We start from the raw sequence: 115,343 nt of genomic DNA, 5'->3' as shown, positions 1-115,343 counted from the left end.
TCTCGGCGTAAACAATTATTAGGAGAGTTTGTGCGTAGTGCACGCTCTCGCGTTACCCCACAGATGGCGGGCATTAGTGCTGGTTTGCGTCGTCGAACCCCCGGCTTGCGTCGGGAAGAAGTGGCTCTGCTGTGTGATATTAGTGTGACATGGTATACCTGGATAGAGCAGGGGCGAGATGTATCGGTATCAGCCCATGTGTGGTCTACATTGGCCGATGTTTTGCATCTCAATCCGGCTGAACGGGCTTATTTATTTGAGTTGGCAGATGTGGTAGATCCTGATAGTACTAAAGCACAGTATGGTAGTTTGCCAGTCAACTTACAGACCTGCGTCGAAGATATTAAGGGTCCTGCTTATATTCTAGATAAGTGCTGGAATATTTTGCATTTTAATGCTGCCATGGATGAGTTATTTAATCATTGGATATCTACTACCTCATCACCAAACTTATTGCGTTTTATTTTTGAAGAGCCACAAGCAAAAAATATCGTGTTAAATTGGGATAACCGAGCAATGCGTGCTGTAGCTGAATTTCGTGCTGATGTTGCAGCGAGTATTGAGCAAGCTGATATTGCTCTTTTTATTGATACTCTAAGTCACAATAGTGCGCCATTTAAACATTGGTGGGATAGGCAGACAGTACTTGCACGAGAGGGTGGGCTAAGAGAGTTTCAACACCCTAGTTTAGGTTACCGCGAGTATGAGCAAGTCACATTTAGATTGGCGACGCATTTGGACTATAAACTGGTAATGTTACTGCCCAAGGTAGGATAAATTGGCTCATTACAATAGATGGTTACTTGTTGATAGTTTGACAATCTCTCAGCATCGGCGAGTGATATGATGAAAGGGAAAAAATAATGAAATATGTCCAATGGCTTGTTATATCGTTGTTAAGTGTTTGTTTGCTAGGATGTGCTACTTCATATCCGGTGGGCAAGCAAGGTGGCAGCGATGCTTTACGTGCTGGAATAGGGGCTTTATCCCAAGATGCCGCAGAGGATAATGCTGGGGCTGGGATTGGTGCTGTGGCAGAAACGATTGTTCCACATGACTGGAGTCCATTAATAGAGGCTATCCGACAAGCTGATAAGAGTGGGGGGGTAATGTCGAAATCCATGCCAGACAACACACTAATGGTGGCGCTGCCAGATACATTGGTATTTGGAGCTCAAACAAATAATGAGCAGCTTAGTGATGCCTGTTATCCGGTGCTGGATGTGTTGACAGAGGCATTAAAGCAAAATGCTACTTTGCGAATCAAGGTGGTGGGGCATATGGATAATTCTGGAGATGCTATTGGTGGACAGTCTATTTCATTAAATAGAGCAGATGCGGTTGAAGAATATATTACTACCCATGGGGTAGCCACATCTCGACTAACTTCAGAGGGTAGGGGAGTGAATGATCCTATCGCCACTAATGACACCGAACAAGGTCAAGAAAAAAATAGAAGAATAGAGGTGTTTGTATATGCTGCTCAATAACAATTTCATGCTATCATAAGCGAAAATAATCAATAGCACACAAAGGCGGAGACTCCCTATAGGGGGTGTTCGCCTTTTTGCGTTATGAAACGCAGGGACTTTTTAGTGTTTGGCATAGAAATCTTTGCGTATTGAGTGTATCAATAATGGAGTTTTCCACTTAATTTTGAAAATGGTGATGTTATATGGATAAGGTAGAAAAAACGTCATTTTGGGGACCGGGTAAATTCCCATTGGGTCTAATCATCGGCTTTTTAGTGCTAATTGGCATTTTATTGTTGCCTACCCCAGAGGGTTTGCCAGTTGCCGGCCATAGAATCCTTGCGGTACTTGTTTTTGCGGTAGTGGTATGGGTATCCGAAGCGGTTTCTTATGAAGCAAGCTCTATTATGATTATCGGTTTAATTGTATTTCTTGTGGGTTCGTCCCCTAGTCTGACTAATCCCGATAAGCTGTGGGGTACGTCTGCCTCGATGAACTTGGCATTGACTGGTTTTGGTAATTCAGGCTTAGCCCTTGTCGCTGCGGCTTTGTTCTTGGCTGCCTGCATGACATATACTGGATTGGATAAACGTATTGCATTAAGCACCATGAATTTGGTGGGTACAACAACGCGCGCTATTTTTATGGGTACAGTATTGGTGACTATTGTGCTTAGCTTTGTTGTGCCGAGTGCGACAGCGCGTGGTGCGGCTATGCTACCTATTGTGCTAGGGATTATTGCTGCTTATGGAGTAGATAAACGTTCTAATCTTGCCGCTGGTTTAATGATTGTGGTGGCTGAGGGCATCAGTATTTGGAATGTGGGCATTCAAACTGCTGCTGCACAAAACTTGCTTACTGTGGGCTTTATGGAAAAAATGCTCGGTGAGCGAGTGGCTTGGGTTGATTGGTTAATTGCTGCTTTACCTTGGTCTGTAGTAATGTCTATAGTACTTGTAGTAGTGGTGATGAAATTCTTACCCCCAGAAATGAGTGCATTACAAGGGGGTAAGGAGACTGTGCGTAAGCAAATTGCTGAGCTTGGTCCTATGACTTCAGCACAAAAACGCTTGTTGCTGGTAACTCTGGGCTTAATTGCTTTCTGGGCGACAGAGGGGAAATTGCATACCTACAATACGACAGCGACAACAACAGTAGCTTTGGCTATTTTATTAACCCCTAAAATTGGTGTGATTGGCTGGAAAGATATTCAATCACGAGTACCTTGGGGAACAGTTATTGTATTCGGGGTGGGTATTAGTCTGGGGACTGCCATTTTGCAAACACAAGCGGGTGCTTGGTTGGGGCATCAAATTATTGAGAAAACCCATATTGATTCATTTGGTCCTGTCGTGATTTTTGCAATTTTGGCGGCGTTCCTTATTGTGATTCACCTCGGTTTCGCAAGTGCGACAGCCTTGTCATCCTCAATGATTCCTATCATGATTTCTCTATTACAAAGTTTGCCTGGCGAGATTAATCGTCTTGGTATGACTATGGTACTAGGTTTTGTTGTGAGCTATGGTTTTATTCTGCCTGTTAATGCACCACAGAACATGGTATGCCTGGGTACAGAGACTTTCGATGCCAAACAGTTTGCTCGTGTGGGTATTGTGGTGACATTGATTGGTTATGTTCTCATGTTATTATTGGCATCAACTTATTGGCAATGGATTGGTGTCCTTTAACTAGCAATGACAACAGGAATCTCACTCAAACACTTATGGGTGCGTTATGAGCAACAATCTCTTTTTGATGATTTAAATGCTTATTTTGCACCCAAGCAGTGGCATAGTATTTTAGGTAGCTCTGGAGTAGGTAAAAGTACTTTGCTTAAGGTAATCGCAGGTATTGTTGAGCCTGTAGCGGGTGAGATTCTGGCAGATGACAATACCTCTTTAAGCCATCGCGTGGCTTGGATGGCTCAGGATGACTTGTTGTTGCCTTGGCTTAATGTTTTAGATAACATTTGCTTGGGATATACGCTTAGGAAAACAAAAACTGCAGAGATTATTGCTAAAGCACAACAGCTGCTAGATCAGGTGGGGTTAGCTGGGTTTGAGTCCCGATTGCCTGCACAGCTGTCTGGTGGACAGCGTCAACGAGTAGCCCTAGCAAGGACGCTGATAGAGGATAAACCTATTGTCCTGATTGATGAGCCTTTTTCTGCTTTGGATGTGGTTAGTAGATTACAAGTGCAGTCCTTATTTGTTGAACTATTAGCTGATAAGACAGTGATTTTGGTGACGCATGACCCTTTAGAGGCTCTGCGTTTAAGTCAAACGATATGGCTGATGAATAGTAATCCTGTTACACTACAGCAGGTTGTACAACTTGCTTCGGCAACTCCGCGAGCGATTGATGATGAAGAAGTATTGTATTGGCAGAATCAGTTGCTAAAAATGATGCAAAGAGGGGGTTAGGGGAGAATATCCTGGAGAGGGTATACAGATTAAAGCTAAAAAATATTACCTATAAAAGTCATAATCTATTAAGGGAGTAGAAGTGAGACATCGACTTTTCAGATTCTTCATAATTACCTTGGGTCTGCTCATATTATGGCAGGGCATTGTGTGGGCAACACAGCTTCCCAAGTTTATTCTTCCTGGTCCTTGGCTAGTCTTTGAAACCATGATAGAGCGTCGTGAGCTTATTGTGGAGCATGCTGGTGTAACTTTACTAGAAATTGTACTAGGCATGATTGTCGGTTGTGGACTAGGCTTTATCAGTGCCTTACTTTTGCAAGTGATTAAACCTATACGACCTTGGTTATTGCCTATTTTGGTTGTTAGTCAAGCGATTCCTGTTTTTGCCTTAGCACCGATTTTAATGATATGGTTTGGCTATGGTTTAACCTCTAAAATTGTGATGGCAAGTTTGATTATTTTCTTTCCTGTGACCTCTGCATGCTATGATGGTTTGCGTCAAACCCCACAGGATTGGCTTGATTTGGCTACTACCATGCAAGCAGACAAATGGAGGCAACTATGGCATATTCGTTTACCAGCTGCATTGCCCTCATTGGCATCAGGGTTGAGAGTGGCTGCAACAGTCGCCCCGATTGGTGCCGTTATTGGTGAATGGGTCGGCTCTAGTGCAGGATTAGGGTATATTATGTTGCAATCTAATGCACGTATGCAGGTCGATGTGATGTTTGCTTGTCTACTGGTATTAGCTTTTATGGCTTTATTACTTTATTTTGGCATTGATGTATTTCTACGCAGAAAAATGCCATGGGTTCAACACCGCTAAAGGAGATGCGATGAAATTGATTAAAAAAACAGTATTTGCAGGTACCGTTTTATTGGGAGCGGTTCAGTCGGTTTATGCTGCTGAAAAGGTACAGTTACTGCTAGATTGGTTTGTTAACCCAGACCATGCCGCATTAGTTGTCGCTCAGCAAAAAGGATTCTTTAAAGAGCAGGGGCTAGATGTTGAGATGATTGAGCCAGCCGACCCATCGACGGCTCCTAAACTAGTGGCAACGGGTAAGGCAGATATGGCAGTGACTTACCAACCGCAACTACATGTACAAATTGATGAGGGTTTGCCATTGACACGGGTAGGTACTCTGGTGGGTAAGCCGCTTAATTCTGTGGTGGTACTAGCCGATAGTGATATTAAGGATCTTAAAGACCTAAAGGGTAAAAAAGTAGGCTATTCGGTTAGTGGTTTTGAAGATGTGTTGCTAACGACCATGTTGACCCATAGTGGTGTGAATCCTAAAGATGTGGAAATGATTAATGTAAATTGGTCTTTATCTCCTTCCCTTATTGCCAAGAAAACGGATGCAGTGATTGGTGCTTTCCGTAACTTTGAGCTTAATCAGATGGATATTGAGGGGCACCCCGGGCGTGCATTTTTTGTTGAGGATTATGGTATTCCTAGCTATGAAGAGCTTATTCTTGTGGTAAACAATCAGCAACGAACTCAAGCAGACAAGTGGAAGCGCTTTGATGCTGCTTTAGATAAAGCAGTGGCATTTATTCAATCTCATCCAGAGCAGGCTTGGTCAGATTTTGTTAGTTATAAACCCAAGGAATTAAATACTGATTTAAATCGTCGTGCCTGGAAAGATACGGTACCTTATTTAGCAACGCAGGCTGCAAAACTAGACAAGGCAAAGTATGAGCATTTTGCTCAGTTTATGTTGGATAAAAAATTGATTAAAAAGGCTCCAACTGTAGACAGCTATGCTATCGAGCCTTAATCAGCACCAAGGAGCAAGGGCAATGTTCTTTAATCAGTTAAAACAAGCGGTACAACAAGACTGGGAGGCATATACGCAGCATGATTTCTTGCGTCAGCTTGCTATGGGTACTTTGCCAAAAGAGAGTTTCCAATATTATTTAAAACAGGACTACTTGTTCTTATTACACTTTACTCGGGCCTGGGGGTTGGCAATTTATAAAAGCCAGGATTTTCCGCAAATGCGCTATGCACAGGCTGGTGTCAATGCCATGTTGGATACTGAGATTCAGTTGCATATTGAGTATTGCCGTGATTGGGGTATTGCTGAGGAACAACTGATTAAAGAACCAGAGGCAAGTGCGTGTGTGGCTTATACACGTTATGTCTTGGATTGTGGTCTGCGAGGTTCCTTATTGGAGCTGCATACAGCATTGATGCCCTGCCTAGTAGGGTATGCGGAATCTGTCGATTGGATAATGCAACAGCCTTTTACGGTGTTGGATAACAATCCCTATCGTCCTTGGATTGAGATGTATGCTAGTCCAGAATATCGAGAGGCAGTACAGTTGGCTCAAGACCATCTTGAACAGATGGCAACTGATACAACGCCAGCACAGCAGCAGCGGTTGATAGAGATTTTTAGAACTGCAACTCGTATGGAAACGGCCTTTTGGGAGATGGGTTTACACCAACTTCCTTGATGGTCTAATGATGAATCAAGCTGAGGGCCTATTTCTTTTAAGCCCTTAGCTCATTAAAGAAAATAGAGAGAACGGTAGTGTTCTCATGGAGAGCTTAGCGTAAGCTAGCTTTTAGAGTAGCCTCGGGGACTAGCTTGGGAAGTAAAGCTAATGCCGCTTTGCTAGGTTTTTTTGCTCCGGATTGTTTGACTGCACGAGCAGCAACTTGACCAGAGAATTCATGACGTAAACGATTTAATAATTTCATAAAAAAGTTCCTTTTTAAAAATAATTATTGGAAGTGTTAATCAAGGTCTTATTAAGCAAAAAGTCCTTAATAAGATGTGAAGACAAGTGGACAAACCATGTAGACAAGATAGCTTGCCTAGTGACTTGGTCGATTATCAACACAGTGACAAGATTAACGGATATATATGTCAGGAATATGAAAAAATTAAGTGTCGTGAGAGGGTTGTTATTCCTGAAATCCTTGGATATTTGCAGGTGCTAAGCCTGTGCGAAGTTGATTAATTAAGGGCTGTAAAGCGATAAAGGCTTCATAAAGCTCAGCAAGAGTAGCAAGATGGGAAGTAAAAAGCATGTCTCAAAAATAATAATAGTTAAATACCCATCTATCCAAAGGATTCATTAACTATAACACAAAAAATAAAAAACACCAAACTTTAGTCAACTATTCTTGGTGGGGACTTCTGTGCCAAGAAAATGCTTTGGCTTTTTTTTGTGCTAGTGAACATGAGGCGGTGTTTGAGAGAAAAGCAATCTCTTTCAATCCACTCCTTTCAGTGAAAAGAGAGAAAGTGCCTGTTTTCGAACTTATTAATGATAGAATGAAGCCCGTCATTATTCAGAAAAACGCCTATGTACGCACAGATATTTACTTTTTTTATTGCTTCCCTGATTGTACTTAATCTTTCTCGTCTAGGATTGGTGTGTTGGCAGTTTGAGCGTGTGAAAAAGTATCGACTTGCCCCTTTATTCATTGGTGGCTTACGTATTGATTTGGCCACCTTGGGCAAACTGGTGATTCCATCCCTACTCTTTGCTCCTTGGTTGGATGGTAATTTATTAGCACAGCAAATCAATGCGGTCTGGTTATGTGTAGCAAGTCTATGTCTACTGATTCCTGAAGTGGCAAGTGCCCAGTTTATTATGGAATATGACACACGACCCAATCGTTTGTTTGTGGATTATTTAAAACATCCTCAAGAAGTTGTGGGTATGTTGTGGAAGGGGTTTAAGACCATTGTTATTATTGGGACATTAGGCGTAGTGTTATTGATGTGGGGGGCATTGTATTTATTCAAAGCACCTGCTGCTAGTTTGGGCAGTACATCATTATTGTGGCAGATAGTAGAGTTTCTCGTGAGTGCTGCGGTAGTGACATTGATGATTCGTGGTACGCTACAACACCGCCCTATTAATCCATCAACGGTGGCGTATTGCGGTGATAGCATGGTGAACACTTTGCCACTAAACTCACTTTATAGTGTTTATTATGCGGTGTATAGCATTAAAAATGAGCGTTCAGCCAAAGATGCTTATGAAAATATGGATGAAGATAAAGTCTATCAGTTAGTCAATCAGGCAGCAGGCATTACACCAGAACAGAATGAATTAAACATTCCTTCATGGCATTTTCAAACAGCAAGTCAAACGTACCAACGTCCTAAGAATATTGTGCTTATTGTGCAAGAGAGCTTAGGTGCGCAGTATATTGGTGGACTAGGTGGGCAAAATCTTAGTCCTTGCTTTGATAAACTTATGCAAGAGGGATGGGCGTTTCATCGTTGCTATGCCACAGGTACACGTTCGGTACGTGGTTTGGAAGCGGTGAGTAGTGGCTTTGCTCCTACGCTGTCAGATGCGGTGCTTCGTTTGACAAAATCGCAATCGCGTTTTTTTACCTTGGCACAGTTATTAAACCCTCTAGGCTATCGCTCTAGCTTTATCTATGGAGGGGAATCTCACTTTGATAATATGCGCTCCTACTTTCTAGGTAATGGTTTTAAAGAGCTTTATGATCGGGAGAGCTTTACAAATCCTGCCTTTGAGGGAACCTGGGGAGTGTCTGATGAGGATATGTTTGCTAAATTACATGAGGTTCTCATGGATGATTTAGAAACACCAAAATTAAGTCTTGCTTTTACTGTGACAAATCACACACCTTGGGAATATCCTGCTGGGCGTATTGAACCAGTCGGAGAGCCTGCTAGTGTTGAAAATTCAGTACGCTATGTGGATTGGTGTATTGGGCAGTTTTTTGAGAAAGCCAAGCAGTCTCCATACTGGCACAATACCTTGTTTTTAATTGTGGCCGACCATGATTCTCGTGTATGGGGGGACACCTTGGTGCCATTACGTCATTTTCATATTCCTGCATTGATTTTAGGTGCTGGTGTAGAGCCCAAGGCGGATAATCGTATTGTCAGTCAGTTGGATTTACCGGTGACTTTGTTATCACTGGCTGGTGTGAGTGCTTCTCACCCTATGATAGGACAGGATTTAACACATGCGGATGCTGGCGGTAGAGCGATGATGCAATACAACGATAACTATGGTTTTTTACAAGGTGATATTCTTACTGTATTGCAACCCAAACTACCGCCACAGCAGCTGCGGTATGAGGCTCCTGCTACTTATGTGCCACTAGAGTCAGATATTGCACTGCAGGAATTGGCACGTGCACATGCTATTTGGCCAACCTTGATGTATGAAAAAGGGCTTTATACGTTGCCTGAATTACATTCTAGGAAGTAAAATAGCATTTAAACTTTTTACAGGAAAAGAGCAATGGGTTTTTTAGCAAACAAAAAAATCTTAATTACAGGCTTATTGTCTGATCGTTCTATCGCTTATGGCATTGCTAAGGCTTGCCATGAACAGGGTGCTGAATTGGCATTTACTTATGTAGGTGATCGCTTCAAAGATCGTGTCACTGATTTTGCCAAAACTTTTGGTAGTGATATTGTCATTCCTTGTGATGTGTCTTCTGATGAGGAAATTACACAAGCTATTGAAAGTTTGTCTGCACGCTGGGACGGTCTAGATGGTCTTGTGCATTCTATCGGTTTTGCTCCTCGTGAAGCGATTGCTGGCGATTTTTTAGAGGGTATTTCCCGCGAGGCTTTTCGTGTAGCACACGATATTTCAGCCTATAGTTTCCCTGCGTTGGCAAAAGCAGCATTACCTCTTCTTGAAAAGAATCAAGGTGCTTTATTAACTTTAACCTATCTAGGTGCAGAAAAAGCAATCGCAAACTACAACACCATGGGTTTAGCTAAAGCCTCACTGGAAGCTAGTGTACGCTATGTTGCAAGCAGTTTGGGACCCAAAGGTATTCGTGCTAATGGCATCTCTGCTGGTCCTATTAAGACATTGGCGGCTTCTGGAATCAAGGGTTTCTCCACTATTTTAGACGCTGTAGAGCAAAATGCTCCATTACGTCGTAATGTGACTATCGAGGATGTGGGCAATGCAGCTGCATTCTTATTGTCTAATCTTGCTTCTGGTATTACTGGTGAGATTATCCATGTAGATAATGGTTTCTCTACTGTTGTCCCAGGGATGGCATAATGGCTATACGTCAAATCGTACTGGACACAGAGACTACTGGTATTGACATCTCTTTAGGCAACCGAATTATTGAACTAGGTTGTGTGGAGATGATTAACCGTGAGTTGACAGGCAATAACCTACATCTTTATTTCAATCCAGACAGGGATAGTGAAGAGGAGGCATTGCGTGTCCATGGTTTGACGACAGAATTCCTATCACAACATAATCGTTTTGCTGATGAAGTACAGCAAATTGTGGATTATCTCAGCGGAGCTGAACTGATTATTCACAATGCAAAGTTTGACGTAGGATTCTTAAATCATGAGCTGTCTTTGCTTAATCGCCCCCCACTAGAGACATTTGTCAGTGGGGTGATTGATACCTTAGAGCTGGCAAGACAGCAATTTCCCGGCAAGAAAAATAATCTGGATGCATTATGTTCTCGGTTCAATATTTCTAATGAGCACCGAGTGCTGCATGGAGCGTTGCTAGATGCAGAATTGCTAGCAGATGTTTACATTGCCATGACGCGAGGTCAGTTTGGGCTTGGCTTAGAAGAAGTAGAAGAAGAGCACCAAACTACAGTCAGTCAGCAAATATCTGCTCTTTCTTATGTTGATTTGCCAGTGATTTATGCTGATGCACAAGAGCTTGAGGCACACGACGCCTATGTCAAAGTTCTGGAAAAAGCATCAGGAGGGCCAACATTATGGAGGCCTGAGGCAGTAGAGCAGGCTTCCTAATCGTGGTATTTTCAGTGAATTAACTAATCCCGACAGGCAGATTGTGGTTATGTTTTCTACCAAGAGGGGGTCTGCTGAACTTATTGGGAGTTAGTAGACTGTTGTTATGTTTTCCACCAAGAGTTAGCCTGCGGTAGGCAGGCATGTATTACCACCGTTGATTTTTTTGTACATAATCACCGTATCAATCCAGCGTCCAAACTTGAACCCTGTGCCAGGCTCTACACCAACCATTTCAAACCCAAGTTTTTGATGTAGATTAATAGAGGCATGGTTTTCACTATCACCGATTACTGCAATAATAAGATGCCAAGGTCCTTGTTCTGCCAAACGAATTAATTCAGTTAGTAATAGTGTGCCAATCCCTTTACCAGTAAAGTTTTTATCAATGTAAATGGAATTTTCTACGGTGAAACGATAGGCTCGACGAGGGCGGTAGCGACCTAGATAAGCATAAGCACAGACTTTGCCCTCTATCTCTGCCACAATATAGGGATACCCATTGTCGGTGAGTTGATGAAAGCGTTGCGCCATCTCCTCTACACTGGGAACTTCCTCTTCAAAAGTGGCTGTGCCATGTAGTACATGATGTGCATATATGGCTTGGATAGCAGGGATGTCATTTAGAGTTGCTAAACGCACAGTAGGGGGCTTGGTCATGGTATCCCAAAATCAATAAAAATTTGAAATATAGCCTTTTATTTTACCATGTAGCATAAGGAACTTAAATCTGAAAAAATTTTTTTAGGTCTAGGGGGGCTAAATCGTTGCTAATTTCTACAGTCATCAAAAAAAGTTTTAAATTGGCTTACAATAGAAAAAGCAAGACACGAGACTCGCACATGGTGTGGAGTTAGTTGATAGTTGCTTTCTAGGAGTTTATTATGTACAAAAAGATTATCCTTCCTGTGGATGGTTCTGAAACCTCTGCCTTAGCGGCCAATGCAGGTATTACTTTTGCTCGTCAAGTGGGTGCTGAAATCGTAGCGATTAACGTAACCCAACCGTTTTCTACTCTGATTGGTTTTGATGGTATGGCGGCTTCCTACGCAATTTCTGATGGTGACTATGAAGAGGCTGCTAAAAAAGAAGCGCAAGAGTATTTGAAACCTGTTGTAGAGCGTGCACAAGCAGCGGGGGTCAAGGTGACTTCTGTTATTACTTCCAACTATAATGTAGCCGATGGTATTATTGAAGCCGCTAAAGAGCATGGTTGCGATTTAATTTATATTGCTACGCATGGTCGCAGTGGGTTGTCACGCTTATTGCTTGGTAGTGTAACTACAAAAGTAATTTCTTTGGCACCTATTTCTGTATTGGTATATCGTGCTGAGGGTTCTGAAGCGTAATTAACGTTTCCAGTTTGTCCTTATATTTTTTTAGGGCGTTTCTTTATGGCAAAGAGACGCCTTTTTATTGGCATTGCCCCTCTTTAGATTGACGATACCACTAGTTGTCACATCTTGTGGGCTTATGCTAGGATATGCAGAAGTCTTCTGTTTATTTTTAATATTTCCCCCACAATTATGGTCAAGATTTTCACCTCCTTTGCCTCTTTGTACTTTGCTATTTTGCTGTTGTCGCTAGGAACGGGTCTTTACAATACTTACGTCTCCCTCCGATTAACACAAGACGGGGTTTCTCAATCGTGGATTGGCTTGTTGATTTCTGCCTATTACTTTGGTTTGGTGATAGGTGTGCGAGTGGGGCATAAGCTTATCGGCCATTTTGGGCATATTCGTGCTTATGTGGCAAGTGCAGCCATTGTGACAGTAATGACGTTGACACAATCTCTCGTCCATATGATGGAAGTTTGGTTGTTATTCCGTGTCATTGTGGGTATTGCTATGGTCACCCAGTATATGGTGTTAGAAAGCTGGCTCAATGATCAGGCAGAGGCCAATAATCGAGGGATGGTTTTCTCGTTTTACATGATTATGAGTAGTTTGGGCATTATCCTTGGTCAAATGGCGATTAGTGCCTTTCCTAACTTAGATATTTCTGTATTGAATACGGTGGCCATGGTGATGAGTTTGGGACTGATTCCTATCGCATTAACTCATCGCGTTCACCCTACTTTGCAATCACAAGCTCCTTTAAATATTCGTGTCTATCTTAAAATGGTGCCTGTTCCTATGGTGGTATTGATGTTAGGGGGGTGTATCACCAGTGCTTTTTATAGTTTGGCAGCAGTATATGGAGCAAAAAATAGTCTTGATACCGAGCAAGTATCAATTTTGTTGTCTGCTTGTGTATTGACGGGGTTGTTGGCCCAATCTCCTATGGGATATTTGAGTGACCGATTTAACCGTTTACGCATGTTGCGGGTAAGTTCTTTTGGACTTATGCTGGCGACCATTCCGTTGATATTGTTGGGACAGCCTAGTTACCTTTTTCTGTTAATTACCTTTGCATGTATGGGCTGTCTTCAGTTCACTTTTTATCCATTGGCTGTTGCCCTTGCTAATGAGCATGTTTCTCAATCTCTACGAGTAGGACTAAGTGGAGTGCTGTTACTTGCATTTAGTATCGGTGCAACATTGGGACCTATTATTGCTGGTCGGTTGATGGATATAGGGGGGGCAGAGATGTACATTGTCTATGTCGCCACTTGTGCACTTGTTATGGGGGTATTTGTGAGTAAGATGCATGCCAATTATCGTCCTAATATTGAGAATGCACAGTTCGTTCCTATGGGGGTTGACATATCTCCTGCTCCTGTTGTGCATGAGCTGGATCCTCGAGTTAATGTTGAGCAAGATGTTTCTACTGACCCTGCGGTGATGGATCAGGTAAAGGATTTGGTACTTAATGCAGATGCACCTGTTAGTCCTATCGTCCCTAATTTACTTGTTGACGAGGAAGACTTTAAATGGGAGAAACAGGACGAAGTAAACCATAAAAACAGTGATGATGACAAGGTACAAGACCGTAAGAACAGCAATGAGGATAAGGTACAAGACCACAAAAACAGTGATGATGACAAGGTACAAGAGGGTTAATTTTGCCGTTTTTAACTTTTGATATAGTATGATTGTGGCGAGACAATGAATGAAGAAAATCCCTTTTAGAAAATACCCAAGTACTTCTTCTTTGCAGTGCTTTGAGGCTACTGCCCGACATTTAAGTTTTACTCAGGCAGCCAAAGAATTGCATATGACGCAAAGTGCCGTGAGTAAACAGGTGGCGCTACTGGAAAGCGTGTTGGAAACAGAGGTGTTTATTCGTCAGAAACAGCGGCTCACCCTAACTCCTGTAGGGCAGAAGTTTTTGGAAGAAACACGTGAAATTCTCAGTAAAATCGAAGACTCTGTGCTTAATGTGCTTGCTCATGGGAGTGAGGCAGCGACATTGCGTATTGTGACACATCCGACGTTTGGGTCGCGCTGGTTGATGAAGAAGCTGAAAGGGTTTGGTGCCGCACATCCAAATATTCATCTGGATATTCATGATGAGTTAGGAGATTTTTGTAACCGTGCCTATAGTGATATGGATATTGGTTTTCTGCATGGATGTGGGACATGGCCAGGTTTGCAAAGTGTGAAGTTATTGTCAGGGGATTTTGTTGCTGTTTGTGCCCCTGGTATTGATGTCCCTCCTTTAGAAGCGATTTGCAACCAAGGGTGTACCTTAATCCAATCACGTATTCGACCACGTGCCTGGACAGAGTATTTGTTTAATCAAGGTATTTCATGCGAGGATACTTTAAAAGGTCCCCGATTTGACTCGTTTTTTGCGGTGATTCATGCTGCATTAGCTGGGTGTGGTGTCGCTTTAGTTCCCGAATTATTGATTAAAGAGGAGCTAGATTCTGGACGATTGAAAATTGCTTGGCCATACCGTTTGCAGGTAGATGGTGCTTATTATATGGTGTATCCTCAAAATATGAAGTATGCCCCACATATCAAGACTATGGTGGATTGGATTTTGAAGCAGTTGGATGAACCGACATCCAGTGATGATGTCGGTTAAGTAGATAGAGAAAATATACTAATCACTCGGTGTTTCTACTACGCTGAGGGTGAATTCCACTTTTGTTTTTCCTGTGTTTTGATAGGTGTGAGGTTGGTCTGTTGTCCCGATAGCTGCTTGTCCTGCTTTAATGCGGAGTTGGTGGTTTCCCACAGAAAAACAGAGACATCCCTTGTGGACATAGACTAGTTCAACAGTGCCTCGGCTGTGAGCCGCAGAGACATAACTTTCTCCTGGTTGGAGTATCCATCGCCAAAGTTCAATCATAGTTGCACCTTTGCTACCTGCAAGTAGGGTCGCCTCACCACCCTCAGTGCCTTTCCACAGTACTGGCATTTCCGTTTGAGAAATTAAGCGGATAGTGGGTATTTCTTGTAGAGAAACTAACTCTGCGACAGATATGCCCAATGCAATTGCCAACTTACATAAAGTCGCAATGCTAGGATTTGCCTTGTGATTTTCAATATCCACTAGCATTCCTTTACTAATGCCAGCTTTTTGTGCCAACACATCAAGGGAAAGTTTATGTTGTTGACGATAGTTTTTTATCTTGTTGGCAACAGCCATATTAACAGAAGATGTATCCATTGTGTCGGTCGATATATTGACTTTTTTGGTCGATGATTGATATGATGTAAGCTCATGAATGATGACATAATGAGCGTACAATGATAACACTGAAACCGATTATTAGCCCAGAAATTTTTCAACTAGCCCCAGATTTTAAAGCAATCAGTATAAATGTACAGGCAGGTCCTGTTGTAGATGCAGAAGTGGGTGCTACTGCCCTGCGGCAAGCATGTGCTGATTATCTGCAGACACCTCCTGCTTGGGCAGAAGCACATTTACAGTCATGGGCGACAGTTTTTCAGCAATTTGGAGCCAAGCCCAAAAGGACACCTTGTTCAGCAGCGGCCCTTATTAAGCGAGTACAAAAAGACGGCATACTATCAAGTATTGATCCTATTGTTGATTTGTATAATGCAGTGAGCATTCGCTATGCTATCCCGGTTGGAGGGGAAAATAGTCTTGCTTATGTGGGTGTACCCCAGCTCGGTTTTGCCTCTGGGAAAGAGATTTTTGATACGGTAAAAGAGGGAGTCGCAGCTATTGAAAATCCAGAGGTTGGAGAGGTGATTTGGCATGATAATCAAGGGGTGACTTGTCGTCGTTGGAATTGGCGGCAAGGGACAAGAACACGTTTAAGCATTGACAATAGTGCTATGTGGTTTATCTTGGAAAGTCTCGGCACGCTACCTGTTGCAGAGCTAGAAAGTGCTGCCGCTATGCTGACATCAGGAATCCGTGCCATGATGCCAGCAGCGATTATTCAACAAGACTATATTGATGCACAGACGGCTTAAGGTAGGATGTCGGCTAATACCTCAATAGGGTGTTTCATGCGACGTTGCTCAACCAGCTTCACTTGACTACGGCATGAGTAACCTGTTGCCAGCATTTTGTCTTGGTGTTGGCGACTCTTTTCTGCCCATGACATTTGGTAGAGCTTTTCTGATTGTGAGCGATGCTCTGCCTCATGTCCATAGGTACCTGCCATGCCACAGCAACCTAAATTAAGCACCTTAAGATTAAGACCAAAATGAGCAAATACTTCTTGCCATTGTTTAGGGGCGGCAGGGACTTGGGTTTTCTCGGTACAGTGTGCAGCAAGATAATATTCTTGCTGGGTCATAGCATGTGCTGATTTGTCTTTAATCCAGTCTGTTAGCCATTCTTGCAGTAACTGCACATGGAAGTTGCCTTTCGGTTCAATATGCCCGTAGTGACGGCGATATTCTTGGCGATAGGTCAAAGTCACCGCTGGATCTACGCCTACAAGAGGCAATCCTCGAGCTTGGATTTGTGAAAGAATGACTTCATTTTTTGCACGTTGTGCCTCAAACTCTGCTAGATAACCATGTACATGGAGAGGTTTGCCATTGGGGAAATAAGGAAGTACATAGGCTTGTACGCCTAATTTTGCTAAAAAGCGTAGTAGGGCAATCCATAAGTCTGTATCAAAATAACGTGTAAATGCATCTTGTACAAGGACAACACCTGTTGCTTTAGCAGGTAAGTTGGATAAATCACGGTTTAATAATATCGCACCATAGTCACTCCAACGTAGATTACATGAGGGATGCAGAGAAGGCGATGCAACTAAACCAAAATATTCACGCTGGATTTTTTGTACCCACGCGTTGGCTTGTAATGTGTTATAAAGACTCGGAGCTTTAGCGATATAAGGTAATAATTTTTCTAAGTTAGCTAAGGCACTATCACGGCGTTGGCGAGGGTGCTTCGTATGAAAACGCTCTAAAAAACGTGCTTTAGAATCAGGAATATCCACCTTCACTGGACATTGCCCTGCACAGGACTTACATGATAAGCAGCCATGTAAGGCTTCATAGACTTCTTTATCAAAAGTATCACTGTTTTGTTGCACGGTCTCACGACGGAGCCACTCCTTGATCAAAGTTGCACGACCTTTGGGAGAGTGAATACGATTACGGGTGACCTTGTAAGAAGGGCACATAGGATCGTCTAAATCGTAGTTAAAACAGGCTCCGTTGCCATTACAGTGCATCATGCTACCAAACTCAGTCCAGTCTTTAGGGGAAACTTGCTTGTCGCGTTTACCTCTGAAATCAATAGCTGTTAGGTCGATTAATTTTGCTGTAGGAATAGTGTCTGGTGTGGCAATTTTGCCTGGATTGAGCTGGTTGCGGGTGTCAAAAAGTCCTTTGACTTTTTGGACTAATGGGTAGGCAGCTCCAAAAAATGTAGGCGCATAACCTGAACGTAGTCCCTTACCATGTTCACCCCAAATCACTCCACCATAGCGGTGAGTGAGCTCAACTACTTTATCACTGACTTTGCGGATGATTTGTTCGGCACTGTCGTCCTTCATATCAATTAATGGGCGTACATGTAGAACCCCGGCATCTACGTGACCAAACATCCCATAGTCCAATCCCATACTATCTAATAGGTGTCTGAATTCAGCAATATAATCAGCAAGGTTTTCTGGAGGAACTGCAGTGTCTTCTACAAAAGGTTGGGGGCGTTTTTCACCCTGTACATTACCTAATAAACCTACAGAGCGCTTACGCATGGCATATACATGCTTCACTTCAGTGCTGCCTTCTGCCACTGTAATAGAAAGGCGTTGAACACTATTATCATTTTTTAGGTGATCTAGGAATGCTTCTTTAAGTTGTTGTAAAGTGGCTGGGTCATCAGCATTGAGTTCAACTAGATTAATGCCTTGAGTGGGTACCTCTGTTTCGGGAAAATAACGAGCTACGTTTTGCCATACAATATCTTGCTTGGCTAGACCCAATACTTTAGAGTCAACCGTTTCAATAGAAAGTGGGTCTAGTGCCATTAAGGCTTTTGCATCACGCAATGCTGCTTGGAAATCTGTATAGCCAATGTTAATGAGTAGATTATGTTTAGGAATTGGCAGTACATTGAGTGTTGCTTCAGTTAAAAAGCCAAGAGAGCCCTCACTACCACAGAGAATGTTGTTAATGTTAAAAGTATCTTCTGTTAGTAAGTTGGGTAAATCGTATCCTGTAAGCGAGCGGTTAAGCACAGGGAAACTACGCTTAATAATCTCTTGATTATCTTGAGCAAGCTGGAAAAGTTGGCGATAGAGTGCTTGTTGATGCTCACTTTTATCAGAAATTTCAGATTCCCAGTTGTTGCGTGAAAGAGGTTTAGAATCAAGCACCTCACCACCAATTAAGACAGTTGATAGCTCCAACACATGATGGTGTGTTTTGCCATAGCGGCAACTTCCTTGTCCACTGGCATCAGTAGAAATCATGCCTCCGATGGTAGCACGGTTAGATGTAGATAGTTCTGGAGCAAAAAACAAACCATAGGGGGCCAGTGCGGCATTAAGCTGATCCTTGACTACACCTGCTTGTACACGAGCGGTACGTTTGACTGGGTCGATATGCAGAATGCGGTTCATATGTCGAGAAATATCTACAATGATACCGTCTGTGAGTGACTGACCATTGGTTCCCGTTCCACCACCACGAGGGGTAATCACGACTTGGCGAAACTCCTCTTGTTGCATCAAAGTAGCAATATGGATTAAGTCTTGTGTATTTTTTGGATACACCACAGCTTGGGGTTCTCTTTGATAAATAGAGTTGTCGGTAGAGAAAACCTGTCTGGCAGCATCGCTACTGTCAATATCCCCCTCAAAATGAGTGCATAGTGTATCTAAAAAGCGTTGTGTTACTTGGTTCATGGCGTAAAAAAGGGTACTAAAAAGTTTAGGCGATAATTTTTAAACACTGTCCAGCATGGTAGAGTGCTAATCCTGTATCATACAAAGAAGAGCGAAGACCACGAAAGGAAATGATATTATCCTCCAATTTGGTAAAAGGTAGAGGCAAAGCATCTCGATTATCATCTTGTAGGTATTGTGCAAAGGCTTTACCCAAAAGTGTACCTGTTGTAATACCACGTCCATTGTAGGCTGTAGCAGCGACGATACCTGGTGCTGGCTCAAAAATACGCATAATATGGTCAGTTGTAAAACCGAAACGACCACACCAGCGATATTGCCAATTTGCTTTTCCAGATAGCTCAGGGAAGTACTTTTTTAGCATGGTATTCGCCCAAGCAACATAAAGGCTTTCTTTGTTTTCTGAGAGACCTACAGTACCGAATAATAAACGGTCGTCTTTGTCTCGTCGGATACTTGAGAGCGCTTGGCGAGTATCCCAAGAACCATTACGATAAGGAAGGATTTTTCTTGAAATCTCTCCTTCAAGAGGCTCAGTGGCAATTTGATAGTAGCAAACAAAGTAAATGGTCTTGAGAATGTCTGTCCATTCACCTTCTGTGTAAGCATTGGTACTGATGATGACCTTATCTGTTTTAATTTGACCATTAGATGTGCAGACACGCCATTGGCTACCATCTTTTTCAATACGCGTAACTGACGTATCTTCATAAATTAGTACCCCAAGATTGTGGGCTGCTTTAGATAGACCTACGACATAGGCATAGGGGTTGACAGTACCTGCACGTTTATCTAACAAGGCCTTTTGAATAGAGGTGGTACCGCAATACTCATGACATTTGGCTCCTGTGAGTACCTCAACATCGGCTCCACGGCGTGAAAGTTGACGATAACGTTCGTCGACATCTGCCTCTCCTGCAGCATTGTGTCCCATATGTAGGTTACCTGTGCGAGTGTCTTGAGCATCAATGCCAAGGCGGTCAATAGTATCAAATACAAGTTTGGGTGCAGCACCAAGAGCAGCTGTGAGTTTTTCGCCAGCCTTTTCTCCAAGATACTTGTTTAAATCGTCTGGTTTAGCCCAAGTACCTGCATTGACTAGGCCTACATTACGACCAGAACCACCCGCCCCGATATGGTGTGCCTCTAGCAATACAACACGGTGCCCTGCTTCAGCGAGGTGAATCGCAGCAGAGAGTCCTGTATAACCTCCACCGATGACGCAGACATCGGCAACAGAATGGTTGGTCAGTTTGGGAAAGCGTTCAATCGAGTCAACAAGTGTTGGCCAAAGGATTTTATCTTGCAACATATCTAATTCCTTGGGTTCTGATGGCAGTAATGTCACCTGCAATAGTTTAATGTTTGTAAACAATGTATTCACTCAATGGCTGATGGATTAATCAGACCTTTAGTCAAGACACTGTAGAGATTACGCCACTTGCTAATTGAAATCAAATAACAAGTGGCTTTGCTCTATTAAGGAGCTTGTTATCCTATGGGTAGATAGCACCACTAATTAGGCTAGCACTGAGGCTAGAGCAATTATGCACCCTCCCAGTGAGCTGGTTTATTGGTATGTTCAAGTTCTGCTTTGGACGCCTTAGGAAAGAACACCCCAGTCACTGCCCATAATAGACCAAATAAGGGGGATAGCCAGCAAGCAAATGAGTATGGAGCATAGGTAAGTGTTGCCACTCCCATAGCACCAGCCACGAAAGCTCCCCCCATGTTCCATGGGATTAGCGGAGATAAGAGTGTACCGCAGTCCTCTGTGGCACGGGTTAAGTTAGTACGACTATAGCCCAGGTCTGTGTAGCGATCCTTCATAATACGACCAGACAGGGTTAATGTCGTATATACGTCTGCTGTTGTTACCCCTACACCGATTGTCACTCCATAAGATGTTAAAGCAAGACCTAAACGTCCCTTAACTACCTTGCGGACTTTTTCTTTGATGGCTCGTAATGTGCCATAGTACTCTAATGAGCCTACAAAAGATAAGGCCAAAATAGTCAATACAGTTACCCAAGTCATTGACATGATACCGCCTTTGGATAAGAGCTTATCCACTATTTCAAGCCCTGTTGTTGATTTATAGCCATCTAATAGGATTTTAAATAGCTCATGTACACTGACCCCTTGAGAAAATACAGCAATAACCGAAGCGATGAGTGTTCCTATTAACAAGGTGGGAAGTGCAGGGAATTTTAAGATGGCAGCACCAATAACCACAACAGCAGGGATAAGGGTGATTAAAGAAATATTGTAATGTGCCAGCATATTGTCACGAATGGCATCAATACGAGAGGTATCAGCAACGGTATTGGTATAGTCCATACCCAAATAAGCATAAATGGCAAGGGCGATAACCATAGCAGGGATTGTTGTTGGTAACATGCCTTTGATATGTTCCCAAAGACCAATTTCTGCGACTGCTGGAGTCAAGTTAGTGGTGTCAGAAAGCGGGGACATCTTATCACCAAAGAATGCTCCAGATACAATGGCACCGCAAGTCATTGCTGCTGGAATTCCAAGACCCTCACCTATCCCCATTAGAGCTAAACCTACAGTGCCTAATGTACCCCAGCTAGTACCAGTGGCAACGGACACAATGGAGCAAAGTAAACACACTGAGAATAGAAAACTGCCAGGAGAGAACCACCCAAAACCATAGTACAAAATAGTGGGGACTGTACCAGCAACAATCCATGCGGCGATAAGTGCACCAACAGAGAGTAATACGACGGTAGCAGGAAGACCAATCTTAACGATTTTGTACATATAGTTTTCCATGTCCATCCACTTGCCATGACGTAGGCGCACAAACAAGCCGGTAATCATGACACCGATGATTAAGGGAACATGAGCAGAAATCTCTTTAAAGTAGAGGAATTGCACTGCCATAATGATAACAGTAAGCAAGAGAGGTGCAATGTCTAGTAAAAAATTATTGCTTTTGGGGAGTCCCAGAGACTCATTTGCTGGGTTGTTGGTGGGATTATTCAGATCACTCATGATTTGTCTCCTCAAACAGATTAAACATTGATGTGGGGGATGTGGCAGTACTACTTTTCGCCTTTATTTTTATGGGTTGTTGATAGAGTATCGGTTGAGAGGACACTCTATCAACAATACTGGAGCTGGAGGATTAACCGAAGTTAATACCTTGAGCTAATGGTAAATCACGCGAGTAATTTACCGTATTGGTTTGACGGCGCATGTACGCTTTCCATGCATCTGAACCTGATTCACGACCACCGCCAGTTTCTTTTTCACCACCGAATGCACCTCCAATTTCTGCACCGCTTGTACCGATGTTGACATTGGCAATACCGCAGTCACTACCTGCGGCAGAAAGGAAGTATTCTGCTTCACGAATATCGTTGGTGAAAATGCAAGAAGAAAGACCTTGTGGTACATCATTTTGCATAGTAATTGCTTCGTCAAGCTCTTTGTATGTCATCACATACATAATGGGAGCAAAGGTCTCAGTCTTGACAACCTCATTTTGGCTATCCATTTCGACAATGGCTGGCTCAACATAGTAGGCATCAGGGTATTTGTCAGCTAATACACGGTTGCCACCAAACACTTTACCGCCTGCTGCACGAGCTTTTTCAAGCATGTTTTGCATTTGATCAAAGATTTGTTTGTCAATCAGTGGACCAACAAGATTACCCTCTAAAGGATTGCCGATAGTGACGGATTGGTAGGCCTTTTTCACTTTTGCTAAGACTTCGTCTTTTACTGATTCGTGTACGATAAGGCGACGTAATGTTGTGCAACGTTGACCAGCAGTACCTACAGCAGCGAAAAGGATGCCACGAATAGCTAGGTCTAAATCAGCACTAGGAGCAAGAATCATGGCATTGTTGCCACCAAGCTCTAGGATGCTGCGGCCAAAACGCTGCGCCACTTTAGGACCAACGATTTGACCCATACGAGTACTACCTGTGGCACTAATCAAAGGTACACGGTGGTCAGTGACTAATTTATCACCAATCACGCTGTTACCAACTAAGACTTGTGATAGGTTAGCAGGTGCATCACTGCCAAACTGGGCAACTGCTTTTTCAAATAGGGCTTGGCAAGCTAAAGCAGTAAGCGGAGTTTTTTCTGATGGTTTCCAGATGATAGAGTTACCACATACAAGAGCAAGAGCTGCATTCCATGACCATACAGCGACAGGGAAGTTGAAGGCAGAAATAATACCTACTACGCCTAGTGGGTGCCAGGTCTCACGCATATGATGACCTGGGCGTTCAGAGGCAATAGTTAAACCATATAGTTGACGTGATAAACCAACAGCAAAGTCGCAAATATCAATCATTTCTTGTACTTCGCCAAGACCTTCTTGAGTGATTTTACCTGCTTCAAGTGACACTAACTTACCAAGGTCTTCTTTGTGTTCACGTAAAACATTGCCAAGAATACGAACGAGCTCTCCACGACGAGGAGCGGGAACTTTGCGCCATGCCTCAAATGCTTTTTGGGCATTTTGAATTTGGGTTTCTACATCTGCCTCGGTATGTTCAACAACAGTGCCAATAGTTGCCCCATCAATAGGTGAACGTACAGAGAGCGTTCCTTCTGTGTAGCTTTTAGGGCATACCCCCATTTTATTTAGTAATTCATTAACAACAGCATTGCTCATTGTTTGCTCCTTTTTAAAATATCATTAAAATTTCACAGATTATTTGTTGTGATGATTTATGTGTTTTCGACATTATCGTGATCAGGATGTCCTTTTTCAGTCTGATCTACAATTTTGGCACCCACTAAATCACCAGTCACATTACCGAGAGTGAAAACCATATCAACAAGAATATTGATACCAGCAGTGAGGGCTACAATTTCAATAGGTAGGCCTGCTTGTGTAAATACGATAGACATACCAATCAACCCAGCCCCAGGAACACCAGCAGTACCAACGGCTGCCATCGTACCAATGATGACGATAGTAGCTAAATCACCGACAGAGAAATGTAGACCTGTAATTTCAGCAGCGAAAATGACTGCAACACCAAAACGTAAGGCAGTACCATTCATGTTGACGGTCGCCCCGATAGGCAAGGTTAAACGAGCAACACGCTCACCGATACCGGCTTTTTCAGCACATTTCAATGTGATAGGAAGAGTTCCTAAACTGCTACTAGTTACAAAAGAGGTAAACATGGCTTCTTTGACATCACGGTAGAATTTGAGAACTTGCACACCAAATACTTTCATCATGATGGGATATACCACTATGATGAGTAGAATAACCCCGATGTAAGAAGTACCAATAAATTTACTTAAGGCAATCACTAAATCCATACCTTGGTTACCAACAGTATTAGCGGTAATACCAACTACCCCGAGAGGTGCATATTGCAAAATACCATTAAGAATCTTGGTAACAACTTCATTAGCAGCGTCAACGATGCGGAAGATTAATTCCCCCATTTCACGCTCTCTGTCATTACTAGAATGACGTAAAAATAAGATAGCTAACCCTACTACGATAGACACAAACACCACTGCTAGGATGTCGCCTTTGGAGAGTGCTGAGAATACGTTGCTAGGAACCATGTTAATTAGGGTATCCATGAACGATGGCTTTTCTGGCACCACCACTTGTGCATTAGAGGGTAGGCTTAAACCTACGCCTGGGTGTGTCCATTTGGCAAGGAAAATACCTAAAACAACTGAAACCCCTGTTGCAAAAATATAGAAAGGGAAGATTTTTAGACCAATACGCCCCAGTTCGCGAGGATTAGAGTGATTAACTGCTACCATAAGTGCCAGAGCAACTAATGGGATAACAATCATTTTGAGTAAATTCAAAAATAATTTACCTAGAGGAGCCAATATGTCACTAGATGGCCCCAAAATAAGACCTAGAACAATCCCCAAAACAAAGCCAGTAGTCATTTTTAGCATAAATGATTGGCGTAAATAGGCTCTAAATAAAGCTTTCATAGAAATTACTCCTACGATTTTTATTGTTAATATGTGATGGTTAAGTGGTACCACTCGGTTATGGGTAGGAGCGATACCACGGATACATAATTATTTATTCAGCTGGGCTAAACAGAAATCAATGGATTTTTGTTGTGTAGCTTCATAAAGGGCAATTTCATTGGCTACAGTTGCTCCCAAGGCTTTCTCAAACTCTTGACGATTAGAATTTTCGTCGTATTGTTTTTGACCGTTTTCGCCTAGGTTAGATTGGAAAATACCGGCAGCAGAAACAGGCAAGAAGTCTTCGTAAACAATAGGTTCAAAATCAATAATGCCTTCTGCGATTAATGCTTCTAAGTCGTTGGCAGTGACTTTGTGGTCAACAGATTTTCCTTCGTTTACTGTGTAGTGGAAGAAAGCAAGACCTTGTTGGCGTAATTCATCATATGTATCAGGATAAACGCTGAATTTCTCTGTCAGTGTCTGCATATATTGATCTCGATTTGCCTCTGTTGGGGCTCCACCAACTGCTGCACGAGTAGCTTTGAGTAATTCATCATAGAGTTTACGGCCTTTCTCAGTCACGGCTACTCCACGTTGTTCGATTTCACCAAAACGAGCTGTGTGACTACCGGCTGTATCACCACCACCGGCAAATACTACTTTTTCTTCAAGTGCCTTGAAACTGGTTTGACGAAGTAGGATAGGGCATTTACGACGTGGAGGTCCTTCGACGACTGCTTTAGGTGTAATACCACGGTCTTTCATGCCTACTTGTACGGCATCAATATCCAATGTGCGTGGAGTGAGGTGGTTGATATGTGGTCCTTTAAATGCCACAATATCTGCAATTAGGCGATGTTGATCATGTAGTTGTTGGTACAACTCTTTAGATACTGGGGAGTCTTGGTGCCAGCGGAAAGTTTCCAATGCTTCACGCACAAACTCATCCGCTTGTTCTTCAGTTAATCCACCATTTTTCTCAAATAACTCCACAAGTTCTAAACAGCGAGGGGTGAAAATTTGACGTTTGGCGAGAATCTCTGCAGCTGTATTGCGAAGCGCTTCGTTATCAATTAGTTCAAGACGAAGTAGTGAGGTGAAAATACGGAATGGACAGTTATTAAGAGACTCAGAATCAATTGCTCGAAATACAGTAGAGTGTACAGGTACGCCAGCTGGAGCCAAGTCATAATAGCCAACGGGGTACATACCCATCACTGCAAATACTCGACGGATATTGAAAAGCTCTTCCGCTTTACCAATACGGATTGCTCCGTGACGCTCTAGGTTAAGACGAGGCATCTCACCAGTTTTCTCAAGAATGGCTTTGATTTCAGGATCTTTAGCTAGCGTGTCACGATTAACGTCGGCAACAAGATCCACTAATTTTCCGTAAAGTGGTACCTCTGTTTGATACATATCCGACATTAATAAAGAGAATTTCATACGAATGCTGTCTGCATTTGCCCAGTTAGACATATCTGCTCCTTTGTTTTAAGTCTTAATAATTTAAAGTTGATTAGTTTCTCGTAGAACGCTTTCGAAGATAGTAAGACCTTCGTTTAATAGTTGAGGTTCAATCGTAATAGGGGTGAGTAAACGGATGATATGGCGATATTTGCCACTAGGCATAAGCAATAATCCTTTCTCACGGGCAGATTTGAGGATATGTGCTACGACTTCTGTGCCATAACCGCGTTCGGCATGTTTGAACTCAATACCGCGCATAGCTCCAATACCTGTTAGATTGCCTAACCATGGTGTGATTTTTTCATTCATCCAACGTTGGTGTGTTTTTTCAATAGTTTGAGCATAATAGCGAGCACTTTCCCAGACCTCGCTACCTGACATAATGTCTAAAGTAGCAAGTGCTGCAGCACAAGCAACAGGATTTCCTGAATAAGTTCCTCCTAGACTACCTACTGGAGGGTAGTTCATCCATTCGGCTTTCCCAATAACAGCCCCTAGTGGCATGCCTCCAGCAATACTTTTAGCAAGTAAGAGCAAGTCTGGCTCAACACCAAGGTGGGTAAAGGCAAAAGGTGTACCAGTGCGACCAAAACCAGATTGGATTTCGTCGAAAATAAGGGCAATCCCGTTTTGAGTACAAAACTCTCGAAGATAGGTAGCGAATTCTTTGTCTAGTAACAAGAACCCTCCCTCACCAATAACAGGCTCGACAATAACAGCAGCGATATTATTAACATCCACCTCGACTTCGATAAGACGTTTAAGTGCGGCCTGTGTATCTTGAGCTGAAACGCCGTTATTGGGGCTAGGATATGGTAAGTGATAAACAGGGCCAGGCAATGGGCCTAGACCTTTTTTATAGGGTGCTACTTTACCGTTAAGATTGACAGCAGCTAGAGTGCGTCCATGGAAACCACCATCAAAAGCAATGACTCCAGTACGACCAGTTTTGATACGTGCCACTTTAAGGGCATTTTCGGTGGATTCAGCTCCACAGTTGGTTAGCATCCCAGCTAATTCTCCGCTGATTGGTACAAAATCCACCAAACGAGCCATGAGTTGTTTATAGGGACCATGCTCTGCTGCATTAAATGCATAGTGGGTTAGTTGTGATGCTTGGTGTTGAATAGCAGCCACGATTTGTGGATGACAATGACCAAGGTTAAGTACACCAATACCACCGATGAAATCAATATAACGTTTGCCCGTATCATCCCATACCTCTGCATTCTTTCCATGAGAAAGCGTGATAGGATGAACTAAACCTAATGCACTAGAAATGCCTTTACGATTCATAATTCACTCACTGAAATTAACTGAAATCCATATTAAAACTTTATGACAGCGAACAGCAAGCGAATAATTTTCAGGTGTTTATTCCATTTTTTCGTAAACTCGCAAGAAATAGAGTGAATTGGAATAATATTAACTGTAGAAAAGAGTTGCGGATAACGGTGTGGGTGACGAGAGTGGATAGAAGTGTAGGAAAGCGTTGCGAGTATAGAAAAGAGTTGCGGATAACGGTGTGGGTGACGAGAGTGGATAGAAGTGTAGGAAAGCGTTGCGAGTATAGAAAAGAGTTGCAGATAGAGGGTATAGATAAAGGTGTGGCAGTAATCTGAGATTTAAGATTACCGCCATATTAAGGTGCTAGCTGCGTAATGCCCAAAAATAAAGGAGGCAAACGGCAATGATAGCTAGTACAATCCCTAGTGCATTAAGTCTGGATATTTTTTCCCTAAAGATTATGGAGCCTACAATGGTGCCTAGTGTAATAACTCCAATATTCATCGTGGCAAAAACAAGAGTTGGGTTGGCCTTAAATACTTGATGTGCTTTAATATAGAACAAAATGTTCCCAAAATTGAATAGACCAAGAATAATTCCTGCAATGATGGAAGTGAGATTAAAGCTGGCACGCATGACAAAAAGATAAATAAACATGAGTAAGCCAGCAAGTGCAAAGGTGATAAGTAGTCCAGTAGAAAATGCTGTTCCGGTTTTGGCAAACTGTTTGAAGCAAATATCAATAACACCATAACCTACCCATACAAGGAATAGGAAAATAGGTGCATGCTGATTTTGGCTATCAGTCAGCGGTTTATACAGTAAGCATAGCAGGGCACAGAATGCTACGAATAGACTGATTAAACGAGGCAAAGACACAAGCTCGCCAAAGAGCAAAAAAGAGGCGAGGATAGGGATAAAAAGCGATAAACGTTGAGCTGCATCAGAGCGGACTATCCCAGCTGTTTCTACCGCACGAAACATCATAATAAATACTGAGGGTAGTAATACGCCAAGTGCAATAAATAAACTCCAAGGCTGGTTATCTACATGTTGCGGTAGTGCAGGCTGAAGTATAAACCATGTGAGTGCTACTGCTGTCACATAGTTAAAAGCAATAGCTTGACGAATATCTACATGGTTGCGACGAGCAATTTTCAGCAAAACAGAGACGACAACGCTGCACAGTATACTAAAAGCTAAATATTCCATAATGTATTCTTTTTTTTATGCCAAGGTGTAACGACTTATGCTGGTTCTGCCACTGCATTTTTATGCAAGCAGGGAGTGTTTTCATGATAAATGCAGTTTTGTGGCTCATCGGTAGGCAAGGCAGTAGATACATTTTCTTGAATTAAACCTAGCGGGGTTAAATCCAGTCGATGCATTAATTGTCTATCGGCTTGTACACGTGGATTGGCTGTGGTGAGCAATACATCTCCATAGAAAATAGAGTTAGCACCAGCCATAAAGCAAAGTGCTTGTGTGCCATCAGACATTTGTTCGCGACCAGCAGATAGGCGTACACTAGATTTGGGCATGATAATACGTGCTACAGCAATCGTACGTACAAACTCAAACTCATCAATATCTTCGTTGTCTGCTAATGGCGTCCCTGCAACTTTAACTAATTGGTTAATAGGTACTGATTCTGGAGGAGGGTTGAGATTAGCAAGTTGACTTAGCAAACCTGCACGTTGGGCACGTGATTCTCCTAGGCCGATAATGCCACCACAACAGACTTTGATGCCAGCATTACGTACACGCTCTAGTGTGTCAAGTCGGTCTTGGTAAGTACGTGTTGTGATGATTTCCCCGTAGAATTCAGGGGAGGTATCTAGGTTGTGATTATAGTAGTCTAAACCGGCATCTTTGAGTTTTTCTGCTTGCCCTTCTCTGAGCATGCCTAGAGTTACACAGGTTTCTAGTCCGAGGGCTTTGACTTGGCGTACCATTTCCATGACATCTTCTAAATGATGCTCTTTAGGGCTACGCCATGCTGCCCCCATACAAAAACGAGAGGCTCCGTTGGCTTTGGCGACTTGCGCTGCTTTTACAACGTCTTCAATCGCCATCAGACGCTCGCGCTCTACATCGGTGTTATAGCGAGCAGACTGTGGACAATATTTACAGTCCTCTGGACACCCCCCTGTTTTAATGGAAAGCAGACTGGAAAGTTGTACCTTGTGTGGGTCATGGTATTCTCGATGCACTTGCTGTGCACGATACAGCAAATCCATAAAAGGTAATTCAAAGAGCTCCAGTACTTGTTTTGTAGACCAGATGTTTTTTGTTGTTCTGGAAATTGCAATGGTATCCATTGTGTATTATCTCCTCGGGATAACCGTCTTAAATAATAAAGCAATTATCTTAGATAGAAGATGACGATTTTGCAATTTTAATTTTCATTGTTATTTAAGGGGTTTTTATATAAAATAAGCGAAGTTAAAGGAGGATTGTTGCCTTTTGTGGGTCTGTTTTGTTGAGGTGCTATGTTTTTTTCCTATTCTCGTCGCTTGACTGGTAAGGTCAGAACCTATTCTGCCAATGCAGAGTTGGCATGTTTTCTGTCCTTTGTGGCTGGGGCGATTAATGCAGGAGGCTTTTTAGCTGTGCATCAATACACTTCCCATATGTCAGGTATCGTCTCCGAAATGGCGGACATGGTGGCTCTTGGTGATTTTAGTTTGGTATTGTGGGCACTTGGTGCATTAATGGCGTTTATGGCAGGCTCAGCAACCACCGAGATTATTATCAACTATACCCGCCATCGTTATTTACAAAGTGAATATGCCCTGCCCATTTTTGTAGAAGCAGGGGCATTGGTTTTCTTTGGTCTGCTGGACGGCATTCATTGGCATTTTGAGTGGTTGTGGACATCTCTCACTGTAGCAACACTCTGCTACATTATGGGTCTACAAAATGCGATTATTACCGACATTTCTCAGTATGCACTACGTTCTACCCATATCACAGGAACTGTAACAGATATTGGTATGGAGTTGGGTAAGGCTTTCTACTGGAATCGTGCAAGTCGTAAGGATCCAAGTATCCAACCCGTTAAGTCTAACAAGAAAAAATTTAAACTACTTGTGCAGGTGTTAATCCTGTTTTTTATCGGGGGGATTGTCGGGGCTTATGGATTTAAAACCTTTGGGTTTATGTTTACTTGTGCTATTGCAAGTATTTTGGTTTACCTTGCGTTGGGACCTATGATTGAAGACCTAAAAAGTCTTTGGGCAATATTTAATGATCCGCCAGTTGTTTTGGAGAAAACCATAGAAGAAAATAATACAGACATACCTACCTTGGCAGAAATGGCAGAAGCAGAGGAGCTGGCAGAAGTTGAAGCACAGGAACTGGAGACCGATGAATTAGCCTCTGCACAAGAAGAATCGTCTGCCACACTTCACAAGTAATACTCTATCAGAAGAACTAGTCTCAGATAAGCACAGGATTGTGAAGTAAGCATTAATTTAGAGAGGAGTGCCTCTACAGGTAGGAGTGCTTTGCTGGGAAAAATGCTTTGGTGTGGGTAATGAGATTTTATTAAGGTAAAGGCAGGAGTAATTCCTGCCTTTTTGAGAAGATTTACCTTATTTACTCAAATATCTTGTATTTGAAAGACTTCTTGGTAATTTTCTCATGCTTCCTGACTAGTTATATACGTCGTAGCTGAAGTATTTCTTAGCAATCTTATCGTAAGTGCCGTCAGCACGGATTTCGTCAAATGCTTTGTTAAGAGCATCAAGAAGCTCTTTGTCTTGTTTGCGAACAGCAAAGCCAGTACCTTCACCGAAGATTTCTAAGTCAGCAGAAGAGGGTAATGGAGTACCAATAATGGCAAAGTCTTTACCGTTGGGTCCAGCAAGGAATTCGTCGGCAACACCACTATCAGCAAAGACGGCTTGAACACGACCTGTCACAAGGTCTTTAAGGGCATCTTCGAGGGTTTTGTAACGCTTAATATTGGCATCTTTAAAGTACTTTGTGGCATATTTATCTTGAATGGTGCCTTGTTGGATACCGAGTTCTAGACCTTTAGTACCTTCAGGAGTTGTGTCTGCTTTAAGACCTTTTTTACCGATAAGAGGGTTGGGTGTTGTCCAAATTTTTTGGGTAAAGGCAACCGCTTTTTTACGCTCTGGAGTGATACTCATGGAAGAAGCAATCACGTCGAATTTCTTAGCACGTAACGCAGGAATGATACCATCCCAGGATTGGTTTTGGAATGTGCAAGTTGCTTTCATACGTTCACACATCGCTTTGGCTAAGTCAATGTCGAAACCAACAATTTCACCAGTAGGTGTAGTTGATTCAAAAGGAGGGTAGGTAGCATCAGAACCAAAACGGATAGTCTTTTCTGCTGCCATTGCAGAACCTGCAGCAAATACGGCTAAGGCTGCTGTACCTAAAATGAATTTTTTCAACATAAAAACTCCTTAATCAGAGGGTAAAATGTAAATACTACAGCAAAAATATAACGATTTTGCAAAAAAATTACTATAGGGAAAATGCTAGTTTTTATCCTAAATTGTTATCCTATTGATAAAAAAGTGAATTTTGATGCGGTTGTCCATAAAAGGAGAAACAATATCTCGCACTTGTTTGGTGCAATATTTTTGTTAAAAAGTGTTTTGCGGTACACTTTCGGATATTCAGGAAACCCATAATTAATTATTTATGGTATTTTGAGTTAGAATGGAACCAATTTTTTCACTATAAGTACAATCATGACCAACTTTACAATCCTGTTTGAATATATGCCGCGGATATTAGAGGGGGCGGCGCTGACAATACAGATTGCGGTATTGTCCTTGATTTTTTCTGTGGTCTTGGGGCTTGTTGGAGCAGTGATGCGCTTATCCGACAACTTTATGCTTTCTAGGGTGGCTACTGTTTATTCTACGGTAGTGCGTGGAGTTCCCGATTTGATCTGGATGTTGATGGTGTATTACAGTGCTCAGATTGGGCTGAATTCCTTGACTGATGCTCTGGGGATGGAGTCATTTGAAATTAGTCCTTTTATTGCTGGTGTACTAACATTAAGTTTTATTTTTGGGGCTTATTTTACTGAGACCTTTCGAGGAGCTATTTTGGCTGTGCCCTATGGGCAAATAGAGGCAGGTTATGCTTATGGATTTGGTGCATTCGCGGTGTTGTATCGTATCACTTTCCCTTTGATGATGCGTTATGCTTTGCCTGGTGTGCGTAATAATTGGTTGGTGTTGACTAAGGCGACCGCTTTAGTATCCATTATTGGCTTGGATGATATGACACGCATTACACAACAAGCAGGGAGTGCTACCCAGTATCCTTTCCTCTTTAATATGGTATCGGCGTTACTCTTCTTGGTGCTGACCTTTGTATCGTTACGGGTATTTGCTTGGTTAGAAAAACATTATCAACGTGGGGTAAAACAGGAGGATAGCGATGAGTGAGACACTAGAGCTTTTTCAACAAGCACTGATTGATTGCATTAACGCTATCCCCATTACCTTGTTTTTAACCGCAGTTTCTGTGGCTTGTGGTTTGATGTTATCAGTGCCTTTTGCGGTCATCTCTTACAAGAAAAAAACTGTTGCTGCCAAGTTGATTAATGGTTTTGTATATTTTTTTACAGGAACCCCATTATTGGTACAACTCTACATTTTCTACTACGGTATTCCTAGTTTGGAATTTGTTAATCATTTAATGCATCAGCCAGGTTTTGAAATCCTAAAAGGTAGCTATATTTACGTATTGGCTGCATTGACCTTAAATACAGCTGCTTATTCCACTGTGATTTTTTCTGGAGCAATTCGTAATACCGAGCGAGGTGAGATTGAGGCCGCAATGGCTTATGGTATGACAAAAGCACAGGCAATGCGCAGAGTAATTTTGCCTTCAAGCTTACGCCGTGCACTTCCAGCCTATAGTAATGAAGTAATCATGACGTTGCACTCTACAGCACTGGCTTCTACAGTAACTATTATGGAAATTACTGGTGCGGCTAGTTTCTTTAATAGCACATACTACGAGCCATTTATTGCATATTCTGCAGCAGCATTGTTGTATTTGATTATCAATGGCTTGCTGGTATTTGGTTTTAGACAGGTTGAGAAACGTTATTTAGTGCATTTGAAGCGTCGAGTACAGACGGCATGATTTTAGTGATTTAAGGGTTTCATCATAGTTTCATCGTTGTCCCTGTAGCGGGTATAAAGTGACAACATCTTGACATGAATTGGCCTAAAGGATTGGCGATATGCGTACAGAGATACTTCCTATAGAATTTATGACACCAGGTATGCAGGCACAGGTGACAGCATTGCACTTTGGTGATGAGTCTTTACCGAAAGTGTATATACAGTCTAGTTTACATGCCGATGAGATGCCAGGGTCAGTGGCAGCCTATCATCTGCATAAGATGCTTCTGAAGCTAGAGCAAGCAGGTCGTTTGCGGGCTCATATTGTGTTGGTACCTCTATGTAACCCTCTTGGTTTGGGGCAAATGGTGGACTATATGCATATTGGACGCTTTCACCTGCCAACAGCACAGAATTTTAACCGTCTTTTTACAGTTCCCCTTAGTCAAGCCGTATTAGATGAATTGGCTGCACATCCTATAGAGTTTTCCCCTGATGCACAAGAGAATACCTCACGGTTAAGAAAAGTAATAGGGCGAGTGTTGGAGCAGATGAGACCAACTAATAATGTACATTCTATGCATTTAAATCTGTTACGTTTGAGCTATGATGCTGATATTGTATTGGATTTGCATTGTGATAATTTTGCTGTGGCACATATGTACACTATGCCTCAGACGTGGGAGTCTTTTGAGCCACTAGCACGTTATATAGGTTCAGAATGCCAGTTAGTAGCAGTGGACTCTAGTGCAAGTTCTTTTGATGAGGTGCTTTCTGGAGTATGGGTCAATTTACGTCAACACTATCCCAACGAAGCCATTGAACAGGCATTGATTAGTAGTACAGTTGAGTTACGAGGCGAGTACCAGCTTAGCCATGAATTAGGGGAGCATGATGCAGATGGGATTATCCAGTATTTAGCCCAGCGTGGATATATTGCACTGGATACCATTAAACCGATGCCAGACCTTGTCAATGAACCGCATCCATTAGAAGGTCTATACTATGTTCCTTCTCCAGCTTGTGGAGTGGTTATCTATAAGGTTAAAGCAGGTGAATGGGTATCTGCCGGACAAGAGTTGGCTGATATTATTAACCCTGTGACACTTGAATGCACAACGGTATACAGTGAATTTTATGGGTTTGTATTTGCGACAAGTGGTGAGCGAGTGGCCTCAGGTAATCGTAAGCTGTTGAGTATCTCTTGCCCGGTCAGCATTGGCAATGAGGGCTTATCACCATAAAATTTCATGAAACCCTTAGAAACGCTAAAAATGAAAAAACCCAGTAAAATCAATGACCTTACTGGGTTTAAATATCTTCATGCAATGCATGGAAATAGTAATCTGGTGGCCTGGGGCGGAATCGAACCGCCGACACAAGGATTTTCAATCCTCTGCTCTACCGACTGAGCTACCTGGCCTTGAAGAAAATAATATTAACCTAAAAAACTCAAAAATGGTAGCTTTTTTTGAGAGTCCTTAATAAATTTTCTTGAATTTACCTTGAATTTATTCATTTTTTTATTTTTATTGTTGTTTTTTTGATACAAATAGAGAGGATGCAAGGAGTATAATAGAGCCGTCTTAGCATTTGTAGCACCATAACGCATCATGACAAACGTATTCACTTTTGGTCTTAACCATCACTCCGCACCAGTATCCGTGCGCGAGCGAGTGTCTATGTCTGGCGATTTGGTACGTCCTGCACTGGACGCTTTGCGTTCTGCTTTTGGTTCTTCGCTTGAAGAGGCCACTATCTTATCTACCTGTAATCGCACAGAGCTTTATCTCGCAGCTAAGCCAGAGATTACTGAGCATATCCCTCGGTGGATTGCTGATTTTAATTCATTGGATTCCAGTCTGATTAGTCCGCATTTGTATCAATATACTCAAGATCAAGCTGTACGCCATGCTTTTCGAGTTGCTTCAGGGCTTGATTCTATGGTTCTTGGCGAAGCTCAGATTTTAGGGCAGATGAAGACTGCTGTGCGTACGGCAAGTGAGGCTGGTGCATTGGGTACAATGCTAAACCAACTTTTCCAGAAGACATTCTCCGTTGCCAAGGAGGTGCGGACTCAGACAGCAATTGGTGCTCAGTCTGTTTCTATGGCAGCAGCAGCGGTTCGATTGGCTGAACGTGTATTTGGTGATATTAGTGATACTAGGGTCTTATTCGTCGGTGCAGGAGAAATGATTGAGTTATGTGCAACACATTTTGCTGCTCATAATCCTAAATCTATTATGATTGCAAACCGTACTCTAGAGAGGGGAGAGGCGTTAGCTGCTCGTTTCGGAGGGCAAACAATGCGTTTAGCAGATTTGCCAGGGGTCTTGCATGAGTATGATATTGTTGTGTCATGTACAGCGTCTGCTTTACCTATTTTAGGGTTAGGCATGATTCAAAAGGCTATCCGCCAACGGCGTTTCAATCCTGTGGTGATGGTGGATTTGGCTGTGCCTCGTGATATTGAACCAGAAGTGGCAGAGTTGAATGAGGTCTATCTGTACACCGTAGATGATTTAGGCAGAGTAGTGCAGATGGGTAATGATGCTCGTCAAGCGGCGGTGGTGCAGGCCGAGGCTATTATTGATAGTCGAGTGCAAAGTTTTATGCATTGGATGCAGAATCGTAGTGTTGTACCTGTTATTCAAGGTTTAAATACCGCGGCACATTCAGTTGCAGAAGCCGAGCTTGAAAAAGCACGTAAACTTCTTGCCAAGGGGGTGAGTCCCGAAGAGGCGTTGGAGCGTCTTGCTCGTGCCTTAACTCAGAAGTATATGCATGCCCCTATGCAGGCTCTTAACCGTAGCCCAGCAGAGGAAAAAGGACAGTTACTGGAAATGTTGCCCAAACTATTTCCTTTCCACGCTTCTGAGCATTCACAAGCGGCAGATTCAGTTGTGTCACGTGATGTAGCTCACCATATGGAACATTAGCTAGGTATTTATACAGTATGTTTATCATGAGGATAAACATATGACTTTCAACCATAGCCCCCTCTCTAACCCTACATTGTCGTAGTTCCCTTTTCCTCACATAGGAAAGGGAATTGTTAATAAACGATGTAATAGATTTAAATTTTAAAGTTAATTATTGAGAAAGTACTTATGAAAACATCAATGCGTTCCCGTTTGGAACAACTGAGTCAACGCTTAATAGAGGTCGATGCTATTTTGTCCGAACCTGATACCGTAGAGGATATGGATCGTTTTCGTAAATTGTCACGTGAACGTAGTGAATTAGATCCCGTGGTTGCTTTATTCAAAGAGTATACCTCTACTGAAGAGGACTTATCTGTGGCAATTGAGATGATGTCTGATCCCGATATGAAAGACATGGGTGAGGAAGAAATGAAAACAGCAAAGCAAAAGCTCGAAGAGCTTGAGGCTAAGTTGCAAATAGAGCTTCTTCCTAAAGATCCTGATGATAACCGTAGTGTCTTTCTTGAAATTCGTGCAGGTACTGGTGGCGATGAAAGTGCTATTTTTTCTGGTGATTTATTCCGCATGTATAGTCGTTATGCAGAACAAAAGGGTTGGCGAGTGGAGATTATGAGTGAGAACCCATCAGAGCTTGGTGGTTATCGTGAAATTATTGCTCGTATTGAGGGTGAGGGCGTATATGGTCGCTTGAAATATGAATCAGGTGCTCACCGAGTACAGCGTGTGCCAGAAACGGAATCACAAGGGCGTGTGCATACATCTGCGTGTACTGTTGCGGTACTGCCTGAGGCCGATGAGTTGGCAGAGGTGGTCTTAAATCCAGCTGATTTACGTATCGATACTTTCCGTGCAAGTGGAGCTGGGGGACAGCATATTAATAAGACTGACTCGGCGGTGCGTATTACTCACATCCCTACAGGTATTGTGGCTGAATGTCAGGATGATCGTTCACAACATAAAAATAAAGCCCGAGCCATGAGTGTGCTAGCGGCACGTATTAATGATATTAAGCGCCAAGAACAACAGGCAAAAGAGGCTGCTGAGCGTAAGAGTTTAGTCGGTACTGGAGACCGTTCAGAGCGTATTCGTACCTATAACTACCCACAGGGGCGTGTAACAGATCACCGTATTAATCTGACTCTGTACAAGTTGGCTCAAATTATGGAAGGTTCTCTTGATGAGCTGACAGGTGCGTTAATTGCTGAACGTCAAGCTGAACTATTAGCAGCATTAGGGGATGAGTAGGCTTTGCTTGGCAAACGATAAGAGTAAATGGTAGAACAATACACATTAAGACAGTTTTTCGCTCAATCAGGTTTGCCTCTGCTTGAGGCAAAGATGATAGCGGAAAAGGTTCTGCAAGTTAACAGAGCTTGGCTCATCACTCATGATACTGATATGCTTTCTGCTGAAGACTGGGTGGCATTATCACAATTAGCACAAAGGCGTTTATCGGGTGAGCCTATGGCATATATCATGGGGGAACGAGAGTTTATGGGCTTAATGTTCACCGTTTCTCCTGCGGTACTAATTCCTCGCCCAGATACTGAGATATTGGTCGAAGAAGCATTGTCGTTTATGCAACAACAAAGCTCACATACCACTGATAACGCTTTTCCAAAATATCAGCAGCAATCACCGTTGAAAGTTTTGGACTTGGGCACAGGCAGTGGTGCTATTGCAGTCTCTATTGCTCATTATGCTCCATATGCTGAGGTATGGGCGGGAGAGTTGAGTGTTGATGCCTTGGAAGTCGCTCAAACTAATGCGACGGCACTAAATACTACCGTAAAATTTCGTCATGGCTCTTGGTTTGAGCCTTTTACTGATATGACATTTGATTTAATTGTGTCAAATCCCCCTTATATTGCTAAGGAGGATATACATCTACAACAAGGGGACTTGCGTTTTGAGCCTGCTATGGCATTGACGGACTTTGATGACGGATTAACAGCTTATCAAACCATCATTTCCAATGCATCTCACTACCTTAATCCACAAGGGGCTTTGATGTTAGAGCATGGTTGGAATCAAGCAGATGCAGTGCGAAACCTATTGTTGCAAAAAGGGTTTGCGCAGGTACGTAGTATCCGTGATTTAGCTGGTATTGAGCGTGTTAGCATAGGTATTTGTCAGTAGTTATTTGATGATGCAATTTCTTCTTTCGTGATAGTTTCATAAGTTAATCCGTCTTTATCATCAGTTTTTGGTGATACTTATAAGAAAACAGAGGCTATGATGAAAATAAGTGCAAATCCCCATAATAACCCTAGAATTTTCTTGCTTTTCATCGAATTACCCCCAAATATGGGTACAATGCTTTTTTATAAAATACGTTAATTTATTCTTTTTAAGGTGTTACCATGAGTAGCGTTCAAGATTTTATTCGTCAAACCATCACTGAATATCCCGTTGTTTTATTTATGAAAGGTTCTGCTCAGTTTCCTCAATGTGGCTTTTCAGGTCGTGCAGTTCAAATTCTACGTGATTTAGGAGTCAAGAAACTTGTGACAGTTAATGTCCTCGAAGATCAAGAAGTGCGTGAAGGTATCAAAGAGTTTTCTAACTGGCCAACAATTCCTCAACTTTATGTTAAGGGTGAGTTTTTGGGCGGTGCTGATATTATGTCTGAAATGGCAGCAAGTGGTGAACTCAAAACCGTCTTAGAGGAAGCAGGCGCATTTAACGATTAAGTACAATGAAAAAATTAGTCATTGGTATTACAGGTGCAACGGGAGCTATTTACGCTGTCAGAGCACTTGAGAAAATACGTGAGTTGCCTGATGTGGAGTCTCACTTGATTATTTCATCATCTGGAGTGCTGAATATCCAGTATGAGCTAAATCTTGGCAAAAAGGACATTTATGCACTCGCAGATTGCACTTATAATATCAATGATGTGGGCGCTACATTAGCTAGCGGTGCTTTTGATACCACGGGCATGTTGATATTGCCCTGCTCTATGAGGACGCTTGCAGCATGTGCCCACGGCTTATCCGATAATCTAATTACGCGTGCAGCAGATGTGCATTTGAAAGAGCGTCGTCGACTAGTGTTGGCAGTTAGAGAGACGCCTTTTAATCTAGCTCACTTACGTAATATGACCGCAGTGACTGAAATGGGAGGGATAATCTTCCCTCCCTTACCAGCGTTCTATCATCATCCTCAGACTTTAGATGATATGATTGACCACACAGTTGCACGGTTACTAGGGCTTTTTGATATTCATGTTGAGAGCCCTAAATGGCAAGGGGTGGTTAGACGTTCTTAGTACTCATACCCGAAACCAATACCTGCAGTACCATCACCATTGGAGTTAATTGCTCCATTGAGCTTGATAATTTTGCGACCATCTTGACTGGCATGTGACCAACCGATAGCAACAGCAGTGGCATCTCGGTAAATGCCTGTGGATGCAGCGATTTGGGATTTACCAGCGTGCATGACTTGAGGTAAAGAAGCAATGGCAGTGGCATTAGCACCGATACCTCGCATTTCTTTTTTCATTTTACGCATTTTCTCCCCCATGTAGCTGATGTCATTTTTTAACTCTTTTCTGAGTTCGCCAAGTTGACGCATATTGACGGCATCGTTGGTATCAGGACGACCAGGAGCGACATTGGTGATGCGGGTATTGTTAGCATCAATACCTTGAGCAGTCATGCTTGGCCCCTCTTTAATACTAACGCCGATGTTATCAACACGTACGGTATCGGTATCAACAGATTTAACGTGTATATTGTCGTTGAGGGTGATTTTGATTTGTTTTTTATCTGAATCACCTTCTTTTTGGGGAGGGCCGACTTTAATGTTCCTATCCCCTACGATGGTGTCTAGGTTACCAGCATCACCAGAGGCACCACTGACTGCGGCACGTAACTGACGTAAGTTAACCGCATCGGTGTCTTCTGTACCATCGGCGAGGTTGATGAGTTGGCGAAGTGCATCCTTTCTACCTATGGACACTGCACCCGTTGTTTTTCCATTCAAATCAGCATGACTATATGGCACCTCTTCAGGGTTTAATGACGTAAACCCTGCACGGTCTGCTTTGCTTCCTGATCCAAGTGCAACACCACCAGTTTCTGATGTATAGGCGAATGATCCGATAGCAACACCATTTTCTGGTTGGTTATCTTTGGTGGCATATTGGAACCTCAATGCATCCATAATCATGCTTTGTGAATTACCATCAAGTCGATCATAACCGATACCATCTAGGTAATCCTTGTAAGTTTTCTTCAAGTCCTTCATAATGGCATCATATTTTGCTTTTTCTTCGGGACTGCAAGAGCCACAATAGGCATTGCTGTTAATCCCATTTTTATGCAACAAATCCATCCATGCAGGGTTGAGTTGTCCACGATATGTGCTACCGTTGACAGCATCTATTATGTATTTTTGTGATTCAGCGTTTCCAACACCGCTAAATATACCAAGTGCGATTGATTGGGGAGCAAGTGTCATAGCAGAACCACCGAGACTGATACTGGAGGCATTGCTGGAGGTATTATTACCAAGCGAGAATCCAAGCATATTTTGTGCCATATGTTGAGGGAGCATAACTGCTGCTTCACCATCATCTTTGGGATAATAAATAAGAGGTAAACTTGCTGCATATTCACCTATGGCTATGGTATCAGTGTGAAATGTTGTTGCTTGGTATCCCATCGCTATACCTCCAGCACCAATGACAACATTATGCCCACCGACAATATAACCCCTTTTTTCATAATTTTCTTTATCAAGACCAAACAGAACATTATTGTGACCACCGATAAAACTTCCTGTCATATTAGCTGGCGTTGTGTTATTACCAATAACCTGATCGGAAATCATTCCTTTAGCATATAAGTAAGTAAGTTTGTCGGTAATCCATTGTTTTTGTGATGGAGTCAAGTCATTGAAATTATTTTTAGCAAAAGCCATTTTTTCTGATTCGGATTTTGCATTCCAATCCGTATCAGAAATAGTCGTTGCCATCGCCTGAGTCGATACGCTTAAGCAAAAAACTGCCATCAGTGCTTGTGAGATAACTGTTTTTTTATTCAATTTTAGTCGGATAAATTTCATCATGGATAACCTCTTCTAATCAACTGTATTTATGGCTTTTGACCCAACCGCTTTCCACTGTATAGTTTGAATATTGCAATAGTCTTTGATTGATGATGGTGAAACATGTAACAGAGGGAAGCTAAACTTCAACAAAAGTCTACTCGTTTTTTTTTTTTTTTTTCAATGAGTTGCTCGTTTTTTTTACGGTTTTAGGAGGTATTTTTATCAAAAATGAAACATAATTTATTCTAAAAGAAACAATTTAATACTTTATTGTTACTAGAATATATTTATTTTTCATATAGATATGAAAGTAAATATTGGCAAGGATTTTATGAAGTGAGAAGGAGGTGTTTTTTTGTGATAATGTGTAAATTTGTAGGTCACAAAACTGTCATTATGAGTTTTTTGAGCTATATGAGTCTTATTTTAAATACAAAGTGTCCCACTATTGCATATAGGAGTGTAGATTATGCAGGCTACTGTTAGAGTAGAGTACAACATTGATGCCATTATTTTGAATGGCATCTAGTTGTTGTATATTGATTGACTACCTCGGTAGTTAGGGCTATTGTTATTTATTTTTTGTTGCCCATACACTCAATTTGTACCAGTTTTCTATCGCTTAAACGAATAGCACTTAGTTTGCCTCCCCATACACACCCCGTATCTAAGGCAATAAGATGTTTGCGAACCATTAATCCTAATGTAGACCAGTGTCCAAAAACGATAGTGGTTTTTTCTGTTTTGCGATCAGGTAATTCAAACCAAGGAAGCAAATTGTCGCGTTTGCTTACTGAAGATGGGGCATCTTTAGAACCGAATTCCATGGAACCATCAGGAAAGCACATGCGCATGCGAGTAAGTGCATTGACAATAACTCGACGACGTTTTGCCCCAGTAAGAGAGTCACGCCAGCGATTAGGCTCATTTCCATACATCTTTTGTAGATATTTTTTCCAATTTTTTGAGCGTAGAGCCTCAGAAATTTCCCCTGCTAATTTCAAGGTCTTTTTGACATCCCATTTGGCCATGACTCCAGCGTGTACCATAAGGTGTTGGTGGGCATAATGGGCTAAAGGTCGGTGACGGAGCCAGTCGATAATATTTTCTACATCAGGGTCTTGGAGAATTTCATCAATAGTGTCAGACTTATTCTCGCGGCGAATGCCTGCGTATACGGCTAATAAGTGTAAATCGTGATTGCCAAGCACACAAACGGCACGATCACCGAGTGCCATAATGGTACGCAATGTTCGTAGAGACTGCGGGCCACGATTGATTAAATCTCCTGCAAACCAGAACTGTGCGTCAGGGTCTTGTTGAATTTCTGGGTGTTCAAGTAGCGTCTCTAGGGCATTGCAACAACCTTGAATGTCTCCAACGGCCCAGATGGTAGGAATAGTCTTACTTGGCATGGATAAATGACTCCGGTTTACGTTGACGCTCCATTAAGTAGAGTGCCATAAAAGCTAAAATAAGGGCAACCATATTAGGTAACAAAGCAGTTAACCAAGGAGGAAGATTGTTGAGCATCCCTACATTCAAGGCTAACTGGTTGGCCATAAAAAATACAATACCAATTAAAATACCTAGGAAAATCTTAGAGCCAACCCCACCTTTGCGACTTTGCACAAATCCAATGGGGGCTGCTAGTGTAATCATAACAAGTAGAGTAAATGGGTAGCTACCTTTGCGCCATAATGCGACTACATGGCGATTGGTTTGTAGGTGATTTTGCTTGAGATATTGGATGTAATTCAATAGGTTGGCGGTAGACATGCGATCTGGCTGAAGCTCTGTCGCAACAAGTCGATCATTGGTTACAGAGGTCTTCAAGGATAGCGTAGGGTACTTGTTGAGAACTGAAATAGTTTCAAGAGAAGTATCTGCTTGTGTGAGTACGGTATTGATATTTAGTAGTGATTTTCGCTCAGTAACATCATGAAGAGTAATTTCACCATGTTGAATTTCCCCCTTGGGGGCTGAAATTACCCGAGATAATTGGTTATTTTTGACATCATACTCAAAGAGGGTAATACCGGATACCTCTGAGCGAGAGTCCAAATGAAGAATATTAATTACGCGATATTCATCTTGATTTACTGGCTCACGAAACCAGTAACCACTGTCCATATCGGTGCTGTTTTTTCCCAATGCAGTTAGTGTGAGTTCACTGCTTTTGCTCTCAGCGTAAGGGGTGGCTATCTCTGATAAAAAGGTAGCAAACAACATGATGGGAATAGTAATAATCCAAAGGGTCATGAGAAGTCGTCTGCCACTGACACCTGATACGCGTAAGATGGTTAACTCATTGCGTTGTGCCAAACCTGCTAGGGCAATCACAGTGCCTATTAGTAGGCTAATAGGTAGTAAGTCATAAAGACGAGTGGGAAATTGCAATACTTGCATATAGAGCAAGGTTAAAAAAGAAAATTTCTCACTAATTTTGTCAAGTGCATCAATGGTCTCAAAAAAGGTAAATAACCCCAGCAGCACAACAATTACAACAGCAGTTGTGCGGTAAATCTCATTGGCGATATAGTGACGAGCAGTTCTCATGCAGCTTAAATGAAAAGGTGAAAATTAACCTAGTATGATAGCACGGCTGGGGTTAATTCTGTTGACGGGTTTGAGTTGTGAAAGAATATTCACCTCTTTATATAATGTAAATATGACACCAAGATGACAATGAATATCAAACTAATCATGGGAGTGAATTGTGTAGGGATTATTTGGGTATTTCCACCAAAGGCATACGACGTAGAATAATACTTGTGCGGCGGTTGAGATAGGCGCTACGAAAGCGTCTTCCATAATCGTCGGGATTGGGAAGCAATACAGCTAAACGGGCAGCCTCTGCGTTGCTGAGCATTTGGGCTGGCTTTTTAAAATAAAATTGGCTTGCCGCACCAATACCAAACACAGACTCTCCAAACTGAGATGTGTTTAGGTATAGCTCTAGAATACGTTTTTTAGAGAGTATAGTCTCTAGCATATAAGTGATAATGAGTTCTTGTGCTTTGCGCAGATAGGAGCGGGAGGGGCTAAGAAAAAGGTTTTTGGCTAATTGTTGAGTAAGTGTTGAGCCACCACGAATACGGGGATTTTGGTTTTCACTTTGGCGTAGATTGTATTGAAAGGCTTTTTTAATATACCCCCACTCCACACCAAAATGTTCAGTAAATCCACTGTCTTCTGAGGCGATAACCGCTCTTTTGATTGAGTTGCTCATCTTTGCATAGTCTACCCACTGAAAAAGAATCTCCTTGTCCTTTAATTGGCTAGATTGGTAACGCATAAAGGCCGTGCTAGACGGGTTAACAAGGGCGTAGAGTACAACATTGGAAAACAGAAAAATTTGATAGGCAAACAGAATCGCAACAAGCCCTATGCATGAATACCATAGGCAGGTACGGAATGGGCGATCAATAATAGCTTGGGCGATGTCTGTCATAGCGTTAGGCATGTTGTTGGAGGGCTTGTCGTAGTGCCTTAAGCACAGGTTCTGGATTAGGGTATTGGTGGTTCCAAATAGCAAAAGCCTCTGCCCCTTGATAAACTAGCATGCCAAGACCATCCGAACATTGTGCGGCTCCAGCCTGTTTGGCTTGAAGAAGAAAAACAGTTTCTGATGTGGGGGTATAAAGCATATCGTAAGCGAGAGTAGCCTTCGAGAAAGCGGTTGCTGGTACAGGAAGTCTCTCTTGAGATAGGCTACTAGCACTAGCATTGATAATAACATCCCACTCACCAGGAATATCGGTCAAAGAGCTATAGGAAAATTGTTCAGGATAAATGCTGACTGAGGTCAATGCTGGATACTGTTCCTGCAATGCTAGAAATGATTCAATCATTTGAACCGCCTTACTCTCTGTGCGGTTGGCAATATGTAAGTGATGACAACCTGCCTCTAAAAGAGGAAGCATTGCCCCACGACTTGCTCCACCTGCACCGATTAATAAAACACGTTTATCCTTGAGTGATATGCCTAGACGCATAATATCTTTGATTAAACCGATCCCGTCGGTATTATCACCATGGATATTATTATTCTCCAACCACAGGGTATTGACTGCACCAGCAGCTAGGGCTCGTGGTGTTAAGTGGTGGGTGGCAAGTTCATAGGCCTTCAGTTTGAACGGGACTGTAATGTTAAGCCCCTTGCCCCCTTGGGCGAAAAAATGATGTACAGTTTGTTCAAAAGCATTCTCTTCGACTAATTCTTTCGTATAACGAAAGGAGGTTAGACCGCATTGCTCTGCAAATAGATGATGCATAGTAGGGGAGTAACTATGCTTGATGGGGTTGCCAAAAACTGCAAAACGTAAATTTTCCATTTTTTTCCTAATTAACAACACGACACTCTATGGTGAGATTGAACAAGTCCATATCAAGAATGTCTAGTGTGACAGAATCACCTTTTTCTACATTGACCAGTCCTGCAATTGGCACAACAAGTGGCAATTGATCAAATCGCACCAATTCATCACGAATAATGGTGGCGGTTGTACGTGTAATTTGATTTTGTTGAAGATAACGCATACACCAATAACGCTCCATTTTATTTTGTGCATCTAGATAGCTAGTATATTTCGATTCAAAATCACTGATTAGTCCAAAAATACTAGGGTCTTTGGGTTTATAAGGCGCTACAAGACGTGCGGAAACGCCATGCTTTATCCCTTCAATGAGTTGACGCTGGTTAAACAAATCTACATAGCGACGAAGGGGTGAGGATGTCCATGCATAGCACTCAACACCAATAGCATCATGTGGTAAGGCATATGTACTCATGCGTACCTGCCCATTGCGTTGTGAGCGAAAGATACCAGGCAAACCTAACTCGTCTAGTAAAGCAGCCCAGCTACTGTTGCAGAGAATCATATATTCCGCCACGATGAGATCAAGTGGGGCATTACGCATACGAGGTATCAATAGTAATTTTGCGTTGGGGTCATCAGCTTCGCCATCTAGTTTAAATAAATACTCAATGCGTCCTGTGCCTTCTGGTTTACCACGGAATTCTTCTCGAGCTTTTTTTAGATGCTTAGCAAATGCCCACATGGGTTTAAATAATTCTGCATGAGGGATATTCGCCTGTTCATCTTCGAGAGCCTCTTGAGTTAGTAGGTGTTCAATATGGGTAATACGAAGATTTTCTTGGATGAAGATTTTTTCAAGTTTACTCTCTTTGTTGAGAATCTCACCAGTATCAATGTTGGCTGTGACATAGAGAGATAGTGCAGGAGCATATGTCCCTTCATTAAGCGAAAATAAGTCAATAAGCTCTTTTGCCTGCATAGGAATCTTCTGTCCTGGAAAATAAACCGTAGACATTCGCTGACGAGCAGCAAGATCCAGAGGACTATTTCGGTCAATAACAAGAGCAGGGCAGGCAATATGAATACCAAAAATAAACTCTTTATCATTAATTTTTTGGATACTAAAAGCATCATCAATTTCAGTCGTATCCACATCATCAACAGAATATGCTTTAATTTCAGCAAGAGGCAATTCCTCTATGTCGGGGATTGGAAGATGCGGATTATCTATCCCCTTTGGAAAGTATTTTCCCAAGAACATGGCTCGGTGAAGTGCTAGCTCGTGAGGAAATACTTTTAGTTTTAATAGCAGCTCAGCGACTTGCAAATGAGTTTCTTGCATAGCCAACTGGAATGCTTTCCATCCTAAAGAGTTTTTGTCTGGATTATGGATGAAGCTGGGTAGTACTTCTCGCAAGGCTTCTGGGACAATCCCGCTAATCATATCCTGTGCCCATGCTTGTAGTTGGAGTTCTTGCTGACGTTTTTTCTCTTGGGCTAATAAGGCCGCTTGTAGAATTTCTTTAGGTGCGGCAGCAAACACCCCTTTGCCTTTGCGATGGAAGTATATGGGATGCTCGTGCAAACGAAGGAATAATGCAGTTTTTTCAACTGTGCTAGCATTATCACCATAATATTCTTTGGCAAGTTGAGTGACATCAAAGCTGGATTCAGGGCAAATTTCCCATAAAAACTCCACGTCAATGTCATTGCTCAATGCGGTTGCTTGCTCTATCAGGGTATTTTGAACGGCATCGTTAAACGATAGAATGACATTGGCACGCTTAATTTTGGAGCGTTTGCCAGTAGGTAATTCTACTTGTAATGAGGTCTCAGCTTCAGAAAGGATGGTTGCCGTTTTAAATTGGCCTGATTCTTCAAAAAGTACGTACATTGCGTATGAAATACTAAAAACAAACGATAAAAATACAGTTAACTCTGCATTGTCTTAAAAATAAAGGCCAGAACATCAGGTAGGTAATGCTCAAAACCACTAAAGGCATGGTCTTGATCTGGGGCAATGATTTGTGTCGCGCCAGCATAGCGGGCTTGCATTTCTTGCCAATCCAGTAATTCATCCTGCATTCCTGCAAGGAGTAAAAAGCGAGACGGCTTTTGGAGGACAGGAATAAATAAATCCGCTAATTCTTTAATATAGGAGGCTTTAAATTCAAAAGGAGTATCAGAATGGTATTGGGTGCGAACATCTAGTTGCGTAGATAAGTCACGAGCCGCATAGACGCTAGGATTGATGCACACTGCACGACAATCAAGATGTTCAGCTAGGTATGTAGCATAGTAACCGCCTAGAGAAGAGCCGACAATACATAACTCTTCTGATGGGATGCCTTGAACCAGAGATAAACATAATGCTATTGCCTCTTTGGGAGAGGATGGAAGCGAGGGTGTGAGCAGTTGCTGTGCCTGCCCACGAGACTGCATAACACGCTGAAATAATTGTGCCTTTGCAGATTGGGGACTAGAACGAAACCCATGTAAATATAAAATCATGTTTTCCTGCCTCAACAAAACCTATTGCTTAGATAAGACCTATTGTCTCAACAAAAACCTATTGCTTAAATAAAACCTACTGCTCTAATAAAATAAAGCTACCATATGATAATTATCTGCCCTCCCTTTGGGAGGGTTATCATTTTTTGCTTAATTAGAGTGCTTTGAGCAGTTTATCATGTAGACCACCAAAGCTGCCGTTACTCATCACAAGGATATGGTCTCCAGGTTTAGCACAGTTGACAATAGCCTGTTTGAGTTGTTCTAAATCATGAAAGGTTTTAATTTTATCTGCTTGAGACCCAAATACTTCCTCTGGTTGCCAGCCTAGAGCATGTTTTCCATGTTGTTCTCCATAGCAAAATACTATATCTGCCTTGGCCAGTGCCTCAGGTAGACGAGCTGCCATTGTACCTAGTTTCATTGTGTTAGAACGAGGCTCTAGCACTGCGATAATACGAGCATGACCGACCCGTTGGCGTAGACCATCCAGGGTGGTAGCAATAGCTGTTGGATGATGAGCAAAATCATCATAGACAGAAATTTGGTTAACAACTCCGCGCAACTCCATACGACGACGCACTCCTTGGAATTGGCAAAGAGCCTCAATCGCCGTGCTAGGTGCAATACCCACTGCCTGAGCAGCTGCCATAGCGGCTAAGGCATTATTAATATTATGCGTGCCAGTATGTTTCCAGCAGATTGTACCAACCACTTTGCCAAGATGGATAACTTCAAACTGTTCGCCTGCTGCATCTCTTTGACCACATTGCCAAGGTGAGTCGTTGCCAAAGTGGTCTTGTTTAGACCAAATACCTCGAGCAATAACACGTCCTAATGCCTCATCATGCATAGGGGTGATGACAGTACCGCTTTGAGGAATCGTGCGAACAAGATGATGGAATTGGGTTTCAATAGCACGCAAATCAGGAAAAATATCTGCATGATCGTATTCTAAATTATTAAGAATAGCGGTGCGAGAGTGATAATGGACAAATTTAGAGCGTTTATCAAAAAAAGCAGTGTCATATTCGTCAGCCTCAATAACAAAATATTTGTTTTCTGGTGCAAAACGAGCAGAGATTCCAAAGTCACTGGCAATACCGCCAATTAAAAAATTAGGCTTATAACCAGCAAACTCTAAAATCCATGCCAGCATAGACGAAGTGGTTGTTTTGCCATGTGTACCTGCAACTGCCAACACATGTTGTTGACGTAGTATATGGTCACCAAGCCATTGTGGACCAGAGGTATAGGGTAAATTTTGTTCGAGAATGGCTTCCATTAGCGGATTGCCACGGGTAATTACATTACCAATAATATATAAGTCAGGGTTAAGCTGCAGTTGCTCTGTGCCAAATCCTTGTACTAACTCGATGCCTTGCTCTTCGAGTTGAGTGCTCATTGGAGGGTAAACACCCGCATCACACCCTGTAACTTTGTGACCAGCAGCCCTAGCAATGAGTGCCAAGCCCCCCATAAATGTACCGCAGATACCTAAAATATGAATATGCATAATCTTCTCTTCATTTTTGAATAGCCGTATTTTAAGCGTTTTTTAATCGTTTGTAAGCTCTATGCTATACTAACGACTAAGTAAAAATTGATAAATTAGTAGACAAAAGCGTCTTTTTGTCGTTAAATAGACGTTATTTGGTAAATAGAAATAAAAATGTCATTGAAAGTACTCGTGATTAATGGTCCAAATCTCAATCTTTTGGGAAAAAGAGAGCCGCATATTTATGGCTCTACAACACTCTCACAGATTGAGCAGCAGCTCATTCAGAAGGCATCATCATTAGGAATGACTTGTGAGTGTTTTCAGAGCAATCATGAAGGAGATATTGTGGCATGTATCCATGCGGCGATGGGGTCTGTGGATTACATCATTATTAATGCTGGTGCCTACACACATACGAGCGTAGCCATTCGTGATGCATTGTTAGGCGTTGCTATTCCTTTTATTGAAGTGCATCTGTCTAATGTGTACCAACGAGAGGGTTTCAGACATCATTCTTATTTGTCAGACAAAGCAGTTGCTGTGATTTGTGGCCTGGGAGCTTTTGGATATGAGGCAGCCCTGTCATTCATAGCAACGAAAAAGTAGTATTTCAGTTGGTTTTATTTTTTGAATAAGACCTCGTTTAAAACACTATCTGGAAAAATTATGGATCTTAGAAAATTAAAAACATTGATTGATTTAGTGGCTGAATCAGGTATTGCCGAACTTGAGGTAACAGAAGGTGAGGGCAAGGTTCGTATCGTTAAGAACCAACAAGTTGCTGCACCAGTGAGTTATGCTCCGGCTCCAGCTCCAGTGGTGGCGGCACCTGCAGCTACTCCAGCAGCAGCTCCAGCTGCTCCTGCAGCAACAGAGCCTGTAGTAAGTGGACATATCGTCAAGGCACCTATGGTGGGTACGTTCTATCGTGCACCTAATCCTAGTGCTCCTCCATTTGTAGAGGTGGGTGCATCAGTGAAAGAGGGTGATTCATTATGCATTATCGAAGCGATGAAATTGCTTAATGAGATTGAAGCTGATAAGACAGGTGTAATCAAGGAAATCCTTGTTGAAAATGGTGAGCCTGTGGAATTTGGTCAACCTTTATTCGTGATTGCCTAACTGAGACAACGTTATGTTCCAAAAAATTCTTATTGCCAACCGTGGTGAAATAGCTTTACGTGTACAGCGAGCTTGCCGCGAGATGGGTATTAAAACAGTGGTCGTTCACTCTGAGGCTGACCGCGATGCTAAGTATGTGCGTTTGGCCGATGAGTCTGTGTGTATCGGTCCAGCCGCACCGCAACAAAGTTACCTCTATATGCCAGCGATTATTGCGGCGGCAGAGGTGACAGACGCAGAAGCTATTCACCCAGGTTATGGGTTTCTCTCTGAAAATGCAGATTTTGCTGAGCGTGTAGAACGCAGTGGTTTTGTATTTATTGGCCCTCGTCCAGAGTCTATCCGTGTGATGGGGGACAAGGTGAGTGCTAAGCAAGCTATGATTGCGGCTGGTGTTCCCGTTGTTCCTGGCTCTGAAGGGGCTTTACCTGACGATCCAGCCTATATTCTTGCTACTGCAGAACGCATTGGTTACCCTGTTATTATTAAAGCAGCTGGTGGTGGTGGAGGTCGTGGTATGCGTGTGGTACATACTGAGGCAGCCTTATTAAGTGCTGTACAGATGACCAAAGCCGAAGCGGGTGTTGCTTTTAATAATCCAGAAGTTTATATGGAGAAATTTCTCGAAAATCCTCGTCATATTGAAATTCAAGTGATGGGAGATGGAGAAGGGCAAGCTGTATGGCTAGGTGAGCGTGATTGCTCTATGCAACGTCGTCATCAAAAAGTCATTGAAGAGGCACCAGCACCAGGTATTGACCGTAAGTTGATTGCATTCATCGGTGAGCGTTGTGCAGAAGCATGCCGTATGATGAAATACCGTGGTGCAGGTACTTTTGAGTTCCTCTATGAAAATGGTGAGTTCTACTTCATTGAGATGAATACCCGTATTCAAGTAGAGCATACAGTGACTGAATGCATCACTGGTATTGACTTAGTTCAAGAACAGATTAAAGTTGCTGCTCGTGAGCCTTTTACTCTTCGTCAAGAGGATATTAAGTTAACTGGACATGCGATTGAGTGTCGTATTAATGCAGAGGACCCATATACCTTTATTCCTTCTCCAGGATTAATTAGTGCGTGGCATACACCGGGAGGTCCAGGTGTGCGTTTAGATTCGCATGTATTTTCTGGTTATCGTGTACCTCCTAACTATGACTCTATGATTGCCAAATTGGTGACTTTTGGTAGTACACGTCGGCAAGCGTTAGCACGCATGAATGTGGCGTTGTCAGAGATGGTGGTCGAGGGTATTAAGACCAATATTGCTCTGCATCGTGATTTAGTGAATGATGCCAACTTCATTGAGGGAGGTACGACCATTCACTATCTAGAGCACAAATTAAGCGAACGCAAGTAGTAAGCGAGATGTTCGTGTCATGCAACCCCGTCCGATTGGTCGGGGTTGTGTTGCTTATTCAAACATGGAATGATTATGCGTGAATTGGTGTTGTTAAGTGTAGAGAGTGAGGCAGAGGCCTTATCTGATTGGTTGTTAGAATGTGGCGCTCTATCGGTTTCTGTTGAGGATGCAGATTTTAATACAGCAAGTGAGAAACCTCTTTTTGGCGAACCTGGTACAGAGCCAGAGGTTCAGGCGTGGGCACGTAACTATGTTATTGCCTTGCTTCCAGATGACATGTCAGTCGAAGAGGTGTTACAAGCCTTGCTTAGCTTAAGTGGTCAGGATTTTACCAGTGTTGCTACAGTACGAGAGGTAGCCAACGAAGACTGGGTAAGATTAACACAATCACAGTTTGATCCGATACATATCGCAGAGCATATTTGGGTGGTTCCTAGTTGGCACAAAGATAATCCAGATGTGGTTGCAGCTAATCAAAATAGTGACAATATCTTAATTGAGCTTGACCCAGGTCTTGCTTTTGGTACAGGTAGTCATCCGACTACTCATCTTTGTGCAGAGTGGTTGGCTCATTATTTTGCCTCTCTTGATTCTCGCACCAAAGACCAGCTAGAAGTGTTAGATTACGGACATGGTTCGGGTATTTTGGCTATTATTGCCAAGAAACTAGGGGCTAAACGTGTGTTGGGGGTGGATATCGATGAGCAAGCGGTAAGCACAGGGGCATATAATGCTGAAGTGAATCATGTTGATATTGATTTCATGTTGCCAGATGCTTTACCTCATGGACAGTTTGATATTGTTGTTGCTAATATTCTGTCTAATCCTCTTAAAGTACTTGCTCCCATGCTAGCTGGTCGTGTTGCCACAGGAGGGCATTTGGTGCTGTCTGGTGTGCTAGAACGTCAGGCGGAAGAGGTTATTGCTGCTTATGCCCCTTATATCGCCATGTCTGTCTGGAAAACACAAGAGGGTTGGGTGTGTTTACATGGTCACAAGTAGACAATCTGCACTACGAATAGACGATTAACAACGAGAGAGTTCATGATGAAAACATGTTGTCCTCAGTGTCATACGATTCTTACCTTAACACAACAACAAGTTGCCCAACGTAAAGGGATGGTCCGTTGTGGGGTGTGTCGCCATGTTTTTAATGCTATAGAGAATTTATATGATGAAGACTATCCTGTCTTATCCAAAGAGGGAGAAGAATCTGGAGATTATTTCTCTTCTAAAGCGACATCGGCTTCCTACAATGCACCTGCCTCACCGCGATATGAGCTTCCTCGAAGAGCGGTCCCCTCTATCCATACAGAGACTCCTCATAGTGAAACGGCTTCTATAACAAGACCACGCCCTGCTATGACGGCAGTGGAAGACGATTTTGTAGTTAATCCTACTGTGGAGCGTGAGTCACGCCGAGAATCGGTAGTTCCTGCTGTGCATATTCACCTTAACAATGGCTCTCAATCGAGTGTAAAGGGTGAGCGTGATGATGAACACTATATTGGGGGGCGTCTCCGTGAGGAGGATTCTGAAGATGATGAGTTTACCGTACGGGGGGATACCTACGAAGTAGAGGGAGAAGATTATTATGAAGAGCGTACTTCTTCCTTTGGCTGGTTCTGGTTATTTATCATTCTTTTGGCACTAGTACTTATTGCAGGGCAGATACTTTATGTTTTTCGTAACCAAATCAGTACAGCTTACCCTAGTATGCGTCCTGTGCTAGTCCAAATGTGTAGTCTCTTTAAATGTGAAGTAGATATTCAGAAATCGGTGAATAATCTTGCTTTAGAAAACGTTGTGCTGTCCCTCAACGATAAAGTGACTCCTAAACCAGGGGAGCAGGCACTGCGATTGCAGGCATTGCTAGTCAATAAGACAGACAAACCACAAGATTGGCCTATTTTAGTATTAAGGCTAAAGAACTCTCAGGGCGTAGTGGTTAATAGCAGAAATATTCAACCTAAAGAGTACCTTGTTCCAGAGTTGTTGATGCAACCTTTTGCTGGCAATGGTAAACAACTGATTAACTTACCTTTTACGCTTGATGGGGCTCCTATTAGTGGCTATGAGTTGAGCATTTTTTATCCCTAAGGAAGAGAGAATATGAATGTATTAGTATGTGGTTCAGTAGCATTTGACACAATTACTTTGTTTGAGGGACATTTTAAAGATCATATTCTTCCAGAGCATATTAAATCATTAAGTGTTTCTTTCTTTGTGCCCACTATGCGTAAGGAGTTTGGAGGATGTGCGGGTAACATTGCTTATAGCCTTAAAATGTTAGGAGGTAATCCTATCCCTGTTGCTACTATAGGTAAGGATGGAGGCGAGTATCTCCAACGATTTGAGCAATTAGGGATTAATACCGAGGGTCTTAAAATTATCCCAGATGCTTTCACCGCACAATGTCATATCACTACGGATTTAGATGGTAACCAGTTTACAGCTTTTCATCCAGGGGCTATGTCAAGTGCACATACAAACACCATTCAAGCAGATAATGTGGGATGGGCGATTGTGGCACCAGACTCTAAAGAGGGGATGTTCACTCATGCACATTCATTACACGCAAAAGGGATTCCTTTTATTTTTGATTTAGGTCAAGCAATGCCCCTGTTTGATAAAAATGATTTAGAAACAATGCTAGGGCTTGCACAAGCAATGACTGTTAATGATTATGAGGCTACAGTAGTAGAACAACGTCTTGGTCGCAGTGTAGCTGAATTATCTCATTATCTTGAGGCTATTATTGTGACTAAAGGGGCTGAGGGTGCTAGTCTTTATATTAAAGGAGAAGAGACACAAATTCCGCCGCTAAAAGCAGAAAAGGTTTGTGATCCTACTGGTTGTGGTGATGCACACCGTGGGGGATTATTATATGGGTTGTCACAAGGTTGGCCTTGGTATGAAAGTGCTTGCCTAGCGAGCTTGATGGGGACGCTTAAAATAGCCGTGCAGGGGCCTCAGAATTATCACTATAGCCGAGAAGAAATTGCTCAAAAACTCAAAGCAGCCTATGGCGTAGAAATGTAAGAGCAGTATGTCATGCAAGCCATTTTCAAGGCTTTAGCTACTTGATAGCAAGGTAATGAAAAATTGCTATTTGAGTGGCTTGCATGAGGGTCTTTTTAACCTTTTGAGTAAGTTAAATAATGCCTAGAAAAATAGGTGCTAGGATAGGTATAAGCTTCCAAAAGTCATCAGTAGATAATCCACTAGCATCTGAGCGATGATAATTAACAGCATTAGGGCCATTAAGGAGAAATCAATAGGAGCATTTCTTAGTACCTTGGGCATATAGTGGCGAATAACCTCAAGTACAGGCTCTATAAGGGCACGTAGAAATGATTGGAAAGGGGATAAAGGGGCAACCCAACTCAGTATGGCATACATCAAACCTAACCAAAAAACACATGAAAAAAAGTTATGTAGAAAGAGGTATAAACCCTCAAAGGGTAACCATAGTAGGTTGGTATCTGTATTGTCAACCGTATCAGAAGAGAGGAGTAGCCTACTAATCAATGCTTGTAGCGTGCAAGTAATATAGGCAACAACAAGACTAGGGAAATCAATGTGATTGCTTGAGGAGATGATTTTGCGTACAGGTACAATAACAAAATCAGTGAGTTGGTAAATAAAGGTACAGTAGGGATTAAAAGCTGGAATACGTCGCCAAAAAATCCATGCTCGGATAAATAGAGTTGCACAAAATAAAGAGACAAATGTGGTGATAAGAAAATTAAGAATATTCGACATATCTGTGTTAAGTCAACAAATCAATGATGAATAAGTCTCTCATTGTACGTGATTTTCTTTCAATAAAAAACCACCTTAAGCAGGTTAAGGTGGTTTCATACAGATGCTACCAATTAAGGTCGGTGTGAGCCAGTTGGGAATGGCCAAGGATTTGGTGTGTCCACTTTCTTGCGAGCACTTGCCTTGGTAACAGTCGGTACAGCCTTAGCTGGAGTAGTACTTACTTCTTCTTGGCTGACTTCGACTTTTTTGCTGACTTTTTTGCTGGCTTTACCTCCTCTACAGCTGGGGTAGTTGCTGGAGTAGCAGACTCTTGAACAGGGGTTTCTGCTGCTTTAGCTGCAGGGGCTGTTTTGGCCTTAGCAGCAGTTGTTTTAGCAGCGGTTGTCTTTTTAGCAGCAGTTGTTTTAGCAGCAGTTGTTTTAGCAGCGGTTGTCTTTTTAGCAGCAGCTGTTGTTTTAGCAGCAGTTGTCTTTTTAGCAGCAGCTGTTGTTTTAGCAGCGGTTGTCTTTTTAGCAGCTGCAGTTGTTTTAGCTGCAGTTGTTTTTTTAGTAGCAGTTGTTTTTTTAGCAGCAGCTGTTGTTTTAGCAGCGGTTGTCTTTTTAGCAGCAGTTGTTTTAGCTGCAGTTGTTTTTTTAGTGGCAGTTGTTTTAGCAGCAGTTGCTTTTTTAGTGGCAGTTGTTTTAGCAGCAGTTGCTTTTTTAGTGGCAGTTGTTTTAGCAGCAGTTGCTTTTTTAGCAGTAGCAGTTGTTTTGGCAGCAGTTGCTTTTTTAGCAGTAGCAGTTGTTTTAGCAGCGGTTGCTTTTTTAGCAGTAGCAGTTGTTTTAGCAGCAGTTGCTTTTTTAGCTGTAGTTGTTTTAGCAGCAGTTGCTTTTTTAGCTGTAGTTGTTTTAGCAGCAGTTGCCTTTTTAGCTGTAGCAGTTGTTTTAGCTGTTGTTGCTTTTTTAGCCGTAGCTGTTGTTTTAGCAGCAGTCGCTTTTTTTGCTGCCGTTTTAGTAGAGGCTTTGGTTGAAGTAGCCTTAGCAGCTGCTTTCTTAGCAGTAGTTTTCTTTGTCGTAGTTTCAGCTTTTACTTCTTCTGTTTTTTTAGAAGAATTTTTTTTAGAGGCTGTCGCCATAATCAATCTCCTGAGATAGGGTCCCAATTTTCAATTTCTGTATTTGATTTATTCCCCACAAGGTGAGCGTGAGAAATACTTCAAATCAAACTGCCGGTAAGTGATAAATCTATACACTTACGCTTAAGTAGAAGATTACAACAAACTCACATGAAAATCACTAATTTTCTTTGTTGTTCAATCACTTACTTGCAAAAATAAGCATAAAACCAACAAAACATGATTCTTATAGCAAAAAAGTTTAATTCTTTTGAAAAAATATCTCATTAAGATTGAATGGAAAAATTCATTCAAGTTGCTTTTTTGTATCGAAAAAAAAGCTAACGTTTAAAAGAAAACGTTAGCTTATTGTATTATTGCAAAATCAACTCGCAGAAAATAATAGTGAGGAAAGAACGCCTGCTATGAACAGTATGGATGAACTTTCCTTTTGATGACTTGGTTGATTACAATGCAGCCTTTAAGCGGTTAAGCACAGTGTCTTTACCCAAAATCGCAAGCACATGATCAATAGCAGGTGTTTGCTTATGACCAGTGGCGAGTAAGCGCAGAGGGATGCCTAATGCTGGCATCTTAACACCATGCTTAGACAAGGTCTCTTTAATAACAACAGACAATGCTTCACTAGACCATTCTGGAAGTTGTTCTGCTGCTTGCATAAAGTCAGCAACAATAGTTTTGGCATCATCAGTAATAAACTGTTGAAGTAACGCTTCATCCGCTGCCTTGAACGGTGCGCAGAATAACATAGCTTCTTGAGCAAGTTGTTCCAATGTTTCTGCTCTCTCTTTAAAGAGAGATAGCACTGCCACTAAATCAACATTTTCGGTAGTTCCCCCTAATGCTTGGATACGAGGGGCAACATGTGCAACCAAGGCCTCATCACTAAGTTGTTTGATATAGTGTGCATTCACCCAATTAAGTTTTTTGGGATCCCACTGTGCAGCAGAACGCGAAAGATGGTTGCCATCAAACCATTCGATGATTTGTTCACGAGAGAAAATCTCATCATCTCCATGACTCCAACCTAGACGAGCAAGATAGTTAATCATGGCATCGGAAAGATAACCATCAGTATCATATTGCATTACACTCACAGCACCGTGACGTTTAGAGAGCTTTTGTCCATCAGGACCAAGAATCATTGGCAAATGTCCATATACAGGAATGGGAGCATTAAGTGCTTTAAGAATATTAATTTGGCGAGGGGTATTATTCACATGGTCATCACCACGAATGACATGTGTAATTTGCATATCCCAATCGTCAATAACCACGCAGAAATTGTAAGTGGGAGAACCATCTTGACGTGCAATAATGAGGTCATCTAATTCCTTGTTGTCAATGCTGATTGGACCTTTGAGCATATCATTCCAAGATACAGAACCCTCTGTAGGGTTTTTAAAACGTACTACAGGTTTGCGTCCTTCGGGAATGGGGGGCAGTACTTTACCTGGCTCAGGACGCCAAGTACCATCATATTTGGGTTTGAGACCTTTAGCCTTAGCGTCTTCCCTCATTTTCTCTACTTCTTCTGGTGTGCTATAACAATAGTAAGCGGTACCATCTTTAAGCATTTGAGCGATGACTTCTTTATAGCGGTCAAAGCGTTTGGTTTGATAAAAAGGACCTTCGTCATGGTCTAAGCCTAGCCACTTCATGCCGTCTAAAATCGCTTGTACAGCTTGTGGAGTAGAGCGTTCTAAATCAGTGTCCTCAATACGTAAAACAAAAACACCGTTGTTGTGACGGGCAAAAGCCCAAGAAAATAATGCGGTACGTGCACCACCTAGGTGTAGATAACCAGTAGGAGATGGTGCAAATCGAGTGCGAATGGTAGACATAAATTTAAAAAGAATAAATAAATCAAAAAGATAATCGGCTATAGCTCGTTTACAATATAGCCTAAACCAGTATATTTTAACTCAACTTGACAGAGAGTGCGCTAATGTTAAGACATCGTTTAGCTTCCTTTTTTGACCCTAAGTCTTTGATTGTCATTACTGACAAGGATTTGCCTATCTTACAAGAAGTTCCTCCTGCATTAGGTAAGCGAACAACGATATTGCACATTCAGGCGGGGCAGACGTTTGAACAAGTGGCTGATGAGATGCCTCTTTCAGAAGCAAAGGAACTCGCTCTCATTTGTGTCACTCCGTCGCTATTGCCTCAGGTATTGAACTATTTGGAATTCTCTCCTCCCAAGGCTTTGTTGATGCTAGCACCCAATACAGTAGATGTGGCTCCTAAAGAGACTAAAGCATTACTTCAACAATGGACATCTGACCATAAAGTCATGATGTTGGGGTCGCGCAGTTTTGGTGTTCAGCGACCTCATCTCAATCTAAACTTGAGCCGATCACCATTGGCTAAAGCAGGTAAGGTTGCCGTTGTATCTCAATCACGCATGCTGGTCATGTCGGTGCTGGATTGGGCATTAGACACCAATGTGGGGCTGTCTACAGTGGTGTCGTTGGGGGAAACACAAGACGTCGATATGCCTGAAATTATTGAGTATCTTGCCGGCGACCCTCGTACCGATAGTATTGCCTTGTATTTAGATAAATTTAGTAGTGGTCGAGAGTTGATCAGTGCCATTCGTATGGCGGCTAGTGTAAAACCTGTGGTGGTATTACGTGCTGGGCGTACGGATGACAAACTCATGGGAAGTGATCAGGTATTTGATGCGGCATTACGTCGTTCTGGAGCTGTGCGAGTCTCTTATTTTGTAGATTTATTCTCTACACTAAAAGCATTGTCGCATAAGCGCCGTCCCAAAGGGGGGCGTGTGGCGGTAATTGCCAATGGTCGTGCCCAAGCACAATTAATGATGGATGAGATGTTATCTAGTAGCCAGATTATGAAAAAGGCAGATTTCTCGCCATCAACAATGACAAAATTGACAGAGATTCTTGGAACTTCTAGTCTAGTGGAGAACCCCATTATCACTTATGAGTCCGTGACAGGAAATAAATTGATTGACTGCATCAAGGCTCTTCAAGAGGATGCAAATGTAGACGCTATTATGCCTATTCTTGCCCCAGATGATGCAACAGATATGAGTGATGTAGTGGAGCAGTTAGCGGCTTTTACCCCTAAGATGACTAAGCCTGTATTAAACACCTTGTTGGGTGAGTATTCGATGAAACCCCTGCGTAAAGTGATAGACCAATCTGGCTCTCCTGCTTTTCGTACGCCAGAGACTGCTTTGTCCGGTATGCATGCCCTTATTTCATACCACTATAACCAACAGCTTTTACAACAAATTCGCATTCCATTATTGGATATGGCAACACCAGATAGACAGGCTGGTATTGATTTAATTAATGGGGTACGTACTCAGCAACGTCGTCAGCTCACATCAGAAGAGGGACATCAATTATTGAAGTTTTATCATGCTGACATTCAGTGGGGAGAACATCAAGAAGATGAACAATATTCAGTGGAAGATGATATTCCAGCATTGAAAATCTTGGTAAAACGTGATCCAGTATTTGGTCCATGGATTTATTTTGGCGAAGGTGGGCATGAGGTTAAAATCCCTGAAAATGACAGAGGGTTAGATTTGCCACCGCTGAATGCTTACCTTGCTGCACAGCTTATAGAACGTAGTCGTCTTTATCAACAAGAATTACAAGTTTATGTAGAGCCTCCGATTTTCAAGAAGTTGCAAAAATTACTTGAGGTGGTGTCAGAGTTAGTCACTGATTTTCCTGGTATTGAGGAGCTGGAGATTAACCCAATTATTATTGGCTATCGTGACTTAAATGTACATGATATTCGTATTAAATTGACTGAGCAATTTATGCCTGATATGCCAGAGGAGACTGGGTATACACATATGGCGATTTATCCCTATCCAGACCATCTTATTGAGCATCATACCTTTAAAGATGGTCGTGAGTGGACATTGCGACCCATCCGTCCAGAAGATGCAGATCAGATGCAAGACTTTATTCGTGAGTTGTCTGATGAGTCACGTTACATGCGCTTTGTTTCTATGATGAAAGAACTTAGCCCCAAGATGCTGACTCGTTATACTTATGTGGATTACCATAAAGAGTTGGCGCTTGTGGCAACCACGACCATTCCAAACCCAGAAAATCGGGGTCTTCCCAAAGAAATTATTATTGGTTTAGCCCATTATCTACGTAATGCTGATGGAGTAGGTGCTGAGTATGCTTTAGTGATTGCCGATAATTGGCAAGGGCATGGTTTAGGACGCAAACTGATGTCAAAACTCTTAGAAGAGGCTAAAGACCAAGGGTTAGAGTATATTGAGGGTGTAGTGTTGGCAAATAATAAGCCGATGCTAGGTTTAATGACAGGACTGGGATTAATTAATGACATGGATCCAGAAGACCCAATGATGCGTCGCGTTTGGATGTCATTTAAATGAGTTTGTCATTGAGTTAGGCTATTATAGAGGCGTGGTGGATGTAGGAGTGTCATTGGATTTTGAGATGATATAGTGGAGCTTAATATATTGAGCACTCACTCATTACTAGATATGCTGCATTCACCTGTTGCTACATGTGTCTGGCATTTATCAGTTGCTATGTGTGCCGAGTACTCATTTATTGCTACAGGGTAATGATATTATAATTGCTGTAGGGCATGAAGGCAGCACTACTTAATCAAATAATAAGCAATGCTACCTCGTCAAATGACAGGAAGCAGACAGATATTAGTTGTTAAAGAGTAACGATTGATTTTGAAAATAAAAGACTATGAATACATTAACACAATTAAAAAAGTACACTACCATTGTGGTTGACAGTAGCGATTTAGATGCTGTAGAGCGTTTTCGACCATTGGATGCAACCACAAACCCATCTCTTATTACCGCCGCAGCAAAACAAGAAAGCAATAAGGCTTTGATTAATCAAGCATATCAACAGGCACAGCAAGAGTTTAGCGAGGGACTGTGTCCTGCATCATTAGCTGATTTAACACCGGCAGAAGCACTTATTGAGCGTACGATAGATATTTTAACAGTGAAGTTGGGAGTTGAAATTCTTAAGTACATTGAAGGTCGTGTTTCTACAGAAGTTGATGCTCGTTTATCCTTTAATACCGCAGCAACGGTACAAAAGGCCCATGAATTAATGGCGTTGTATCAGCAATTTGGTATTTCACGGGAACGCATACTGATTAAGATTGCTTCTACCTGGCAAGGAATTGAAGCTGCAAGAATGTTGGAAAAAGAGGGTATCCACTGCAATTTAACTTTATTATTTGGTATGCATCAGGCACAGGCTTGCGCTCAAGCAGGTGTGACACTTATTTCTCCTTTTGTAGGTCGTATCCTAGATTGGTATAAGAAAGCTGAGAATAAGGATAGCTATCCGATAGAGCAAGACCCTGGGGTATTATCTGTGCGCAAGATTTACACTTACTACAAACAACAAGGTATTCGTACGCAGGTAATGGGGGCTAGCTTTCGTTCTACAGACCAAGTACTAGCATTAGCAGGATGTGATTTATTAACCATATCTCCGCAACTTTTACAACAACTGCAGCAACTCAATCTTGAGGTCACTCCTTGCTTATCGGAAGCGTTGGCACAGTCTGCTCCATCAGTGGATTTGCCTGTGTTGAACGAGGCAGCTTTTTATCAAGCATTAGATGCTGACTTAATGGCTTCACAACTGCTCCAAGTCGGTATTGATGGATTTATTGTGGCACGTGACCAATTAGCAGAGTTGTTAAAGAACTCCTTTGTTCTGTAGACTGTTTGATTGGCACTGTAGCTGAGTCAGATTAATACCTATTTGGCAAGCACTGTAACTGAATCAGATTAATATGTATTTAGCAAGTACTGCGGCTGAGTCCATTAAATGGGTGGCACGGTTAGATTTGCCAGCGCCAAAATAAGCAAAAGGCTATGTTGTGTACATAGCCTTTGTTATAGAGGTTTTTTAATGAAGATGGAGCAGTGCTACTCCAAATAATCCGCTGGTGGTGTATCAAAACGACGCAAAATATCCAACAAACCTTGTGACCATTGGGAGCGAATATTATGAAAATAGGGATCGTTTTCTGTGAGGCGTTTGCCCTTGGGTATTTTTAAACTGTCATTGTGATAAACCATCAAGTCCATAGGAAAACCTACAGATAAGTTAGAGCGTACTGTTGAGTCAAAAGACACCAACACTGCACGTACAGCATCATTAATATCACTTTCATAATGAATAGCACGGTCTAGAATAGGTTTACCGTATTTGCTTTCACCAATCTGGAAAAAAGGGGTATCACGAGTAGCATAGATGCTGTTGCCTTCGTTATAAATCATGTAAAGGCGAGGACCATGCCCTTTGATTTGACCTGCGAGTAAGAATGTACTGCCAAAGCCATTGCTATCTTGTGACATACCCGATTTGTGACGAGTCTGTTTAGCAATTTCGGTAGCATAGTTACCTATCATGTCTGCTGCTTCAGACAGTGAAGGGATGTTAAGAAGGTGCATGCCCTCATCGTGTCGAATATCGCGTCTTAGTCGGTTTACAACGGCTTGTGAGGTGGCGAGATTACCTGCTGTCATCAGAATAATGACACGCTCACCTTCAACGCCAAAAGTATACATTTTTTTGAATACAGAAATATGGTCAAGCCCAGCATTGGTACGTGTATCACTTGCAAGTACCATACCGTCTTTAAGAAGTACACCGACGCAGTACGTCATGGATTATCCTTTGAGGTAGTTATTGATCCGACTGTACCTGCACATGATAATCCATTCGTTCGGGTCCCCCGCCAACACGAACCCCACGTACAGGAGCAGCATCATTATAATCTAATCCTACTGCAATTTGTACATGAAGAGAGGGAGTAAATATTTGATTGCTCACATCAAAAACATACCATTTACCATCCAAATAGGCTTCGGCCCAGGCATGACTAGCAAGGTGATGAGTTGAATCGGTGTACAGATAACCTGACACATAACGGGTGGGTACTCCAAATGCTCTAGCCCCTGCTAGAAAAACATGAGTATGGTCTTGGCAAACTCCTTTGCCTAGGATAAAAGCATCAGCAGCCGATGTGCTGACAGTGGTACTGCCAGGGGTATAAGGCATGCGGGCAAGAATATCCGCACTGTAATTTTCTAATGCTTCGCGTGTAATACCTTGTGCCAAATGAGTTTCTGCTAAAGCACGAATCTGTCCAGTGCAACGAGTTAATGGAGTATCACGTAAAAACAAAGCAGCGGGGGTGCGATTGTCTTCAATATATTCACGGCTTTCATCAATTTCAACCTCTCCATCAGCTTGAATAATCAAGCTATCATGCGGTTCGTGAATACTCATAAGCGTGCAAAAATTACCATAACCGTCAAAAAATTCACTACCAAGGTGAGGAACAGTCAGGCACCAAGATAAGACTTTTTGCCCAGCAAACGTTTGTGGAGTAACTCGTAGTAGTTGAATGCTACGTTTGGCTGGGGTGTCATAACTATAACGTGTTTCGTGGTGAATCGTTATCTTCATACGCCATCCTCAAAGAGTTCGTTGACACGGTCTAACCAGCGACGAAATTCTTGTACGTCCATGTTAAATACCATGGCTTGTGCTGGTTGTTTGAGTTCGTCCCATGCTGTGTTGTTGGGTAGTCCTGTGGCGACGAGTGCAAGTTGCCGGAAATGTCCTGGATTGCTATCACCAAAACGAATATGCTCATCCAAGGTCTCAACCGCATCTCCAAGTTGCCAAAAAAGACTTACCATCGGCTCCTGAGCTTGCATGGCCATATGGCATGCTTGTAGCTGAAAGCATGCTGCTCGTTGACTGCCTGCTTGACGTAATCGATTAACTGTATTGAATAAATCATAAGCATCCTGATCAATTACTCCACGCACTGTTTGCACATTATCGTTTACTCGCTCAAAGTATTGCGGTAATTCATGTGTACGCATATGTGTGGCTAAATCATCTAGCTTATTATCTTGAATATCCAGTCCCATCGCGTTGACATAGGTCTGTGCGGTGACTCCCTCACGCCCAAAAAAACGTTGATATAAACGAACTGTGCGTTGCATATAACGACCTAACCAGAATAAGTCGCCTGCTGTGGATAAGAGTAATGTCATACAGCACCTCGTTGATCAGTAGTCATCGTATCATTACGTAAAATCCAAGTATCCTTAACACCACCTCCTTGAGAGGAGTTCACTACAAGAGAACCCTCCCGCATGGCCACACGGGTTAAACCTCCTGCCGATAAGCGTACCTTGTTTGGAGAAGACAGTACAAAAGGACGCAAGTCAATGTGACGAGGAGCAATACCTTCTTCCACACAAGTAGGGCATGTAGAAAGGGCTAGGGTTGGTTGGGCAATAAAGTCTTCCGGTGCTGCAATGATGCGTTGACGATAGTTTTCAATTTCTTCTTTAGTTGCTTTGGGGCCAATTAGCATCCCATATCCCCCCGATCCTTGAGCCTCTTTGACAACCAAATCCTCTAGGTGTGCCAATACATAGGCTAAGTCATCAGGTTTACGGCAAATCCATGTTGGGACGTTATGTAAAATGGGTTCCTCACCAAGGTAGAAGCGAATCATTTCTCCAACATAAGGATAGATGGATTTATCATCTGCCACCCCTGTGCCTGGTGCATTGGCAATCATCACATTGCCTGCACGATAAGCTGCCATCAAACCTGGTACCCCTAGGATAGAGTCTGCACGGAAAGCAAGAGGATCAAGAAAGGCGTCATCAAGCCGGCGGTAAATAATATCGACTTTTTGACGTCCTTGGACAGTGCGGACATAGACCTGACTATTTTCGACATAAAGGTCATACCCATGCACGAGAGCAGCTCCCATTTCACGGGCAAGAAAAGCATGCTCATAGTAAGCACTGTTGTAACGTCCTGGGGTTAGTACGACAATATAAGGGTTTTCAATGCCGCAGCATTCAATAAGACTTTCACGCAGCATTTTGGGGTAACCATTGACGGGGAGTACGTTGTTGGTGTCTAGCACTCCTTCCAGCAGTCGCTCACTTACATAGCGACTTTCAATCATATAAGAAACCCCAGACGGAGTACGCAAATTATCTTCTAGTACATAATACTCACCGTCGCTGTGGCGAATTAAATCAATCCCACTGATATGGGCATAAATGGGATTTGGTAGTTGAATATTCATCATCCAAGGCTCATATCCATCATTGACTAGAACCTGTTCAAGAGGAATTAGTCCGGCACGAATAATATCGCGGTTATGGTAGATGTCGTGGATAAAGGCATTAAGGGCACGGATACGCTGTGAACAGCCTTCTTCGAGTTTTTGCCACTCTGTTTGGGTGATGATGCGGGGAATGATGTCAACAGGGATGACACGTTCGGTATTGTTGGCATCGCTATAGACAGTAAATGTCACGCCCTTGCGGTAGAACATGGTGAGGGCTTGTTGATTAAGCGTCTCAAGCTTATCTACCCCATTTTGTTGTAACCATGCCGCCACTTCTTGATAAGCAGGACGTACGCTACCATCGCTAGTATACATTTCATTATAGAAAGTGGTCGTACTCACTATGAAATCCCTCCTTATAGAATAAGGTATGTGCGATTGTGTTTAATCAATCATACACGAGAAATATAGTGACACCCTACAGGCGATATAAAAACAACAAGAAACGGGGATAAATGCCTAAAACGAGATAAAAATTTTATACGAATTGCACTAAAATGGTGCTATTAACGTGATAATGCAAAATCACTTAATAACAATGCTTGAATAGAATGTACACGGATATCCACATAGCCAGGACGTCCATCATAGGTGGCACTAAAAGGGGTGTGCGGATGGTAAATATGGGCACATTGCATACCTAGGCGTTTGGCCGCTTTGAGATTTTTTAATGTGTCTTCAACAAGCACAACTTGGCGGGCCGGTGTCTGTAATTCATGTAACAGGCTTTTGAATAAAAGGGTTGATGGTTTAGGGTGATAATCACCACGCAAGTACATCTGGTCAATGGCACAAATTCCAGCAAAACAATGCTCAATCCCTAGTGTTTGTAAGACTTGGCGAGCGTAGCCATAAGGGGCATTCGTTAAGACATACTTAATGCCAGGTACACGGGTTAGGAGGTATGCTAAACGAGGTTCATGCTTAACATACTTAGGAATATCAAAATCATGGCTGAGATGCAGAAACTCCAGGGGGTCTACACCATGATGCCTATGCATACCAATCATTGTGGCTCCGTAGCGTTCCCAATAGCGTTGACGTAATTGAGTGGCTTCGTTATAGTCAATGTGTAAAGATTGCATCACTGCTCGTGTCATGCTTTTGTCGATTTGAGAAAAAACGGCATGAGAAGCATCATGCAAGGTATTATCTAAATCAAAAAGCCAGACTTTTTGTGTGTTGTGTAGAGGGTTTTTATAAGGAAGTGGCTGAATAAGACGAGGCATTTTGGGTAATTACAGCTCAATGATGTTAAAAGATATAAATTAGTTGTGCTAAGGAGGCTGTTGCTTAAAGTAACACCCAGCCTTTTATGATGAGAAAGCTGGGTGAGAGTAGGTTAGTTAAGATGCCGTAATCATTGTACCTACACCATCATCGGTGAGAATCTCTAGCAATAGACAATGAGGTACACGACCATCTACGATATGTACAGAGTTGACACCACTACGTGCTGCCTCTAATGCCGAAGAAATCTTGGGTAGCATACCGCCTGTAATGGTACCATCTGCAAATAACTCGTCAATAGTGACAGCTGAGAGACGACGTAGTAAATTGCCATTTTTATCAAGTACACCAGGGATGTTAGTCATAAGTAATAACTTTTCAGCCATTAGTACTTCAGCAACTTTACCAGCTACCAAGTCAGCATTAATGTTGTATACCGAATTTTCTTCGTAGTTAAAACCAATTGGTGAAATCACAGGGATAAATTGATCCTCAATAACTGCTTTTAACACAGCAGGGTCTACAGATGTAATATCCCCAACAAAGCCAATATCAAGAGGTTGGTCTGGATTCTCTTTGTTAGGCATGAGCTTTTTCTTGGCTTGAATAAGTCCGCCATCTTTACCAGTAAGACCAATCGCCTTGCCACCTGCTTGGTTAATCATCATGACAATGTCTTGTTGTACTTGACCACCTAGCACCCATTCAACCACTTCCATAGTATCGGCATCAGTGACACGCATCCCTTGGATAAAAGTACCTTCTTTACCAAGTCGCTTCAATGCGGCGTCAATTTGTGGACCACCACCGTGTACAACAATAGGATTAAGACCAATAAGTTTAAGCAACACAATATCGTGGGCAAAACTTTTTTGAAGACTTTCCTCAATCATTGCATTTCCACCATATTTGACGACCACAGTTTTGCCATGGAATCGTTTGATATAGGGTAAAGACTCTGCAATAATGCTGGCCTTAATCGCAGGGCTAACTGGTTTATCACTCATGGCAAAACTCCTAGTTCTGTGCAAGTGTTTTTTCTAAAGTCTGAATAAATTCTTGTTCATCATAGTTGGCAATATAACGTTTTACAATATTGCCTTGACGATCAAGTAAAAAAGCGACAGGCGTGAAACGAATACCACCAAATTGTTTTGCAAGCTCACCCGTTTTGTCATAAGCAATAGTGAATGGTAATTGGTATTTCTCACTGAATTTCTGGATGGCATCTGGATTGTCATAGCTCATTGCCACTGCAACAGTATCAAAGCCTTTATCTTTATATTCATTGTAGTGTTTGATTGTGTCAGGCATTTGAGCAATGCAAGTGGTGCAAGTGGTTGCCCAGAATTTAACAAGCACAACCTTACCTTTGAGGTCTGCTGAAGTAATTGTTTTACCTTCTAGTGTGTGATAGGTTGCTGATTGTGCCTCACCTTGAGAAGGGAAAAACATGAAAAATCCGGCAGCAATCACTACAACTAATGCTGTAATAGCAGCAATCATTTTATTCATGAGAAATACCTATATCCATTAATTTTTAAGGTTTATTAATCTTTAAGTGGTGCAGTTTGCATGCCTGTGCTAGAACTGGTAGTACTTGTGGAAGAGTTATAGGCACCAGACGAGCCAGTCGAACTACTTGTGCTATTGGTTGATGTAATAATATCGAATACCTTAACAACACGTACAACACCAGCTACAGAGGCGGCTGTTTGAGCTGCTAAATCCCCTTCTTGTTGAGTGACATTACCCATAAGGTAGACCACTCCTTGGGAGGTAGTAATAGAAATTGTGCGTGAAGGGATATTCTTGGTAAATAGTAATTCACTCCGCACTTTAGAAGAAATCCAAGAGTCGCGTGAACGAGTGCTAAAAGGAGCTGGTTGACCAATCATTAATTCATTGACAACCTCTTTCACATCTTTGACTCCACGTGCAATTTGACCTGCTTTCTCTTTGTCCGCTTGGTTTGCGACCTCACCAGTGAGTAATACACGTTGGTTCATAGAAGTAGCATTGACACGGAGTGTATCGGCATTGAGTTGAGATTTAATATTACTTTCCACAGAGACCACGATAGTTTTATCGGTGAGTTGCATACCTGCGGTACGGCGATCAGATACAATGAGTCCAGCAGCGGCGGCACCACCTAGAACAAGAGAGGTAATACATCCAGATAATAGAGTGCTACCAACAAGTGCAGCAATAATCACAGGGCGGAAAGCTGTTTTCATACTAAAAGTCTCCCAATAAGAAAGCATCAAGCCCGTCACATAGAATATGCAACAATAAAATATGAATTTCTTGAATACGCATGGTGCGGTCATGTGGAACACATAAATGAACATCGTCTGGAAGTAGGATGTCATTCAATGCTCCGCCTTTTTTGCCACTTAGGGCAATCACTCTCATACCACGGTCGTGTGCAGCATGGATGGCCTTAAGCACATTAGCAGAATTCCCACTGGTAGTGATAGCTACGAGTAAATCACCGGGCATACCCAGTGCTTGCACCTGACGCTCAAATACCACATCAAAACTGTAGTCGTTGCCCACTGCAGTGAGAATCGATGTATCTGTATTAAGTGCTACCCCAGCAAGAGGGATACGATCTCTTTCAAAACGGCCCACTAATTCTGCAATAAAGTGCTGTGCATCAGCAGCAGAGCCACCATTGCCACAAGCCAGCACCTTGTTACCTTGGTTAATGGTATCTACAAGTATATGAGTTGCTTGTGCTAACGGCTCTTGCAATTGTTGGGTGCTATGTTGTAGTGATGTTGCTGCATCATCAAAATGAAGAGAAATTCTGTCTTTTAAATCCATTCCTGTCCGTCGTAATAAAACGCAATAGCTAGTAGTATAACCTTGACAGCCTTCCTATTTGGGAAAAATGCCTTATTATGCAAATTATGTTGTTTCAATACCTAACAGTTACCTCAATATGTGATATTTTTTAACCATAATTTCTCAGTGCTATCGCCATGAATGCATACAGCATCAAAACGGCAGGGTGGTGTTATGCCGCAAAAGAAGCGTTGAGTTAAAAAGGGGAGAAAATAATAAGCAGTTCGCTGTAATTTACGGTATTTGGTAGGTGTAATGCTAGCGATTGCTCCTCCAAATTGATGACTACGTCGATAACGTACCTCTACAAATACCAGAGTTTGCCCATCTTGCATGACTAAATCAATTTCTCCCATTCGACAAGAGAGATTTTGTGCTAGTAGTACTAAATTTTGTGCAAGAAGAAAGTCCAGTGCCATTTGTTCGTAAGAAAACCCCTTTTCTTGACGTGCGGAATGGTGGTGCTTGACGGTTTGTGATAGACAGTCCCCAGCAGGGATAGATGATATTTTGTGGGGGGGTGCTTTTTGAGAGGCATGTCGTCGTTTTATAGGTTTGAGCAAATTAAATCGAATATCCATAGGTTTTTTGCGATAATAAGAGCTTCTTATATTTTTACGTAATAGGGTAGTTATGTCGATAGGAGCTGGACAATTTCATCCACTATTGGAAAGAGTGACAGAAGATTTACAGCGGCAATATTGGCCCGAAGGAGTGCTGTATATTGTGGCAACTCCTATTGGTAATCTGTGCGATATGACTTGGCGGGCATGGTATATCTTGCAAATGGTCGATGTGATTGCCTGTGAAGATACTCGCTCCTCTAAAAGTCTACTCAATAGCTATGGCATTACTACACCATTGATGGCAGCACATCAGCATAACGAAGCGGAAGCCGCTCAACACATTGTGCAACGGTTACAGTCTGGGCAACGTGTTGCACTTATTTCAGATGCAGGAGCTCCGGCAGTAAGTGATCCAGGGGGAAAATTAGTGGCATTGGTACGCCAAGCAGGTTTTGAGGTAAGACCAATTCCTGGTGCTTCTGCTGTGATTACTGCATTGATGGGTAGTGGTATGACAAGCGATGAAAATCCTGGATTTATCTTTGCTGGATTTGTTCCTCCCAAGTCACATGCTCGTCAACAGTGGTTGCAACAATGGCAAAATAGCACCTTATCCGTGGTTATGTTTGAGTCACCACACCGCATCGTTGATAGTATCAAAGATATGCTGTCTACCTATGGAGCAGAGCGGGTGGTAGTGTTGGCTAGAGAGCTTACCAAGCGATTTGAACAGATGGTTTCTTTGCCACTTGGGGAGTTATTAATATGGATTCAAGAGGATGACCACCGTCAAAAAGGGGAGTTTGTGTTAATTCTCAGCCCCATGCAAGAGATACAGAATGAGGATAATGCAGAGCTGGATAAATTATTGAGTACTATGTTGGCTCATATTTCGCTCAAGGATGCCGTTAAAATCACTACACAACTTACACAGTTACCAAAGGATAGAGTATATAGTCGAGCCTTAGCTTTAAAAGAAGAGGGGTAGTCTATATGGGGCAAAAGCAAAACGGACTGTGTGTACACAGTCCGTATGATAGGGGTGATAAATAATTAAAGATATTTATCGGTAAAGATTATTAAAAACTAATTAACCTCGGTTATCTGTAATCAATTCAATCGTAACCTTGTCAGCACCCTTTTTATCAATACCTAGTTTTTTAGCCGCACCATACGATAGGTCAATAACACGGTTTTTGTGGAACGGTCCACGATCAGTGATTCTGACAACAATACTTTTGCCTGTTGAGACACGAGTCACTTTAACCATACTATTGAGCGGCAATTCTTTATGTGCTGCTGTAAGAGCATACTGATTAAATCGCTCACCATTAGAGGATTTTTTGCCATGAAATCCTGGGCCATACCAAGAGGCGACCCCCGTTTGTGAAAATTCCTTAATACTAGCAAAAGGGACATAACGTTTACCGTTGACTGTATAGGCTTTACCTCGTCGGGTGTGCGAGGATTCTACACGTAGTTTAGGGGCATTGTCCTTTTTGAGGGTAGAGTTATCAGTCGAGCTAGTCGTACTGCCCGATGATAAATCCGTCTCTGCCTGCTCAGACAAGTATGTATCATCATCATTGAACTTTTCGTCCAACGATTTGCTCCCCCAGTTCTCGGTAGGAGATTCAGGGAAAATACCATTTACTGTAATACGGTATGCTGCTGTTGTAGTGCGTTTAGGCACAGTGGACTCAGAGGAAGTTTCTGAATTAGCTGTGCTAGAAGCTGACGCTTGTGCTGCTTGAGTCATAGAACCAGCAGAAGAAGGAGTCACTTCTGAAGTCATCGAAGGTGCGCTAGTCGCTGCCTCGGCGATTGATGGAGAAAACAACACCTCAATCATGGCAACAAGCGCAAGTAAAAAATGTCTCATCATACTTTATCGCTATAAAACTGTGCTTGTGCACGATGTCGCACGCGTAAAGGTCGGTGATAACTGAAACGTTTGGCCAATTCTTCGGCCACATAAACAGAGCGGTGCTTACCGCCTGTACAACCAATGGCTACTGTCAAGTAGCTACGCGTGTCCTGCATATAATAAGGAAGCCATTTTTGGATATATGCAGTAATATCGTTAATCAACTCATTGACGCTATCAAAGCTAGATAGCCAATCCGCTACAGGTAAATCACGCCCAGTGAGGGGCTTAAGTTCAGGATCGTAATGAGGGTTAGGTAGACATCTTACATCAAAAACTAAATCTGCGCTACTTGGAACGCCCTTTTTGAATGCAAAAGATTCAAACGTTAGTAAGATTTCTCCCATTTCTACTTCACTTAACTCTCTTACCCAGGCTCTTAATTGGCTGGGTGTGAGGTCAGAAGTATCAATAACATGCTCTGTTTGACGCAAAGGGGCTAATAATTCTTTTTCGTAATCAATACATTCTTCCAGAGATGGAGTAGTACCTGTTAGTTGCTTGATTCGTAGTGTCAGGGGGTGGGCACGACGAGACTCAGAATAACGGTGTAATAAGGTATCTGTACGAGCTTCTAAGAAAATTACCTTGATAGGAACACCCTGTGCACGCAGACCACAGATAATCTCTGGCATGTTTTGTATATCTCCGTGAGAGCGTGCATCAATAGCGACGGCAATTTTATCTAAATTGTCATTTAGGGCGTTGTTAATGTATTCATGTAATAAAGGCACTGGTAAATTGTCTACACAGTTATAGGTCAAGTCCTCTAATTGCCGTAAGGCGACAGACTTGCCAGAACCAGAAATACCAGTAATAAGAACAACGGACCTTTGCATAATGATAACCTAAATTTTGTTAGTGCTATTAGACACCTATTAGAGATGAATATCCACGTGGTGTGACCATTTAAAATGGATTTCATCTGGCAAAAAACAGTGCTGTCATCAAACATACTGTATGGACATTAGCATATCATCCATTCCATACTTAAAATATGACAAATGAACGCACAAGTTGCATCAACAGTATATGAATACGAGAGCCAATAGGTAGTACTATAAACGACTGTTTTCTAGAATAGCCCTAGATTGACGTTCCATAAATTCACTCAAGGTATCAATACCTCGCAATTTTAAAATCGTATTACGAACAGCTGCCTCTACCAGCACTGCTAGGTTGCGACCAGCTGCTACTTGTAACATAACACGACGTACAGGAATACCGAGAATATCCTGCATCTGGTCTTGGATAGGCAAACGTTCAAACTTCTCATTGTTGGCTCGGACGAGGTGTACAATCAGTTTAAGACTCATCTTGCGACGGACAGAAGTTTCGCCAAAAATTGTACGAATGTCCAATAGACCTAAGCCTCGAACCTCTAATAAATTACGCAGTAATTCAGGACATTGTCCCTCAATGAGGGTAGGTGCAGTGCGAGAAAACTCTACTGCATCGTCGGCAACCAAACCATGTCCTCGAGAAATTAGCTCTAGCGCTAATTCGCTTTTCCCCAGACCAGATTCACCTGTAATAAGCACGCCCAACCCAAGCACATCAAGAAATACCCCATGAATTGTTGTGGTAGGGGCATAGCGTCGAGCTAAATAAACACGCAATACCTCAATCACTCTGGCAGAGTTTGCAGGAGAGGAGAGAAGGGGAATCTTACTGCGTTGACAGAAATTGAGAATGTTCTGTGGAGCTTCAATACTTTCGGCAATGATGATAGCAGGAACACTCCCTTCAGCAAGGTTAACAAGAGCACGCTCTTGTTGGGCTGGTGCGAGACGAGAGAAAAAATCAATTTCCTCCTGACCAAAGACCTGGATACGTGCTGGGTGAATCATGTTTAGATGACCGACCAAGTCAGCGGCATCGCCAGTGGACTCTGGTAAGGGTCTTGCAGCTGCTACCTGTCCAGCTTTCCATACAAATTTCAGCGTTTCATCATTGTCGTCAATTAATTCTTGGAGAGGTAGCATAGTCATCTGGAGGTTAAAAATAATAAAGCCAACGTGAATACACATTGGCTTAATGTTAGGCGGTTAATAAAGAATAGATCGCTTGAGGGTCGGTATTTGTCAATAATTGCTGACGAGTACCCTCATCAGAGAGCTTTTGGGCAATGCTTGCCAACAAATCTAAGTGCTGTTGTGTTGCACTCTCGGGGACAAGAAGACAGACCAAAAGCTGTACATTTTGACCATCAGGGGCATCAAAAGGGATAGGGGTGGCAAGTCGGACAAAAGCGGCATGAGCATGCTCTAGTTTAGGAATACGCCCATGAGGTATTGCAACACCATGCCCTAAAGCAGTAGAGCCTAGTCGCTCACGAGAGAATAATCCATCAAATACTGTAGAGCGAGCGATACCCTGATTATTTTCAAAAAGAAGGGCAACTTGTTCAAAAGCTCGTTTCTTGCTGGTAGCATTTACATCTAAAAGGATGTTTTCGAGCGACAAAATAGAAGATAATTGATTCATACTTGCGATTATAAGATGAATTTCTAATTCGGAAATCAGTTATAAAGGGCATTCATCATGTTTAGGGAAAGCAAGCATTATATGAATTTTAATGGGCTTGTTCAATCCAATCATGGTTTATTGCTTATAAAACTCACTTCACTTATTGACCCGATACCATACAAGACAGTATCGGGTTACGAGATAGACAGTTATTAAGCTGTGATATGTTTAGCTGCTGTGTTAGAAAAACTCTTTTGTTTTTCTTTGTGTTTAAGCACTAAACGGTCTGTTTTATCCACGAGCAAGTCAATTGCAGCGTATAAATTATCATCAGCTGATTCTGCATGAATATCCTTACCGGGAACTCTCAATGTCACCTCAGCCCTTTGTTTGATAGGCTCTTTAGAGAGGATGACTTGGACATCAATGACATTATCTATATGGCGCAATACGCGAGCAAGTTTGGTCTCAACGTATTCTTTAATCGCTGGAGTTATATCAAGATGGTGACCAGAGATATTTAAATTCATATGGATACTCCTTTTCATCTAAAGTGTCAGAAAATTCTGACGCAGTAGCAGGCTTATGACTATAGTTGATGCCTGCTTACCTCTAGTGTATACCGTTTTTGAATTTAATCAATAGATAATTACATTATTCCTGTGAGATTAAGGGTAATAACCTATAAAAGATTACATTCTGAAGTGCTCACCTAAATAGACTTTACGCACATCAGGATTTTGGATAATATCATCAGGAGCACCATCAGTGAGCACTGTGCCTTCGGAAATAATATAGGCCCTATCACAGATGCCAAGAGTTTCACGGACATTGTGGTCGGTAATGAGTACGCCAATATTGCGTTCTTTGAGGAAGCGTACAATGCGTTGAATTTCAATGACTGCAATAGGGTCTACTCCAGCAAAAGGTTCATCTAGTAAGATAAATCTAGGGTGGGTGGCCAGCGCACGAGCAATTTCGACACGACGACGTTCACCACCAGAGAGTGATAAGGCTTGATTTTTGCGGATATGTGTAATCTGCAACTCAGTAAGCAACTTTTCAAGTTCTTCATCAATTTGATGTTTACTAAGACGTTTACCTGTTTCTGGGTTTTCTTGTAATTCTAATACCGCACGGATATTTTGCTCCACCGTCAGACGACGGAAAATAGAGGCATCTTGCGGTAAATAAGATAAACCAATATGGGCTCGACGATGGATAGGCAAGGCGGTGATATTATGACCGTCAATCTCGATACGCCCTGAATCAGCAGGGACAAGGCCCACAATCATATAAAAGCTAGTTGTTTTACCAGCTCCATTAGGCCCCAGTAAACCAACCACCTCACCACTAGAGACTTCTAGAGTGACATCTTGCACTACAGTACGTTTACCATAAGTCTTACGTAGACCTACAGCTTGAAGTTTTCCTAAAGTATCTGACATATTATTTCTTTTGAATACTAGATGGCATTGGCTTGCCATGATATTTCTGGCGACATTCCTCTACTGCATTGTCGGTTTTAGAACGAGCCTGTACCACGGATCTGACACGACTTTGAGAACCTTTAGCCCCTCCTTCTGCATAATAGGTATTATTTTTGTTGTTATAAGTCACAATATTACCGCGTAGGGTATCCATAGGTTTACCACATACACGACGGATAAGTACAGATTGACCGATGAGACGAACAATACCTGTTTCTCCATTATAGGTGGCACTGTTGCCCTCGGCATAAATGGTTTCGTAGTTTTCAGGGCGTTCTTCTAGAATGGTAACTTTTTTACCTTTGGAGACGGTAGCTGTACCATGTTGAAAACCTTTTTCGTCTTCTCTGACTTGTAACTCATCTGCCGTGAGGCGCATGAGTCCTCGCGTTAAAATGACGTTGCCCTTGAATACGCTAGTTTTAGCTACATCATCATAGTTTAATGTATCAGATAACACTACTGTCTCTGGGTCTTCAGCTGGCTTTGTTTGGGCTGTCACACACAAGGGTAGGCCGAGCAATAGTACACTGAGCAACAAGCGAGTCTTCATTTATTAGAGCCTTTTTTCGATTGATTAACGTCTTTAGGTGAAATAACCACGTCTGAATTAGAGAAAACTTCTAAACGACGAGTTTTGTTATTGTAAAGCATTCCCTTGCCTTTCATGCGAGAATTACCTTGTTGTACATCAGCTGGTTTGTCTGTTTTGATAATATCTTCTTGGGGAAGTACAGTTAGTTCTTCACTACGCACATCAAGAGCCGAAGTATCTTCACTAGGATAGCGATGGATATGTGCATCCCCCTGCAGGAGAATATAGTCCCCCTTGTCTCGTAGAATAGCCTTGTTGGCACTTGCTGTCATACGAGGCATATTAGGCCGTAGACTGATTAGGTGAGCATTGTCCGCTTCTACAGAGTCATCATCTGGGTAGTGTCGCAGAGTATCTCCGGTCAGGCGATTCGTTGCACGCCCTTGTGCATCGGTGTTAATCATGATAAAAGGACCTGACATGGCATTGGGTTCGTGGCGAATGACGACAGGAGGATCTGTTGGTACAGCATGTTGTACATAGCCAGCAGCCCACCATGTGGTAATCACGAGAGCAACAAGAAGAAAGAGGGCGGTAAAAGCAGGGAGACGATCTTTCATGGGAATACTTATTGAATAGCAACACCTCGAACAAGTAGGCTTCCTTGCAAGAAAGGACCTAGTAGACCTTGAGATGCAAGGATGACATCAGCCAGTTCTCTGGCTGCACCATATCCGCCTTGTACAGTTGTTACCCAATGTGCTGCTTGTTGAATATAGGCAGGTGCATGAGGTACGCTGACAGCCAGCCCAACCTTTTGCATGGCTTGTAAATCGATAATATCATCCCCGATATAAGCAATTTGATCAAGTTGTAGATTGGTGTCATTTGCAATTGTGGTGATAAGTTGAGCTTTATCACGTGCATCTTGATAGACAAGGGCAATGCCAAGGTCGGCAGCACGGCGAGTGACAATAGGACCGCTACGACCAGTGATGAGGACAACTTTAATGCCACTCTGCTTTAACATTTTTAAACCATGCCCGTCCAGTGCATTGAAACGTTTTAATTGCTCGCCTGCCTCATTGTAGAAAAGAGAACCGTCTGTTAATACACCATCTACATCAAAAGCGACAAGACGGATATTTTGGGCACGCTGACGGATAGACTCAGGAATCTTAGAGAGAATCAAGGATTCAGCAGGGTGTAAAATTTTATTTAACATAAATATATCCCTTCAAATGACCTTTGCTGTCATAAGGTCATGCATATGTAGTGCACCGACGATATGTCCTGAAGTATCAGTGACCAACATATGTGATAACCTGGATTGCTCCATTTGGCTAGCAGCATCAACGGCCAATGCACTGTTTAAAATCGTTTTGGGTGATGGTGTCATCACCTCTCCCATGCTAAAAGGTCGAATGTCACCGTGTTTTTGGATAAGACGACGCAAATCCCCATCGGTAAAAATACCTATGGGTTTGTGAGAAGCATCAGCAATGATGGTCATCCCCATGCGCTTGGCGGACATCACCTCAAGGGCTTGTGTAAGTGGGGTGTCTACAGAGACAATAGGCAAATCATCTCCTTGGCGCATCACATCCTGCACATGAGTCAGCAAACGCCGCCCCAACGCCCCTCCTGGATGAGACCGGGCAAAATCAGAAGCCCCAAAATTGCGTGCCTCTAAACAAGCCACAGCCAAGGCATCACCTAATGCGAGAGTTGCTGTTGTGCTGGCAGTCGGTGCTAGACCCAATGGACATGCTTCTCGAGTCACATGGACATCCAAAAAAACATCGCAGAGCTTGGCTAAGTCGGACTGCTTATCACCACATATAGCGATAATTTTAGAACCTAATCGCTTGACCACTGGCAAAATGGTCGATAATTCATTGGATTGACCGGAATAGGAAATAGCCATCACAACATCGTCGCCAGTAATCATGCCCAAATCACCATGTACTGCTTCAGCAGAGTGGACAAAGAAAGCAGGCGATCCAGTAGAGGCAAGAGTGGCAGCAATTTTATGTCCAATATGCCCTGATTTACCAATGCCTGTGACTACTACTCGCCCTTTGCAAGCGAGCAACAACCCGACCGCATGGACGAACGACTCCCCAAGATGCTCTGCCAAAGTGGAGAGAGTCTCTGCCTCAGTAATAATTGTCTGTCGACCAGATTTTAGATAAGGATGTTCTCTTTGCATGGCTATATTTTAATGTAAGCCTAGCAGAAATTGCAGTGATTAGGAGTATATTGAAAAAAGTTCTTTCCTATTAGGTGTTAATGAAGATGTGATGGAAAGAAAAGCCGTGCTGATGTTTATTAAGTTGGAAAAACATACGGAGATATATGTGGAGATGAGGGGGTGAAAATATTGTTAGGACAACACAGATATGGGTCATGTAAGGGTTATAACGGAGGGGTTATAACAGGAGGCTGTACAAAGGTGGCAGAGGCTGTAACTGGAGTGCTGTATAAGGGGGAGGGAGGTAAATTTGGAAAATTGTTGGGGTCACACAGAGGTGGGGCATGTAAGGGCGAATTTGGAAAGATTGCGGTGTTATTAGCAAAACTTTTTGCTTGGGTCGTTATAATGTGGGGTTGGTATTTTCTTTTTCTTTAGGTTTATCATGCAGCAATACAATCCGCTAGAAATCGTTCGTCAATCTATCCGTACTATTCATGATTGGCCTAAGCCAGGGGTGGACTTTCGTGATATTACCCCAGTATTACAAGATCCGCGATGCTTTAGAATGTTGATTGATATTTTTATTTCACGTTATATGCGTCAAGGTTTAGATTTAGTGGCAGGTGTGGATGCTCGCGGATTTATTATAGGTAGTGTAATCGCGTATGAGTTGAACCTAGGTTTTGTACCTATCCGCAAAAAAGGAAAACTTCCTTTTGAGACAGTAGGAGAGGACTATAATCTAGAATATGGTAGTGCGACGGTAGAAATTCATACTGATGCCGTTAAGCCTGGGCAACGCATCTTGCTAATTGATGATTTAATTGCTACAGGTGGTACCATGTTGGCGGCTAGTCGCTTGTTGCGCCGTTTGGGGGCTAATGTAGTTGAGGCAGCAGCAATTATTGACTTGCCAGCTCTTGGGGGATCAAAACTTATTCGTGAGAGTGGGTTAAATGTGAAGACTTTATATGAATTTTAGGGATACGTCCTCTGTTTCGATGGGATTATAGTATCCAACTTCTTTAGGGCTTGCTTTAGCCCTATTGTGAGTTTCATAGTTAGACTCAAATAACGACATGATTTGAACCGTTTTTTATGACTTGATAAGCCCAGTACATGATGTCTAAAACAGTTTTTATCACGGGCGGAGCAGGGTTTATTGGCTCTGCCGTTGTTCGTCATATCATCCGTAATACAGATTATATTGTTGTCAATATAGATAAACTAACCTATGCGGGGAATCTTTATTCCTTATCTGATTTTCGTAATAACCCTCGCCATATTTTTTCTCAAACTGACATCTGTGATAAAGATACTTTAGATGAGTTATTTGCAAAGTATCGTCCTTGTGGAGTCATTCACTTGGCAGCAGAAAGTCATGTTGACCGTTCTATTGATGGTGCAGCAACTTTTATTAAAACGAATGTAGAAGGTACATATCAATTATTGGAGGCTTCTCGTCAATATTGGAATTCCCTATTAACAGAATCCCAAAAAAAGTTTAGATTTCTTCATGTCTCTACCGACGAGGTATACGGAGATTTAGGACAGTCACATGAAATAACTCCCTTTACAGAGCATAATGCTTACAACCCTAGTAGCCCTTATGCAGCTAGTAAAGCAGCCAGTGATCATTTGGTGAGGGCATGGGGGCGAACATACGGATTGCCCATTATTATCACAAACAGTACCAACAACTATGGACCATATCAGTTTCCTGAAAAGTTGATACCGCTGATGATATTGAATAGTTTGGCAGGAAAACCATTGCCTGTATACGGGAATGGGAAGCAAGTCCGTGATTGGTTGTATGTTGAGGACCATGCAGATGCTTTATGGACTGTATTTACACGAGCTTCAGCTGGGGAGACATACAATATTGGTGGACATGAGGAACATCAGAATATTGATGTTGTAAAAAGTATCTGTCATTTATTGGATACGTTTTATCCTGTGACAAAAAACCCAAATACTCCTAGCTTATGTAGTTATGCGGATTTAATAACCTTTGTTAAAGATCGCCCAGGACATGATGTGCGTTATGCAGTTGATACCACAAAAATTAGACAAACACTAGGATGGAAACCACAAAAGACATTTAAAAACGGACTTTGTAGCACAGTAGAGTGGTATCTTCAGAATACATCTTGGTGGCAAATGATTCTTGATGGAAAATATCAGTTGGAAAGACTAGGGTTGGGGCAATCAAGTACAACGAAATTGCCCTAGGCACCAAAGGAAAGTGTAAATGCAGATTGTGGATACTACCATTGCTGATGTCAAAGTCATCCAGCCTAGAGTTTTTCATGATAATCGAGGTTTTTTTCTAGAAACTTTTGAGAAAGAGCGTTATCAGAAAATGCTAGGTATTACTGATGATTTTGTGCAAGATAACTATTCTCGCTCGGTTCAAGGCGTGCTGCGTGGACTGCATTTTCAGTACAAACATCCACAGGGAAAACTAGTACGAGTGGTTAGAGGAGAAATTTTTGATGTGGTGGTAGACATTCGTCCCTTTTCTCCAACTTATGGGCAGTGGGAGGGGGTTATTCTGAGTGAAGATAACAAAAAACAATGCTGGATTCCCCCTGGTCTTGCCCATGGTTTTGTTGTTCTAAGTGCAATTGCTGATGTGGAATATAAGTGTACAGATTATTATGATCCGCAAGCGGAAGGTTGTTTACTTTGGAATGATCCCACAGTAGGGGTAAAATGGCCCATTGAAACTCCTATTCTTTCTGAGAAAGATAAACAAGGGAAATTATTGGGGGAGTTACCTTATTACTATTGATTCTTATACACAAAAATTGATTACTGAAAACCTCAAACTAGAGAGATAGTCTTTAAGGATATGAAAAAAAGAGGTGGAAAATGATCAGAGTATTATTGACAGGAGCTGGTGGACAGGTAGGGCGGTGTTTCCAAGATAGGGTTCCCCCACAATGGGAGGTATTGGCATTGACCTCTGCTGAACTGGATATTACCCATCAAGAAGACGTTAGGCGGCAAGTTTTTAATTTTCAACCAGATGTTATTGTTAATGCTGCCGCTTATACAAATGTCGAACAAGCAGAAAAAAATCCAGTGCAGGCATTTGCAGTAAATGCTGATGGAGTACACTACTTGGCGTTGGTAGCTGAACAAGTAGGAGCTAGACTTTTTCATTTATCAACAGACTATGTGTTTGATGGCAATAAACGCACCCCTTATCAAGAAACGGATACCCCTAATCCCCTTAATGTCTATGGGCACTCCAAATTAGTAGGAGAGCAGATGGCTTTGGCTTATTGTAAAAAGGCAGTTGTGCTAAGAACCTCTTGGGTTTTTAGTGAGTATGGACAGAATTTTGTAAAAACTATGCTGAGATTAGGAAGAGAGCAAAATACCATACATGTGGTTGATAATCAATGGGGGTGTCCTACATATGCAGGAGATGTGGCTGACATCATTATCCAGCTGATACAGCAGGATAAGATACTTAATGGTTTATACCACTATTGCGGTAACCAAATAATGACTTGGTATGAATTTGCCCAGAGGATTTTTACCACGGGAGCATCTATCAAGACACCCCATATTATTCCTATTTCCTCCAATCAATATTCGACAATTGCAGCTAGACCTCAATATTCAGTGTTAAGCATGGATTTGTTAGCTAATTACTGGGGAAGTATGGTGCCAGATAGTACCATCTTATCATTAAGAAAAGTTGTATCTCTACAGAGTGGAGTAGATATTACCTAGCTAATTGTCAATAAGGGCAGTTATTTTCTCTCTGAATTTTGAAACAAAATATAAAAAGAGAAGTTAGCGTTCGAAACTTACTTGCTTAAAACCCAATTTTTTGATGGCAAGAGGAATCTTTTTTATCTCACGAATAAGTTTTGCCATAATACTTTTTTTCTCTTTGGTCTTGACTCTGACTTCAGTGCGTTCTTTTTCCAGTTGACTTGATAGAAGGGTAGTATTTTTCTCCACACGATCGGCTTGAACGCATATAGCTGGAGCGAGTTGATAGACCTTCACCGGATTTGAGTCGTTAAGATAGGTTCTAAACAGAATATGGTCTATCGGATTTAGTGCTTGAACAGGTAATTGTTTTACCAACATTAGCAGGCACCTAGCAGCCTCTTGAGATAGCGTATAACCTGCCATCCCATAGTGGGAGCTATATAAGCGTAGAAAACGGAAACGGTGAAAATTAGGGATAGCACTCTTGCCTAAAGCCACCTTAGAAAGGAACGTTTCTGTTTTTAAAACCCACGGTTCAGATAAAGAAAAGCGCTTTTCTATCCAAGAGCTATCGTTAAAAATTAGCGGGGCATTTTTTCCAAGCAAAACATCGTCTTCAAAAATATGGATAAATGGAAGATTATCATCAATACATTTTTTCCATAATTCTACATGACTCATAAAGCAAGCCTTTTCTCCTGCACTCAGCTTATTTTGCAGTGCCAAGTTGGGAACAAGACTTGCCATAGAAGCCTCGAGCGAGGCACCAGGAATAATGGCATCGAAGAACTGAAAAGCAACATCATGTTGAGAGAACTCATTGATAATGTGATTACGCCTAGTTACGGCGGTTTTCAGACTAATAACATAAGTATGTTGTGAATTTCCCATCATGCGGTGACTTTTTATTGTGCTAAATGTTGATAACAGCTTTCATTGTATAACAAATTGTTTATTCCTTGCCTTTATTTTATTTCTGATTTGATAGTTGTGCCTCTGCATGACGCAGTCCACCCCAAAATAAGGTGATAAATAGGACATAGTACATCATGCCGTTGTTATGCCTAAGAAATGCTTGTGTTAACCCAAAAAGGATATAACTTAGAACAACCAATACTCCAGCAATGGAATAAAATCGTACTGCTTGGTTGGCAGATTTACGGTGACTAGCAAAAAGGCAGAGAGGAATCAAATAAAGCCCTAATAATGTCAAACCGCCTAAGATTCCCTGTTTAACCTGAGCATTGATTAGGTCATTATGGGGATGACCAAAAGAGCTGACAAGTTGAGTTGTTTCCCCCCTATTAGCAAACTCTTGCATCTGTGCTAGGTAGCCATCTTTTCCCCAGCCTAGGATAGGCCTTTCTGCAATAAGTTTCATAGATAGACGCCACATCTCTAAACGAGCCCCCACTGAAGAATTGGTGGCAGAGGAGTTAGTGTTTGGCTTGTAGTGGACAACTTCAGAGATGCTTTCTTGAATACGTTGATGAATATAGTTGTCTGGGGAGTAGTATATGTATGTCCCGACAGCTACAGCGATGGCAGCAGCAACTGATAAATGCTGCCATTTGACTTTATTGAAGTAAATCATTAGCAGAACGATAGCAATAATGATAGCAGGCCATCCTCCACGAGAACCAGAAAGTATGGAGGCACAGCACCCTCCCAGACAGCCTAGTAGCAAGAGACATTGTAGACCTTTTTTATAGGAAAGTTGTGATGGCACAAAGAAGATTGCTATACAAGAGAGCATCCCAATGAGAACGCCTATATTGCCAAATTGAATAGCAACCGTATTACCATGTGCACGATCTAGATGCAGGATATGGACTTGATAGAGAGCAACTCCACCTATGCAAATTCCCCCAATAGCAAGCGACAGGAAAAGAGCCTTACGAGATAACCCTTGACGGAAAATAAGGTAAAAAATAGGAATGCTTAAGAGAAGACGAATCGGTCTATCAAATTGCCGTATGTTGTCTCCAGTAATAAGCAAGGAGACTATAGCAGCCAAGGGGTAGATAATGCATAAGGCAATTAGCCATTTATCCTGTGCAGATAAGCTTACCAATAACTTAGCTTTATATTGCTGGATATAGAAAAAGATAGAGGTAAGGAGTAAAATGGCCGCCCCAATAGAGTAGCCATTTCCTATCGACATCCCTAATCCAAAGATAAAGAAAACACTAATGGTAATAAAACGTGAAAGTAAGGCAGACTGATTCATGATAGAGAAACTTTATTCAAAACCACGGGGATTCTTTTGTTGCCAGTTCCAGCTGTGGCGTACCATATCTTCCAAGCCATATTGTGCTGTCCAACCTAGTTCTTTAGCTGCTTTTTCTGGATTCGACCAACACGCAGCAATATCACCAGGACGGCGAGCGACTAGCTTATGAGGAACCTTGACTTGGTTAATACGCTCAAACGCATTGACCATATCCAAAACCGAGTAGCCTTGACCAGTACCAAGATTCCAAGTAAAGCAACCTTTTTGTTTGTTTAAGTAATTCAATGCTGCAAGATGCCCTTGGGCTAAGTCGACAACGTGGATGTAATCGCGAACCCCTGTTCCGTCATGAGTATCGTAGTCTGAACCAAATATTGATAACTCTTTGAGCTTACCAATCGCCACTTGCGTAATATAAGGCATAAGATTATTTGGAATACCGTTAGGATTTTCCCCGATTAAGCCCGTTGGATGAGCACCAATAGGATTGAAATAACGTAATAGTGCAATAGACCAGCGATTGTCAGAAAGAGACAAACCTTGCATAATATGCTCAACCATTAATTTAGACATACCATAAGGATTCGTCGGTGTGCCAGTCGGACAGTTCTCTGAAATAGGGATTTCAGCAGGATTACCATATACAGTGGCAGAAGAACTAAATACAATATTAAACACTTCTGCATCGCGCATGGCCTCTAGCAAGGTAATCGTCCCTGCAACATTGTTTTCGTAGTATTCAAGCGGTTTTTGTACACTTTCCCCAACAGCTTTTAATCCTGCAAAATGGATAACAGCATCAATCTTGTGCTGTGAGAAAATCTGATTCAAGTGATCTCGGTCACGTATATCTCCCTGAATAAAAGGGACTTGCTTATTGGTAATCTGTTCTACCGCAGCAAGGGCTTTAGGAGAACTATTGCAAAGATTATCGAGGACAAGAACGTTATGCCCTGCATCAAGTAATTCAACAACGGTATGCGAGCCGATAAAACCAGCTCCGCCTGTGACGAGAATGTTCATTTTTTTTCCTTTTTATCAGTAGCAGAATTTATGCTTTTTAAAGCATAAATTCTAACAGTAAATCATATTTAAATAAATATTGTCTGCATAAGACAATATTTAGGTTGAATTGATATAATCCACGTATCCATTTGACTGCATATAAAACTTATGAGCCATTTGCCCGTTCGTCGTCATTCTCGCTGGTATGAGAGAGTTTTTTTTAGCACAACAACACAGATTGTTTTGGTGGCGTTGATTAGTACCATCATACCTGCATGGGTGTTGTGGAGAGGAGACTTTTATCTGTCGCACAATCCTATAAGGCTACACACATTTTATGGGGTGTTGCTTGCGAATATCGGGATTATTTTTACCTTGAGAATGCTGTTAAAGTTTCCAGGGAATAAGTCCAGTAGTTATATTATTTCTACTGTTATCACATGGTATATTTTACTTCTTGGTTTATTTTTTATTTTCAGGTTGGGATACTCGCTAAGTTTATTGTTCATTAGTTTTTGCGCAACATTGACCTATGGTTTTGTCTTGTATTTTTTGGGAAGACGTTGGATTATTCCTAAAATTGCTGTTATTCCCTTAGGTAGAGCGAAGAACCTCATCTTGATTGAAAATGCTACATGGTATGTGTTAACTGACCCAGATGATGTAGACTCGCATAACCGTTTTAATATGATAGTTACAGATTTGCATTCTTCAGAATTGACAGCCAAATGGCAAAAGTATCTGGCCGATTGTGTGTTGAATGGGTTGCCCGTATACAATGCACGTCAGGTGGAAGAGTCCCTAACAGGGAGGGTTCGGATACATCATATGTACGAGAATCAGTTGGGATCATTACTCCCCTCGTATGTCTATTCCCTTATCAAAAGAACGATGGATATTGTACTGACATTGGTGGCATTGCCTGTAGCCTTACCTATTATGGTGCTGGCTGCTATTTGTATTTTTTTAGAGGATGGCAAGTGGTTTATGTTTTCCCAACCTAGGGTCGGTAAAGGGAACAAAGAATTTATGATGTATAAGTTCAGGAGTATGCGAGTAGACTCAGAAAAAAATGGGGCTCAGTTTGCTGATGAGGATGATGAGCGTATTACTCGTGTCGGTAAAATTATTCGGAAGTTACGCATAGATGAGTTGCCACAATTGTTTAATGTGTTAAAGGGGGATATGAGTCTTATTGGTCCTCGACCAGAGCAGCGTTATTTTGCAGACCAGTTTGAGAAACAGATTCCATTTTATGCCTACAGGCATATTGTCCGCCCTGGTATTTCTGGTTGGGCTCAGTGCTTACAGGGCTATGCAGCTGATGTTGAAAATACACAGATTAAATTAGAATATGATTTTTATTACATCAAGCATTTCTCATTATGGCTTGATGTGTTAATTATATTTAAGACAGTTAAAATTATCCTAACAGGATTTGGTGCTCGTTAGGTTTTTTGATAGGATTAAACTATGTTAAAAGCAGTTATACCAGTTGCTGGTCTTGGTACTCGTATGTTACCAGCTACCAAGGCGATTCCTAAGGAAATGCTAACTTTAGCGGATAAGCCTTTGATTCAATATATTGTAGATGAGTGTTTTGCCGCGGGAATTAAGGATATTGTGCTAGTCAATCACTCCTCTAAAACAGCGGTAGAAAATCATTTTGATACTAATTATGAGCTGGAGAGTCAACTAGCAGACAAGGGAAAAACAGCATTATTGAACGAAGTTCAGTCCATCAAGCCAGCCGATGCTTCAGTGATTAGTGTGCGTCAGGGGACAGCAAAGGGGCTGGGGCATGCGGTGCTTGCTGCATACCCTGTCATTGGTGATAATCCATTTGCAGTGCTTTTACCTGATATGCTGATTGATGAGCTTGATTGTAATCCACTGAAGGATAATCTTGCGGCTATGATTAAACGTTATGAGGCTACAGGATTTAGTCAAGTGCTTGTGGAACCCGTACCAGAGCAGGATGTTTCTAAATATGGAGTGGTAGATTGTTCTGGTGTGAAATTGGAAGCGGGTCAATCAGCACCTATGCATGCGATTGTAGAGAAGCCTCCTGTGGAATCTGCCCCCTCTAATTTGGCTGTTATTGGACGTTATGTATTCTCTCAAAATATCTGGCCACTTTTAGCAAAAACAGAAGCTGGGGTGGGTGGTGAAATTCAACTGACTGATGCTATTGCTGCGTTGATGAAGCAAGAAACTGTGGAGGCGGCTGTGATTACTGGTAAGTCGTATGATTGTGGTGACAAGTTGGGTTATGCTAAGGCATTTGTGGAGTATAGCTTGCGTCATGCAAAAGTTGGCCAAGAGTTTGAAGCGTGGTTGAAACAGCGGATTAAGTAATTTAGTCATTGCTATCATTTTTTTCCAGAGGGATACCGATGAAGGGGTAAGCAAAATCATAACTTATCGGAGTCCCTTTTATATTGGTGTTTGGGTAGGATATTTTTGTCCACTCATAGTTAAGCACACCTCGTCTCATCTATCGAAAGAACAGGAAGGTAAGTTAGCAATGAAATTTCATCTTAAAAATCTAAAGAGAAATATAACATTCAAGATAGGGTTGATGAGCAAGAGTCATTTAAATAGAGGTGGATATGCAAGAAAGAATAGTGATAAACAAGGTAACTATAATTTTGGGTGGGTGTAACACTGAAATTCCTGCAAAATCTTAATAGTTCTTTCTATCCCTTGCTGAATATTGTATTTGGCTTTCCAACCCAGCTTTGTATGTAATTTGCTACCATCAAGTCTAGCTTTTGTTGCGGTGCTGTATCCTGCAGACTCTGTGGTATCTGGTTTATTGTAAATAACGGTGGTTCCTGCTAAATTGGCAATCATTGAAGCTAAATCACATAGTCGAATATCTGAAGTGTCATCTGCTACGTTATATACCTCCCCAGAGTTTCCTTTTAGTAATACAGTTAGCAAACCAGCTACAGCATCAGTCACATACGTGTATGAGTAGTATTGGAGCCCTTGACTTTTAAGGACAATATCCTCTTTTTGGAGAGCATTTTTAATGAATTGACTAATTGCTTTGGAATCAGAGAGTAGCATTGTCGGACCGTATGAGCGAGTTAAGCGAGGGATGACAACATCAATATTTTTTTGTGTTATGTAGGCCTGACATAATGACTCTCCACATCGCTTGCTTTCTGGATAGCCTGCTCTGACGGTATTAGGATTAATATATCCACAGTACAGTTCGTCAAATTTTTCTGTGTCCCCTCTATTTTCACCGTAGATTTCGTTTGAAGATGCAAACAGACAGCGGGCATTTTTCTGTTGGCTGGTAAACTCCAACATATTAAGGGTGCCTATAATATTAGTCGTAATTGTTCCAATAGGGTCGGTAGCATATAAAATAGGGTGGGTATTACTTGCTAGATGGATGATGTAGTCGATATTGCCCCAAGTTGCATGAGGTAATGGTTTCGTAATATCGTGAGAGATAAATTGGAGTAAATTGTGTGCTTCGTAGTGTCCGAGCCTAGCTATTGCTTTCTGCTTATCCCGCCCTAGAGCATAAATTTTACAATTAAGTCCTTGATAATTGAGATGCATAATGACATCTATTAGACAGCATCCTATTAATCCTGTTGCTCCGGAAATTAAGAGATTTTTATTTTGTAGTTTTTCCCAAGGAATATTTAAGAATGATAAGGAAGATAAATCTTCTTGGTAGAGGGGATGTGTGTAAATACTCATTTTAAATCTCCGGGAGTTGAGGCTTGCATATTTAAATAAGCTTTGAACATCTCCAAGTCATCTGGCGTAGTTAATTTTATGTTTTTATCCGATCCGGTGGCAAAATAAAGTCTGACTCCAAGAGCAACCATCATAGTATTCGTATAGTGCGAACCATGAATACCAATACCTTTGGTAAAGGCCTCAGTGTACTTGTCGAAGAGTAACGAGAACTTATAGCATTGTGGAGTGGAGACCCTTCGAATCATCTCTCTGGGGATAAATTGGGTGGTTGAGATATCATTATCAACAATAAAGATTTGTTCATTGTATGGCATAGAAGAAACAGCATTTCCGTACTGTTCGCATTTAGTAATGACATCGCTTAAAACGGAAGAATCTACCAAAGGACGTATTCCATCATGGATAATGATATTATCATCGGAATTAGCTTTATCCTTCAGATAAAATACCCCATTGCGGATAGACTCTTGCCCAGTATTTCCACCAGTAATTACCCATTTTAATTTACTAATGTGAAACTGTTTTGCATAATCCTGTACAGTGTCCTGCCATCCATCAATACAGACTAGAAGAATGCTGTCCACTAGAGGATGATCCTGAAAGCTTTCTAATGTGTAAATCAGTACGGGTTTATCATTCACCTTAATAAATTGTTTGGGAATATCTGAACCCATCCTGTTTCCAGAGCCTCCAGCAATAATGATAGCGATATTCATGATGTTACCTTGTGGGACGGTAGGAGTGTAGATTGTTAAATCTAAAAAATTTTGAGGAATACGCTGTCAGTTTATCATGATTGGAAATACGAGGTAACTGAAAAGTCTATTTTTTATCCTTATGAATTTGAAGCATTGGATATTATGACGGTACAATAGCAAAGAGTAATTTTGTTTTGATTATCAAAGGATGGATGTATGATAAGAATAATAGAAAAAATCAAGCGAGTAGTGTCAGCTATTTATGATATACAAAACAGGCTGACGTCTGTTGAACAAAAAATGCCAGAATATTCGTCTCAGGTGGATCAGAGATTAAATACTTATCGGGAGGAGATACTAGAGCATATTAACCGACAAGTGGAGGCGTTGTCTACGCAAGTACTAACACGATCAGATGAGCAAGTGATAATGTTAAAAACAGAATTGGATGGGCTGCTTCATAAAATCGAATCTTTTCGCCATGATGTGCCTCACCATTTTCATACAATAGAAGATCGGATTAGGGAGCAATCAGAGAAGATTGATACACTGTTAATACAAAACAGTCGTAGAGAGCAAGAGGAGTCTCAACCAAGAAGGGTTTTATTTGTGATTCACAATGTCTATACATGGGCTTCGTTAGATTTGATTTACCAGGAGTTTAAGAATCGAGGTGTCCGTATATTAGTGTTAGCTATTGATGCAGATGATTTTAGTAATGGACTGCAATCTTCATATTCTCAAAAAACGAGCTATTATCTTGAGGAAATGAAGATTTCCTACATAAAACTGAATCATAAAGATGTGAATCGTTTCGCTGCCATCCTAACTGCATTTAATCCAGATTACGTCTTTAGACAATCTCCTTGGGATGCTGATATACCTTCTTTGTATTCAGCTCTTAATTTTTCCGCATATAAAACAGTATATGTACCTTATTTTGCATTGGATTTATTCTCTGATTTCCGCTTTGACCAAATTAATATGGATGTAAATCAGAACTTCCATTTGTTGTGTCACAGGATTTACTGTAGTAGTGAAGAGTTACTAATTCAATATCAAAATGAGTATTTAGGATCCAAAGAAGTTGTTCGTTTTCTAGGAAATCCTAAGCTTGAATATGTGGCAACTTATGCTCGGCAACATCTCCATTTTCAAGAAACAGGGTGCGTAAATTTATTATGGACCCCTCACCATAGTCTGTGGGATGAGTGGTTAGCATGTGGGACATTTCACCGGAATTGGTCTTATTTTATCCAGTTGGCGAAAGAGTATGGAGATAGTATTCATATTAGATTAAGAGCACATCCTCTATTATTTCATAATATGAAGGAAAGAGCTGCAACTGATTTGGAAACTTTCTTGAGGGAATGGGACTCTTTACCTAATACCTCAATAGATGAAGCATGGAACTATATGGACTCCTTTAACTGGTCCGATATGATGGTAACAGATGGTGTTTCTTTTGTTGCTGAATACCCATTGACAAGAAAACCTGCTGTTTTTATTGAGAATCCTGCACATCTACCATTCAATCGTAATGGTATGCTAGCAAGCAAGTGTTGTCACATTGCTCATGCGGATGAGGATGTTAAACACTATATTGATGAGTTTAGAAAAGGTAATCTGCATATTAAAGAGCAGGAATTAGCTAATTTTAACAGTGTTGTCCGTTATCAAGGTGCAGCTAAAAGCATTGTGGATGATTTGTTGGGTGACAGCTAGAGCGTGATTTGCTGCGGTTACTTTGTGTTTATGACAGAATGATAAGTTTCTTAAAGAGAGCTCGTACTGACTGAGTTAATCGCAAGCTCTTGTTGGTAAAATTACCTGAATGCGTCCCAATAAGCCTTTGACAGATTTTTTATTCCCTCAAAATCAAGTTTTATTAGACTAATCAAGCTAGCACCTGCATAGATAACAGATACTCTCAAGAATGCCACAGCCTTATTTCCATGTCTAATCTGAACACGGAAAAAATTTCTAAACATATAGTATCTTTTCCATGAGTTTAGGGCTTCTTGTTGGTTAAATGGGATGTGTCGAATAAGATTGGCTTTTTTGACACAGACAATTTTAAAGCCTGCTTTCCTTGCCCGAATGGCAAAGTCTAAATCATCTTCAAAGATGAAGAAAGAGGCGTCAGGAAAGCCAATTTTTTCAAACACTTTTCTATGAATGAGCGGTCCTTCAAAAGGGATAGTAGTGATGGGTATGGTATCCCAGTCTTGAGAAACAATGTCCAAGACTTTTTTGGTTTTAGGGTTGAGTTTAAAAGGATTGTTAATTTGATAGTCTAAGCCAGACAGTTCCGCACAAGAACCATCCGTATTTAAACGCATAGGCTGTAGAATATCAGCTGTAGGAGTATGACGAAGGAGGTTTTCAAGACAATCTGGCTGAAAAGAAATATCATCATCTCCTAACCAAAGATAATCATATCCTGCTTCAAATGCCATTTTAGTACCTATGGCAAATCCACCTGCCCCACCTAGATTGTTACCCGTGTTATGGTAAATCACAGGGATATTACTTTCAGAACTAAATTCATCAACAACAGTTTGAGTATTATCTTGGCTGTTATTATCAATAATATAAATACAGTCAGGAAGAATTGTCTGTTGCTGTGCAGACAACAGCATCTGTTCGAGATACTCACAGCGATTATAGGTAACCACTACCAATGCAATACGAGCTTTAGGCATTATTATTTTAAGAATTGTCTATGACCAGAAAAATCTTTTTTGATACCTGCCATTATGCCAGATAAAACGATTTTTAATTTCTTTAAATTTGGTCTTGTCAGTAAATAAAACCAAATAGCTTTGGTGATAAAGAGCAGAACATGACTTATTCCTCTATAGTCCAGTAAATTGCGCGTATTGTTACGACTCATACAGTAAAGCTTTAATGGTGAATTTGTGTCATTAAATTTTAATTTTCCAAAGAACATGGGAGAGCCTAGGGAGGGCTCCTTGGGGTGGAAAAAGACAGCTTTAACAACGGTGAAAATCTTAAACTGTGTACTCTGTGCTCTCCATGTATATTCCATATCATCTCCCCAGATAAAATATTCTTTTTTAGGTAACCCTATTTTTTCAATTAAATTTTTATGAAAAAGAATACCATTAAATGGCATGACAATTTCTGGAATAATCGATTGATATTGAGTATGTTGAATATCTTGTATGGAGTTCAGAGTCGTCGCTGTTTTGGGAATACGTAAAGGAAATGTTAGTTCGGTAGGGTTTTTGCTGTTGACAACCAATGGACCAATATAGTTTTCTGTCAAAGCAAAGGGGAGTAGGGTTTCAAGACAGTCACGCTGAGGAAAACCATCATCATCCATGAGCCAGATGTAGTCATATCCATGCTCATAAGCAAATTTTATCCCTTCATGAAACCCTCCTGCTCCTCCAGAGTTTTCTGGTAAGTTAAGTAGGGTAAATGATTTATCATTTACCCAACCATGAGATATCAGAAAATCAACTGTTCCATCTGTGCTGGCGTTATTAACCACCACAATGTGGTCGACAGAAACCGTTTGCTGTTTCAGTGCATGAAGACAATTTAACAACAAATTTTTCCGATTAAAAGTGACAACAACAGCACAGACAGAAGATTTGTTATCCAAGATTACACGTCCATATTGACATAGAATGGTTTAAGAGATGCTTGCTTGCTGAGACTGTCTTTGACAGCGTCTGCAACTTCAAGCGCCTCTTTGATTGTAACATCCATATCAAGATAACGGTAAGTTCCAAGACGTCCTACAAATGTTACTTTTTCTTCCTTAACAGCTTTTTCAACGTATTGTTTGAGAAGAGCCTTGTCTTTAACTAGGCGAATTGGGTAGTAAGGAATATCGTTTTCTTCGCAAGCTCTGCTATATTCGCGGTAGCAAATAGTCTTTTCATGCTGTTCCCAAGGAGCAAAATGCTTGTGCTCAGAGATGCGAGTATAGGGCACCTCCTCATCCCCATAGTTAATCACGGCATTTCCTTGAAAGTCACCTTCATCTCTGAATGCTTCAAAGTCTAAGGTGCGATACCCTAAACGGCCAAGTTCAAAACCAAACCATGCATCAAGAGGACCAGACCAGAAAATATGGTCAAATTGATTTTTCATTTCTACTGAGAACTCAGTATTGAGTTGAACAGTAATGTTCTCGTGTTTGAGGATATTTTCCACAATAGCAGTATATCCATCTTTGGGCATGCCTTGATACTTATGGGCGAAGTAGTTGTCGTCGTAATTGAATCGAACTGGCAGACGCTTCAAGATGCTAGCAGGTAACTCCTTAGGTTCTACACCCCATTGCTTCTTAGTATATCCATAGAAGAAAGCTTTGTATAAATCCTTACCTACAAAGCGCATGGCTTGTTCTTCAAATGTTTGAGGATCTGTAATGCTCAGATCAGCCTGACTCTCAATGAGAGCTTTAGCCTCTTTAGGGGAGCAGGTTTTACCGAAGAATTGATTGATGGTATGAAGATTGATGGGTAAAGAATACACTGCCCCTTGGCTGATTGTTTTGACTCGGTTTACAAAAGGCATAAACTCACCAAAACTATTCACATAATTCCAAACACGTTCATTATCAGTATGGAAGATATGTGGACCGTAGACATGTACCATAACATTCGTTTCGGGATCACGTTCAGAATGACAGTTACCTGCCACATGGCTACGTTTATCAATAACAGTTACTTTGTAACCAGCTTCAGCAAGCTCTCTTGCGATGACAGCACTGGAAAAACCAGCACCGACTAATAGGAAGTTTTTCATTGATTATCGCCCTAATTATTACAGTTACTATAAAAATAAACCCTTGACTTTGTGTGAAAAAGATTTGAGCTGGTTATAGAGATTCCTTAGCTTGTATGATAGTTTTACTCCGTGAGCACCTAAGACATTCCATAGAGTTAACACGAATTTATCTTTTCGGCTGAAAAGTGGATTTTTTCCAAATTGTTGTAGAATCTTAGGGTTGTGAGAAAGAGCCTCGTTCAATATTGTACGTTGCCTAGAAATATTTTGCTCATTTTCTATACAATAAAAAAGAACCCATCTTAATCTACTGTAATACCAATGCTGTAGGAAATTTTGTTCCCATTTGTTTAGGGGATATGTGGAAAATAAATCAATCCATTTAGATATAATCCTCTTTTCATATTCCCATAAACTAGTGTCATACTTTCTTACTGCAGAGAAGGGGTGTGGAACATAATGGTATAGTTGAGATGGTAAAATTCTAATATGTCGACAATGTTTGATGTAGTCTGCGACGAATAATGCGTCTTCTCCAAGTCGAACATTTTCATCAAAGTGAATGTTGTGCAAGCGAATAATGTCTAGTTTAAAAATCTTATTGGGGGTGAAGTTCGTATATTGAATCCAGTTGTAGTAACTAGGCAGAGATAAGAAAGTTCTAATGTCTACTTTATTATCGCAGGTAGGATACCATTGTTCTGCAATACTGCATATGACTAAATCAGCGAACTGGATTTCAGTATACAAGGAGAATAAATAGTTGTTCTCGGCAAAGTCATCAGCATCATGAAAGACAATATATTTTCCTGTAGCATGCTTTAACCCATTGTTTCTGGCAGCGGATACCCCCTGATTTTTTTGATGAATAAATTGAACTCGACAATCAGTTTGTGCATAATACTCTTTAAGATGAGAATAGTTTTCAAAGTCGTTCCCATCATCAATTACTAATATCTCAAAGTCATCAAAACTTTGCTCCAGCAGTTTATCAATACACTTTCTGAGGAGCAAAACAGGTGTTTTGTAGAAGGGGACAATTACAGAAATTTTGGGTTGCATATCATACTCCTTCAAAAATATGAATTTTTTTCCGTTTATCTCTGTGTGTTTGAATTCTGCCAATAAAATTGCTTCCTATAAAGTTCGTTTTGCGAAGTAACTTTACAGCATTGTTCGTGATACTATGGTAGTAGTCAGGATAATTTTGCAGTTTAGAGTCAAACTCTTTGAGTATAAACCTGTTATTTTGTTTAGGAGCTAAAGCAAAGAAAAAAATATATTGTAAGCTACACATATGTTTTAATCGATCAAAGAATATGGTTTTCATCCTTGGAGACAAATTATTGGTTTTCTCATACTCGAGTAAATTTAATAATGTTTTTTGATGATCTTGCCAATTTTTTCTTACTCCTTCAATACTCATACTTTGTCCATTTCTTGCGAGTCTATAGTAATAAATTGGTAATTCGTAAAAGGCAGCACTAGTACAAAATCTAATCGTTTTTAGAACAAATTCAACGTCAGTATAGAAACATTTCTCAGTAATGTGTATGTTATTATTTTTCAAAATGTCAAGTCTCACAGTCACTGTGTGCATGGCAGGACAAAAAGGGGGGATTTCGAAAATATCGACAACTTTTCTCCAAGGGATATCCCAACCTGTTGATAAAATGTGGAGCAGGGCACCATTTTTATCTGTGAAAGTTACGAACGGGGCATGAACGAAGTCAGCTTCAGTGCTTTTGAGAAAATCAATGAAATTATCAAGATTCTCTGGAGAAAAATAATCATCCCCATCTAATTGTTTGAAATATTTACCAGTCCCTTCTTTAATTCCTATATTCAATGTAGAACCCCATCCTCCATTCTCTTTTGATATTAATTTAAACATATCTGGATAGAGAGTCTGGAACTTACGGGCAATATCTGGAGTACTGTCTTTTGATCCATCATCTATGATCAAGACCTCCAAATCTTTCTGGCGTTTTGAAAGGGTAAAGGGAAGCAACGCTTCCTCTAGGTACTTTTCAACATTGTATGCTGCGATAGAAACAGTTAAAATTTTCGGATTCATATGCACTCTTTAGAAAACAGACAGCACATTCTAACATGAATTTTAGTTTGTCTTGGAGGATTATTATCGTTCTTTCTTAAGTAGTGTCAAGTGTCTTAAAAGTGAGGATACAGACGATTTTTTTGGGGGGCTTAAAAATTAACCGACAACCCTTGTTTTAGATGGTGTTGTATCAAACTTATTCCGCTAAGTGAGAGCTTAATCCTCTCGGTACGATACCAGTGTAGATGCTCATCTAATCTGTTGATAAAGTCCTTAAGATGAACACTGTACTGGTACGGTTTTTTTGTGTTGTTCATAAGAATACATTCTTCAAAACTTCTTCTTGATGCAAAAGCAAGTCCAAGTTTTTGTCTGCATCTGCCATTTTTTGGGTATAACTTTTGGGCAGACACACCTGTTTCTACATGTCTAAGAATACTATTGGTTTTTGCTAACGCCTGCTCATGAAAAACTTCTTGGAAATAAGTTCACGGTAAAGTACTACTTTCTTGTTGTCTTAAGCAGAGTGGCTACCCCACTATCAAATAGCCCATATTGGTCTAAGAAAAGGATCAATTAGATACTTTTGTCAGCTTTAAATTCCAAATGCTGACAAAAGTATGGCTCCCGAACGGTAAAGACGAAATAACGAGAAACATTAGATAGGACTTGCATAAAAAGGATGCTTGCTCGGACTTATTCTTCTGGTGTATGTCAAATCTCTTGCTTTATGTTATTATTTAATCTCTCCATGTTCAAGGTGTAGCACTCTATTGCACACGCGTTCGGCTAATTTATGGTCATGTGTCGCCATCACAAGAATACCAGCCTTATCCACAAACTCAGTTAATCGCTTTTCTGCTTTAGCTTTAAACTGATCATCCCCAACACTCATCCATTCATCCATAAGAAGAATTTCGGGTTGTATTGTGGTAGAAATAGAAAACGCTAAGCGCAGAATCATACCACTAGAATAAGTGCGAACGGGCATATTAATAAAATCACCTAATTCACTGAAATCAATAATTTCGTCTAACATATTATTAATCTCTTTGGGGTGAAGTCCTAAAAATAACCCTCTTAGATGAATATTTTCAAGCCCTGATGCTTCCATGTCCATCCCTAGGGTAGAGTCTAATAGGCTGGTGATTTTCCCCTTGATATCAATGTTTCCAGACGTAGGATGATAAACGCCAGAGAGTGTACGAAGTAGGGTCGTCTTACCGGATCCGTTGTGCCCCACAAGAGCCAAACGATCTCCTTCTTTAATATCTAAAGTAATATTCTTTAATGCTTCAATCTCCGTGCGTTTATTATTGGCAATGATACGCCCACCTGTTGCAGCATTAAGAAGAGTTTGTTTAAAAGAACGCTGTTTGACATCGTAGATTGGAAAGCGTACAGATACGTTGTCGAGTTTTATATGCATAATGCTTTTCCTTTTTTATAGCCAATAGGTGATACGATGGCGTTTTTTTGAATAGAGTACAAATGTAAGGATACCAAGAATAATTGCACTGCATCCAGCAACAATCCAGTCTTGTGCGATAGGTTCCAGCCCAAGTAGTGGTGCTCTTAGTAAGTCTACAAAGTTGGCTAGTATATTCCAACTTACGAATGCTTGTCGTTCGGGAGGTAATTGTTCCATCCTCCAAATAATGGGAGTGACAAAGAACAGCAACGACATAATACTATTTAATACAGGGGCCATATCTCGGTATCTTGCACAGAAAATTGCAAGTAATGTCCCGATGAAAATAAGGTTGATAATGACTAGGGCAAACCCAGGGATGAACCACAATACATTTAGGTTAATGGGTTTCCATAAAATGAGAAAGATAATTGGGTATAAGATAAGATTATGCCCAAGAATAATGATTTGTCTATAAATGACCCGGAGTACGAAGAATGGTGCAGGGATATACGTCTGCTTCATATAATGAGCAGACTCAGCAAAGGCACCTGCTGATTCGTTAATGGCGGAGGAAATTAAAGCCCAGAAAATAAATCCCAACGCTAGATGAGGAATAAATTCAGAAGGGTCAAAGTTGAATAATGCTCCATACAAAGGTCCCATGGCAGCGATAGTAACCGCCATACTGATAGTAATCCAGATGGGACCTAGAACAGACCTACGATAGCGGGCAAGGATGTCATACCAACCAAGGGTACGCCACAGATATTGTTGTTTGATGACAGTGAGAATATCGTCAAAAACTGATTGTTTGTTACTCATACAAAAAATTCTTTAGTTATTTTCGGAAAATATTAATCCAATATTGGGTTGATAAATCGTGTTCTGATATAAATTGTTCTTGTGCCGCAAGCTCTCGTTCAATACCTTTTGCAAGCACTTTTCCAAGTTCCACTCCCCATTGGTCGAAAGGATTGAGTCCCCAGACTACACCCTGAACAAAAACTTTATGTTCATACATGGCAAGTAAGGCACCAAGAGCAAAAGGTGTCAGGCGAGGTAAAACAATAAGATTAGAAGCACGTCCGCCAGGTTGCTTTCGATGTTTAGCGAGTTCTCTTGCGGTTTCTTCAGACATACCTTTGTCTATATTTTCTTTGTAAGCTTCTTCTTCTGTTTTTCCTTTCAATAAGGCTTCTCTTTGAGCTAGGCAGTGAGCTAATAGTTGGCGGTGATGGTTTTCCCAACGATGATCCTCGTGTTGACAAACAATAAAATCCACAGGTGCTCCATCAGTTCCTTGATGAAGCCATTGGAAGAATGTGTGTTGAGCATCTGTACCAGGCATCCCCCAGATAACAGCACCTGTAGGAACCTCAATAGGTTCACCTTGTTTGTCGACTGATTTCCCCAATGATTCCATCTCAAGCTGCTGTAGATATGGAATTAGATTTGCTAGGCGAGAATCGTAAACTGCAAGGTTGCGTGAGCCATATCCTAATACACTGCGATTTGCTATGCTAGTCATAGCAAGTTGCACAGGGATGTTTTCTGCTAGAGGAGCTTTAAGAAAATGCTCATCCATAGCATGAGCACCACTTTGTAGTCCTGCAAGTACACTTGATCCTACGGTTAGTCCAGCGGCAACACCAACGGCAGACCATATGGAAAAACGACCGCCTACCCAATCCCAGAATTTAAAAATACGATGCTCACTGACTCCCCAAGATTTTGCTGCTTCAGGGTTAGCAGTGACAGCGATGATGTGATCGTAAGGATTTTGTACTTGTGATGCCTTGAGCCATTCCAATGCTCTTTTTGCATTCTCCATTGTTTCTGAGGTAGTGAAGGATTTAGTCGCGATAACAATGAGAGTATCACGAGGGTCTAAACCAGCTAGCCCAGCTTCAATAGCATGACCATCAATATTCGATACATAGCGAATATTTCTCCATGTTCCAGCATATCCAAAGGCATTTGCAATGAGCCTTACTCCCCAATCGCTACCACCAATACCAATATGGACAATATTCCGCCATATTCTCTCACTATCGGCTTGACGGACAAACTCTAGCACCCGGTTGCGTTCATCTGCAACATCTATGAGTGGCTGCGGTTCTCTGAGCATGGTATGCCATGCAGGTCTTCCTTCGGTCGTATTTGTTATTTCACCATCGAATAGCATTTGGCGTTGCTCTTCAAACTGGCGAGCAGTGAGTAACGCTTCAGCTGCTTTTTGCATATCATGGCTATGACGTTGGGCTGTTAAATCAACACGAAGTTCTGCAGCGCTGATGATGCGAAGTTGGTTAGTATCAATTTTTGCTTGCTCAACAGCGGTCGCGTAGGCGCCCCATTCGTCTAGTTGGTGCAAAGGAACTAGTGGTTTATTCATCGTAATTTATCTAACTAATAAACGAACATGACTATTATAAAGTATCTGGAGTTTTTTGCAGAGAGAGTATGGATAAAGCTTAGTAATAAAAATTTTGGGAGGTTACTTTATAAGATATGTGTATAGGATGATTGTATCTATCTCATAAGCCATTTTGATAAGGGCATCTTGATGCCATCTAATTGGTGAGGAGACGAGATGGCTATACTAACATTCAGTCTTTTGGTGAGTCTTTTCACGCTGCGGAATATGATAATTCTTGGGGTATTTCTTTTGGAGAAGACGCATGTTTAATCAACTGTATCGTTCATATTGAAAAGTTGCTGTTTTGTCGATGCGGCATTCTTTACTTGTATATTTACCAAACATGTTAATCCAGCTATGAATTGTCACCAGAGGAACTAGCTAAGAAAGATTGGTGTAGGTATACCTATTATTAAGACTATTGCTCAGACTATTCCTTAAGATAAAAAACAGGGATATTACATTTCTATCTTGAGTTGTATTAAAAATGGGATGATTGCAACGCCAAGCTCATCCAATTCGTCATTATTTCTAGAACGTTCAGATATTTAAAAATAGACATTATGAAGCAGAGAAATAATGACGAAGTAAAGTTCTTTCATATGAGCTAACGTTCTAAGCCAGCCTTGAAACGTTGGTACTGAATGGCACTTTTTACAGCGATACTGCGAATAGGCTCAGGAGGTATCCAAGATGGACGTTGAAAACCCAAGGCATCAGCAAGTTGGGGGGAGTGCAAACCACATACCATTTCTCCAAGTAGTTTTCCAAAAATAGTCCCTTTAATCATACCAGCCCCATTGCATCCTACAGAAATGTAGATATCGCGGTCGACTTTACCAAAGTAAAGAGCTCCATTTCTAGTTAATGCTGTAGTTCCTCCCCATACGAGAGATAATGTATGTGATTTCAGGTATGGATAACGGTTTTTAAAGCATTGCTCAAGCATAAGCTTTACCTCAGAGAGGGGACGCTCGTTTTCATAAGAATAAGCGCTTCTAACCATAAAGCGTTTTAGGTTAGTTTTTCTGAGGGTAGTACCAAGACGATTTGCAGGGATGACTCCCCATTCGGGCTCTTCTCCTAGCATGTCCCATGTATCATCATCCAATATATCTGTAAGTCCCGCATAAGTGTATATGCCAATCAACCTATCTCGTGCAAAGCCTAGCTTTCGGGAAAAACCATTATTGGCAATAATCACCTTTTGACATGTTAGTGTTTTAGTAGGGGTAATAATGGTATATTTACTTCCCTTTTCTAGCTTGATTACTGGGGTATTTTCCCAGAGAAAAACATTGTTTGGAAGTGTATCAGCTAATCCTCTAATCAGAGCAGCGGGCTGTACAAAAATGTTATTAAAAGAATGATAACCAAACCGATAATAGCTTGTTCCAAGCTTGTGTTCAAGAGCACCTTGTTGAAATTCTGTATATTGGATTCCCCATTCTTGGTAATGTTCTAGTGTTTTCTTTAAATGTTTTATCCCATCATCAGTTGCGGCAGCATGGTATTTGCCAACTGGATTCCAACCACATTCAATGTGATGAGTGTCAATGATGGATTTTAACCAATCCATTCCTTCTTGATAAAGAGCAATTTGCTTTTTGGCAATAGTGATATTTTCCTGATGACCGGACATTCCCGTATTATGAGGGAGATTGATTAAAAAACCAGAATTCCTTCCTGAAGAGCCTTCTCCGCAAATACTAGCCTCAATGACTAGGATATTTAACTGTGGGTTGATATTTGCCATGCTTCTAGCTGCTGATAGGCCAGTAATTCCAGCTCCGACAACAATAACATCAAAATCATCGTTTTTTGGAGCGCTAAGGCGAGGAATTCTAGGAGGAAGTAATGCATTCCAACCAGATTTTTCTTGATATTGAGGATAGAAGTTGTTTGCTTTTGACATGATTAAAGTACATCCCAAACTAATTATTTGTTGATTGAAGACTACGCATGACTTCGGCTTGTACAGTTTCCCAAATTTGAGCCTTTAGCTCGTTGTATCGAGGAGACAGCTGTACCTCTGTATGCCGAGGCATAGGAAGATCATTGAGGATGTCTGTGACAATTTTTCCTGGGCGAGCCCCCATGATTAGCATTCTTGTTGATAAAAGGAGTGCTTCATCAATAGAGTGAGTGATGAAAATAATTGTTTTCTTACTTTTCTCATAAATATTTAATAATTCATCTTGTAAGACTTGTCTAGTCATGGCATCAAGTGCAGCAAAGGGTTCGTCCAGTAGAATAACATCAGGATCATTAGCAAGGACTCTGGCTATTGATACTCGTTGCTTCATTCCTCCTGAGAGCGCATTGGGATATTTATTTTCAAATCCGCGGAGTCCGACCATTTCTATATAACGTTGAGCAATGCTTTCTCGTTCTCGCTTTGAGACTCCTCTCATCTTTAGACCAAAGGCTACATTCTCTCTAACCGTAAGCCAGGGGAATAAAGCGTATTGCTGAAAAACCATCCCACAATGAGGATCTATTCCCGTTACTTCTCTGCCATTTACTATGATTTTTCCTGTTGTAGGTTTTTCAAAGCCAGCAACCAAATTGAGTAATGTAGATTTACCACATCCTGAAGCACCCAGTAATACGACAAATTCGCCTTTTTGAATATTTAAATCAATACGCTCAATAGCTTGGAAATTGCCGTATTTTTTAGAAATATCTTGAATAGAAATCATGGTGTTTGTCATTTTTGCCACCTTAAAACGCAATTTTCGATAATACGGAAAATAAAGTCTGTGATAAGTACAGTAATGCTAATCATCATCATGCCTAGTACGACAACTTCCGTTTGGAAATACTCTTTCCCATTCATAATTAGAAAACCTAAGCCTTCCCTTGCAGCGACTAATTCAGCAGAAATGACACAGGTCCATGCTAGACCGAGAATGACCTTTAGCCCACTTAGTATCTGCGGTAAGCTACCTGGCAAAATAACTTCTCTCATGACTTGTAAGCGAGAAGCACCAAGGTTTCTAGCTGCACGAATTAAAAGAGGATCAACATTTCTTGTGGCTTCGATGACATAGACGAGAGCCGGAGCAAATGTTCCCATAAAAACAATACTGTATTTTTGTGTTTCGGTAATACCGAACCACAAGAGGGAGAGAGGTATCCAGCTCATAGAAGGAAGAGGTCGAAGAAACGACAGTATCGGATTAAACACAGCCCTTGCGAATTGTGAGGTTCCTAGCACAATACCTAATGGAATGGCTATAATAGTCGCAGCAAAAAAACCTGTCATAACGCGAACAGTGGATGCCCAAATATGGCTTTCTAGGCTTCCTTCACTTAACATGCTGAAAGCTTTTTTGAATACTTCACTGGGAGGAGGAAGAAAAATGGGATCTACTAGACCTACACTACAAATAATTTCCCACATTATTAAGAAGAGAACAACAGATGCAGTGCTAATGGTTAGTAAAATCCCTTTCGATGCTTTGTGATTATTCATACCCATATTCCTTGGTTTAGATAAAAGAGGTGTCAATCCACTCTTTGACATTAGGTGATTTATCAATTTGTTTGTGTTGTACGAGTAAATCGGCAAGTAGCTGAACTCCTTCTGCGTATTTACCCGTTAATAGTTCTTTTTGTTGTGGTAAAGAGAACCAGTCAGTGCCTTTTAGAATGGATAATTGCTCTTCCACAGAAAGATTGGTGAGTTTGCTTAATTTTTCAGCTACTTTTTCTGGGGTCTCTCGTAATAAGGTATTTGCTTCAAAGTAAGCAGATAGGTAGGCTTTTAGCTGCTCTGGGTATTTTTTTGCAAAACTATTACGAACCACTAATACATCAGGACCAGGAGGAACATTATGGCTTTGATAAAGTTTGAATTGAGTGTCATCAGCAAGTAATGTGGCACCTTCTTGTTTTAAAGTGTGTTCAAAATAAGGTGTCCATGTCGCGGATGCATCGATTTGTCCTGATTTGAGTGCGGAGGGTAACTCTGGTGCGGGTACGTTTAGAAGTATCACATCATCAGGGGTCATTCCATGCTGGGCTAAAATATCTAAAACAAGCAGTTGAGAGCTAGAAGCGAATGTCACTCCTATTTTTTTCCCTTTTAACTGTTCTATGCTTGTGATACCTGGACGTGCAACAATACCTTCAACTTTACCAAAACTTTCTGGAATAGCAATGATGGAAAAATGTTTCACTCCTCGAGCCATTAGCGCCAAGGCTGAAACAGCACCTGTACTAGCAATATCAATGTTGCCAGAGATGAGAGCACTCATGCGTGCAGAAGATGTTCCAAAGGACTGATAGTCCTGACTGAGTTGATGTTTTGCCAAGAGTCCTTCGGTCATCGCTAAGTAGGCAGGGTAATGTGCTAACCATGCGGATCCTCCATACTTTACTAGTAAATCTTTTTTTGCATATGCTTGCTGTGAAAGAAGGCTAGCAGCTAGTACTGAGGCACTTGTTTTGAGAAAAAATCTACGGTTCATAGTTGTCTCCTTTTGTAGTTAAAAAGCTATTTCAAAAAGATTTGTCCTTTAAGCCAGGGTAAGAGAGAACGCAGCTCTCTAAAAATTTCTGTTTCTAATGTATTTTTACTAGCTTGTAGAAAAAGTTCTGCCATATCTTCATACTCATTTTCTCTGGAAAGTTGGTAAATAGTTCTTCTTGTGCCAACACCAGGCAAAGGTAATGGAGTAATTTGGTGAAGATGGGATCTACCTTGTAAAAGGCAGAGAGGTGTCATGATTGTCCACCCTAAGTCCGCAGCAACCATTGCCATGACAACATCAGCTGTATCTATTTCTAGATATGGTCGTGGGGAGTATCCACTTCTTCTTAAATAACGTTCAATCATGGCGCCGAAGTGAGATCGTATGCTGAAGCGGATAAATGGCATGTGTTCAATCAGATAGGTAAGGTCTTTCCCTTGAAATTCAGAGGCTCTGCTTTTAGATACGACTAGAATGAAAGGTTCTGAGAAGATGGGTCTACGAATAATATTGTCTACATCACTTAAATCGTCAGAAGTAACAATGATATCTAATTGTCTATTCAACAGTGCCGAGGCATGACTGTTAGCAAGTCCAGACCATAGTAATAAATGACTAGCTGTTGTTGTCGCATGCTTTACAATAGCTGGTCCTACAGTAGCGGCAAAAGAGTCAATCATTCCCATGCGAATTGCGGGTCGGCTTGTTAATGCAGCCTCTTTAACATGAATAACTAATTTATCCATATCCTCAACAATTTGTTTCGCACGACGACTTAATGCAATACCAGCTGGAGTTAGCTTAAAAGGACGTTGACTTCTGTCAAAAATATGTGTTTGCAGTATGGACTCTATCTGGCTTATTGCTTGTGAAACTGCGGATTGGGTAATACCTAATTTCTTAGATGCAACAGAAAGGCTTCCGCTAGTAGCAGTCGCTTCAAAGATGCGTAATACACGTATGTCAAGGCTAGAAAGTTTTTTCATGTCTCCACCTTTATATTAGTTTTTTTGAAAAAAATATCACAGTTGATTGTTACGGCAAAACAAATTAAGTAAAACTAATAATAACTTTAACTGTTGCTTTATTTTGAACAACCCACTAGTTGGTTATGCATTCAAATGCACCATTTTGAGAAATTTTTGAGGGGGGACCAAGATAGTGGGTTTTCTACACTTTTAGTGGTTTTCCCTAGTTGGTAATTCTATCAATAAGGAATATATTTGTATAGACGTCATGACATCTGGATATTTTATGCTATTAGAGAAAAAACTTTCGAAATCATCTCCAATCCCTTTATACCAACAGTTGGTTCAGTTGATAGAGGATGAAATCAATAATGACTTTCTTCATGATGGAGATGTACTTCCCACAGAAAAAGAATTGTGTCACGCCTTTGAAATAAGTCGTTTGACAGTAAGAGAAGCTATCAATGTCCTTAAGCAAAAGAAGCTGATAGAGACTAAAAGAGGAATTGGTAATTTTGTTACTAAAACTACTACTGTTAATCGAGATTTATTAGGAGTTCATAACTTCGATCTTCAAATTGAGGCAAGTGGTCACAAAAATAAAGTGACATTGATGGAGTTTGATAAAGATTACCACTCAAGTGTTATTGCACATAAGTTAGGGTTGAGTGCGGAGGCTTCTTTATTAAAGGTTCAAAGGCTGAGATCTGTAGATGATACACCTCTTTTTATTGAGGATATCTATTTATCGTCTGAGCAGTTCCCAGCCCTAACAGAGGAGGATTTTTATTCTACAAAGTTCCTTTCCAAGAAACTTAGAGAAAGTTATGGCGTAGTAATTGGCGAAATAGCTTTGGAGCTAGAACCAGTCTTATTAACACAGCAGCAAGCGGATACTCTTCATGTCAATGTACTCCCAGCTGCTGGATTGATGAATGAGCGCATTTCTTATGATGCTAACTTGAAGCCTGTGGTGCTTAGTCAATGGTTATTTAGTCAAAGTCGTTGCAAGCACGTTTTGAAAATCAAAGTGAAATAGGAGTATGGGAATGAAGACGAGACTTCTGCAAGTGGTTGCTGGTGTTGTATTTTCTTTGGGGGCAGTGGGAGTTGTTTTTGCTGCCTATCCAGAAAAACCAATTACGATGAACGTGGCCTATTCGCCAGGAGGAGGCAATGATACTATTGCGAGATTGATGGCAAAACATATAGAGAAATATTTAGGCGTCAAAGTTGTGGTTGAAAATAACCCAGGAGCGGGAGGGCAAATCGGTTTTACGAAACTGGCTAAAGCCAAACCTGATGGGTATACCATAGGTTTGTTAAGTGCTCCTTCTGTTTTTATGATTGAATTGTTGCGCCCTAGTGTTGGTTATACACTTAATGATTTTCAGCCTATCGCAAATGTCCAGTCTGATCCGATTGTATTGGCTGTAGAAGCAAAGAGCGATTTAAATACGCTAGAAGATGCAGTGGCTTTTATTAGGAATAATCCTGGTAAAGTGAATGTTGGAGGAGATGGCCCTCAGTCCAATGTGCAATTACAAGCTGTTGCTTTTGAGAAAGTACTCAAAACAAAGGTGAACTTTATCAGTTATCCTGGATCAGGTCCTGCGACAACAGGTTTACTGGGCAAAGAGGTTGATATGGCTTTGTTAACAGCAAGTTCCGTTCAACAGTATGTACAAGCTAAAAGGGTGAAAGTACTAGGGGTGTTTTCTGATAAGACACTTCCATCTTTAAGTGGTGTCAAGACAGTTACAGCTGTTCTGGGGAAAGAAGTCCCTTCCGTGGGGACTGCTATGCGAGGTGTTGCTGCCCCTCATGGATTATCTTCGGATAAAGTGGATTTTTTAGATAAAGCTTTTAGACAATTGTTGAATGATAGTGAGTTCCAGCAGGCAGCATCTAAAATGGGCATTGTTCTGGACTATCAGGATCATGCAGCATTTACTGAGAGCTTGAATAAGGCTCGTGAGAACACCAAGCAATATATAGATGTCATGAAGTAGATTAATGGGGACAATAAAATGCAGAGGTTGGTTAATATCTGTTTTGCTGTGTTGAGTACTTTGTTGAGTATTTTTTTATGCTTTCAGGTATTTCAGTACTCGTATGAGTCTTCTTTATTATTACGAGTTTTGGCTGTAGCAATGCTGATGATGAGTATTGTTTATAGTGCAAAAATTATGATATTTAAGACAGTAATTATCAGTGAATCTTCCTCTCTTTCTGATAATGCCGCTCAGCTTTTTTCAAGTTTTGTAGGAGCGTTAACGATATTTCTTCTCGTTGTTTTGTGTGCGTTGGTACTCCCTGTGCTGGGGTTTTTAATTACTTTTGCTTTTTTCCTGTATGTAACACAAGTGGTAGTGGCAAGAAAACAGAGAGTGATATATATCTGGGTGGCATTAGGATTGTCTGCATTTATTTATACAGTGTTTTTTTTATTTCTAGGCGTATCACTACCAGGTAGCGCTATTGGAATTGATCATTTTTTTAAAGTGTGGTGAGAGGGAATTATGTTAGATGGGTTATTAGTAGGTCTCACAACATCTATTTCTCCGTCAATGTTACTGGCAATGTTTGTGGGTACCGTTATTGGTGTGTTTATTGGTATGCTTCCTGGCTTAACCAGTACTATGGGAGTGGCGCTACTGATTCCTGCTACATTTTCGTTCCCTCCTGGAGTGGGACTATCTTTGTTAGGTGGAATTTATTTGGCTTCTACTTTTAGTGGTGCTATTAGTGCCATCTTGTTGAATATTCCGGGTACGCCTTCTGCGGTAGCAACTTGTTGGGATGGATACGCTTTAACGCAAAAGGGGAAGGGTGGATATGCTATTGGACTGGCTGTTTTTGGATCATGTATTGGAGGAATTTTTAGTACGATAGTTTTATTATTGATGGCGCCGTTATTGGCTAATCTTGCATTGCTTTTAGGCGCTCAGGAATACTTTTTGTTGGCTGTTTTTGGTGTTACTGTTATCGCTTCATTATCTGAAGGAGATTTACTCAAAAGCCTCATTGTTGGTGTGCTGGGATTAATTCTTAGTATGGTAGGTATGCATCCTATGACGGGGGAAATGCGGTTGACGTTTGATATTCCTACTTTATATGATGGGTTACCATTGGTAATTATTTTGATAGGGCTTTATTCGATACCGGAAGTTATCAATTTGTTAGATGAAAGAAATAGGAAAAATCAAAAACTTGATTCAACATTTAATGCCTCTGTGTGGGGGATGTTGAGAGGGACATTAGCACATAAGATGAATTTAATACGCTCTAGTGTCATTGGGACTATCATCGGAATTATTCCTGGGGCAGGGTCAAGTATTGCTAGTTTTATTGCCTACGATTTTGCCAAAAGAACATCTAGTGCACCAGAACTATTTGGCAAAGGAGCAGAAGATGGTGTGATTGCATCTGAAACTGCTAATAATGCGGTAACGGGCGGCTCATTAGTTCCATTGCTTACATTAGGTGTTCCAGGTAATGCGGTGACTGCTGTGCTAATGGGTGGATTAATAATCCATGGTTTAGCACCTGGTCCAGCACTGTTTGAGCAAACACCGGAGGTGGCGTATGGTTTTATTTTTAGTCTTTTTTGGAGTAATTTAGCTTTTGTTCCTGTAGGTTTATTAGTGGCCAAATATTGTTCTAGGGTTATTTTCCTTCCTAAAGAGATTCTGGCAGCCTCGATTTTAGCTTTGGCTATTATTGGTTCCTATGCTATGCGAGCACAAGTAGAGGATATTTTGCTAATGCTTTTTATGGGGGCAGTAGGATATTTGTTTTCTTTACTCAAGGTTTCAAGAGCACCTTTGGTTCTAGGGCTTGTGCTAGGAGGAATGGCTGAGTCAGGACTATCAAGAGCAATGTTGTTAACTCACCACGATCCAGTTGCTTTATTGTCTTCTTTTGTGACAAGACCTATTTCTCTAGTGCTGATACTTTTATGTGTTTTATCACTTTATTATGGTATTAAACCAATAAAAAAAGCGTAGTTATTATTTATCATTTTTGAGCAAGCAGTATATGATTTTAGATGGAAAAAAATTTATATCAAAAAAGTGTCCAATCCGTAAATTAGGGAGGGATAATCAACACTATTTTTTTGGTTATTACAATAAATCTCCTTGGCATGCTGGCAAACCATGGATTTTAGCAAATCAATATTCAGCAATGGATGTAGACCTTACGCCAGACTTATATGCGAAAGTAGGTTTCTTTGATTTATCTCGCGATGGAAGTTTTATCGTCTTGGACAAGACATCTACATGGAATTGGCAGATGGGTTGTCAGCTACAGTGGCTAGGGAAAAGTAATAAAGTTATTTACAACGTTCGAGCAGAGCAAAGCAATAAAGAATATCCTTCTTTTGCTTCATGTATTTGCGATGTGGATAGTGGAGAGAAACGGTATTTAGATGTCCCTATATACTCGGTTGCTCCTAATGCTCAGTTTGCAGTGACAGTTGATTATAGGAGACTCTATGTCACACATGAGACTATAGGGTATAGTGAGTTTAGTGGTAAGGCTGAAAATTTACCATTATATCCACAGGATGATGGATTGCGTTATGTGAATTTACTAACTGGGAGTTCACATCTTTTAGTGTCTTACCAAACATTGAAAGAGTTTCATCACAAAGATTCAATGGATAATGCTTTGCATTGGATTAGTCATATTGAAATCAATCCGTCCTCATCTAGAATTTTGTTTTTACATAGATGGACAGAACGAGTAGCTGATGAAACTTGTTTCTTGCATAGATTGATAACTATTAATCCTGATGGTAGTGATATGCGTCTACTGGAGTGTTCGGATCATCCATTACCTCAATTAGCAGAGGATTTTGATCCAAATGCAGTAGGTATTTATGATTATGAGAAATCAGAGTTTCAGATATCTCATCCGATGTGGAAAAATGATAAACAAATAATTGTATGGGGTCCTCATGCAGGAGAAATTCACTACCAGTTATATGATGATGAGCAGGGAGGAAAAGTTACTGTTATTGGTAATGGTGTTTTGACTGAAAATGGGCATATGAGTTATAGCCCCGTGAACCAAAGATGGTTATTGACAGATACCTATCCTGATGCAGAAACTAACATCAGAAAACTGTTAATTTATGATATACAAGAGGAAGTTGTTTACGATATCGGTGATTTTTATACTTCTGATTTGAAGAAAGAAAATAGGTGTGATCTCCATCCTCGATGGAGTCATGACGGAACTCAGGTGTGTATTGATTCTGTGCATGAGGGGGATCGGAATATGTATGTGATTGATGTTTCTAGTATCGTCAATGCAGCAAAGGATAATTAGAAAGTAATTTTAGAGGATAGATGTAGAAAGAGTTCATAGATAGTGAGGCTCTAGTTGGAAGGAGGATTGTTCGGAAATGAACAGTTGTAGACTAGAGCTCAGTGAGGAGAGGAGGTGTGTAGACCCTTCTGGTTAGTTGGCACTTAGGTTGCTCTTTTATTTATTCTAAATACATTAAGGGTGTTAAACCTTTTAGTGCATCATGGGGTCTTTGCGTATTATAAACAGTTAACCACTCCTCAGTCAGTTATTTAACCTGTTTAAGGGTTTTAAAAAGATAACACCCTAAAACCTCATTACGGTATGTTCTGTTAAAACGCTCAATAAAGCCGTTTTGGTAAGGACAACCAGGTTCAATATCATCAATGTAAATGCCGTGCTGTTTTGCCTAGTTGACGAACTGATGCGAGGTAAACTCTGTACCATTATCTACCCTAATCCGCTCTGGATAACCGTGTAACTCGGCAATGCGATCTAGGTAATAAATCACTTTGTTCGTTGGCATACCGACACTGACCTCAATCCCTAAGGCTTGGCGATTATAGTCATCTATCACATTAAGGGTTCTAAAGTGCACATGGTTCTCTAGACTGTCACTCATAAAGTCCATTGACCAACACTGATCGGCTCGTTCTGGAGCTTGTAACGGCAATGGCTCTCGAACAGGCAAACGTTGTTTGCGCTTGTTTTTCAAAGGCCACCTTACAGCCCAAGGCAATACTGGCGGTAAACTTAACCTGTAGCTCATGAACCCAACTCTTGCGTTCTTGGACGGGTTTTACATTTTTTATGATTTCTTCCTGCTTCATGGATTTAAGACTGAGCTCGGCATACATCTGCTTGAGCCGACGATTCTCTGCTTCAAGTTCTTTTGAGCGTCTTACATCAGAGGTAACCCACCTCGTCGCAGAGCTCCTCAGAGATTTCACGCACAGAATAGTCAGCAGTGACTATCCTGTGTCAAGAAATCACCACCCCTCCATAACGTTCTCGCCATTTGTAGAAAGTAGCAGAGGAGATGTTAATTTGACGACATAACTCTTGAACAGGTATGCCTGCTTCAGCTTGTTTAAGAATGTTGATGATTTGACTTTCGCTAGTGCGTTTGCTCATGGTAAGACTCCTTTGAAATAAGTTTACGGTAAAGTTCAAAAAAGTTCTACTTCCTTGTTGTCTTAATTTAGGGGGCTACAGTTTTATCCATGACCACAGTTGTGTGATGTCTAGTTCTTCACAAGATGTAATGCATAGAAAGTGTTTTAGTAATTTGCTAATGGTAACACTATAACCGACATAGATATCGTATTCTAGGATATGATTGTGTGACCATAAAGATTGAGATAACTGTTCCAATAACTTTTCAGACAAATCTTGATCGAGTTTTTCTATCAGAGAGTCAAGAAAACTGAATGAACCGATAGTATCACAATGCCTTAATGAAAACCGTTTAAGAGAGACGTTGGTAAATAATTTCTTTAAAATACCAAAATCTGTTTGGTGTGGGGGGTATTTTCGATTAGGGTGGATATGATGTTTAAACTATTCGTAGAGTTTTCATTGAATAATTTATCAATAGTGGATGCTAATATAGTTGTATTATGATAATTCACTAGGCATAATGCAGCTTGTCTTCTAAGTGCAATCACTTCATCTTGGCACAAAGTGAGGTTTTCAAAAGTGACGTATGGGAGGAAAATCTCGTGTGTCTTAGCCAGGAGTTGTAAGACTAAAAATCGTATCTGGAAAGATGTGCTTTGGATTAATAGGTCATTGACTGTATTTTCCATATCTTTGCTGATAAGGTTATGGGCATGAACCTCATTCCAGTATTGATAGTCAATAAAGTCAGGATTTTTGTCAGCAAATTGTATTAATTGTTCGATTAGTATCTTCTTGGATGTGGGCAGTAGAATATCTGGATCTCCATATGTTAGGACTCCATAGGGGTCTAGATGAATGAAAGTTTCTTGAGTGTTTTCTGAGCGTGATAAGCAGGCAGTCCAGGCGCATACGCCTCTTAAATCATCCCTAATAATGTTATTGGGCGCTAATATGGCAAGGAGTTGTTTTAAAGATAATGGGTTTTCTAAGAAGATGAGTCGTTCTGATAAATATTCAGCTGCACAGAATTCAGCAATTATTTTATGTATAGCAACGTACTGATTTTCTGTGTCTGCAATCTTAAATAGTTTGGTATTTAGAATGTCTTGAATATGCTCATAAGGTAGTAAATCCTTAAGACAGGGATAATGTGCATTACTCACCGACTCTTTGTTGCTAACGCCTTCGCTGTTGCTTAATAGCAGGATGGTAAACAATTCTCCAGCATATGTTATTTTGTTTTGAAGAGATAAATGATGATCCAGAAAGGTCTCGGATTGTTCTTTTGCGAGAGCTTGAATGGAGAATGTGAAAATGTCTCGCTTATTTGAGAAGTTATATTGTTGTTGAGAAAAGTCTTTCCCTAATAATATGAGTGTAGCCATCCCCTAAATTAAGACAACAAGAAAGTAGAACTTTTTTGAACTTTACCGTAAACTTATTTCAAAGGAGTTTTACCATGAGCAAACGCACTAGCGAAAGTCAAATCATCAACATTCTTA

110 protein-coding genes, 1 tRNA gene and 2 pseudogenes (1 of these 113 running past the window's edge) are annotated in these 115,343 nt (G+C 41.3%); 46 read left to right on the top strand and 67 right to left on the bottom strand.

Annotated features, from left to right (window positions below; genetic code table 11):
* The 7 genes from HKX40_RS07610 to tenA form a co-directional block, all read left to right on the top strand.
* Positions 1-777, top strand: partial view of a helix-turn-helix transcriptional regulator gene (locus HKX40_RS07610; protein WP_171588981.1) — the 3' portion only. It extends 15 nt beyond the left edge of the window; only the last 777 of its 792 coding nucleotides appear in the window; its start codon lies off the left edge, out of view; it ends in the stop codon at positions 775-777.
* Positions 778-863: 86 nt separating this feature from the next.
* Positions 864-1,490 carry an OmpA family protein gene (locus HKX40_RS07605; RefSeq protein ID WP_171588980.1) on the top strand — a complete coding sequence of 209 codons (627 nt, stop codon included), beginning with the start codon at positions 864-866 and terminating at the stop codon, positions 1,488-1,490.
* 185 nt (positions 1,491-1,675) lie between these two features.
* Positions 1,676-3,160, top strand: a complete 1,485-nt coding sequence (locus tag HKX40_RS07600) for a DASS family sodium-coupled anion symporter (RefSeq protein WP_171588979.1) — start codon at positions 1,676-1,678, stop codon at positions 3,158-3,160.
* Positions 3,161-3,166: 6 nt separating this feature from the next.
* Entirely contained in the window at positions 3,167-3,895 is a 729-nt protein-coding gene (locus HKX40_RS07595; RefSeq protein WP_171588978.1) for an ABC transporter ATP-binding protein, read from the top strand.
* Positions 3,896-3,977: 82 nt separating this feature from the next.
* Entirely contained in the window at positions 3,978-4,724 is a 747-nt protein-coding gene (locus HKX40_RS07590) for an ABC transporter permease subunit (RefSeq protein WP_171588977.1), read from the top strand.
* A gap of 10 nt (positions 4,725-4,734) precedes the next feature.
* Complete coding sequence (locus tag HKX40_RS07585; RefSeq protein WP_171588976.1) at positions 4,735-5,682, top strand: ABC transporter substrate-binding protein; 948 nt, start codon at positions 4,735-4,737, stop codon at positions 5,680-5,682.
* 22 nt (positions 5,683-5,704) lie between these two features.
* Positions 5,705-6,364 carry a thiaminase II gene (gene tenA, locus HKX40_RS07580; protein WP_171588975.1) on the top strand — a complete coding sequence of 220 codons (660 nt, stop codon included), beginning with the start codon at positions 5,705-5,707 and terminating at the stop codon, positions 6,362-6,364.
* A 94-nt stretch (positions 6,365-6,458) separates the two neighbouring features.
* Here the strand turns inward: tenA and HKX40_RS07575 are convergent, their stop codons facing one another.
* Together HKX40_RS07575 and HKX40_RS10805 are read right to left on the bottom strand one after the other, a co-directional pair.
* Positions 6,459-6,611 (bottom strand): hypothetical protein, encoded by a 153-nt coding sequence (locus tag HKX40_RS07575; protein WP_171588974.1) that lies wholly within the window; start codon positions 6,609-6,611, stop codon positions 6,459-6,461.
* A gap of 207 nt (positions 6,612-6,818) precedes the next feature.
* Positions 6,819-6,944, bottom strand: a complete 126-nt coding sequence (locus tag HKX40_RS10805) for a hypothetical protein (RefSeq protein WP_281360244.1) — start codon at positions 6,942-6,944, stop codon at positions 6,819-6,821.
* A 278-nt stretch (positions 6,945-7,222) separates the two neighbouring features.
* On the opposite strand from HKX40_RS10805, the gene HKX40_RS07570 reads away from it, so the two are divergent.
* From HKX40_RS07570 to dnaQ, 3 genes are read left to right on the top strand one after another with little or no spacing between them, the layout of a single operon-like run.
* Entirely contained in the window at positions 7,223-9,121 is a 1,899-nt protein-coding gene (locus HKX40_RS07570; RefSeq protein WP_171588973.1) for an LTA synthase family protein, read from the top strand.
* Positions 9,122-9,154: 33 nt separating this feature from the next.
* Positions 9,155-9,937, top strand: coding sequence for an enoyl-ACP reductase FabI (gene fabI, locus HKX40_RS07565; RefSeq protein ID WP_171588972.1), 783 nt, complete (start codon positions 9,155-9,157; stop codon positions 9,935-9,937).
* Positions 9,937-10,662 (top strand): DNA polymerase III subunit epsilon, encoded by a 726-nt coding sequence (gene dnaQ / locus HKX40_RS07560; protein WP_171588971.1) that lies wholly within the window; start codon positions 9,937-9,939, stop codon positions 10,660-10,662. The genes fabI and dnaQ overlap by 1 nt, the downstream gene beginning before the upstream one ends.
* Before the next feature lie 123 nt (positions 10,663-10,785).
* Here the strand turns inward: dnaQ and HKX40_RS07555 are convergent, their stop codons facing one another.
* Positions 10,786-11,322 (bottom strand): GNAT family N-acetyltransferase, encoded by a 537-nt coding sequence (locus HKX40_RS07555; RefSeq protein ID WP_171588970.1) that lies wholly within the window; start codon positions 11,320-11,322, stop codon positions 10,786-10,788.
* Positions 11,323-11,546: 224 nt separating this feature from the next.
* Between HKX40_RS07555 and HKX40_RS07550 the strand changes: the two genes are divergently transcribed.
* The 3 genes from HKX40_RS07550 to HKX40_RS07540 all read left to right on the top strand — a co-directional run bounded on the left by HKX40_RS07550 (position 11,547) and on the right by HKX40_RS07540 (position 14,634).
* Positions 11,547-12,011, top strand: a complete 465-nt coding sequence (locus tag HKX40_RS07550; protein WP_171588969.1) for a universal stress protein — start codon at positions 11,547-11,549, stop codon at positions 12,009-12,011.
* Between the two features lie 177 nt (positions 12,012-12,188).
* On the top strand, positions 12,189-13,664 hold the full coding sequence (locus HKX40_RS07545; protein ID WP_171588968.1) for an MFS transporter: 1,476 nt from the start codon (positions 12,189-12,191) through the stop codon (positions 13,662-13,664).
* Between the two features lie 49 nt (positions 13,665-13,713).
* Complete coding sequence (locus HKX40_RS07540; RefSeq protein ID WP_171588967.1) at positions 13,714-14,634, top strand: LysR substrate-binding domain-containing protein; 921 nt, start codon at positions 13,714-13,716, stop codon at positions 14,632-14,634.
* An 18-nt stretch (positions 14,635-14,652) separates the two neighbouring features.
* On the opposite strand, the gene HKX40_RS07535 is transcribed toward HKX40_RS07540, so the two are convergent.
* A complete protein-coding gene (locus HKX40_RS07535; protein ID WP_171588966.1) occupies positions 14,653-15,222 on the bottom strand; it encodes a helix-turn-helix domain-containing protein in 570 nt (189 codons plus the stop codon).
* Positions 15,223-15,302: 80 nt separating this feature from the next.
* On the opposite strand from HKX40_RS07535, the gene HKX40_RS07530 reads away from it, so the two are divergent.
* Complete coding sequence (locus HKX40_RS07530) at positions 15,303-15,998, top strand: B3/B4 domain-containing protein (protein ID WP_171588965.1); 696 nt, start codon at positions 15,303-15,305, stop codon at positions 15,996-15,998.
* On the opposite strand, the gene HKX40_RS07525 is transcribed toward HKX40_RS07530, so the two are convergent.
* The 9 genes from HKX40_RS07525 to bioB form a co-directional block, all read right to left on the bottom strand.
* The gene (locus HKX40_RS07525) at positions 15,995-18,901 is read right to left on the bottom strand and encodes an FAD-binding and (Fe-S)-binding domain-containing protein (protein ID WP_171588964.1); all 2,907 of its coding nucleotides are present in this window, start codon (positions 18,899-18,901) and stop codon (positions 15,995-15,997) included. The two genes, HKX40_RS07530 and HKX40_RS07525, sit on opposite strands and share 4 nt — an antisense overlap.
* Before the next feature lie 25 nt (positions 18,902-18,926).
* Positions 18,927-20,213, bottom strand: a complete 1,287-nt coding sequence (gene amaA / locus HKX40_RS07520) for an L-pipecolate oxidase (protein WP_171588963.1) — start codon at positions 20,211-20,213, stop codon at positions 18,927-18,929.
* 233 nt (positions 20,214-20,446) lie between these two features.
* Positions 20,447-21,919 carry a Na+/H+ antiporter NhaC gene (nhaC, locus tag HKX40_RS07515; protein ID WP_171588962.1) on the bottom strand — a complete coding sequence of 491 codons (1,473 nt, stop codon included), beginning with the start codon at positions 21,917-21,919 and terminating at the stop codon, positions 20,447-20,449.
* Positions 21,920-22,052: 133 nt separating this feature from the next.
* Positions 22,053-23,558, bottom strand: a complete 1,506-nt coding sequence (gene amaB / locus HKX40_RS07510; RefSeq protein WP_171588961.1) for an L-piperidine-6-carboxylate dehydrogenase — start codon at positions 23,556-23,558, stop codon at positions 22,053-22,055.
* Between the two features lie 56 nt (positions 23,559-23,614).
* Positions 23,615-24,865 carry a dicarboxylate/amino acid:cation symporter gene (locus HKX40_RS07505; RefSeq protein WP_246233636.1) on the bottom strand — a complete coding sequence of 417 codons (1,251 nt, stop codon included), beginning with the start codon at positions 24,863-24,865 and terminating at the stop codon, positions 23,615-23,617.
* A gap of 90 nt (positions 24,866-24,955) precedes the next feature.
* Positions 24,956-26,329 carry a 2-oxoadipate dioxygenase/decarboxylase HglS gene (gene hglS / locus HKX40_RS07500; RefSeq protein ID WP_171588960.1) on the bottom strand — a complete coding sequence of 458 codons (1,374 nt, stop codon included), beginning with the start codon at positions 26,327-26,329 and terminating at the stop codon, positions 24,956-24,958.
* Between the two features lie 30 nt (positions 26,330-26,359).
* Entirely contained in the window at positions 26,360-27,616 is a 1,257-nt protein-coding gene (locus HKX40_RS07495) for a 2-aminoadipate transaminase (protein WP_171588959.1), read from the bottom strand.
* A gap of 354 nt (positions 27,617-27,970) precedes the next feature.
* Positions 27,971-28,819, bottom strand: a complete 849-nt coding sequence (locus HKX40_RS07490; RefSeq protein WP_171588958.1) for a DMT family transporter — start codon at positions 28,817-28,819, stop codon at positions 27,971-27,973.
* 35 nt (positions 28,820-28,854) lie between these two features.
* On the bottom strand, positions 28,855-29,928 hold the full coding sequence (gene bioB, locus HKX40_RS07485; RefSeq protein ID WP_171588957.1) for a biotin synthase BioB: 1,074 nt from the start codon (positions 29,926-29,928) through the stop codon (positions 28,855-28,857).
* A 171-nt stretch (positions 29,929-30,099) separates the two neighbouring features.
* Between bioB and HKX40_RS07480 the strand changes: the two genes are divergently transcribed.
* The gene (locus tag HKX40_RS07480) at positions 30,100-31,026 is read left to right on the top strand and encodes a YoaK family protein (protein ID WP_171588956.1); all 927 of its coding nucleotides are present in this window, start codon (positions 30,100-30,102) and stop codon (positions 31,024-31,026) included.
* Positions 31,027-31,263: 237 nt separating this feature from the next.
* On the opposite strand, the gene HKX40_RS07475 is transcribed toward HKX40_RS07480, so the two are convergent.
* Positions 31,264-32,040, bottom strand: a complete 777-nt coding sequence (locus HKX40_RS07475) for a transporter substrate-binding domain-containing protein (protein ID WP_171588955.1) — start codon at positions 32,038-32,040, stop codon at positions 31,264-31,266.
* Positions 32,041-32,340: 300 nt separating this feature from the next.
* Here HKX40_RS07475 and HKX40_RS07470 point away from each other — a divergent pair, with 300 nt between their 5' ends.
* The 3 genes from HKX40_RS07470 to HKX40_RS07460 all read left to right on the top strand — a co-directional run bounded on the left by HKX40_RS07470 (position 32,341) and on the right by HKX40_RS07460 (position 34,979).
* On the top strand, positions 32,341-33,048 hold the full coding sequence (locus HKX40_RS07470) for an ABC transporter permease (protein WP_171588954.1): 708 nt from the start codon (positions 32,341-32,343) through the stop codon (positions 33,046-33,048).
* Positions 33,041-33,754 carry an ABC transporter permease gene (locus tag HKX40_RS07465; protein WP_171588953.1) on the top strand — a complete coding sequence of 238 codons (714 nt, stop codon included), beginning with the start codon at positions 33,041-33,043 and terminating at the stop codon, positions 33,752-33,754. The genes HKX40_RS07470 and HKX40_RS07465 overlap by 8 nt, the downstream gene beginning before the upstream one ends.
* A gap of 100 nt (positions 33,755-33,854) precedes the next feature.
* Positions 33,855-34,979, top strand: a complete 1,125-nt coding sequence (locus tag HKX40_RS07460) for a succinylglutamate desuccinylase/aspartoacylase family protein (protein ID WP_171588952.1) — start codon at positions 33,855-33,857, stop codon at positions 34,977-34,979.
* Between the two features lie 103 nt (positions 34,980-35,082).
* Here the strand turns inward: HKX40_RS07460 and HKX40_RS07455 are convergent.
* Positions 35,083-35,158, bottom strand: a tRNA-Phe gene (locus tag HKX40_RS07455).
* Between the two features lie 190 nt (positions 35,159-35,348).
* On the opposite strand from HKX40_RS07455, the gene hemA reads away from it, so the two are divergent.
* From hemA to HKX40_RS07430, 5 genes are all read left to right on the top strand, one after another.
* The gene (gene hemA / locus HKX40_RS07450) at positions 35,349-36,674 is read left to right on the top strand and encodes a glutamyl-tRNA reductase (protein WP_171588951.1); all 1,326 of its coding nucleotides are present in this window, start codon (positions 35,349-35,351) and stop codon (positions 36,672-36,674) included.
* A gap of 171 nt (positions 36,675-36,845) precedes the next feature.
* A complete protein-coding gene (gene prfA, locus HKX40_RS07445) occupies positions 36,846-37,925 on the top strand; it encodes a peptide chain release factor 1 (protein WP_171588950.1) in 1,080 nt (359 codons plus the stop codon).
* Positions 37,926-37,952: 27 nt separating this feature from the next.
* On the top strand, positions 37,953-38,819 hold the full coding sequence (gene prmC, locus HKX40_RS07440; protein WP_171588949.1) for a peptide chain release factor N(5)-glutamine methyltransferase: 867 nt from the start codon (positions 37,953-37,955) through the stop codon (positions 38,817-38,819).
* A gap of 224 nt (positions 38,820-39,043) precedes the next feature.
* Positions 39,044-39,373 (top strand): Grx4 family monothiol glutaredoxin, encoded by a 330-nt coding sequence (grxD, locus tag HKX40_RS07435; protein ID WP_171588948.1) that lies wholly within the window; start codon positions 39,044-39,046, stop codon positions 39,371-39,373.
* A 5-nt stretch (positions 39,374-39,378) separates the two neighbouring features.
* On the top strand, positions 39,379-39,951 hold the full coding sequence (locus HKX40_RS07430) for a UbiX family flavin prenyltransferase (protein WP_171588947.1): 573 nt from the start codon (positions 39,379-39,381) through the stop codon (positions 39,949-39,951).
* On the opposite strand, the gene HKX40_RS07425 is transcribed toward HKX40_RS07430, so the two are convergent.
* The 8 genes from HKX40_RS07425 to mpl all read right to left on the bottom strand — a co-directional run bounded on the left by HKX40_RS07425 (position 39,948) and on the right by mpl (position 50,087).
* Positions 39,948-41,756: a YadA family autotransporter adhesin gene (locus HKX40_RS07425; protein ID WP_171588946.1), complete on the bottom strand. Its 1,809-nt coding sequence runs from the start codon at positions 41,754-41,756 to the stop codon at positions 39,948-39,950. The genes HKX40_RS07430 and HKX40_RS07425 overlap by 4 nt on opposite strands.
* Before the next feature lie 557 nt (positions 41,757-42,313).
* A complete protein-coding gene (locus tag HKX40_RS07420) occupies positions 42,314-43,153 on the bottom strand; it encodes a symmetrical bis(5'-nucleosyl)-tetraphosphatase (protein WP_171588945.1) in 840 nt (279 codons plus the stop codon).
* The gene (gene lptG, locus HKX40_RS07415) at positions 43,143-44,297 is read right to left on the bottom strand and encodes an LPS export ABC transporter permease LptG (protein WP_171588944.1); all 1,155 of its coding nucleotides are present in this window, start codon (positions 44,295-44,297) and stop codon (positions 43,143-43,145) included. The genes HKX40_RS07420 and lptG overlap by 11 nt, the downstream gene beginning before the upstream one ends.
* Before the next feature lie 169 nt (positions 44,298-44,466).
* A complete protein-coding gene (gene mtgA / locus HKX40_RS07410) occupies positions 44,467-45,192 on the bottom strand; it encodes a monofunctional biosynthetic peptidoglycan transglycosylase (protein WP_171588943.1) in 726 nt (241 codons plus the stop codon).
* Between the two features lie 4 nt (positions 45,193-45,196).
* Positions 45,197-46,075: a shikimate dehydrogenase gene (gene aroE / locus HKX40_RS07405; RefSeq protein ID WP_171588942.1), complete on the bottom strand. Its 879-nt coding sequence runs from the start codon at positions 46,073-46,075 to the stop codon at positions 45,197-45,199.
* A 7-nt stretch (positions 46,076-46,082) separates the two neighbouring features.
* Complete coding sequence (locus HKX40_RS07400; RefSeq protein ID WP_171588941.1) at positions 46,083-47,954, bottom strand: ribonuclease catalytic domain-containing protein; 1,872 nt, start codon at positions 47,952-47,954, stop codon at positions 46,083-46,085.
* A gap of 38 nt (positions 47,955-47,992) precedes the next feature.
* Complete coding sequence (locus tag HKX40_RS07395; RefSeq protein ID WP_171588940.1) at positions 47,993-48,571, bottom strand: YqiA/YcfP family alpha/beta fold hydrolase; 579 nt, start codon at positions 48,569-48,571, stop codon at positions 47,993-47,995.
* 154 nt (positions 48,572-48,725) lie between these two features.
* Positions 48,726-50,087, bottom strand: a complete 1,362-nt coding sequence (gene mpl / locus HKX40_RS07390) for a UDP-N-acetylmuramate:L-alanyl-gamma-D-glutamyl-meso-diaminopimelate ligase (protein WP_171588939.1) — start codon at positions 50,085-50,087, stop codon at positions 48,726-48,728.
* Positions 50,088-50,243: 156 nt separating this feature from the next.
* Between mpl and aroQ the strand changes: the two genes are divergently transcribed.
* The 6 genes from aroQ to HKX40_RS07360 all read left to right on the top strand — a co-directional run bounded on the left by aroQ (position 50,244) and on the right by HKX40_RS07360 (position 55,599).
* Entirely contained in the window at positions 50,244-50,678 is a 435-nt protein-coding gene (gene aroQ / locus HKX40_RS07385; RefSeq protein WP_171588937.1) for a type II 3-dehydroquinate dehydratase, read from the top strand.
* 60 nt (positions 50,679-50,738) lie between these two features.
* Positions 50,739-51,194 carry an acetyl-CoA carboxylase biotin carboxyl carrier protein gene (accB, locus tag HKX40_RS07380; RefSeq protein ID WP_171588935.1) on the top strand — a complete coding sequence of 152 codons (456 nt, stop codon included), beginning with the start codon at positions 50,739-50,741 and terminating at the stop codon, positions 51,192-51,194.
* A 13-nt stretch (positions 51,195-51,207) separates the two neighbouring features.
* Positions 51,208-52,554: an acetyl-CoA carboxylase biotin carboxylase subunit gene (accC, locus tag HKX40_RS07375; protein WP_171588934.1), complete on the top strand. Its 1,347-nt coding sequence runs from the start codon at positions 51,208-51,210 to the stop codon at positions 52,552-52,554.
* A 75-nt stretch (positions 52,555-52,629) separates the two neighbouring features.
* Entirely contained in the window at positions 52,630-53,559 is a 930-nt protein-coding gene (prmA, locus tag HKX40_RS07370; RefSeq protein WP_171588933.1) for a 50S ribosomal protein L11 methyltransferase, read from the top strand.
* A 42-nt stretch (positions 53,560-53,601) separates the two neighbouring features.
* Positions 53,602-54,657 (top strand): zinc-ribbon and DUF3426 domain-containing protein, encoded by a 1,056-nt coding sequence (locus HKX40_RS07365; protein WP_171589007.1) that lies wholly within the window; start codon positions 53,602-53,604, stop codon positions 54,655-54,657.
* A gap of 12 nt (positions 54,658-54,669) precedes the next feature.
* Positions 54,670-55,599: a carbohydrate kinase family protein gene (locus HKX40_RS07360; protein WP_171588932.1), complete on the top strand. Its 930-nt coding sequence runs from the start codon at positions 54,670-54,672 to the stop codon at positions 55,597-55,599.
* Positions 55,600-55,737: 138 nt separating this feature from the next.
* Here the strand turns inward: HKX40_RS07360 and HKX40_RS07355 are convergent, their stop codons facing one another.
* Positions 55,738-56,322 (bottom strand): YggT family protein, encoded by a 585-nt coding sequence (locus tag HKX40_RS07355; protein WP_171588930.1) that lies wholly within the window; start codon positions 56,320-56,322, stop codon positions 55,738-55,740.
* A 156-nt stretch (positions 56,323-56,478) separates the two neighbouring features.
* On the opposite strand from HKX40_RS07355, the gene HKX40_RS07350 reads away from it, so the two are divergent.
* Complete coding sequence (locus HKX40_RS07350; protein WP_171588929.1) at positions 56,479-56,616, top strand: hypothetical protein; 138 nt, start codon at positions 56,479-56,481, stop codon at positions 56,614-56,616.
* Positions 56,617-56,675: 59 nt separating this feature from the next.
* On the top strand, positions 56,676-57,458 hold the full coding sequence (locus HKX40_RS07345; RefSeq protein ID WP_171588928.1) for a hypothetical protein: 783 nt from the start codon (positions 56,676-56,678) through the stop codon (positions 57,456-57,458).
* A gap of 427 nt (positions 57,459-57,885) precedes the next feature.
* On the opposite strand, the gene gltX is transcribed toward HKX40_RS07345, so the two are convergent.
* Positions 57,886-59,283: a glutamate--tRNA ligase gene (gene gltX / locus HKX40_RS07340; protein WP_171588927.1), complete on the bottom strand. Its 1,398-nt coding sequence runs from the start codon at positions 59,281-59,283 to the stop codon at positions 57,886-57,888.
* Positions 59,284-59,387: 104 nt separating this feature from the next.
* On the opposite strand from gltX, the gene HKX40_RS07335 reads away from it, so the two are divergent.
* Complete coding sequence (locus tag HKX40_RS07335) at positions 59,388-61,838, top strand: bifunctional acetate--CoA ligase family protein/GNAT family N-acetyltransferase (protein ID WP_171588926.1); 2,451 nt, start codon at positions 59,388-59,390, stop codon at positions 61,836-61,838.
* 331 nt (positions 61,839-62,169) lie between these two features.
* Positions 62,170-63,171, top strand: coding sequence for a transaldolase (gene tal / locus HKX40_RS07330; protein ID WP_171588925.1), 1,002 nt, complete (start codon positions 62,170-62,172; stop codon positions 63,169-63,171).
* Between the two features lie 209 nt (positions 63,172-63,380).
* Here tal and HKX40_RS07325 read toward each other — a convergent pair whose 3' ends face one another.
* The 10 genes from HKX40_RS07325 to HKX40_RS07280 form a co-directional block, all read right to left on the bottom strand.
* Positions 63,381-64,124 carry a proteasome-type protease gene (locus tag HKX40_RS07325; RefSeq protein WP_171588924.1) on the bottom strand — a complete coding sequence of 248 codons (744 nt, stop codon included), beginning with the start codon at positions 64,122-64,124 and terminating at the stop codon, positions 63,381-63,383.
* Positions 64,125-64,143: 19 nt separating this feature from the next.
* Positions 64,144-64,929 (bottom strand): transglutaminase family protein, encoded by a 786-nt coding sequence (locus HKX40_RS07320; protein WP_171588923.1) that lies wholly within the window; start codon positions 64,927-64,929, stop codon positions 64,144-64,146.
* Positions 64,926-65,528 (bottom strand): hypothetical protein, encoded by a 603-nt coding sequence (locus HKX40_RS07315; protein ID WP_171588922.1) that lies wholly within the window; start codon positions 65,526-65,528, stop codon positions 64,926-64,928. Before HKX40_RS07315 ends, HKX40_RS07320 begins: the two co-directional genes overlap by 4 nt.
* Positions 65,525-66,946 carry a circularly permuted type 2 ATP-grasp protein gene (locus HKX40_RS07310; RefSeq protein ID WP_171589006.1) on the bottom strand — a complete coding sequence of 474 codons (1,422 nt, stop codon included), beginning with the start codon at positions 66,944-66,946 and terminating at the stop codon, positions 65,525-65,527. The genes HKX40_RS07315 and HKX40_RS07310 overlap by 4 nt, the downstream gene beginning before the upstream one ends.
* Positions 66,947-67,137: 191 nt before the next feature.
* Positions 67,138-67,860: a pyrimidine 5'-nucleotidase gene (locus tag HKX40_RS07305; RefSeq protein ID WP_171588921.1), complete on the bottom strand. Its 723-nt coding sequence runs from the start codon at positions 67,858-67,860 to the stop codon at positions 67,138-67,140.
* 117 nt (positions 67,861-67,977) lie between these two features.
* A complete protein-coding gene (gene argB / locus HKX40_RS07300; RefSeq protein ID WP_171588920.1) occupies positions 67,978-68,868 on the bottom strand; it encodes an acetylglutamate kinase in 891 nt (296 codons plus the stop codon).
* A gap of 10 nt (positions 68,869-68,878) precedes the next feature.
* Complete coding sequence (locus HKX40_RS07295; RefSeq protein ID WP_171588919.1) at positions 68,879-69,376, bottom strand: peroxiredoxin family protein; 498 nt, start codon at positions 69,374-69,376, stop codon at positions 68,879-68,881.
* Between the two features lie 35 nt (positions 69,377-69,411).
* A complete protein-coding gene (locus HKX40_RS07290) occupies positions 69,412-70,098 on the bottom strand; it encodes a BON domain-containing protein (protein ID WP_171588918.1) in 687 nt (228 codons plus the stop codon).
* A gap of 1 nt (position 70,099) precedes the next feature.
* On the bottom strand, positions 70,100-70,690 hold the full coding sequence (locus tag HKX40_RS07285; RefSeq protein WP_171588916.1) for a phosphoheptose isomerase: 591 nt from the start codon (positions 70,688-70,690) through the stop codon (positions 70,100-70,102).
* Between the two features lie 113 nt (positions 70,691-70,803).
* On the bottom strand, positions 70,804-71,292 hold the full coding sequence (locus tag HKX40_RS07280) for a YraN family protein (RefSeq protein ID WP_171588915.1): 489 nt from the start codon (positions 71,290-71,292) through the stop codon (positions 70,804-70,806).
* Positions 71,293-71,344: 52 nt separating this feature from the next.
* Here HKX40_RS07280 and rsmI point away from each other — a divergent pair, with 52 nt between their 5' ends.
* The gene (gene rsmI, locus HKX40_RS07275) at positions 71,345-72,265 is read left to right on the top strand and encodes a 16S rRNA (cytidine(1402)-2'-O)-methyltransferase (protein ID WP_171588913.1); all 921 of its coding nucleotides are present in this window, start codon (positions 71,345-71,347) and stop codon (positions 72,263-72,265) included.
* A gap of 102 nt (positions 72,266-72,367) precedes the next feature.
* Here rsmI and HKX40_RS07270 read toward each other — a convergent pair whose 3' ends face one another.
* The 10 genes from HKX40_RS07270 to HKX40_RS07225 form a co-directional block, all read right to left on the bottom strand.
* Entirely contained in the window at positions 72,368-73,162 is a 795-nt protein-coding gene (locus HKX40_RS07270; protein ID WP_246233634.1) for a septal ring lytic transglycosylase RlpA family protein, read from the bottom strand.
* Positions 73,159-74,043: an RNase adapter RapZ gene (gene rapZ / locus HKX40_RS07265; protein ID WP_171588912.1), complete on the bottom strand. Its 885-nt coding sequence runs from the start codon at positions 74,041-74,043 to the stop codon at positions 73,159-73,161. The genes HKX40_RS07270 and rapZ overlap by 4 nt, the downstream gene beginning before the upstream one ends.
* 219 nt (positions 74,044-74,262) lie before the next feature.
* The gene (hprK, locus tag HKX40_RS07260) at positions 74,263-75,189 is read right to left on the bottom strand and encodes an HPr(Ser) kinase/phosphatase (protein WP_171589004.1); all 927 of its coding nucleotides are present in this window, start codon (positions 75,187-75,189) and stop codon (positions 74,263-74,265) included.
* Positions 75,190-75,244: 55 nt separating this feature from the next.
* Positions 75,245-75,691 (bottom strand): PTS IIA-like nitrogen regulatory protein PtsN, encoded by a 447-nt coding sequence (gene ptsN, locus HKX40_RS07255; protein WP_171588911.1) that lies wholly within the window; start codon positions 75,689-75,691, stop codon positions 75,245-75,247.
* Between the two features lie 194 nt (positions 75,692-75,885).
* On the bottom strand, positions 75,886-76,203 hold the full coding sequence (gene hpf / locus HKX40_RS07250; RefSeq protein WP_171588910.1) for a ribosome hibernation-promoting factor, HPF/YfiA family: 318 nt from the start codon (positions 76,201-76,203) through the stop codon (positions 75,886-75,888).
* A 162-nt stretch (positions 76,204-76,365) separates the two neighbouring features.
* Complete coding sequence (lptB, locus tag HKX40_RS07245) at positions 76,366-77,121, bottom strand: LPS export ABC transporter ATP-binding protein (protein ID WP_246233632.1); 756 nt, start codon at positions 77,119-77,121, stop codon at positions 76,366-76,368.
* A 1-nt stretch (position 77,122) separates the two neighbouring features.
* On the bottom strand, positions 77,123-77,716 hold the full coding sequence (gene lptA, locus HKX40_RS07240) for a lipopolysaccharide transport periplasmic protein LptA (RefSeq protein WP_171588908.1): 594 nt from the start codon (positions 77,714-77,716) through the stop codon (positions 77,123-77,125).
* Positions 77,713-78,318 carry an LPS export ABC transporter periplasmic protein LptC gene (gene lptC / locus HKX40_RS07235; protein WP_171588907.1) on the bottom strand — a complete coding sequence of 202 codons (606 nt, stop codon included), beginning with the start codon at positions 78,316-78,318 and terminating at the stop codon, positions 77,713-77,715. The genes lptA and lptC overlap by 4 nt, the downstream gene beginning before the upstream one ends.
* Positions 78,319-78,326: 8 nt before the next feature.
* Positions 78,327-78,923: a KdsC family phosphatase gene (locus HKX40_RS07230; RefSeq protein WP_171588906.1), complete on the bottom strand. Its 597-nt coding sequence runs from the start codon at positions 78,921-78,923 to the stop codon at positions 78,327-78,329.
* A gap of 12 nt (positions 78,924-78,935) precedes the next feature.
* Positions 78,936-79,910, bottom strand: a complete 975-nt coding sequence (locus HKX40_RS07225; RefSeq protein WP_171588905.1) for a KpsF/GutQ family sugar-phosphate isomerase — start codon at positions 79,908-79,910, stop codon at positions 78,936-78,938.
* Between the two features lie 427 nt (positions 79,911-80,337).
* Here HKX40_RS07225 and HKX40_RS07220 point away from each other — a divergent pair, with 427 nt between their 5' ends.
* From HKX40_RS07220 to rfbD, 4 genes are all read left to right on the top strand, one after another.
* Positions 80,338-80,877, top strand: a complete 540-nt coding sequence (locus HKX40_RS07220) for an adenine phosphoribosyltransferase (RefSeq protein ID WP_171588904.1) — start codon at positions 80,338-80,340, stop codon at positions 80,875-80,877.
* 140 nt (positions 80,878-81,017) lie between these two features.
* Entirely contained in the window at positions 81,018-82,127 is a 1,110-nt protein-coding gene (gene rfbB, locus HKX40_RS07215; protein WP_171589003.1) for a dTDP-glucose 4,6-dehydratase, read from the top strand.
* Between the two features lie 19 nt (positions 82,128-82,146).
* On the top strand, positions 82,147-82,689 hold the full coding sequence (gene rfbC / locus HKX40_RS07210) for a dTDP-4-dehydrorhamnose 3,5-epimerase (protein ID WP_171588903.1): 543 nt from the start codon (positions 82,147-82,149) through the stop codon (positions 82,687-82,689).
* Positions 82,690-82,769: 80 nt separating this feature from the next.
* Complete coding sequence (rfbD, locus tag HKX40_RS07205) at positions 82,770-83,642, top strand: dTDP-4-dehydrorhamnose reductase (protein ID WP_171588902.1); 873 nt, start codon at positions 82,770-82,772, stop codon at positions 83,640-83,642.
* 63 nt (positions 83,643-83,705) lie between these two features.
* On the opposite strand, the gene HKX40_RS07200 is transcribed toward rfbD, so the two are convergent.
* The 3 genes from HKX40_RS07200 to galE all read right to left on the bottom strand — a co-directional run bounded on the left by HKX40_RS07200 (position 83,706) and on the right by galE (position 86,886).
* Entirely contained in the window at positions 83,706-84,524 is an 819-nt protein-coding gene (locus HKX40_RS07200; RefSeq protein ID WP_171588901.1) for a glycosyltransferase family 25 protein, read from the bottom strand.
* 76 nt (positions 84,525-84,600) lie between these two features.
* The gene (locus HKX40_RS07195) at positions 84,601-85,860 is read right to left on the bottom strand and encodes an O-antigen ligase family protein (RefSeq protein WP_171588900.1); all 1,260 of its coding nucleotides are present in this window, start codon (positions 85,858-85,860) and stop codon (positions 84,601-84,603) included.
* Positions 85,861-85,872: 12 nt separating this feature from the next.
* On the bottom strand, positions 85,873-86,886 hold the full coding sequence (gene galE, locus HKX40_RS07190) for a UDP-glucose 4-epimerase GalE (RefSeq protein ID WP_171588899.1): 1,014 nt from the start codon (positions 86,884-86,886) through the stop codon (positions 85,873-85,875).
* Positions 86,887-87,036: 150 nt separating this feature from the next.
* Between galE and HKX40_RS07185 the strand changes: the two genes are divergently transcribed.
* Positions 87,037-88,320 carry a sugar transferase gene (locus tag HKX40_RS07185; RefSeq protein ID WP_171588898.1) on the top strand — a complete coding sequence of 428 codons (1,284 nt, stop codon included), beginning with the start codon at positions 87,037-87,039 and terminating at the stop codon, positions 88,318-88,320.
* Between the two features lie 21 nt (positions 88,321-88,341).
* A complete protein-coding gene (galU, locus tag HKX40_RS07180; protein WP_171588897.1) occupies positions 88,342-89,226 on the top strand; it encodes a UTP--glucose-1-phosphate uridylyltransferase GalU in 885 nt (294 codons plus the stop codon).
* Positions 89,227-89,511: 285 nt separating this feature from the next.
* Here galU and HKX40_RS07175 read toward each other — a convergent pair whose 3' ends face one another.
* Positions 89,512-90,594 (bottom strand): NAD-dependent epimerase/dehydratase family protein, encoded by a 1,083-nt coding sequence (locus HKX40_RS07175; protein ID WP_171588896.1) that lies wholly within the window; start codon positions 90,592-90,594, stop codon positions 89,512-89,514.
* Complete coding sequence (locus tag HKX40_RS07170; protein ID WP_171588895.1) at positions 90,591-91,313, bottom strand: IspD/TarI family cytidylyltransferase; 723 nt, start codon at positions 91,311-91,313, stop codon at positions 90,591-90,593. The genes HKX40_RS07175 and HKX40_RS07170 overlap by 4 nt, the downstream gene beginning before the upstream one ends.
* 198 nt (positions 91,314-91,511) lie before the next feature.
* Between HKX40_RS07170 and HKX40_RS07165 the strand changes: the two genes are divergently transcribed.
* Positions 91,512-93,020, top strand: a complete 1,509-nt coding sequence (locus tag HKX40_RS07165) for a hypothetical protein (protein WP_171588894.1) — start codon at positions 91,512-91,514, stop codon at positions 93,018-93,020.
* 101 nt (positions 93,021-93,121) lie between these two features.
* On the opposite strand, the gene HKX40_RS07160 is transcribed toward HKX40_RS07165, so the two are convergent.
* The 13 genes from HKX40_RS07160 to HKX40_RS07100 all read right to left on the bottom strand — a co-directional run bounded on the left by HKX40_RS07160 (position 93,122) and on the right by HKX40_RS07100 (position 107,421).
* Positions 93,122-94,000 carry a glycosyltransferase family 2 protein gene (locus HKX40_RS07160; protein ID WP_171588893.1) on the bottom strand — a complete coding sequence of 293 codons (879 nt, stop codon included), beginning with the start codon at positions 93,998-94,000 and terminating at the stop codon, positions 93,122-93,124.
* A 2-nt stretch (positions 94,001-94,002) separates the two neighbouring features.
* Complete coding sequence (locus HKX40_RS07155; protein WP_171588892.1) at positions 94,003-94,929, bottom strand: glycosyltransferase family 2 protein; 927 nt, start codon at positions 94,927-94,929, stop codon at positions 94,003-94,005.
* A gap of 2 nt (positions 94,930-94,931) precedes the next feature.
* Positions 94,932-96,083 carry a UDP-galactopyranose mutase gene (glf, locus tag HKX40_RS07150; protein WP_171588891.1) on the bottom strand — a complete coding sequence of 384 codons (1,152 nt, stop codon included), beginning with the start codon at positions 96,081-96,083 and terminating at the stop codon, positions 94,932-94,934.
* Between the two features lie 27 nt (positions 96,084-96,110).
* Entirely contained in the window at positions 96,111-97,127 is a 1,017-nt protein-coding gene (locus HKX40_RS07145) for a glycosyltransferase family 2 protein (RefSeq protein WP_171588890.1), read from the bottom strand.
* Position 97,128: 1 nt separating this feature from the next.
* Positions 97,129-98,142 (bottom strand): glycosyltransferase family 2 protein, encoded by a 1,014-nt coding sequence (locus HKX40_RS07140; RefSeq protein ID WP_171588889.1) that lies wholly within the window; start codon positions 98,140-98,142, stop codon positions 97,129-97,131.
* 718 nt (positions 98,143-98,860) lie between these two features.
* Complete coding sequence (locus HKX40_RS07135; protein WP_171588888.1) at positions 98,861-99,553, bottom strand: ABC transporter ATP-binding protein; 693 nt, start codon at positions 99,551-99,553, stop codon at positions 98,861-98,863.
* Positions 99,554-99,568: 15 nt separating this feature from the next.
* Positions 99,569-100,360: an ABC transporter permease gene (locus HKX40_RS07130; RefSeq protein ID WP_171588887.1), complete on the bottom strand. Its 792-nt coding sequence runs from the start codon at positions 100,358-100,360 to the stop codon at positions 99,569-99,571.
* Between the two features lie 16 nt (positions 100,361-100,376).
* Positions 100,377-101,933, bottom strand: a complete 1,557-nt coding sequence (pgi, locus tag HKX40_RS07125) for a glucose-6-phosphate isomerase (protein WP_171588886.1) — start codon at positions 101,931-101,933, stop codon at positions 100,377-100,379.
* A 631-nt stretch (positions 101,934-102,564) separates the two neighbouring features.
* Positions 102,565-103,872, bottom strand: coding sequence for an NAD(P)/FAD-dependent oxidoreductase (locus HKX40_RS07120; protein WP_171588885.1), 1,308 nt, complete (start codon positions 103,870-103,872; stop codon positions 102,565-102,567).
* A 19-nt stretch (positions 103,873-103,891) separates the two neighbouring features.
* Positions 103,892-104,671, bottom strand: coding sequence for an ABC transporter ATP-binding protein (locus tag HKX40_RS07115; RefSeq protein ID WP_246233630.1), 780 nt, complete (start codon positions 104,669-104,671; stop codon positions 103,892-103,894).
* The gene (locus HKX40_RS07110; protein WP_425500456.1) at positions 104,668-105,435 is read right to left on the bottom strand and encodes an ABC transporter permease; all 768 of its coding nucleotides are present in this window, start codon (positions 105,433-105,435) and stop codon (positions 104,668-104,670) included. Before HKX40_RS07110 ends, HKX40_RS07115 begins: the two co-directional genes overlap by 4 nt.
* 16 nt (positions 105,436-105,451) lie before the next feature.
* Positions 105,452-106,432, bottom strand: a complete 981-nt coding sequence (locus HKX40_RS07105) for an aliphatic sulfonate ABC transporter substrate-binding protein (protein WP_171588882.1) — start codon at positions 106,430-106,432, stop codon at positions 105,452-105,454.
* A gap of 26 nt (positions 106,433-106,458) precedes the next feature.
* Positions 106,459-107,421, bottom strand: coding sequence for a LysR family transcriptional regulator (locus HKX40_RS07100; protein ID WP_171588881.1), 963 nt, complete (start codon positions 107,419-107,421; stop codon positions 106,459-106,461).
* 268 nt (positions 107,422-107,689) lie between these two features.
* Between HKX40_RS07100 and HKX40_RS07095 the strand changes: the two genes are divergently transcribed.
* The 5 genes from HKX40_RS07095 (at position 107,690) to HKX40_RS07075 (ending at position 112,740) form a co-directional block, all read left to right on the top strand.
* The gene (locus HKX40_RS07095; RefSeq protein ID WP_171588880.1) at positions 107,690-108,442 is read left to right on the top strand and encodes a GntR family transcriptional regulator; all 753 of its coding nucleotides are present in this window, start codon (positions 107,690-107,692) and stop codon (positions 108,440-108,442) included.
* A 10-nt stretch (positions 108,443-108,452) separates the two neighbouring features.
* Positions 108,453-109,415, top strand: coding sequence for a tripartite tricarboxylate transporter substrate binding protein (locus HKX40_RS07090; protein ID WP_171588879.1), 963 nt, complete (start codon positions 108,453-108,455; stop codon positions 109,413-109,415).
* Positions 109,416-109,562: 147 nt separating this feature from the next.
* On the top strand, positions 109,563-109,916 hold the full coding sequence (locus HKX40_RS07085) for a tripartite tricarboxylate transporter TctB family protein (protein ID WP_171588878.1): 354 nt from the start codon (positions 109,563-109,565) through the stop codon (positions 109,914-109,916).
* A 9-nt stretch (positions 109,917-109,925) separates the two neighbouring features.
* Complete coding sequence (locus tag HKX40_RS07080; protein WP_171588877.1) at positions 109,926-111,413, top strand: tripartite tricarboxylate transporter permease; 1,488 nt, start codon at positions 109,926-109,928, stop codon at positions 111,411-111,413.
* A gap of 31 nt (positions 111,414-111,444) precedes the next feature.
* On the top strand, positions 111,445-112,740 hold the full coding sequence (locus tag HKX40_RS07075; RefSeq protein ID WP_171588876.1) for a hypothetical protein: 1,296 nt from the start codon (positions 111,445-111,447) through the stop codon (positions 112,738-112,740).
* Between the two features lie 160 nt (positions 112,741-112,900).
* On the opposite strand, the pseudogene HKX40_RS10895 reads toward HKX40_RS07075, so the two are convergent.
* The 4 genes and pseudogenes from HKX40_RS10895 to HKX40_RS07065 form a co-directional block, all read right to left on the bottom strand.
* Positions 112,901-113,107: pseudogene (locus HKX40_RS10895) on the bottom strand (integrase core domain-containing protein).
* Positions 113,108-113,128: 21 nt separating this feature from the next.
* Positions 113,129-113,488 carry a DDE-type integrase/transposase/recombinase gene (locus HKX40_RS10625; RefSeq protein WP_216605198.1) on the bottom strand — a complete coding sequence of 120 codons (360 nt, stop codon included), beginning with the start codon at positions 113,486-113,488 and terminating at the stop codon, positions 113,129-113,131.
* 224 nt (positions 113,489-113,712) lie between these two features.
* A pseudogene (locus tag HKX40_RS10620) lies at positions 113,713-113,853 on the bottom strand (transposase); the annotation flags it as partial.
* A gap of 362 nt (positions 113,854-114,215) precedes the next feature.
* The gene (locus tag HKX40_RS07065; protein WP_171588875.1) at positions 114,216-115,226 is read right to left on the bottom strand and encodes a hypothetical protein; all 1,011 of its coding nucleotides are present in this window, start codon (positions 115,224-115,226) and stop codon (positions 114,216-114,218) included.
* Positions 115,227-115,343 lie beyond the last annotated feature (117 nt).

Source organism: Pelistega europaea, from assembly GCF_013133775.1.
Taxonomy (GTDB): domain Bacteria; phylum Pseudomonadota; class Gammaproteobacteria; order Burkholderiales; family Burkholderiaceae_B; genus Taylorella; species Taylorella europaea.
The sequence above is the reverse complement of the archived record's forward strand: the minus strand, read 5'-3'. Positions and strand labels throughout refer to the sequence as shown.

What these genes read in the sequence shown, in the direction of transcription:
- ptsN (WP_171588911.1), bottom strand. Translation starts at nt 75,691, where the DNA reads ATGAATCAATTATCTTCTATTTTGTCGCTCGAAAACATCCTTTTAGAT.
- accB (WP_171588935.1), top strand. Translation starts at nt 50,739, where the DNA reads ATGGATCTTAGAAAATTAAAAACATTGATTGATTTAGTGGCTGAATCA.
- fabI (WP_171588972.1), top strand. Translation starts at nt 9,155, where the DNA reads ATGGGTTTTTTAGCAAACAAAAAAATCTTAATTACAGGCTTATTGTCT.
- HKX40_RS07335 (WP_171588926.1), top strand. Translation starts at nt 59,388, where the DNA reads ATGTTAAGACATCGTTTAGCTTCCTTTTTTGACCCTAAGTCTTTGATT.
- HKX40_RS07115 (WP_246233630.1), bottom strand. Translation starts at nt 104,671, where the DNA reads ATGACAAACACCATGATTTCTATTCAAGATATTTCTAAAAAATACGGC.
- HKX40_RS07550 (WP_171588969.1), top strand. Translation starts at nt 11,547, where the DNA reads ATGTACAAAAAGATTATCCTTCCTGTGGATGGTTCTGAAACCTCTGCC.
- HKX40_RS07280 (WP_171588915.1), bottom strand. Translation starts at nt 71,292, where the DNA reads ATGGATATTCGATTTAATTTGCTCAAACCTATAAAACGACGACATGCC.
- lptB (WP_246233632.1), bottom strand. Translation starts at nt 77,121, where the DNA reads ATGTCAGATACTTTAGGAAAACTTCAAGCTGTAGGTCTACGTAAGACT.
- prmC (WP_171588949.1), top strand. Translation starts at nt 37,953, where the DNA reads ATGGTAGAACAATACACATTAAGACAGTTTTTCGCTCAATCAGGTTTG.
- bioB (WP_171588957.1), bottom strand. Translation starts at nt 29,928, where the DNA reads ATGGATACCATTGCAATTTCCAGAACAACAAAAAACATCTGGTCTACA.
- hglS (WP_171588960.1), bottom strand. Translation starts at nt 26,329, where the DNA reads ATGTCTAACTGGGCAAATGCAGACAGCATTCGTATGAAATTCTCTTTA.
- HKX40_RS07105 (WP_171588882.1), bottom strand. Translation starts at nt 106,432, where the DNA reads ATGAACCGTAGATTTTTTCTCAAAACAAGTGCCTCAGTACTAGCTGCT.
- dnaQ (WP_171588971.1), top strand. Translation starts at nt 9,937, where the DNA reads ATGGCTATACGTCAAATCGTACTGGACACAGAGACTACTGGTATTGAC.
- aroE (WP_171588942.1), bottom strand. Translation starts at nt 46,075, where the DNA reads ATGGAAAATTTACGTTTTGCAGTTTTTGGCAACCCCATCAAGCATAGT.
- tal (WP_171588925.1), top strand. Translation starts at nt 62,170, where the DNA reads ATGAATACATTAACACAATTAAAAAAGTACACTACCATTGTGGTTGAC.
- pgi (WP_171588886.1), bottom strand. Translation starts at nt 101,933, where the DNA reads ATGAATAAACCACTAGTTCCTTTGCACCAACTAGACGAATGGGGCGCC.
- HKX40_RS07095 (WP_171588880.1), top strand. Translation starts at nt 107,690, where the DNA reads ATGCTATTAGAGAAAAAACTTTCGAAATCATCTCCAATCCCTTTATAC.
- glf (WP_171588891.1), bottom strand. Translation starts at nt 96,083, where the DNA reads ATGAAAAACTTCCTATTAGTCGGTGCTGGTTTTTCCAGTGCTGTCATC.
- HKX40_RS07430 (WP_171588947.1), top strand. Translation starts at nt 39,379, where the DNA reads ATGAAAAAATTAGTCATTGGTATTACAGGTGCAACGGGAGCTATTTAC.
- HKX40_RS07220 (WP_171588904.1), top strand. Translation starts at nt 80,338, where the DNA reads ATGCAGCAATACAATCCGCTAGAAATCGTTCGTCAATCTATCCGTACT.
- HKX40_RS07100 (WP_171588881.1), bottom strand. Translation starts at nt 107,421, where the DNA reads ATGAAAAAACTTTCTAGCCTTGACATACGTGTATTACGCATCTTTGAA.
- hprK (WP_171589004.1), bottom strand. Translation starts at nt 75,189, where the DNA reads ATGCTACCTCTCCAAGAATTAATTGACGACAATGATGAAACGCTGAAA.
- HKX40_RS07185 (WP_171588898.1), top strand. Translation starts at nt 87,037, where the DNA reads ATGAGCCATTTGCCCGTTCGTCGTCATTCTCGCTGGTATGAGAGAGTT.
- HKX40_RS07600 (WP_171588979.1), top strand. Translation starts at nt 1,676, where the DNA reads ATGGATAAGGTAGAAAAAACGTCATTTTGGGGACCGGGTAAATTCCCA.
- aroQ (WP_171588937.1), top strand. Translation starts at nt 50,244, where the DNA reads ATGTCATTGAAAGTACTCGTGATTAATGGTCCAAATCTCAATCTTTTG.
- HKX40_RS07290 (WP_171588918.1), bottom strand. Translation starts at nt 70,098, where the DNA reads ATGAAAACAGCTTTCCGCCCTGTGATTATTGCTGCACTTGTTGGTAGC.
- HKX40_RS07175 (WP_171588896.1), bottom strand. Translation starts at nt 90,594, where the DNA reads ATGAGTATTTACACACATCCCCTCTACCAAGAAGATTTATCTTCCTTA.
- prmA (WP_171588933.1), top strand. Translation starts at nt 52,630, where the DNA reads ATGCGTGAATTGGTGTTGTTAAGTGTAGAGAGTGAGGCAGAGGCCTTA.
- HKX40_RS07555 (WP_171588970.1), bottom strand. Translation starts at nt 11,322, where the DNA reads ATGACCAAGCCCCCTACTGTGCGTTTAGCAACTCTAAATGACATCCCT.
- HKX40_RS07360 (WP_171588932.1), top strand. Translation starts at nt 54,670, where the DNA reads ATGAATGTATTAGTATGTGGTTCAGTAGCATTTGACACAATTACTTTG.
- mtgA (WP_171588943.1), bottom strand. Translation starts at nt 45,192, where the DNA reads ATGACAGACATCGCCCAAGCTATTATTGATCGCCCATTCCGTACCTGC.
- galE (WP_171588899.1), bottom strand. Translation starts at nt 86,886, where the DNA reads ATGAACATTCTCGTCACAGGCGGAGCTGGTTTTATCGGCTCGCATACC.
- HKX40_RS07570 (WP_171588973.1), top strand. Translation starts at nt 7,223, where the DNA reads ATGTACGCACAGATATTTACTTTTTTTATTGCTTCCCTGATTGTACTT.
- HKX40_RS07130 (WP_171588887.1), bottom strand. Translation starts at nt 100,360, where the DNA reads ATGAGTAACAAACAATCAGTTTTTGACGATATTCTCACTGTCATCAAA.
- HKX40_RS07540 (WP_171588967.1), top strand. Translation starts at nt 13,714, where the DNA reads ATGAAGAAAATCCCTTTTAGAAAATACCCAAGTACTTCTTCTTTGCAG.
- lptG (WP_171588944.1), bottom strand. Translation starts at nt 44,297, where the DNA reads ATGAGAACTGCTCGTCACTATATCGCCAATGAGATTTACCGCACAACT.
- HKX40_RS07505 (WP_246233636.1), bottom strand. Translation starts at nt 24,865, where the DNA reads ATGAAAGCTTTATTTAGAGCCTATTTACGCCAATCATTTATGCTAAAA.
- HKX40_RS07270 (WP_246233634.1), bottom strand. Translation starts at nt 73,162, where the DNA reads ATGATGAGACATTTTTTACTTGCGCTTGTTGCCATGATTGAGGTGTTG.
- HKX40_RS07075 (WP_171588876.1), top strand. Translation starts at nt 111,445, where the DNA reads ATGATTTTAGATGGAAAAAAATTTATATCAAAAAAGTGTCCAATCCGT.
- HKX40_RS10805 (WP_281360244.1), bottom strand. Translation starts at nt 6,944, where the DNA reads ATGCTTTTTACTTCCCATCTTGCTACTCTTGCTGAGCTTTATGAAGCC.
- HKX40_RS07365 (WP_171589007.1), top strand. Translation starts at nt 53,602, where the DNA reads ATGATGAAAACATGTTGTCCTCAGTGTCATACGATTCTTACCTTAACA.
- HKX40_RS07420 (WP_171588945.1), bottom strand. Translation starts at nt 43,153, where the DNA reads ATGCCAAGTAAGACTATTCCTACCATCTGGGCCGTTGGAGACATTCAA.
- HKX40_RS07480 (WP_171588956.1), top strand. Translation starts at nt 30,100, where the DNA reads ATGTTTTTTTCCTATTCTCGTCGCTTGACTGGTAAGGTCAGAACCTAT.
- HKX40_RS07585 (WP_171588976.1), top strand. Translation starts at nt 4,735, where the DNA reads ATGAAATTGATTAAAAAAACAGTATTTGCAGGTACCGTTTTATTGGGA.
- nhaC (WP_171588962.1), bottom strand. Translation starts at nt 21,919, where the DNA reads ATGAGTGATCTGAATAATCCCACCAACAACCCAGCAAATGAGTCTCTG.
- HKX40_RS07170 (WP_171588895.1), bottom strand. Translation starts at nt 91,313, where the DNA reads ATGAATATCGCTATCATTATTGCTGGAGGCTCTGGAAACAGGATGGGT.
- HKX40_RS07230 (WP_171588906.1), bottom strand. Translation starts at nt 78,923, where the DNA reads ATGTTAAATAAAATTTTACACCCTGCTGAATCCTTGATTCTCTCTAAG.
- rfbC (WP_171588903.1), top strand. Translation starts at nt 82,147, where the DNA reads ATGCAGATTGTGGATACTACCATTGCTGATGTCAAAGTCATCCAGCCT.
- HKX40_RS07085 (WP_171588878.1), top strand. Translation starts at nt 109,563, where the DNA reads ATGATGAGTATTGTTTATAGTGCAAAAATTATGATATTTAAGACAGTA.
- grxD (WP_171588948.1), top strand. Translation starts at nt 39,044, where the DNA reads ATGAGTAGCGTTCAAGATTTTATTCGTCAAACCATCACTGAATATCCC.
- HKX40_RS07320 (WP_171588923.1), bottom strand. Translation starts at nt 64,929, where the DNA reads ATGAAGATAACGATTCACCACGAAACACGTTATAGTTATGACACCCCA.
- HKX40_RS07195 (WP_171588900.1), bottom strand. Translation starts at nt 85,860, where the DNA reads ATGAATCAGTCTGCCTTACTTTCACGTTTTATTACCATTAGTGTTTTC.
- lptA (WP_171588908.1), bottom strand. Translation starts at nt 77,716, where the DNA reads ATGAAGACTCGCTTGTTGCTCAGTGTACTATTGCTCGGCCTACCCTTG.
- HKX40_RS07310 (WP_171589006.1), bottom strand. Translation starts at nt 66,946, where the DNA reads ATGTATACTAGCGATGGTAGCGTACGTCCTGCTTATCAAGAAGTGGCG.
- HKX40_RS07495 (WP_171588959.1), bottom strand. Translation starts at nt 27,616, where the DNA reads ATGAATCGTAAAGGCATTTCTAGTGCATTAGGTTTAGTTCATCCTATC.
- HKX40_RS07605 (WP_171588980.1), top strand. Translation starts at nt 864, where the DNA reads ATGAAATATGTCCAATGGCTTGTTATATCGTTGTTAAGTGTTTGTTTG.
- HKX40_RS07525 (WP_171588964.1), bottom strand. Translation starts at nt 18,901, where the DNA reads ATGAACCAAGTAACACAACGCTTTTTAGATACACTATGCACTCATTTT.
- HKX40_RS07400 (WP_171588941.1), bottom strand. Translation starts at nt 47,954, where the DNA reads ATGTACGTACTTTTTGAAGAATCAGGCCAATTTAAAACGGCAACCATC.
- HKX40_RS07325 (WP_171588924.1), bottom strand. Translation starts at nt 64,124, where the DNA reads ATGACGTACTGCGTCGGTGTACTTCTTAAAGACGGTATGGTACTTGCA.
- HKX40_RS07545 (WP_171588968.1), top strand. Translation starts at nt 12,189, where the DNA reads ATGGTCAAGATTTTCACCTCCTTTGCCTCTTTGTACTTTGCTATTTTG.
- HKX40_RS07530 (WP_171588965.1), top strand. Translation starts at nt 15,303, where the DNA reads ATGATAACACTGAAACCGATTATTAGCCCAGAAATTTTTCAACTAGCC.
- HKX40_RS07470 (WP_171588954.1), top strand. Translation starts at nt 32,341, where the DNA reads ATGACCAACTTTACAATCCTGTTTGAATATATGCCGCGGATATTAGAG.
- HKX40_RS10625 (WP_216605198.1), bottom strand. Translation starts at nt 113,488, where the DNA reads ATGAGCTACAGGTTAAGTTTACCGCCAGTATTGCCTTGGGCTGTAAGG.
- prfA (WP_171588950.1), top strand. Translation starts at nt 36,846, where the DNA reads ATGAAAACATCAATGCGTTCCCGTTTGGAACAACTGAGTCAACGCTTA.
- HKX40_RS07140 (WP_171588889.1), bottom strand. Translation starts at nt 98,142, where the DNA reads ATGAATCCGAAAATTTTAACTGTTTCTATCGCAGCATACAATGTTGAA.
- HKX40_RS07160 (WP_171588893.1), bottom strand. Translation starts at nt 94,000, where the DNA reads ATGCCTAAAGCTCGTATTGCATTGGTAGTGGTTACCTATAATCGCTGT.
- HKX40_RS07490 (WP_171588958.1), bottom strand. Translation starts at nt 28,819, where the DNA reads ATGGAATATTTAGCTTTTAGTATACTGTGCAGCGTTGTCGTCTCTGTT.
- mpl (WP_171588939.1), bottom strand. Translation starts at nt 50,087, where the DNA reads ATGCATATTCATATTTTAGGTATCTGCGGTACATTTATGGGGGGCTTG.
- HKX40_RS07355 (WP_171588930.1), bottom strand. Translation starts at nt 56,322, where the DNA reads ATGTCGAATATTCTTAATTTTCTTATCACCACATTTGTCTCTTTATTT.
- amaB (WP_171588961.1), bottom strand. Translation starts at nt 23,558, where the DNA reads ATGAGCAATGCTGTTGTTAATGAATTACTAAATAAAATGGGGGTATGC.
- HKX40_RS07090 (WP_171588879.1), top strand. Translation starts at nt 108,453, where the DNA reads ATGAAGACGAGACTTCTGCAAGTGGTTGCTGGTGTTGTATTTTCTTTG.
- rfbD (WP_171588902.1), top strand. Translation starts at nt 82,770, where the DNA reads ATGATCAGAGTATTATTGACAGGAGCTGGTGGACAGGTAGGGCGGTGT.
- HKX40_RS07475 (WP_171588955.1), bottom strand. Translation starts at nt 32,040, where the DNA reads ATGTTGAAAAAATTCATTTTAGGTACAGCAGCCTTAGCCGTATTTGCT.
- HKX40_RS07165 (WP_171588894.1), top strand. Translation starts at nt 91,512, where the DNA reads ATGATAAGAATAATAGAAAAAATCAAGCGAGTAGTGTCAGCTATTTAT.
- HKX40_RS07465 (WP_171588953.1), top strand. Translation starts at nt 33,041, where the DNA reads ATGAGTGAGACACTAGAGCTTTTTCAACAAGCACTGATTGATTGCATT.
- HKX40_RS07110 (WP_425500456.1), bottom strand. Translation starts at nt 105,435, where the DNA reads ATGAATAATCACAAAGCATCGAAAGGGATTTTACTAACCATTAGCACT.
- galU (WP_171588897.1), top strand. Translation starts at nt 88,342, where the DNA reads ATGTTAAAAGCAGTTATACCAGTTGCTGGTCTTGGTACTCGTATGTTA.
- HKX40_RS07315 (WP_171588922.1), bottom strand. Translation starts at nt 65,528, where the DNA reads ATGACATTACTCTTATCCACAGCAGGCGACTTATTCTGGTTAGGTCGT.
- accC (WP_171588934.1), top strand. Translation starts at nt 51,208, where the DNA reads ATGTTCCAAAAAATTCTTATTGCCAACCGTGGTGAAATAGCTTTACGT.
- HKX40_RS07065 (WP_171588875.1), bottom strand. Translation starts at nt 115,226, where the DNA reads ATGGCTACACTCATATTATTAGGGAAAGACTTTTCTCAACAACAATAT.
- HKX40_RS07395 (WP_171588940.1), bottom strand. Translation starts at nt 48,571, where the DNA reads ATGATTTTATATTTACATGGGTTTCGTTCTAGTCCCCAATCTGCAAAG.
- rapZ (WP_171588912.1), bottom strand. Translation starts at nt 74,043, where the DNA reads ATGCAAAGGTCCGTTGTTCTTATTACTGGTATTTCTGGTTCTGGCAAG.
- HKX40_RS07575 (WP_171588974.1), bottom strand. Translation starts at nt 6,611, where the DNA reads ATGAAATTATTAAATCGTTTACGTCATGAATTCTCTGGTCAAGTTGCT.
- HKX40_RS07120 (WP_171588885.1), bottom strand. Translation starts at nt 103,872, where the DNA reads ATGTCAAAAGCAAACAACTTCTATCCTCAATATCAAGAAAAATCTGGT.
- HKX40_RS07145 (WP_171588890.1), bottom strand. Translation starts at nt 97,127, where the DNA reads ATGCAACCCAAAATTTCTGTAATTGTCCCCTTCTACAAAACACCTGTT.
- HKX40_RS07305 (WP_171588921.1), bottom strand. Translation starts at nt 67,860, where the DNA reads ATGCCTCGTCTTATTCAGCCACTTCCTTATAAAAACCCTCTACACAAC.
- HKX40_RS07285 (WP_171588916.1), bottom strand. Translation starts at nt 70,690, where the DNA reads ATGGATTTAAAAGACAGAATTTCTCTTCATTTTGATGATGCAGCAACA.
- amaA (WP_171588963.1), bottom strand. Translation starts at nt 20,213, where the DNA reads ATGTTGCAAGATAAAATCCTTTGGCCAACACTTGTTGACTCGATTGAA.
- HKX40_RS07295 (WP_171588919.1), bottom strand. Translation starts at nt 69,376, where the DNA reads ATGAATAAAATGATTGCTGCTATTACAGCATTAGTTGTAGTGATTGCT.
- rfbB (WP_171589003.1), top strand. Translation starts at nt 81,018, where the DNA reads ATGTCTAAAACAGTTTTTATCACGGGCGGAGCAGGGTTTATTGGCTCT.
- HKX40_RS07225 (WP_171588905.1), bottom strand. Translation starts at nt 79,910, where the DNA reads ATGCAAAGAGAACATCCTTATCTAAAATCTGGTCGACAGACAATTATT.
- lptC (WP_171588907.1), bottom strand. Translation starts at nt 78,318, where the DNA reads ATGAAAGATCGTCTCCCTGCTTTTACCGCCCTCTTTCTTCTTGTTGCT.
- rsmI (WP_171588913.1), top strand. Translation starts at nt 71,345, where the DNA reads ATGTCGATAGGAGCTGGACAATTTCATCCACTATTGGAAAGAGTGACA.
- hemA (WP_171588951.1), top strand. Translation starts at nt 35,349, where the DNA reads ATGACAAACGTATTCACTTTTGGTCTTAACCATCACTCCGCACCAGTA.
- HKX40_RS07080 (WP_171588877.1), top strand. Translation starts at nt 109,926, where the DNA reads ATGTTAGATGGGTTATTAGTAGGTCTCACAACATCTATTTCTCCGTCA.
- hpf (WP_171588910.1), bottom strand. Translation starts at nt 76,203, where the DNA reads ATGAATTTAAATATCTCTGGTCACCATCTTGATATAACTCCAGCGATT.
- HKX40_RS07200 (WP_171588901.1), bottom strand. Translation starts at nt 84,524, where the DNA reads ATGATGGGAAATTCACAACATACTTATGTTATTAGTCTGAAAACCGCC.
- HKX40_RS07460 (WP_171588952.1), top strand. Translation starts at nt 33,855, where the DNA reads ATGCGTACAGAGATACTTCCTATAGAATTTATGACACCAGGTATGCAG.
- gltX (WP_171588927.1), bottom strand. Translation starts at nt 59,283, where the DNA reads ATGTCTACCATTCGCACTCGATTTGCACCATCTCCTACTGGTTATCTA.
- argB (WP_171588920.1), bottom strand. Translation starts at nt 68,868, where the DNA reads ATGAGTGATAAACCAGTTAGCCCTGCGATTAAGGCCAGCATTATTGCA.
- HKX40_RS07595 (WP_171588978.1), top strand. Translation starts at nt 3,167, where the DNA reads ATGACAACAGGAATCTCACTCAAACACTTATGGGTGCGTTATGAGCAA.
- tenA (WP_171588975.1), top strand. Translation starts at nt 5,705, where the DNA reads ATGTTCTTTAATCAGTTAAAACAAGCGGTACAACAAGACTGGGAGGCA.
- HKX40_RS07425 (WP_171588946.1), bottom strand. Translation starts at nt 41,756, where the DNA reads ATGATGAAATTTATCCGACTAAAATTGAATAAAAAAACAGTTATCTCA.
- HKX40_RS07135 (WP_171588888.1), bottom strand. Translation starts at nt 99,553, where the DNA reads ATGCATATAAAACTCGACAACGTATCTGTACGCTTTCCAATCTACGAT.
- HKX40_RS07535 (WP_171588966.1), bottom strand. Translation starts at nt 15,222, where the DNA reads ATGGATACATCTTCTGTTAATATGGCTGTTGCCAACAAGATAAAAAAC.